A 115,343-nucleotide genomic window follows, 5' to 3' on the forward strand; every position below is an offset into this window, starting at 1 on the left:
CGTCACCACACACCATCAAACATGGCGGCGTACACCGGGGGTGTCAGTTTCAATTTTCGTTGCCATCCCCATCCTGTGATGATCCGACCCAAACTGTGTTTGTGCTGGTCATACAGGGTGAAAACTGTTCTCGAAGAACTCGTTTTCTGCGGGGCAACGAGATACAACTCTAGACCAGGCCAGCCGGTGCGTGCAACTCGAAATCGGAAAACTGGGCGTGACGCCCGTCACCAGGACTGTTATGACGGCTTCGTGCCCCGGAATACCGGGGATCGAGGGCTGTGCGAGCCCCTCAAAACAGTGCGCGGACGATTAAGCTCCGCGGTATCCGGGCATGAGGGAGTTGCTGTCGACGATCTCCTTGCCCAGGGGCATGAGGGAGACGGGGATGAGTTTGATGTTCGCCCATCCCAGCGGAATGCCGATGATCGAGACGAAGAGCGGGATCGAGGTCACCACGTGTCCGATGGCCAGCCAGATGCCGGCGACGATCACCCAGATGATGTTGCCCAAGGTCGTGGCAATGCCAGCTGGCCTCGTCTCGATGACCTCACGGCCGAAGGGCCAGAGGGCATAGTTGCCGATGCGGAAGGAGGCGATCCCCCAGGGGATGGTGACGATGAGGATGCAGCAGATGATGCCAGCGAGGTAGTAGCCGAGTGCCAGCCACAGTCCGCTGAAGATGAACCAGATGATGTTGAGCAGCGTGCGCATGTTCTCCTCGTTTCGACTTTGTTCTCTTTCCAGTCTCGGTCACTGCCCGCGCTGGTGCCATGAGGCTGTCCAGAAATCTCACGAATGACATCCCACAGAGCTTCGAACTCCCGAAGTCTCAACGCGCCAGCCCGAGTACCGGTACAAGTGAATGACTTGTCATTGACGATCACAAGTCATTCGCTTGTCCATTGCAGCTCGCCGTCGATTCCGGCGCTTTCACCGTGTCGATGGTGAATACGACGACACCGTGCCCTCGATTTGATCAAGGACACGGTGTCGTCGGCAGTCATGGAGCTCAGCTGATGATGTCAACTGCTCCCAGGGTCTTCTTTCCCCGACGCAGGAGGATCACTCCTCCGCCTTCGGTGGGGAGCACCTCGGCGGGGGTCAGGGTCTGGTCGTCACCGGTGACCTTGACGTTGTTGACGTAGGCGCCGCCGTCCTTGATGGCTCGGCGTGCCTCGCCCTTGGACTTCACGATGCCGGCAGTCACGAAGGCATCGGCAACGGGCACGCCCTCAGCCAGCTGCGTCGAGCTGACATCACCTCGAGGCAGCTCAGATGTCGCAGCACCCAGGGTGGAGGCGTCGAGGCTGGCAAGCTCTCCCCCACCGAACAGGGCAGAGGCCGCTGCGATCGCCTGCTCGTACTTCTCCTTGCCGTGGACCAAAGTCGTCACGTCCTCGGCCAGCACCTTCTGTGCCAGACGGGTGTGTGGTGCCGCGGTGAACTCGGCCTCGATCTCCCCAATCTCCTCGAGGGACCGGAATGAGAACACCTTGAGGTATTTCACGACGTCGCGATCATCAGCATTGAGCCAGAACTGGCTGAACGCGTATGGGCTGGTCAGGCTCTCGTCCAACCACACGGTGCCGGACTCGGTCTTGCCGAACTTGGTGCCGTCAGCCTTGGTGATCAGCGGAGTGGCCAGGGCATGGACGCTGTGCTGTTCGACGCGACGGATGAGATCAACGCCCGAGGTCAGGTTGCCCCACTGGTCGGAGCCACCGGTCTGCAGGGAGCAGCCGTAGCGGCGGTGGAGTTCGAGGTAGTCGTTGCCCTGCAGCACCTGGTACGAGAACTCCGTGAAGGAGATTCCTGCTTCGCTGTTGAGACGAGCCGAGACCGATTCCTTGGCCAGCATCCGGTTCATCGGGAAGTGCTTGCCGATGTCGCGGAGGAAATCGATCGCAGACATCTCGGATGTCCAGTCGTAGTTGTTCACGACCTGGGCAGCATTCGGGCCGCTGAAGTCGAGGAACTTCTCAACCTGTGCCCGGATCTTTTCCAACCATTCCTCGACGACCTCGCGCGGGTTGAGCGTGCGCTCCCCCGACATGCGGGGGTCACCGATGAGCCCGGTTGCTCCACCGACGAGGGCCAGGGGGTTGTGTCCTGCCTTCTGCAGACGCGCGGCGGTGATGAGCTGGACCAGGTTGCCCATGTGCAGGCTGGGTGCGGTGGGATCGAACCCGACATAATAGGTCAGCGATTCCTCATTGAGAGCCTTCTGCAGGGCGGCTTCGTCGGTCGAAACCGAGACGAGGCCACGGGCCTTGAGTTCACTGAAGATGTCGGTCACTTCGGTCCTTTCAGATGTGTATGAAGCGTCGGCGAGAAGCCGACGGGGTCAATTCTACGGGTTGTTCTGAGCTAGTCCCTCACACCTGGGCGCACCGGAATCATTTTCAGCGATACACTTCACGTCGATGCCCGACGCTCAACACCAGTACGAGAAGTTCTCCGTCGTATACGTCGTAGATGATCCTGTAGTCGCCGACCCGAATCCGAAGTTCGCCACCACCGCCCTTGAGCTGAATACTCCCCTGTGGACGAGGATCCTCGGCCAGTCAACTGATCGAGTAGCTCATCGAGGAAGCTCAGATGCCAATCTCTCTGACGAGGTCCTCGTGAGGGACTCGTTCGGACTCATCACGCGCCGCGGCGGCAGATCGAATATCAGCCTGATCCTCCAATGCCTGCAGAGCACGGTCATAGAACTCCGGAGACACAACGACAGCACGACGGCCCGCCCCGCGCGAGGTGATCTCGACGGGCTCGCGCTGCGCAGCGGCAATGTAGTCACTCTGCTGATTGCGGAACTGGGATAACGTCACTGAACTCATCACTCAAGCGTACAACTTGTACAAGTTGTACGCAATGCTCAACAGCGTTCCTGAAATCGTGCTTCTTCGTAAAGAAGTACGCTCACACGCTCCGAGCCGAATCCGCGAACCCGCGCAGCTTTGCAACTTCGGCCTTCGCATTGGCCAACTGCTGGTCCACGGCGGACCGCGCGGTCCCGCCCTTGGAGCCGCGGGAGTCGATCGATCCAAGCGTGGTCAGCACTTCGCGGACGTCTGGCGTCAGGTGTTCGGAGATGCCTGCGAATTCTTCGTCTGTGAGGTCCCACAGCTCAACATCTTTCGATTCGGCCAGCTGCACGCACTCTCCGGAGACCTCATGGGCAACTCGGAAGGGCACGCCGCCCCGGACGAGCCATTCGGCGATGTCCGTGGCCAGGGCGAATCCGCGCGGCGCCAGATAGGCCATGCGTTCGGTGTTGAACTTCAACGTGGCGACCATGCCGGTGAAAGCCGGGAGCAGAAGTTCGAGGGTGTCGGTGGCGTCGAAGACCGGTTCTTTGTCTTCCTGCAGGTCACGGTTGTAGGCCAGCGGCAGTGCCTTGAGCGTTGAGAGCAGGCCGGTGAGGTCACCGATGAGGCGTCCTGATTTGCCGCGGGTCAGCTCGGCGACGTCGGGGTTCTTCTTCTGCGGCATGATCGAGGACCCGGTCGAGTATGCATCGTGGAGGGTGACGAAGGAGAATTCCTTGGTCGCCCAGGCGATGACCTCCTCGCTCAGACGGGAGAGGTTGATGCCGATCATCGTGGTGATGAACAGGTATTCGGCGAAGACGTCGCGACCTGCGGTGCCGTCGATCGAGTTCTCTGCCGAGTCGTTGAAGCCGAGGTCCGCGGCCACAGCCTGTGGGTCGAGGCCCAGCGACGATCCTGCCAGGGCGCCCGAGCCGTAGGCGGAGATGCCGGCGCGCTCATCGAAGTCGACGAAACGGGCGACGTCGCGCAGCAACGGCCAGGCATGGGCCAGCAGATGGTGGGCCAGGAGCACAGGCTGTGCGTGCTGCAGGTGGGTGCGACCGGGCATCGGCGCTTCGGGGTGCTCTTCAGCCTGGGCGATGAGGACCTCGACGGCGTCGAGGACGAGCCCGGCAACTTCACGAGCGTGATCGCGCAGGTACATGCGTCCCAGGGTCGCGATCTGGTCGTTGCGGGACCGGCCGGCACGCAGTTTGCCGCCCAGCTCGGGTCCGGCGATCTCGATGAGTCCGCGCTCGAGTGAGGAGTGGACGTCTTCATCCGATTCTGCGGCAACGTATTCGCCGGTTTCGACGCGGCGGCCGAGTTCGTCAAGCGCCTCGGTCATGCCCTGCAGCTCATCATCGTCGAGCAGACCCGAGCGGTGCAGCACCTTTGCGTGGGCCTTCGAACCGGCGATGTCGTAGTGGGCCAGGCGCCAGTCGAAGTCCGTCGACTTGCTCAGCGCGGCCAGTGCATCGGCCGGGCCGTCCGAGAATCGTCCGCCCCATAGGCTCAGTCGTTCGCTCACAAAAGGTCCTTCCCCACCGTCGGCGCTTCCACGCTGCCGGTTTGAATCCATCGGTTCGGTGTTCCAGTTCCCGGTCGGCCGGGTCTGCGTGTGTCTCAGGTCTGGCTATGTGTTCCAGGCCCGTGTGTATCAGTCTTCCGTGTATCGGGTGTATCAGCTCTCGGCGGCGTTTCCGGCCGCATATTCGAGGAATGTCTCGGCCAGTGTCTGTCCCCCGACGGAGGACATCGCGATGACGAGAACAGTATCGTCTCCTGCGATTGTGCCAAAGATCCCGGTCATCGAGGAGCGGTCGATCGCCGACGCCAAATACTGGGCAGCTCCGGGTGGGGTACGCAGGACCACTGTATTGTCCTGTGCCGCCGCGGAGACGAGGAGCTCTTCGAGCAGCCGGGGCAGCTTCGCATCGAGGCTGTCACCGGTCGATTGCTGCAGGCTCCGGTCCCCTCCCTCACCGGGGACGGCGTAGACGGATCCGGCAGTGGAGCGGATCTTCACAGCCCCCACCTCGGCGAGATCGCGTGAGAGTGTCGCCTGGGTGACGGTGATGCCCATCGTTGCCAGGTTCTCGGCCAGGTCGATCTGGGAATGCACGGACTTGCGGGTGATGAGATCAATGATCTTCTGCTGCCGCGCGGTCTTCGTCAGGGGTGCGGAGTTCGTCGGTGGCACGACGTTCTTCGGCGGGGTGGCGTTCTCGCTCATCGCTTCTCCAGCAGGAATGTCATGAGTGCCTTCTGTGCGTGGAGTCTGTTCTCGGCTTCATCAAAGACCGCCGAGGCGGGACCGTCGATGACCTCGGCGCTGACCTCTTTGCCCCGGTAGGCCGGCAGGCAGTGGAGGAAGATCGGGTCGTTGCCGAGCGCCATGAGCTCGGACGTGACCTGGTACTTCGCGAAGGGTGAGGCTTCGTCGTCGCGTCCGGCTGCGTCCTGTCCCATGGACACCCAGGTGTCGGTGACGAGGACATCGGCTCCCTGAGCGGCAGCTTTCGCGTCGTCGGTGACGGTGACGGATCCGCCGGTGGTCTGGGCAAGTTCGTTCGCCTCGGCGATGATCTCGGCGGCCGGCTGGTAGTCGGCGGGGGCGGCGATGCGCACGTGCATGCCGGCGTTGACTCCGCCGAGGACGTAGGAGTTGGCCATGTTGTTGGCCCCATCGCCGTAGTAGGTCATGGTCTGCCCGGCGACGTCGCCGCGGTGTTCGCGGATCGTGAGCAGGTCGGCCAGGATCTGGCAGGGATGATAGTCATCAGACAGCGAGTTGATGACCGGGACGTTGGAGTTCTGGGCCATCTCTTCCAGACCTGCTTGGGCATAGGTGCGCCAGACGATGGCCGAGACCATGCGCGACATGACCTGGGCGGTGTCGGCGATGGATTCCTTGTGTCCCAGCTGCGCCTCACCGGGGTTGATGATGAGCGGCTGCCCGCCGAGCGCCGCGATCCCGGCGGCGAAGGACACGCGGGTCCTCGTTGAGGTCTTGTCGAAGATGACTGCCGCGGTCTGCGGTCCGGCCAGCGGGGTGCGCGAGTACGGGGCGGCTTTGAGCTCGACTGCGAGGTCGAGGACTTGCGCCTGTTCGGCCGGGGTGAGGTCGGTGTCCTTGAGGAAATGCCGTGTCATGGTGTGTCCTTTGTCAGTCTGTGTGGGGCAACCGGGCTGTGAGCGTGGATTGCCCGGCCGCCGAGGTGGCCGCCAGGTGGACGGCGAACGTGTTCAGCCGCGCAGCAGTCCGGGCAGGGCGGTCAGGAACGATGCGAGATCGTCTTTCGTGATGATCAGCGGTGGTGCCAGGCGCAGGCGTCCGGGTGAGACGGGGTTGATGATGAACCCGGCCTCGAGCGCGCGGGCGGTGATCGCCTTCTCGTTAAGTCCTTCGGCCAGTTCGAGGCCGAGAAGGAGACCGGTGCCGGTGACCTTCTCGATGCCGTCGATTCCCAGCAGCTGTTCGCTGAGCCATTCGCCTGTGGCCCGAGTGTGGGCGAGCAGGTTTTCGGTCTCGATGGTCTCGAGTACGGCCAGTCCAGCCGCGCAGGCGATGGGGTTTCCGCCGAAGGTGGTCCCGTGCTGTCCGGCTTCGAGGAGTTTGGTATTGGCATCGCCGACGGTGATGGTGGCCCCGATCGGCATGCCCCCGCCCAGGCCCTTCGCCGAGGTGATGATGTCGGGGACGACGCCTTCGCCGATGTCCGGGTTCTGGTAGGCGAACCACGATCCGGTCCTGGCCACACCGGATTGGACCTCGTCGAGGACGAGGAGGGCCCCTGCCTCGCGGGTGAGTTCACGGACCTTGGTGAGGTAGCCGGCCGGGTGCTGCCGGACTCCGACTTCGCCCTGTATGGGTTCGATGAAGACGGCGGCAGTGGTGTCGTTGATGGCGGCGGCGAGCGCGTCGACGTCGCCGTAAGGGATGTGGACGACGCCGGGCACTCCGGGTGCGAAGGGTTCGCGGTAGGCGGCCTTGGCCGTCAGTGCGAGCGCGCCCATGGTCCTGCCGTGGAAGGCGCCTTCGATGGCGATGATGATCGGGCGTGATCCACCTCCTGCACGGCGGGCCATTTTGAAGGCTGCTTCGTTAGCCTCGGTGCCGGAGTTCGAGAAGAACACGGCCGAACCGCTGGGCAGGTCGAGGACCTCGTGAAGTTTGGACGCGAGGGCGATCTGCGGTGGTGAGGTGAAGAAGTTCGAGATGTGGCCCAGGGTCGACGCCTGCTCGGTGATGGCCTTGACCCATGCGGGGTGGCAGTGGCCGAGTGCGTTGACGGCGATGCCGGCGAGCAGGTCGAGGTATTCCTTGCCCGAGGCGTCCCACGCGTGCACGCCCTGCCCGCGGACGAGATCGAGCTGAGGTGAGCCGAAGACCGGTGAGAGGACGCGGGAGAAGTCATCGCGCCAGGTCTGGGCCTGGTCTGTCACAGCGTTCGTCTCATTCATCGTTCGTCTCCTCAGTGCTTGTCTCGTGTCCCTCGCCCTTGTGTCCGTCACCCAGCGGTGCGGGTTCGACGACGGTGTCTTCGACCATGGTGCCGATGCCCTCGGAGGTGAAGACCTCGAGGAGGAGCGAGTGTGCCATCCGGCCGTCGATGATGTGGGCCTGCTGGACTCCGTGCTCGATGGCTTCAAGTGCTGCGGTCATCTTCGGGATCATGCCCGCGTCAAGGCTGGGCAGCAGCTCACGCAGCTTAGCCGGTCCTATGCGGGAGATGAGGCTCGAGGTATCGGGCCAGTTGGCGTAGAGGCCCGGCACATCGGTGAGCATGATCAGTTTGTCGGCACGCAAGGCTTTCGCCACGGCGGAGGCGGCGAGGTCGGCGTTGATGTTGAGCGGTTTGCCCGCTTCCCCGTCGATCTCCGAGGCGATCGAGCAGATGACGGGCACCCGCCCGGCGTCGAGGAGCTCGGTGAGCACGGTGGTGTTGACTTCGGCGATCTCTCCCACCCGGCCGAGGTCGATGACCTCACCGTCCACCTCGGCGTGGGTCTTGTGAGCCAGCAGCAGGTCGGCGTCCTCACCGGAGAGCCCGATCGCGGCATTGCCGTTCTGGTTGATGCGGGAGACGATGTCGCGGTTGACCTGGCCGGAGAGGACCATGCGGATGACCTCGGCGGCCTCCTCGCTGGTGACCCGCTGGCCTGCCTTGAACTCGGACTCGATCCCCAAGCGAGAGAGCATCGAGGTGATCTGAGGTCCGCCGCCGTGGACGACGACGGGTCGGATTCCTGCGAAGCGGAGGAAGGCGATGTCGTCGGCGAAGGACTGCTGCAGCTCCGGGGAGATCATCGCGTTGCCGCCGTACTTGATGACGATCGTGGCACCGGCGAAGGTTTTGATCCACGGCAGCGCCTCGGTCAGGGCTTCGGCCTTTACCTGGGCAGCGGCGAGCCGGGCGGCTGTGGACTTCGTGGACATATCGTGTGGGTTGCTCATGTGGAGTAGGCGCTGTTCTCTTCGACGTAATCGTGGGTGAGGTCCGAGGTCCAGACCGTGGCGGTGTGATCTCCGGCGTGGAGGTCGATAACGACGTCGACGTTGCGGTCGAATGTGACCTTCTCCGGGTCCTCATAGGGACCAGAGGCCCGGCATACCTCGGTGCCGTTGATGATCACGTCGATGGCCGTGGGGTCGAAAGTCGCCGAGGTGGTTCCCACCTGAGCGACGACACGTCCCCAGTTCGGGTCCTGGCCGAAGATCGCGGCCTTGAACAGGGCCGAGCGTGACACTGAGCGGGAGACCTCGACGGCCTCGGCTTCACTGGCCGCACCCTGAGTGGTGATGGCGATGTCGTGGTGGGCGCCTTCGGCGTCGACGTGGAGCTGGTGCATGAGGTCGAGGCAGAGTTCGCGCAGCAGGCTCGTGAACTCCTCCGTGTCGACGGTTGCCTCGTGGGCGCCGGAGGACATGAGGATGACGGTGTCGTTCGTCGACATGCAGCCGTCCGTGTCGAGGCGGTCGAAGCTCTGACTCGTCGAGGCCCGCAGAACCTGGTCGAGCACTTCTCTGTCGACCTTGGCATCGGTGGTGATGACGACGAGCATGGTGGCCAATCCGGGGGCGAGCATGCCCGCGCCCTTGGCCATGCCACCGATCGTGTACCCGGAGCTGCCCTCGCGGGTGGCGGTCTTGGCCACGGTGTCGGTGGTCATGATCGCCTCGGCGGCGTGCTCGCCTCCGGCCACGGAGTCCTCGGCGGCGGCCACGAGTGGTGGCAGGTTGTCGATGATGGTGTCGCGGAAGTCCTGGCCGCCGACGCCGATGAGTCCAGTCGAGCAGACGAGGATGTCTTCGGCTTGGGTGTCGGTGCCGGCCTCGGTGAGGAGATCGGCGGTGGTCTGGGCGGTCAGGGTGGTCGTCTCGTATCCGAAGTCACCGGTGTAGCAGTTGGCTCCTCCGGAGTTGAGGACCACGGCACGGGCCCGACCGTTCGCCGAGGCCTTCTGGGACCACAGGACGGGGTTGGCCTTGCACCGGTTCGAGGTGTAGACGGCGGCGACAGCAGTGTCGGGGCCGGTGTTGATGACGAGCGAGAGGTCTTTGGTCCCGCTGGGTTTGAGTCCGGCGGTGAGGCCGGCGGCAGTGAAGCCGAGTGGTGCGGTCACGCTCATGGTGCGACTCCTTCAAGGGGAAGTGCGGTGGTCTCGTCGAGGCCGAGGGCAAGGTGGATGGACTGCAGGGCTTGGCCGGCGGTGCCGCGGACGAGGTTGTCCAGGGCCACAACAATCAGGATCTTGCCTGCCCGTTCGTCGACGGTGAACTGGACGTGCGCGAGGTTCGAACCGGTCGTCGAAGAGGTTCGCGGCCATTGGCCCTCAGGCAGGACGCGGACGAAGGGCTCGTCGGCGTAGGCCTGGTCGAATGCCTGGGCCAGCTGGTCTTTGAGTGCCGCAGCGACGAGGAGGCCTTCGGCGGTTTTCGGTGCGGACTCGCCCGCGTCGGCGGTGATGGTGGCGAGGATTCCGCGGGCCATGGGCACGAGTGTCGGGGTGAAGGAGATCCGCGTCGGGCCTTCTGCGGCATCGGCGCCGAGCACCCCGTTGAGGTTCTGCTCGATCTCGGGCACGTGCCGGTGAGTGCCGCCCGTGCCATAGGGAGAGGCATCGCCGAGGACCTCGGCGGCTGTGAGGTGCGGCTTGAGTGCCTTGCCCGCTCCGGAGACTCCATTGGCGAGGACTGCGTTGAGACCCGAGGGTGCGGCGAGTCCGGCCTGGATGAGTGGCGCGAGCCCGAGGGTCACGGCGGTGACATTGCAGCCGGGCACGGCGATGCGCTTCGTGTCCTTGAGTGCCTCGCGCTGCTTCGTACCATCGGCGGTGAGCAGTTCGGGCAGACCATAGGTCCAGGTGCCCTGGTGGGTCGAGCCGTAGAACTTCTCCCAGGCGGCTGCGCTGATGAGGCGGTGGTCGGCAGCGAGGTCGACGATGAGCGTCTCGGGACTCGACTCTTCGAGCTCGGCGGCGATCGCTCCGGACTGGCCGTGCGGGAGCGCGAGGATGACGACATCGTGGCCGGCGAGCACCTCGGCGGTGGACTCCTTGACTACGAAATCGGAATATCGGGCAAGATGGGGTTGATGTCGGCCGAGCGTCTCGCCCACGGAGGAATGTCCGCACACCGTGGTGACGTTGAGATGAGGGTGAGTGCTCAGCAGCCGGAGGACCTCTCCCCCGGCGTATCCGGTGGCACCGGAGACGGCAACCGTAAGATCATTCATATGTATAACTATACCAGTACATTAAATTATATGCAGGAGGCGTGATGACCCAGGCTATTCAGGCGATGCGAGCAGGTGGACCCGAGGTTCTCGAATTCAATGAGGTCGAGACCCCTCGGCCCGGTCCTGGTGAGGTCCTCGTTGACGTCGCGGCCGCGGGTGTGAACTTCATCGACACGTATCGTCGTTCGGGCACGTATCCGATGAGCTACCCGCACATCGTCGGGTCTGAGGGCACCGGTCACATCGCCGAGGTGGGCGAAGGCGTGGCGAGCTGGTCCGTCGGCGATCGCGTCGCCTGGCACGAGGGCCCGGGATCATATGCGACTCAGGTCGTCGTCAAGACCGATAACCTGTTGCGCGTGCCCGAGGGCGTGAGCACCGAGGTCGCTGCCGCAATGCCGCTGCAGGGCCTGACCGCCCAGTACCTAGCCACGAGCTCGCACGAGATCAAGCCAGGACACACTGCTCTCGTCCATGCCGGTGCCGGTGGTGTCGGACTGCTGCTCACCCAGATCATCAAGCACCTGGGCGGCAACGTCATCTCGACCGTGAGCACCGAGGAGAAGGCGGAACTGGCACGCAAGGCCGGAGCCGACGAAGTGTTCCTCTACGGCAAGGGTGTCGACATCACGGCGAAGGTCAAGGAACTCACCGACGGCGAGGGCGTCGAGGTCGCCTATGACGGCGTCGGCAAGGACACTTTCGATGCCTCGCTCGCATCGTTGAAGCCGCTGGGCTCGATGGTGCTCTTCGGCGGCGCATCGGGGCAGGTGCCACCGTTCGACATTCAGCGGCTGAATTCCTCGGGTGGCATCTTCCTGTCCCGGCCGTCACTGGCCTGGTTCGCCCGCTCCCCCGAACAGTTGGCCAAGCGCTCGGCGATGCTCTTCAACGGCATCGAACATGGCTGGTTGAACTTCCGGGTCGGCGCCACGTTCGCGCTACCTGAAGCTGCGGATGCTCATCGGGCGCTTGAGGGTCGGGAGACCACGGGCAAGGTTGTGCTGACGGTGTGATCGCGGTGCACCAAGTTGAAATAGAGCGGCTCTCCCAGGATCGAGAACTGCCTTAACTCGGAAATATCTGTTCGCCACCCCAGGCAGACTCACTACTAGTCCTGCCAGCTCCTAACAAGCTAGGGCCGCAAGGAGGTAAACCGGCCGCTTGACCGTCGAGTATTTATGGATCCCCCGAGATGGGACCGACCAGGCAGTCAACCCGACAGTATTCGACACTCCACCTTCGCCCTACCCGATCTGATCATGTGCTACCACCTCAATCGACTTGGCCTGAAATCAGTCGGACAACGGCCCGAACCGAGTCGCCCTTCGATCGCGAGCCGGGCAGACGAACCTAACGCACGGCGCCGTACGCACAGCTGCTAAGGAACAATGCGTCGACTGGCGACATGGGAATGAGAGCCGAGAGCAACATGCGTACTATAGGATTAGTCGAATGAGGAAGGTCCCGTACACGCTCCGAAGCTTTGTCGAGATAGCCGAGAGCGAAAACCGCCGTGGCCGGGACATTAGTCACTTGGACCCCGAAGTTCGTCGCGTTACCCGCGCACTTCACGACCGGCGGGACCGCTATTTTGCAGATCTTGCGCTACTCGACAAAGATGAGTCTAGCCGCGATGTCATACGCAAAACTTACCGTTCAGACCGGCAAGAACTGCGTCGGGCTCGAGATCAAACCGTTGAAACGGCGATGCATACAGCACTATTAACCTTTGAAGAAAAGCTATCCAAGGGCGAGTTTTCGTTTGGCCTCAGAGAAGGCCACAAAGTGGGCACGAAGCCGACGCCTACTTATAGAATCGAGTCGGCGCCCGACGTAGTGTACCCGGCGAAGCAGGCCGCAGATGTCGTCAAACGAGCCGCACGCCTCGAAGCGATCAGCCGGAACAGCGCTGTAAGAGCACTCCAAGCAGCTCTGCAAAAGAACTACAGTCATGCCATCTACAAAATTGATGTCGCAAATTTCTTCGAATCCATAGACCATTATGTTCTGACCGAACGCCTCAACACACTTCCGGACCTCGACTCCGTCACAACGCAAATTATCCGCCGTCTACTCAAAGAGTTCGAAGCTATCCGAGGCACGGATACGGGTTTGCCGCGAGGAGTTGGGCTTAGTTCACACCTCGCTGAATTCTACCTTAATCGCTTCGATTCCAAATTAAAAACGCATCCTGGAGTGTTATTCTACGCACGTTACGTAGACGATATAATCATGGTCCTCGAGAACAGTAACGATTTAGCTAAAGTGAAGGATGCGGCCACTACCGAACTGGCCTCACTTAAGCTCGAACTCAACGAACACAAAACATTCGATGTCGTTACAGATGAACAAGGAAACTATAAGTCAATAACGGAGTTTGATTACCTTGGATACCGCTTTTCTCGGCAAGCAGGCAGCCTTTCTACACGACTGACCGCCAGGCGTAAAGATCGACGCGCGACCCGACTAGAGAAAGCTTTACAAGCATGGTTGGATACCGCGCCTAACGCATCCTTTCCAAACACCGGACATAACGGTCTGCTACTCGATCGGGTGCGCTATCTCGCAGGCAACACCAGGCTGATCAACTCAAAAAGCAATGTCGCTATAGGGCTATACTTCTCCAACAGTGCATTAGATCCTGAGGCGGACGAACTCATCGAACTCGACGCAACTCTCGAAGCCTTCCGAAAGCACCATGCGTCAAAGATACCCAAGAAGATGAGCACTAGGTTGGCACAGATTTCATTCGTCGAGATGTTCGCGAACCAGACTTTCCTTAGATTTCGACAGAAACGCATTGAGCAGATTGTGAGCATCTGGAAGGAAAAAGGGCGATGAGATACCGCGCAGCTAAGCGAGATCTATTACGCGCATTAACATCCGAGATGCTGCCGTACGAAGTGCCGATCCCCTTCGATATAACACGGCTCTATGAGTTTCTTCGATGGATCAAATTTCGCTGGACCGGGGATCACAAATTTACTGTATTAAAATCGAGGCTCGGTGACGGTGAGAGGTCTTGGCTGGGAATCATCTTCGACCCGATCAACCTGGGGACAGGTAAAACGGTGGAAGATGGCAGAACAATTGAGTTCAATTTGGCTGACGGTGGCAAGAAGCACAGCCACCTACGGCACCCCTACAAGTTCCGATCGCGACGCAACAATGGGAAGTCACGAGAACTATCAGTCCCACATCCTCACTCGATGGTACAGATGGCGTCCTTCATCCATGAGCACCGAGACTCGATTCTCTATTACACAAATCGTAGCCAATTCTCCATTAGGCACCCCCACCGGGTCGCACGCCTGCAAGCGAAGACTGGGTCCGTCTTCGAAGGTTACCGCGACCGAGAACAATTCGGCTTTGAGCAATCTGATCTAGAGTACGCACACGTTTCCTCGTATTTCAGCTACCGCAGATACAACAACATCAACCGGTTCTATTCATCACCGGAGTTTCAGGCTTGCGAGCGTAAATACCCTCATCTGATGCGTGCAGACGTCTCCAAATGTTTCGACAGCATTTACACGCATAGCATTTCATGGGTCACCAACGGCGTACGCACAAGCAAACGATTGAGAAACAAGACAGGTAAAACTTTTGGCGGGCAGTTCGATCACCTGATGCAATACCTCAACTATGCCGAAACTAGTGGAATCATTATCGGCCCTGAACTCTCGCGAATATTTGCGGAGATCATCTTACAAGAAATTGACATTAGAATTGAACGGGACCTGGCCAGCAATGGACTCACGCTTGGAACACACTACGAGATAATGCGTTACGTTGATGACTATTTCGTATTCCTGGCCGACCCGAGGCACGCCGAACTGGTCGAAGAAATCTTAGCAAGACAACTGGCTTCATTCAAATTGCATCTCAATGAGCAGAAACAGCGACATTTCGACACGCCGCTACAATCACATATGTCGGTCGCGAAAATTAAAATTCGAGAGGCACTGGAACAGCGTACTCAGTATGATTATGACCCGGACAACAATCATGCGAATGCAACACTGTACTTTTCGTCTCGCAAAGCAATTCTCGATTATAAATCCCTACTCATAGACACCGGTCTCGAGCACGGGGAGTTGGCCAACTCTTACCTTTACGAGCTTGGCCGACGCCGTGATTCGACCGTCCGAAAGTTTAGAAAGCGCTTAAACGACGTAGCAGAAGCAGGCGAGCCTAAAGCTATTCACTCTGCCCGGCTACTTCTAATCAGGTATCTAATGGCAGTACTGGACGTTGCGATCTTCATCTACTCGGGCGCACCATCGGTCTCGCACAGCGTGAAGCTGACGAGATTGGTCGCTGCATCCTTGGGCGAACTGGAAATCGATGGATTTGGAACTCTCGAGAGACTCCAATTTTCCGACAAGGTCGCAAAAGAGATCGTTGCTCAGCTCAACGCTTCGCATGACGAGACTTCGTTTGGTGCACACACGCTGCTCCTTCTCGACTGCCTCATATTCGTGAACCCTGAAGTATCCGAAGAGACACTGACATCATTCCTCACGCGCAGAGGCAAAACGGTCAACGATCTAGACGCTTTTGGTGTACTCACCCTGCTTCGTCGATTTCAGGATCCGGGTTCCGCAAGTGCCCTTAAACAGGATCTACTGACTCGTGCCGGCGCGCTGATCGATCTAGGAAGAGACCAGCAAGAATTTGAGACCGCTCGTGCGATTCTAATGCTCAGCCTTCCCACATTTCCCGGCGCAACGCCCAAGGAGATTGCGAAGGCGATGGGCAACGGGGTATCAGAAAGCAAAATACAGAAACTGAGACGAACTCGGCGAGAGCCGTCAGTGTTTTCGTGGCACGCCAGTGATAGCTACTATGAGCGATTGTTGCTGAAGTCGACTCAGTTTGTATACTAGAGACGCAGCCATGACCGCAGCAATGAAGCCTTTGGCTTCCACACACGGGCGCTTGGGAGCGAGCGGCATCGAACTCCCACCTTTTCTTGTCGATCAGGACTTTCGAAGCCCTTATTCTAAGGGATTTGAGGAAGCCCCATCGATGGAGGTAGCAACGTAGTTCTAACTTCGGCACGCTCCTCACAATATAGTTTTTCACCCTCCAGATGCTTAAGACCCGAGTTTTCCCTTTTGGACATCACGAGGGAAGGATGAGGCTGAGGCCTCCGAGTTCCAAAGGGTTCGTAGCTTGCCCGACCACCAACTATTTCCTAGCGAAGATGCCGGTTATGGAACTGTACTGGTGGGGCCACATTTGAGCTACTGGAGAAGCGACATGCTCAAGACGACCTTCATCAGATATGACGTTTACTCGAAGGCCGTAATCGCAACAGCACTAAACGCTGACACCAATGCTCTCTAGGGCTGCCTGCCAATCGCCTTGTTACCGGCCCAGATGCTCCCCTAGGCGAGGTTTGCAAGTCCCTTACTGCGCCGGTCGAACAAGAAGGCCAGCGTCATGTCTCTCGAGCCCAGCAACGCGCCGTCGTCAATCCTTCGCATATCGCACTGCCAGCGAAGTGCAAAACTGAAACGTTGCAGATGGCTCACTACAATCGCCTGTTTGCCACGATCACCAAGCTGGAGCTCGGTTTGGCTGTTGCAATTGGCGGCTAGACTCGGTTCGCCGAAGCCACGATAGGATCCAAATTGAGGCCGACTACCTGTGAGCGCGCCAAGAAGCAGTCACGGTTGCAGGGCCCGATCGCGAAGGCCGGGAATGCGTAAACGAGGAAGCTTCTCGATTAGGTCACGTGGTCGCAAATTCAGCCCCTTCCCGCCTCTGTGCCAGATTGCCACGACCAGGATGGGAGCGATCGAACGTAACCAGGGAACTGATGCAGGATCTCTCATCCTGCTCTGTGGTGGATTAATCGATTTGCGCGCGAAGGCGGGCGTCCCTGCACGGCGGAAGCGACTGAAAGCTTAAGCTCTACTCTTCCTACCTTTCGGACGCCCACCAGGGCTGGCGGGCCGACATCTGCAAGGACGATTCACCGAATCCGGATGGGGTTGGGTGCAACGGCATCCAAGATCAACTAACACCATCCTCTCAAATTTCCCGTACAGCTCTCCCGATGACCGAGCTCACTGATTCCTCGATCAACTTCTCGGACGGATTCGCAGCGGCAGCTTCTATAGCATTATCGGTTGTTCCACCCCTTAGAATCATCTGCCTTGGAGTAGATCCCGGTAATGCATCCGATCTCACTCGACTTAGCATGATTCTAGATAACTCCTGACACTCGTCCGGATGATTCCCTAACCCCAAATCCAACGTTCTATGACTCCCCGGTGCATGTAAACTGTCCGACCACCGCACAGACCCACGCAAGAATCGAACTGTATGGAAATGGTGTTCGTATGACCCGCCCGGTAATACGCCCGCTGACGGGTCCATAACTGAGGCAAGAAGAGGTTCAAACAATGTTGATCGGATATGCCCGATGCTCGACTCATCATCAGGACGAGGATCTGACCGCGCAACGCACGGCCTTGTCCCGATTGGGCGTCGACGAGAACCGAATCTATGTCGATGTGGGGTTGTCCGGAACGAACCGCGATCGACCCGGCCTACGAGAAGCCCTTGCGGCACTCCGAGAGCAAGACACTCTTGTGGTTACCAAGCTGGACCGTCTCGCACGATCTGTGCGAGACGCGAGTGACATCGCTGAAGAGATCGAGGCGACAGGGGCGGTACTGTCTCTAAGCGGCTCTATTCATGACCCGTCTGATCCTATGGGCCGAATGTTTTTCTCGATCATGGCGGTGTTCGCAGAGTTCGAATCCGACCTCATCCGAGCCAGGACCCGCGAAGGAATGGCAGTCGCCCGATCACGAGGCCGGCTTCGTGGCAAGCAACCGAAACTTTCCCGCGCACAAGAGCGTCATCTAGTCGCATTGGTCAAGTCCGGCGAGCACACCACATCGGACGTCGCTGCGCTTATGGGGGTTAGCCGCGCGACCGTCTACCGTGCCGTGGAGCGTGCCAAGATGAATGGAGCAACAGCATGATCGACACCGAGTTCAACGATCTGGTGACCAAACGGGTCCAGGCACTCAACGTCCTGGTGTCCGCTGCCGCCAACACCGCCAACTCCGACGACTACGGGGACATGTTGGGAGCTCTTCGATTATCCGAGCTTGCGGCTCAGCAGGCCCGCAACGCCATCATTCGCGAAGCACGCGCCGCCGGAGATCCATGGGAAGACATCGCCCTCGCGTTGGGATGTACTACGCATAACGCCAGAACACGGTTCGGCAACGCACATTGATGCTCCCGAAGCAACTGCGCCGTGGGTACGGAAATCTCAAACTGGGAATGTCAGAAGCGAACCCGCAAGGCGCTTAATTCACGCAGTTCTAGCTAGTTCGTTGGAGTGAGTTGAAGATCAGTGATTCTCCCTCTAAACGGGGACGCCGAAACATACGCCAAAGCCAAACGAGCACTCCTGTCGACACTCCGCTAGCGAGTGCTTGGCCAGGATTAGTTCCCCAGGCCAATGCGGCGCTTCCCGATCCTATTGTGCTCAGAACAGCCATCATGCCGTCCTCTTCAACACTTTTTCGCATAGCGCTACCGAGGGAGACACTTTCAATCGAGTTGCGTACAGGCGTCAGCTCGTCTTGAATTCTTTGGCGCAGCTGACTATGTGAGTCACCCCTAGAGTCTCGATCAATCGAACGAATTCTATTTCGCCACTCATCAAACGCAGACTCGTTCTGTCGGATGTCCACTGCGGTCTCGGCATCTAGCTTCAAGTTCGGCAGCGCAAACCTCGCGATCTCGGCTAGAGTCTCTGGACGCGGTGCCGTATCCTGTTCCGCAGTCAGCTGTCCAAGCTTCAAACGGAGAAGTTGCAACTCTGCGGAGGACTGCGGAACGTATACCGTCGAATACTGATCAGCAAATGCAAGCTGTCTCGCCAGCTCAGCAAACTCATATTGCCACTCCCAGCGCTGATCCGACTTGTGTACAGCTTGATTCAGGCTAGCGTGCAAACCCAAGAGATTGTCCCATAGAGGAAGCGGACCCAGTTTCTCTGCGATCTCTGGGGCACCAATGACCATCGAGTCGTTGGCTACATCGTGCCGGACTGAAGTACCTATTTGATGGTATCGATCTCTTAGGACTTTCCATTGCGGCCGCGGCAGTATCACCCCCGCGTTGAGAAGCGGTGACAGCTCGAAAATATAGGGAATCGTCCTCGCCAAGTAGTGACGAACTTGCTCGCTACTATCCTTGATCGACGAGTAGAGCAGATTCCGATTCCAGAGATTCGGACCGCCAGAGATCGCCATGCTGCCATTTGCGGCTCGGATATCGCGGTACTCGTACAACCACCGATTCTGAATGCCAAAGAAATCCGCGATTGGATCATGAGTCACCAAGACGCGGTGATACAGAAGTCTCTGATTGAGGTCGTATTGCCCGACCGGTTCATGCCAATTTCCTGCAACCCAGGATCCGGGGTAAAGGGCATCTTGAGGTGGGCTCGCGAGTTCCGTTGTGGAAGAGGATTCGTTTACATGTTGTGCAAGTCGTTCGATGTCATGCGTGCTTAACCCTTGGATCTGTTCGGAAGTAGGCCGATCACCGAAAAAGGTCTCAAGGGCCGTCAGAGTGCTCACGTATGTTTGCCGCACCATGGCCTACTCCACTCGCAGCGGAGGCAATGCATCTACGATGCGCATGGTCTCGAGACTCACGGTGGTGATCTTCCCGATCAGGTCGATGATGTAGCGAGGTTGATTGTGTTCGCGCGACCAGTCGTTGGGATCGTTCACGATACCCGAGGCCTTATCCGACTTTACCTGGTACCGCTCGATAATCCAGTCAAGGCCCGATCTGGAGCCCAACATGTACCGCTGAGCTGCTTCAGGGATGTCTTCGATAGTGATGAAGTTGTTGTACTTGATGACCGACTTATCCCACATGCCAGCTTTGCCGCCATACTTCATCTTCGTCACTGCAAACTGCTCGAACTCGTCTTCCGGCGTGACAGTTGTCATGCGTTCAGCCAACGGATACGGTTCCACATTTTCGTACCCGATGTGCAGAGCCGACAGCTCACGCCCAGATGCTACAAACGCGTCAAAATTCTTACGGCCCTTGACTTGGGGGATGCGTGGCAAGGTCTTCTTTAGTTCTGCCTCGTACTGATTCCGGTAGTCAGGTGAATGCAGTAAACCATAGACATAGAAAAAGATGTCGTCTTTTGACACATCTCGCCCAAACGTTGACCGATACTGATCCAATGCCCAATCAGTGATGTTGTCGAGCTGTGTGGGCTCTTCAAGCAATGCGTCTTCAGCAGTAGCTGAATAAGAGTAGCGCGCAAAGAACTGACTGGTCTCGATCACGTGCAGGTCCGGGATAGCGTTGACCATCAAGCATGCATGCTCACCGGACCCTCCAGGCGATACGGTGACAATTCCGAGGTTGGTGGATTCCTGAGTCGGGAACAGCTCGTTCAACCGATATCTACGTTCGTTTAGTTCCGGGGAGAAGTAGACATATTCCTTCTGAAACGGACGATACATCGACTCACGTAACGCTGAATCGATCGGATACGTCTTCTTTCCAGCCGCGAGTCGATTCTTCAAACTTCCGGACCAACTGATCTTTGCTGGATCGGTGTCGATAAAACTATCTACCCGGGCGGGCCTTCTAGCTGCTTCCCATCGGTCAACTTCGTTGTTGTAGAAATCGATCATTGCTTCCGCATTGGCTAGAACCTTCCCTCGCGACAAGTTGTACACCCACGCATCCCGGTTCGTTTTCAAGCCACCAGACTGTACGCAGAATATTGTTCGTCCCGTCTTGTCCTTCTTATCCGCGATGAGGGGATGGTTTTCATAGTTGGGGTCGCGTTGGTTGATCCAGTCCCCGTACTCGTTCGGAATCACAGTGTCCCAAACCAAAGTGGACAGCGAGTTCTCTTCCAGAGTCGCCAGTTTCGTGGACCGGTCGAGATAGTCGCCAATGTCCTTATAGTGCAGAACACACTCCCCCACCTTGCCAGGGAGCTTAACCAACACCATTATTGCAACCGTATTCCGTGAACCTGCGTCGAAAACCTTGCCGCCCTCTCGACGGCTGAGTTCACCAGCGGTGCGCTGATTGCCGCGAAGGTTGTAGATGTAGATATCGTGGAACTCGATGGTCAGGGTTTTTCTCAACCCGTCGGCCGTGTTGCCGTCAATGTAGCCACCGTTAGATACGTAACAGACAACCCCACCCTGTTCGGAATCGAGGACACGATTCGAGGCCCAACGGATGGCTCGAATATACGAGTCATATAGCGAGTTCTTGTTCGTCGCTGTCGACTGGGCTGCGTAGGTGGAGCGAATGGACTCGTCCAGGGTCGGATAGGTCTGGTTGGCGTTGTTATCGTTACCGCTGGACTGTCCCACCGAGTACGGAGGATTCCCGAGAATCACACGGATGTCCAGATCGTTCTGGGCAATGACTCGGTCGTTGTTGCCGACGAACATGCGCTCGTCGAGGGTGTCGCCGTCCTCACTCATCTGGAACGTATCAGTGAGGACGATTCCCTCAAACGGTTCATACCCAACTTGTTCTGGATTTTCTCCGGTTTTGGTGGCGTGTTCGCGTTGGAGACCATGGAAAGTGGCCTCAATGTTGATCGCAGCAATGTAATACGCCATCAGCAAAATCTCATTCGCATGCAACTCATTCGCATACTTTCGGGCCAAATCCGCCGGATCGATCAGCCCCGACTGCAGCAGACGAGTGATGAACGTACCCGTGCCCGTGAATGGGTCCAACACGTGTACACCCTCACCCGAAAGAGTGGTCCCAAAGTGCTCTTTGAGAACGTCATTGACTGAGCGGAGAATGAAATCGACGACCTCGATGGGCGTGTACACAATTCCGAGGGATTCCGCGGTCTTCGGGAATGCGAGCTTGAAGAACCGTTCATACAGTTCGGTGATGATCTTCTGCTTGCCCTGTGCCGACTCGATGCCCTCGGCCCGGATTCGCACCGACCGGTAGAACTCGTCGAGTTTGCCCGTCTCGGTATCAAGGTTGAACTCACCCAACACCGCGAGCATCGAATCCATGACTTTCGACACCGGGTTATGCGCAGTGAAGTCGTAGTCTTCGAACAGTGCATCGAAGACTGGTTTCGTGATCATGTGCTGGACCAGCATGTCGACGGCGTCAGCGTCATTGATCCCGTCATTGAGATTGGCGCGCAATCCCTCAACGAACTCACCGAATCGTGTCCGCACTGTTGCGTTGTCGGGATCGTCGATGATCGAGTGCAGACGAGTAGTCTGCCGGTCAGCGATGTCTTTGACATCAGTGGCCCAGTCTTCCCAATACCTGCGATCACCGACCTTCTTGACCATGCGGGCAAAGATCGCGTTTTCCCAATCAGCCGCGTTCACCATCGTGAACAGCGCCTCAGCTGAGTTCTGCCCTGCTGAACGATCCGAGCCGTCGCCTTCATCGTCTGAGCCGCCGATACCGATGACATCGACAGTCTTGTTTGCATCCTTGTCGAGATCGATCTTATTAATCATCGCCTCGAACCGGTCATCGTGGGCTCGCAATGCTTGCAGCACGTCCCAGACGACCTTGTACTTCTTGTTGTCGTTGAGCGCGGTTTCAGGGTCCTGGTCGGCTGGGACTGCGATGGGGAGGACGATGTAGCCGTATTCCTTGCCTGGTGATTTGCGCATCACCCGCCCCACAGCCTGTACGACATCGACCTGGGAATTGCGGGGGTTGAGGAACAGCACGCTATCCAGACTGGGAACATCCACACCCTCAGTGAGACATTTCGCATTAGTGAGGATCCGGCAAGTGTCCTCTCCCGCATCGGCTTGCAGCCAGTCGAGGCGTTTAGAGCGTTCGAGAACGTTGAACGTCCCATCCACATGCTCGGCTTCCATCCGCAGCTTCGATTGCTCGTCGGTGCGGTTAACGATGAGTTCACGACCGACTTTCTCGAACTGGTCGGCAATCGCTTTCGATTCCTTGATATTGCGGGCAAACGCAACAGCCCGGTGCATCGGCGAATCATCATTGATCGCCAGCCGCTGCCCATGCACACCGCGCTTCGATAACCCATTCCAACAGCCAACAATCCTGGCGACATCATCCAGGTTGAGATCCCCGTCCTCGGATAGCAATCGTTGGAACGAGGACGCCACTGATGCTTCGTCAACTGCGAGGATGAGGACCTTGTAATCAGAGAGGTGGCCGAGTTCAACGGCGCGTCCGAACCCGAGATGGTGGAACTCAGGACCATACGTGTCCTCATCATCCATCGAGTACACGGCCACACCATCCTGGGCGGCCTTCGTCTTCGAGTCCTCGACATAGATTCGAGGAGTCGCAGTCATGTACAAACGTTTCTTCGCGTGAATGAACTCATCATTATGGACACGTACGAACGCCGAATCATCAGCACCCGGCTGGGAGATTCCCGTGGTGCGGTGGGCTTCATCGCAGATGATGAGGTCGAATTCAGGCAGCCCCTTCTCGAACGCACCCATCCCGGGCAGACCAGCTTCGCCACGTTGAGTACCGACCTGCTGGGCTTGGTGGATGACATCAATCGACTGATATGTCGAAAACACCACACTGATCGACTCGTCACCGGTCGAAATATTGAACCGCGCAGCCAGTTTCGACGGATCCGTTGTTGCAGGGAATCCGAGATCGTGCGCCGAAACGTCTTCGGTCTGCCGACGGCCCACCGAGGTGTCCGAACATACCGCGAAAGGACGTAGCGATGTGGTGGCTTGCGCAGTCCACTCGTTGAGTGTCTGCTGCAGAAGAGCAATCGAGGGCACAAGGAAGAGGACACTGCCACCAGCGGGCACATACTGTTCGACCAGCGACAGGGCGGTGAATGTTTTGCCGGTCCCGCAGGCCATGATCAACTTCCCGCGATCATGGGTGGAGAATCCTTCAATGACGGCGTCGATGGCTTCGCGCTGATACTTCCTGGGCTGTTTTCCTGGTTTCGTCGACAGTTCGTGTGGGCGGTCGAGGTCGAACACCGACCAATCGATCGTCGACTCAGCGAAGTCCCGCAACCGGATGCGTTGGACTTCTTTGGTCTGATCGGCCAGGGCTGCTTCAGCGTGTGAGGACCATCCGTCGGTAGATGAGACGATCATGCCACGGCTGAAGGGCTCCTTCCCTAACTCCGTGAAGAAGGAATCGATATCGCCTTTTTGGAGCTTGCGTTCCGGGTCATAGAACTTCGCCTGGATCGCCACGAGTTCACCCGTATACCGGTCCTCAGCAACCAAATCAATGCCGGTATCCACGCGGCCAGCGCGACCGGGCCAGTGCTGCCACCGCCAAACTTTGGAGAACTGATCAGCGTACTTCGGTTCCGTCTGGAGATAGGCCTCAAGGAGTTCCTCGAACTTCGAACCCTTGTCATATTCACTGGTTGCGGAAAAGTAGAGGCGGTCGAACACCTCGTCAAAAGCCATCACTGTCATACACCTGATTATGCCTTCTATAGAAGGGACTTATCCCTGCTGAGAGCCACGATCCGATAACATGTCTTCCCAAACGACTGGTATGGAAGTTGCTCGTCTTCGAACAAGAACTTGTGATGTCTCGGGTCATCGTTCCGTTGAAGACGCGAGACATCAACATGGTGCTCGCGGATGGAGTCAGACCTGGGGCCCACCTCCGGTGCGACAATGTGTTGAGGAGTTCGTCAGCTTCATCCCAGTCCGCACATAGTCCGCAAGAGAGCTAAAAATGATCAATCTCAGTCAACGTAGCCAACACTGTAAGCCCTGTTCAGCTGGGACGTTCAAACATAGTCAACACCAGTCAACGCCCTTCAAGGCGTTCCCCTGGAACTGTTGACTCCGTCCACTAAGCGGACCACTTTCGCCGTAGGCAAAATTATCAAGGCACGACAGCTCCGCGTTTCGGTGCCATGTCCACCATCATCCTGACAGCTTCCAGCGGATTACCGGCTCCGGGATATCTCGCCTCCAACGTGCATGCACAAATCTGCTGGGAGACGCGGGAGGTCATTACATTTTGTGAAGCCTAGAACCCCATAGGCCGAAAGACGAAATCGCCGCAATTGCCACCACCGGCACGATTTTGCTCTTGCCCGGTTAAGTTCGGACGGGCGTTGCCCACCTACTCCTCCACCCGCTCAACCTTCCCAACGAGGAACACGTACGACAGCACACCGACGATAGTGATCGCAGCCATGTAGACGAACGCTGGAGCGAAGTCGATGTCGGTGACGAGGAAGCCGATGACTATCGGTGTGGCGATCGACGAGAGGTTGCCGATGAAGTTGAACATGCCTCCGGTCAGACCGAGCAGCCGTTCCGGTGCCAAAGCGGAAACCAGCGACCAGGTGATCGAGGCGAAGCCGTTGCCGAAGAACGCGATCGACATGAACACGATCACCAACGCAGTCGAATCCGTATAGTTCGCCCCGAGCATGAACACCGTCATTGCGAGACCGATGATGATCGGCAGCTTGCGGGCCGTACCGAGCGTGAGGCCCTTCTTGACCATGAGGTCCGAGACCCACCCGGAAAGCAGTACCCCGACGAGCGCTGCGATGAACGGAAGGGAGGCCATGAAGCCCGACTCGATGTAGTCCATCCCGCGGTAATCAACGAGGTATGTCGGGAACCAGGTGAGGAAGAACCACAGAGTCGATGTCAGGCAGAACTGGCCGAGGTAAATGCCCCACAGCTTCCGCCGGGTCAGCACCACCTTGACGTCGGACCATCTGAGCTTCGGCTTAGTCTCCTTCTTCGTACCACTCTCGACATCGACCAATCCCCCGCCGGAGGCGATGAGATCGATCTCGGCCTGGTTGACTCCCGACTTGTCACGCGGCTCGCGATAGACGAACCACCAGATCGAAGCCCAGATGACGCCGACGACACCGGTGAGGATGAACACCCAGTGCCAGGTGAGCACCGTCTGCAGCCAGGACAGCACAGGGGTGAGCAGGGCGAGGCCAATGAACTGGCCCGAGGTGTAGAAGGCGATGACCCGTCCGCGCTCACGCTCGGGGAACCACGCCGTGGCCACCTTGTTGTTGATCGGGTATGCCGGAGCTTCGAACCCGCCGACCAAGAGCCGGAGGATGATAAGAGCGACGAACCCACCAGACATACCCATGAACAGCGTGGCCAGGGACCACAGCACGAGGCAGGAGGCATAGAGCACCCGCGGCCTCACCCGGTCAACGAGCCACCCACCGGGCAACTGCATCGCGGCGTAGGTCCACCCGAAGGCCGAGAGCAGAAGTCCCTGCTGGCCGGTGGTGAGATCGAATTCCTGAGACAGTGCCGGCATCGCAATGGACAGGTTGGCCCGGTCCATGTAGTTGATGACGACGGTGATGAAGAAAAGGAGCGCGATGATGTATCGCATCCGTGTCGGCCGCGTGGTCGTGGGCTCAGCGGTTTTCGTCATGAGCTGGTGTCTCCGATCTCTGTGGCGGCGCTGTCTACCCGAATCGGGGCACGTAGCAGGAGCAGATAGGCGATCCCCGCGATCACCGCGACAACGGCTCCGAGGACGAATGGAATGAGGTAGGACCCCGTAGTCGTCACCAGCACGCCTGTGAGCCAGGGCGAGAGCGAGCCGGCGAAATAGCCGCCGAAGTTCTGGATGGACCCCAGCGATGCGACACGACTTCCGGTCACGACATCAGCGGGAATCGACCACCCCACAGCGCTCAGTGCTCAGTGCTCCGCAGAAGAACAGCGCCATGCTCATCGCTGTCAGCTGCAAAGCGAAGTGGCCGGTGGTGACACCGACGAGAATCGAACAGATGGCGAGCGCCCCGCCGTAGACTGCAGCAATCCGCCGCTTGCAGGCAAGAGGCGCCAGATGAGACCGCATCCTCGAGTACTTCGTGGTGAACCATCCACCGAGGATTCCGCCGATGCCGCCGACAGCGAACGGGATCGCCGTGTACCACCCAAGCGCCTCGTCAGCGACGGAATAGATGTCGCCCAGCATCAGCGGGAGGAAAGTCACGAAGATGTTGAGGGTCCACACCACGGCAACGAATCCCAGCACCATCGCCCAGGTCTGTGGCTTGGTGAAGAGACGCAGCCAAGGGATGTGGCCTGTTGGAGCGTTGTTGTCTTCTTCTCTCGCTCGGATGTGTTCGAGTTCTGCTGCTGAGACCCTGCGATCGTGTTCCGGGGAACGATAGAAGACCCAAAAGCCGATCGCCACGATGATGCCGAGCACACCGAGGATGACGAACATGGCGCGCCACCCGAACCCGAGGATGAGGAAGGTGAGAATCGGTGGTGCCACTGCCGGGCCCCATTTGCTTCCAGAGTCGTAGACTCCGACTGCCGCTCCACGTTCCCTTGGCGGGAACCATTCGGAGACAATCTTCGCCGAGGTGGGTGAGACCGGGGCTTCAAAGACGCCGAGCAGGATGCGCGAGATCATGAAGTGCCACATGTGGTGGCCAAATGCCATGAGTGAGGTCGCGATCGACCAGAAGCCCAGTGCAATGACGTAGACCGGTTTAGCGCCGAGTCGATCAGTCAGCCATCCGCCGGGCAGCTGGAAGAACGCGTAGGTCAGAGAAAATGCGGTGCCCAGCAACCCGATGTCGGCAGCGGTCAGCCCCAGTTCGTCGATCATATGCGGGGCCGCGATAGACAACGACGATCGATCCATATAGTTGATCATCATCGCTGCCAGAAGCCAGCCGAGGATCCACCACCTGGCTCGCCCCGGCGAGGCAGCACGACGTTGCTTTGTCACTGTAGTCTGTGAGTTCATCCTTGAACGTCCTTCTCTCTTACCCAATCCGCCGACTCACCATTCCGCGAAGGAGCCGTCGCTGTGACGCCAGATGGGGTTGCGCCACCGGTGTCCTTCAGCTGCACGTTCGATGACGTACTCCTCATTGACCTCAATGCCCAGCCCGGGCCCGGAAGGGATGTCGATCATGCCGTCTTCGTAGTTGAACACCGTCGGGTCGGTGACGTAGTCGAGCAGGTCGTTGCTCGTGTTGTAATGGATGCCCAGGCTCTGTTCCTGGATGAACGCGTTGTAGCTGCCAGCATCGACCTGCAGGCAGGAGGCGAGCGCGATCGGGCCCAGTGGGCAATGCAGCGCGAGCGCGACATCGTAGGCTTCGGCCATCATCGCGATCTTCCGCGTCTCAGTGATACCGCCTGCGTGGGAGACATCGGGCTGGATGATGTCGACGGCACCGGAGGCGATCACCTCGCGGAAGTCCCAGCGTGAGAACAGTCGCTCCCCCAGCGCGATCGGCGTCGGGGTGTTCGCCATGACGTCACGCAGCGAGCCGAAGTGTTCGGAGAGCACCGGTTCTTCGATGAAGAGGAGTCGATAGGGTTCGAGTTCTTTGATGAGGACCTTGGCCATCGGCTTGTGTACACGTCCATGGAAGTCGATGCCGATGCCGAATTCGTCGCCGGTGGCTTCCCGTACAGCCTGCACGTTTTCGATGACCTGGTCGACCTTGGTGTAGGAGTCGATGTACTGCAGCTCTTCGGTCGCATTCATCTTCACGGCGGTGAACCCGCGGTTCTTCGTCTCGAGTGCCGCTGCCGCGGTGTCGCAGGGTCGGTCTCCGCCGATCCACGAGTAGGTGCGGATCCGATCCCGGACCTTCCCGCCGAGCAGCTGGTGCACCGGTTGGCCGAGTGCCTTGCCCTTGATGTCCCAGAGCGCCTGATCAATACCGGAGATCGCACTCATGAGGATCGGCCCACCGCGGTAGAAGCCCCCGCGGTACATGATCGTCCACAGGTCCTCGATGTTTGCGGGATCCTTGCCGATGAGCAGGTCAGAGAGTTCATCGACGGCGGCTGCCACCGTGGCGGCCTTACCTTCGATGATCGGCTCGCCCCAGCCGACGATCCCTTCATCCGTCTCGATCTTGAGGAACAGCCACCTCGGCGGCACGGTGTACGTCGTCATCGACGTGATCTTCATTGGTCTGGCCCTTCGTCTGGTGTAGTCATTTGCTTGTCGTCGTTGGGTTCAGTGGGCCTGTGCCCACGCCGAGGCGATCGCCTCGGCCCGGTCATGTACGTCTTCGGGGCGGTCACCTCGGCGATAGAGGGAGGAACCGAGGCCCAGGCCGGCAGCACCGGCGTTCCGCCACTCGGCAGCGTTGACGGGTCCCACTCCCCCGACGGGATAGAGCTCGGTGCCGGCAGGAAGAACCTCGCTCCACGCCTTCATCCCGCTGATCCCGACGGCCGAGGATGGGAAGAGTTTGACCTTGGTGGCGCCTGCCTTGATGGCAGCGAACGCCTCGGTCGGGGTCGCGGCTCCCGGGTACGGGGTGAGCCCCAACCCGAGCGCGGTCTGGATGACTTCGGTATCGGTGTCGGGTGCGACGATGATGCGGGCACCGGCTCGCTTGCAGTCGCGGACCTGCCGTGCGGTGAGAACCGTGCCAGCACCAATCTCCACCTCATCACCGAATCGATTGACCAACGCCTCGATCGAAATCAAGGGGTCCGGTGAGTTGAGCGGAACTTCGATGGCGGAGAATCCGACAGCGACGATGCCCTCGGCGATGTCGAGGACCTCGTCGGAGCGAACCCCGCGGAGGATGGCGATGAGGCCGGTGGGAACTGTGTCAGTCATTGGTGTTCTCCTTGGTCGGCACGAGGCCGGATTGTTCGGCGATGCGGAAGAGTCCAGCGGCAGCAGCACGCGGATCCGCTTCTGTCGTCTGTCGCCCGTGTCGAAGGAGGGCGCGTGAGTATCGCATCGTCAGGTCCGCGGTTCCACAGACGATGACGGGGGCGTCAGAGCCGGCTGTTGTCGTGAGCTGGGCGGCAACCTCGGCGCCGATGAGCATTCCCGAGAGGTAGTCGTTGACCTCCTCGGCGTGCAGTCGTCCGTCGAGGGCCCAGGTGCGTGCGTAGAAGATCGAGGAGATGAGCGCGGCGGGATCGTCAGCGCCGACGCTCAGTCCCCAGTCGAAGACGTCGGGGTGGAAGTCATCGGTGGATTCGGCCAGACGGCTGAGGATCGACGAGGTGCTCAGAAGACCGAACATCTCTCCGCTCATCGAGGTGGAGAAATCAGTCACGCGCTGGCCCTGGCACTTCACCCATTTGGTGTGCGTGCCGGGAAGGATCACCGTGGTCGCGTCGGCCTGCTCTGCATCGAGCAGACCGAGCAGTTGGGTCTCCTCTCCGCGGATGACATCGGGGGCAGTCGCTTCGGTCGATGTCTTCTGCAGTCCGGGCACGATGTGGAGTTCGCCGATGGTCAGTTCGACTGAGGTCAGATGCCCGCCCAGAGCAGAAAGTTCGGTGGGCAGGTCGAGGTAGCCCGCCTCGGCGATTCCCTGGGTCGAACCGATCATTCCACAGGCGAGGAGAGGGAGGTGGCCGTGATCGCTGAGCCAGTCGCCGATGGCGGCGTGAGCGAGCCGGGAAAAGTCACCTTTGAGGTCGCCGGTATCCGGACCGACGGCCATGATCCCGTCTGATCCGTTGCGTTCAGCGAGGACGCCTCCGTCGCTGCCAATGAGGAAGGCTCGCAGTGAGCTCGTCCCCCAGTCGAGGCCGATCATCTGCGGGGCCTCGGTTGTTGCCAGTTTTGCCATAAGAGCCACTATGGGCAGGCGTTCCATCATGCGCCACCAGTGTCCCTATATGTGGGATAAGTGACATACTGGGGCGATGATCGAAGAATCTGGAACCGTTGTCAGCAATGCGATTCCCCAGGGCACTCAGACCCTTGCCAGAGGGCTACAGATCGTCAGCGCAGTCGCCCATGGGTCCACCACGTTGAAGTCCGTCGTCGACGCCACGGGAATCGGTCGATCGAGTGCGCACAGGATGATCCAGCTACTGGTGCACATGGGCTATCTGAGGCACGGTTCACCGGGCGAGTTTCGTCTGGGTTCTACTCTCATCGAGTTCGGCTTCACTGCACTCAATCAGGATCCGCTGCCGGTGGTCGCCCGGGAGAGCCTTGATGCTCTTGCGGAGCGGACCCAGGATACGATTCATCTCTCGGTCGAGGATGGTGAGTCGGTGCTCTACCTCCACAAGATCCCCGGGACGCGCGGTGCTGAGATGCGCTCTCGCATCGGCCACCGCATGCCAATGACTCGCACCGGTGTCGGGAAGGCGCTGCTGCTCGGACAGGAGAACCGATGGGAGCGGATCTTCCTGGCGGAGAATCCAGGTGCAGACTCAGCCGCAGTCGAGGCCTTCGTCAAACGGATGCAGGGTTATACCCACGATGGTGCCTCGCTCGACCTCGAGGAGAACGAACCAGGGATCCGGTGCGTGGCCGCTCCCATTCGGGACGGCAGCGGAAGCATTGTCGCAGGAGTCTCGCTGTCGGCTACTCGTCCCTACATGCCGAAGGAACGGATGCAGGCACTTGTGCCGGTGATGAAGTCTGCGGCGCGGGAGATCTCGGTGAAGCTGGGGTTCCGGTGATCGAATTCGGGCGTGAAGGTCAGGCGCGTTCTAGTCGCATGGAGCATTTGTGTCCTACATCCCGGTTGATCTGCACAAGACGCTGACTGTCGCGTTAGCCTGAGCGAGTATTGAACAAGCTCAGCGAAGAGCGCACCACTCGTACCCACAACCACTGAGGAGACCGCCAATGACGCTCGGATCCACTGGCCAGATCGCCGCCCCCACCCGGAGCACCGGATCGGGACCCTACCCCAGGCTCATCCTCCGCAATGTCATGATCGTCGACGGAACCGGCGCTGCCCCATACGGGCCAGCAGACATCCTGATCGAAGACGACAGGATCACCGGAATCTGGGAACCGAACGGGGCGAGCAGCCTCACCGAACGTCCCTCGACCGACGGCGCCGAAGTCATGGACCTCAACGGCTCCTACGTCTTGCCGGGGCTTATCGACTCCCACGCCCACATCGGCAAACCCGAGCAGGCACCGAACGCCGACTATGTCTATAAACTCTGGCTCGGCCACGGCGTGACCACCATCCGCGAACTCGGTGCATTCAACGGCCTCGACTGGACCGTTTCCGAGGCCCGACGAGCCGCAGCCAACGAAATCGCGGCCCCGCGCCTGCACATCTATCCCGCACTGCGTGCCGGAACCCTCGACGGGCCCACCCCGGTCACGGCTGACGAGGCAACCGCGTGGGTCAATGAGGTCGCCGACCGCGGAGCGAACGGAGTGAAGTTCTTCGGCACCTCCCCCACTGTTTTCGGTGCCGCCGTCGAAGCGGCACAAGCACGTGGTCTGCGGACCGCCTGCCACCACGATCAGCGCCGAGCCGCGCAGGTCAACGCCCTCACCTCGGCGAGGTGGGGACTGAACAGCATCGAACACTGGTACGGCATCCCCGAGGCGATGTTCCGCGACCGCACGCTCCAGCACGTGCCCACCGACTACAACCACAACAGCGAACCCCAGCGCTTCAGCCAAGGCGCCCACCTGTGGCTGCAGACCGCCGAGCGCGGCAGCAGCGCCTGGCACGAGACCCTCGCGGAGCTCCTCGAACTCGGAACCGCATTGAGCCCGACATTCAACATCTACATCGGGTCCCGCGACGCCGCCCGAGTGCGCACCTCCGAATGGCACTCCGACTTCACCTCCCCCACTCTGTGGGAGTTCTTCCAGCCCTCGGCCGACAAACACGGCTCCTACATGGGCGACTGGACAAGCGAGGACGAGATCGCTTGGCGCCACGCCTACGTCAAATGGATGTCCTTCGTCAACGACTACAAGAATCTTGGTGGCTTGGTCACGGCCGGGTCGGACTCCGGTTTCATCTACAAGGTCTTCGGATTCGGCCTCATCGAAGAACTTGAGCTCCTCCTCGAAGCGGGGTTCCACCCCCTCGAAGTCGTCCGCGCCGCCACGCTGAGCAGCGCCGCGCTTCTCGGCATCGACGACGAGCTCGGCTCCGTCGAACCCGGCAAGATCGCCGACCTGCTCATCGTCAAGGACAACCCCCTGAGCAACTTCAAGGTCCTCTACGGCCACGGTCATCTCCGCGCCGAAGAGTCCGGCATCAACCGCGTCGGCGGAGTCGACTTCACTCTGCGCTCGGGCATCGTCTACGACGCCCGGGAACTCCGCGAGGACGTGAAATCGATGGTCGCCGAGGAGAAAGCGGGGCAGCACTGAGCGACATGGCTCGACCCAGGCCGGACTCAGATCCGACCGGGGTCGACGTTAAAAGAGGCGAGATCCTCAGTGTCCGGGGGCCGCCTGAGCCTGCCGATCGGCGGCTGCCGAGCGGATAGCTGCGCGCACGTGTGCCTGCAGCACAGTGAGCGGGACGCTGCCCATCCCGAGCACCGTGTCGTGGAAGTCCCTGATCGAGAAGTCCTCGCCCAGCGTCTCCTCGGCCTCCTGCCGCAGCTGCTGAATCGTCAGTTGCCCGAGGTAGTAGGCAGTGGCCTGCCCGGGCCAGGAGATGTACCGGTCGATCTCCGTGACGATCTCATGTTCGGCGATCGCCGTATTGTCCCGCAGGAAGTCCTGCGCCTGCTCCCGGCTCCACCCGAGCGCATGCATGCCCGGATCAACGACGAGGCGCGCGGCCCGCCACATCTGGAACGACAGCATACCCATGCGTTCGAACGGCGTCTCGTACATCCCCATCTCATCGCCGAGGCGTTCGGTATAGAGGCCCCAGCCCTCGCCGAAGGCCGAGATGTAGAGCCGACGGAAGTCGGCGAGCTCGAGCTCCTCAGCTAGCGAGATCTGGAACGAATGTCCGGGCGCAGATTCGTGCAGGGTCAGTGCCGGCAGGGAATACAGTGGTCGCGCCGGCAAGTTGTACGTGTTGAGCAGGTACCGGTCGGGAGCACCCCGGCCGAACGTGTCGAATTTCGCGATCTCCGCCGGTGTCTCCATGATGGCGAAGCGCTGCTGCGGCAGACGCCCGAAGTACTGATGGACCACCCGGTCGAAAGCCTTGCACGTGTATGCGGCTTCGGACAACAGTTGACGAGGAGTCGCTGCATAGAACTGCGGACTCGTGCGCATGAACTCGAACAGGCCCGGCAGGTCGTCGGGATAGCCGAGTTCGACGGCGACGTCCTCCATCTCCTCCCGGATCTTCTTCACTTCGACCTGTCCGAGGTCGAAGATCTGCTGCGGGCTGAGATCCGTCGTCGAATACTCCCTGATCTGGGACCGGTAGAACTCGAGACCATCCGGCTGGTCGACCGCGGCGATCGATTCGGGCAGATTGGGCAGATACTCCGTTGTCAGGAAGTCAAGAAGTTTCCGGTAAGCGGGCACGACCTCGGCCGAGAGCACCTGAGCGGCCGCCGCGTGGAGTTCGGTTCGAACCTGTTCGGGCACGACCGCCGGGATTCTTCGGAACGGTCCGAAGAACGACAGCTCGGTGACGTCCTCGGTCTCGGCGACGACCCGCACCGGTTCCTCTCGTCCGCTCATGCACACCCTGGCCGGCCCAAAGCCTCGAGCCACCCCGGCCCTCATGTTCTCGATCTGCTGATCGAAGAACCGTGGAATGTCGCCGAGCAAGCTGATGTATGCCCGAGCCGAACCGACGTCTTCAAACACAAGACGGTAGGCGTCGAAGGCGAGCGTGCGCCAGAAGGCAGAATCCGCCGTTGCCGGTCTCTCCCACATCCGGTATCTCTGCGCCTCGACCAAGGTGACCAACTGCTGGCGGTAGACCTCGAAGTCGATAGTCTCCTCCACAGTGAGAGTATCGGTACTGACCGAATCGAGTTTGCCGAGCGTGTTTTCCCACATCTGCTGCCGACGCAACTGCGAGGCCTCACCGACATCCGGCAAGTAGTCGACGACGGAGGCCTTCTGAGACAGTGACCCGAATTCGGCCTCTCTCCACGTCCACTCCGCATTGATGATGTTGGCAAGCTTCCTGCCTTCGGCTGACGCCCTTGCATGTGAGCTGCCTCGATGATGGCTCTCGGGCACGTCGATTCTCCTGTTCTCGATGATGATCGTCTTGGCGTGTTGCCGACCGGCTCGGTGCGCGAGACCGTCCGGCTCAGATGGGTTGGTTCGACTCAGGCTTGGCACCGTCTCCGATCGACCAAGCGACGAAGTCTGCGATATCGCGCAGCTGCTCGACCCGGACCTGCTGGTCGACATACATCATGTGCCCGGCCGGGTAATAGCGACGAACGATCTGATCATGGGACTCATCGGCAATGCGCAGGTGCGCAAGCACATGCTCCGAGGCGGCGAACGGCGTCGCCGAGTCGTGATACCCGAAAGCCACGTAGACCTTGAGATGCGGATTCATGCGCATCGCGAAAGCGAGATCTTCGGCAGTGTTGACGGTGGAGTTCTCGAACTCCTTGTACGACCATGGATGGACTCTGGATGTCAGCACCTCGTAGGTGAGGTCCGATTCGTATCCGAGTTCGGCACGCAGCAGATGATTGATGCCCACGGTGTAGGGATACTGGATCGCCGGATACGAAGGGTCGTCGCCCAGCACCTCGGAGGCCACCTTCCCCGGATGCGCGGTGAAGCGGGAATCCAAGCGACCGATGCGCAGTCGCTGATCGCGGAGCAGTTCGGTGAAGAAGGTGAACTCGTCGATGCGAAGGTCGGCCAACCGGACGAACTTCTCATCGATCCCAATGAGCTCGGCCAGCTTCGCAGCTATCCGGGAGTGTTCGGCGGCCTCGAGCCGGTGTCCGCGCGCAAGCGCCTGGCTGAAGTCCCCATGGGTAAAATCCGTCGCCTCTGCGACGACATCTTCGAGCTCGCGCCCCGGATGTTTGCCGTGATAGTGCGCGATGGCGGCAAACGTCGGCAGGTAGTGGATGTAGGGCGCTTCGTTGCCCTCCGCGAAATCGATCGTGGCGAAATCGAGGACGGCCGAGATGAGGAGGATGCCGTTGAAGGCGATCCCATGTCGTTTGGCCAGATGTCCGGCCAGGGCCGCAGCACGGGTGGTTCCGTAGGACTCCCCGGCGAGGAACTTCGGTGAGATCCACCGATTGTTCCGTGTCAGCCACAGCCGGATCGCCTCGCCGACGACGTCGCGATCCCCAGTGAACCCGTGGAAGTCCTCCGGCTTCTCCCCCTCTGCGGTGCGGGAGTATCCCGTGGTCACCGGGTCGATGAAGACCAGATCGGCGTGAGCCAGAGTCGTCTCAAGATTGTCGACGAGACCGTAGGGCGGCGGGGTGCGATCATTGACGTCGTTGGCCACCACCCGCCGTGGACCGAAGAGGCCGATGTGCATCCAGGCCGATGACGATCCCGGGCCTCCGTTGAAGACGAAGACGACAGGACGCTGAGCATCCTGACCGTCGTCGGTGCCCTCAGTGATGGCGGTGTAGGAGGTGAGGAAGATCTGTGCCTTGGGCTTGAGGCCGGCGAACACTCCGTCCTCAACGACTTCGGAGCCGATGACCATCCGGCCCGCCTGGGCCCGATACCGGAGTAAGCCGTCGGGCAGTTGTAGCTCATGGACAGTGGTGACGAAGTCATCGACCGGTTGCGGTGGGTCCGCCGGCTGATTCGTGGGCTGTGACTGAGTCTGTGTGTCAGACATGATTGGGTTGAGGTCCTTCCCTGTGTGTGGAGATGGTGGAGATTCGGTGGTCGGTGACGATGCTGACCGCCGAGGTGGTTGTATCGGTCAGGAACGCCGGCCCGCGTCCCAGCGGGGATCGATGCTCGGGACCGAGGCGAGCAGGGCCTTCGTGTATTCGTGCTGCGGGTCATCGAAGATCTCGTCCCGCGGCCCCTGCTCGACGATCCGGCCCTTCTGCATCACGGCAACCTTGTGGGCGATCTGTCGCACAACCGCCAGATCGTGGGCGATGAAGATGTAGGAGATGTCGCGTTCGCGCTGCAGGTCGACCAACAGCTCGAGCACCTGCGCCTGAACCGACACATCGAGGGCGGAGACCGCCTCGTCGCAGATGACGAGCTTCGGTTCGACGATGAGGGCGCGAGCGATGCCGATGCGTTGGGCCTGCCCTCCGGAGAACTGGCGCGGATAGCGAGTGGAGTGATCGGGGTTCAGTCCGACTCGCTCCATCGCCGCCTTGACCATGCTCCGGCAGCCACCCGCGGCCGTCCGTTTCTGATAGCGGAGGGGTGCCGACACCACCTCTTCGACGGTGTGACGCGGGTTGAGCGAGGAGTACGGATCCTGGAAGACCATCTGGACGCCGCTGCGAAAGTCCCGCAGTGACGCACCCGAATGCTGGGTGATCTCCTCACCCTGGAACTCCACAGACCCGGACGTAGGATCGATGAGGCGTGCGATCATCCGCGCCGTGGTCGACTTTCCCGAACCGGACTCTCCGACGATGCCCAGCGTCTGTCGCCGGTGGACATCGAAGGAGACTCCCTCGACCGCAGTGAATGTCTCTCTGCGGCCAGTGCGGAACTCCTTGCTCAGGTCCTTGGCCGCCAGCAGCGGCGTGGCGATGTCGCTCATGCTCACTCGCCCCCTTTCGTAAGAATGGGCTCGGGAAGATCGACGACGTCGTCGAGACGCGGTGTCGCGGCAAGCAGCGCTCTGGTGTAGTCCTTGCGCGGGCTCGAGAAGATCTGCTCCGCAGTGCCCTGTTCGACAGTCCGGCCGAACCGCATCACCGTCACATGGTCGGAGATCTGGCTGACGACGGCCAGGTCGTGGGTGATGAACAGCATCGCCGCCTGCGTCATCTCCTGCACCTCAGCGAGCAGATCGAGGATCTGGGCTTGGACGGTGACGTCAAGGGCCGTTGTCGGTTCATCGGCGATGATGAGGTCGGGTTCGCACACGAGCGCCATCGCGATCATCACTCTTTGGCGCATACCCCCGGAGAACTGATGGGGGTAGTGTCCGACGCGGCCGGCGGCGTCGGGGATGCGCACTCGATCCATCGCCTCGGCGGCCTTCCTCATCGCCGCTGCCTTCGTGCCTCCCTTATGAGCACGGTAGGCCTCGGCGATCTGGAAGCCGACCGTGTAGTAGGGATTGAGCGAGGACAGAGGATCCTGAAAGATCATCGCGATCTGGTCGCCGCGGGTCCGCCGCATTGAGGCATCGGACCGATGGAGCAGTTCGTTTCCGTGGAATCGCGCCGACCCTGTTGTCGTCGCCTCTTTCGGCAGAAGACCCATGATCGCCAGTGAGGTCATCGACTTGCCCGACCCTGATTCGCCGACCAGTCCCATCGTCTGGCCCCGTGCGATGTCGAACGAGCTTCCGTCGACGACGACGCCGAGCGGAAATTCGATGCGAAGATCCCGCACAGACAGGACCGGAGCGTCACTTGCAGCTCTCGACGGATGTGCGCTCATGAGGTGCTCACTCTCACTCGGGGGTCGAGCACCCGGTAGAGCAGGTCGACCACAATGTTGGCGATGATCACGGCAAAGGCGGCCACAAGCGTCACACCCATGATCACGGGCTGATCGTTGACGGCGATCGCGTCGTAGGCGTACCGGCCGACGCCGTTGAGTCCGAAGACCGTCTCGGTGATGAGGGCTCCGCCCAGCAATGTGGCGAAGTCGACGCCCAGGAGTGTGACGATCGGGGTCAATGACGGACGCAGTCCGTGCCGGATGAGGACGGCGCTGCGTCCCAGGCCCTTGGCACGGGCCGTGCGCATGAAGTTCTCTCCCATGGTGTCGATGACATTGGTCCGGGTCAGCCGCGCGTACATCGACGCGTACATGAGCGCAAGCACCATCCACGGCATGAGGTAGGCCTGGAACCACTGCACTGGACTGTCAGTGAACGGGACCACCGTCGGGAACGGCAGCCATTGGAGCTGCACGACGAGGAGGTATTGCAGGACTAAGGCCACGAAGTAGTTCGGCAGGGAGATCCCGGCCAGGGCGAACATCATCGCTCCCTTATCCCACCAGGTGCCTTCCTTCACAGCGCTGATCACGCCCGCGGCCACACCGGAGAGCAGCCACAGGACCGCGGCACCGACGGCAATGGTCACCGAGACCGGCAGACGATCGACGATCCCCTGCAGGACATCCTGGTTGGTCTGGAACGAGTACCCGATGCACGGGGCGTTGCAGTGGACCACCGAGGCACCCGAACCGTAATCGCGGCCGACGAAGATTGCGGCGAGGAACGTGAAGAACTGAGTGAAGAACGGTTCGTTCAGTCCCAATTGGTCCCGGATCGCCTCGATCCTCTCCGGTGTGCAGGTCTGCCCGCAGATGCTGGCGGCCGGATCCGGTGAGAGTTGGAAGAAGATGACGAAGGTGAAGAACACGACGAGCAGCATGATGATCAGCGCCGCGAACAATCGTTTGACGAGATAGATGGCCATCAGAGTCCTCCCGCCCAGATCTTCTGGAGGTTGTCACCGAGCACGGTGAACGAGAGCACTGTGAGGAACAGGAACATACCCGGTATGGCGAAGAACATCGGATCGCTGGAGTACCAGGTCACCGCCGATGCGATCATCTGCCCCCACGAAGGATCGGGTGGAGTGATGCCCACTCCGAGGAAGGACAGGCCGGCCTCGGTGGCGATGAACGTCGGCACCGCCAGCGTGGCCATGACGACGATGGTTCCCGAAAGGTTGGGAAGCACTTCGCGGAACACCAGCGGAACCCAGCCGGCACCCGATGTCCGGGCCGCCTCGACGAATTCACGATTCTTCAGAGACAGAGTCTGGCCGCGGATCACGCGGGCCGTGGCCGGCCAGGAGAACAGACTGAGGACGAGGACGAGGAGCAAAGGACGGTTCCCCTGCGGCAGGGCCGAGAGGATTGCGATCATGAAGATCAGTGCTGGAAACGCCATGAGAAAGTCCGTCACCCGGGAGATCGCGGCATCGACGAACCCGCCGAGGAAGCCGGCGATCACGCCCATGACCACGCCGATGACCATGGTGATCGCGGTTGCGCCGATACCGATGAGCATCGAGACGCGCGCGCCGTAGGCGATCCGAGCGAAGATGTCACGGCCGTTCTGGGGTTCGACTCCCATCCAATGCTCGGCACTGATGCCACCGAACTGCCCGTGCGGCAACCCACCCAGTGCCGGGTCCACGGCTCCTTCGTCGAATTCGTAGGGGCTGTAGCCGGAGAGCTGAGTAATGAGCGGAGCGAAGATCGCAAGGAGAACGATGAAGACGAGGAACCCTGTGGACAGAATCACTGTCGGTTTGCGCAGGATCCTCTTCAGGGTTCCCGGCCCGGGGGAAAAATCCTCCCCCGGGCCGGGCCGACCGAATTCCTCGACCTGATTCGAAAGCGAAGCAGTCACGAGTGAACTATCCTTCCGGCTTGAGAAGCCCCAGCTGCGAGTAGTCGATGTATCCGGTCTTGGACGGATTGGCGAACGCTCCGCCGACGTTCGAACCGACGAGCTGCAGAGGGCGCGGGCGGACCAGGGGAACGACGGGAGCGAGCTCGAGGACCTGTTCGTTGATCTCGGCATAGGCCGCTGTCTTGTCGTCGAGATCGGGCATGACTGCCGCCTCGGCGAGGGCCTTGTTCAATTTCGGATCATCGATCTGGGACTGATTGAGGTTGCCGGTCTTCGTGATTCGCTCACCGTCGAACAGGGGTCCCAACAGCGGTTCGCCGGAGAACCAGCCATTGGAGCACCAGCCGGTGATCGCGAGCTCGTTCTGCTGGCTCGGTGTGGCCAGGACCTCGTAGAACTTCGCCTGGTCGATGACGTTGAGTTTGACCTCGATGCCGACCTTCTTCAGCGACTGCTGCACCGCTTCTGCCTGCGCCTGCCACATCGGCAGTGCACGAACATCCATGGTCAGCTTGAGGTTCTCCGCGCCTGCTTCCTTGAGCAAAGCCTTGGCCTTCTCGGGATCGCCCGTGTTTCCCTCGGTGGCATAGGGGTCGGTGTCGTCATACTGCGGAACGCTGGGCAGCAGCAGGTTCGGTGCGACATCGGCCAACTGTGGGCCACCGCTGGCGTTGACCACGCTCGACTTGTCCACAGCCCAGTTGATGGCCTGTCGGACCTTCTTATCCCCCAGTGACTCCTTGGTGTTGTTCATGACCATGAAGTAGTTGCAGGAGGGTATGCTCTGAACCGTGCGCTCAGAGAGCTTGGGATCCTGGGTGATCTTCGCGAGGTTGGCCGCGACCACCGGGTTGGTCGACGCCGAGACCGCGTTGGCATCGTCGCCTTGACCGGAGATCATCCGCTGATCGATCGTGTTCTGATCGAGGCTGACTGTGAACTTGTAGCCGTCGGGATAGGCCGGACGGATGTCGTCGGTCTCGGCGTTCCAGTTCTCATTGCGGACCAGGGTCAGCGACTCGCCGCGCTTGTACTCGTCGACTTTGTACGGCCCCGACGAGATCGGATCCTTCTGGATCTGGTCGACCGTGGTCACCTTATCCTTCGGGAAAGGGGCTCCCGGTGCGGTAGCGACGACGTCTGGAAAGTCCGCCATCGGCTCATTCGTCTCGATCGTGATCGTCCGATCATCGACGACCTTGATCGAATCAAGGCCTTCGGGGTCCTCGAAGACACCTTCGTAGTCCTTGGCGCCTTTGACGTAGTTCTGCAGGTAGTCGAGGCCGATGGCCAGCGACGGGTCGAAGGCATGCTCGAAACCGAACTTCACGTCCTCGGCAGTGATCGGGGATCCGTCCTCGAAGGTGATGCCTTCCTTGAGCTTGAAAGTCCACTCAGTCGCATCATCGTTCGAGGTTCCGGTGCCTTCAGCCAGATCTCCCACGAGTTCGAGTTCTCCGGATTCGCGGTTGTATTTGTACTGCGTGAGGTTGCGATAGAGGAGGTTGTAGAGGTTGAGGACGTTGCCGTCGCTGCCCATGGCAGGATCCAGGTGGGAAAAATCGACCCCACCCAGCACTTCGACGATGCCGCCCTTCTGCGGATCACCGGTGTACGAGGCGAAACCCGTCTTATCGTCGACGACCGATTGAGTGTCCCCGCCCTTACTCGAACTCCCATTTCCACAGGCGCTCACAAGCATCGTGGCAGCAGCGGCGATCGCAACCATCGACATAGCTCGCTTGTTCATGAAAAGTCTCCTTCGACTGTTCCGTCATGATGCGTGGTTCAGAGTCCGCGAGTGACCGCACACCGCACGTCTGCAGTATCTGTTGCAGATCCTATTCCCGACGTCGCCTCTGTTACTAGCGATTAACGTAGCGATTTAAGCTCCAAGCCATCCCTCAAGTGATCTAAACCACACCTCGTATACAATCAGATCGCAACGTTCATTGCAATAGGAGATTCAAAGTGGGAATCATCGCGACATGGCTAGAGCACCTCATGTCTCAGCACAAACTGTCCCCCGGGACAACGGCGGTACTCAAGGCGATTGCCGAGGATCCCGAAAGAGCTTCGTACTGCAGCGCTGCAGCTCTCGCCGCTGTGGCTGGTGTCAACGTCGCAACAGTTGTCCGGGCTGCGCAAGCAATCGATTTCACCGGGTGGTCGGAACTGTCGACTGAGATTCGGAATCGATTTCTTTCTTCGTTGGATGCTGACAAACACTTCGTACGCAACACCGGAGCCGGCAGCGGACGAGCGGTGAAGTCGATCGGCAAGGACCGCGAGCTTCTCGGCCTGCTCTCAGAGACACTCACCGACGAGACGGTCAGCACGATTGCCGAAATGATTGCTTCATCGCGATCGACCAAGGTACTTGCCACTGGCGCCTACGTCGCTCCGGGGGCAGTCCTGTCTCACAATGCTCAAGGGCTGGGCTACAACGTCTCACTCAGCGATGGTTCGACGACAAGCATGATCAACGACATTCGCCTACTGCAGCCAGGAGACTGCCTGCTGACCTTCTCGATCTGGAAAACCAGTTCAAGCATCGTTCCGCTGTGTGAGATCGCCAAAGAACGGGGTGTGCGACTGATCGTCATTGCCGACCAACATTCACACCTGGCCGAACTTGCTGACCAGCTCATCCTTGTCCCCTCCGAAGGCCTCGGCCCGATGGCATCAGTGACCTGCGCCGTCAGTGTCGCTCAGAGCATCGTGGGTGCGATTGCGAACGTCGACACACAGCATTCTGCCGCGATGCTCGAGGAACTGCAGACCATGTGGTCGCGCACTCAAGCCGTCATCAGCGACTGAGCACGTTGAGTGTCAAGAACCCCAGCAGCACATCGAGTCGGCAGGAAACAGAACGGATTCCCGGAGATATCGGCGATTTCCGAGATCGCGGACAGTGGCGGTCTCGCAAGTGAATCAGTCTTTGTTCGCCTACGTTCGACTGTCATATAGTCAATGGGAAAGCTTCGCCAGCCTGCGGAACGATTCCGGTCGAAGGAGACTGTATGCGATACGTCGTCGGCATCACCATGGACAAGCGTGGACGCGACGCCGTGTCGCTCGCCCTCACACTTGCCCAGTCGACGCTTGCGCATCATCCCGTCGAACTCGACCTGGTCCACGTACTCCGCGGTGTTCCTCCCGACCAGGCAGGTTCGAAGCAGGAGAGGGAGTACCAAAGCCTCTGCCTTGACGAAGCAGAGCAATGGATGGCGAAGGCACATGATCTCATCCCGAAGACCATCCGGTCGACGACATCGATCCATTTCGCCGAATCCATGGCCGCCGGGCTGATCGAGACGGCCACGGCACGACCCTGTGATCTCATCGTCGTCGGCGCGGCCAGCCACGGCCCGCTGCGCGGCTTCACCGTCGGGTCGGTGGCCAACGCACTCCTCCACTCCTCCCCTGTGCCGGTCGCTTTGGCTCCCTCGGGCTACCTGCCGCCCAGCCGTCTGACTCGGCTCACCTGCGCCCTGGGTATGCGCCCCGGCGCCGAGGTTGCCCTCAACGTCGCAATCCAATCCGCAGTCCGCCATGACGTCCCACTGCGGCTGATCTCACTCATCGGCCTCGACGCCCGTTCCGGAGCCGTCGAGACCGCCGACGCCGCCCGCGCACATGCGAAGAAGCTGCTCCTTCATGCCTCCCAGACCGTCGACGATGCCACCGAGGTCATGGTCGATGTCGCACATGGTCGATCCATCGAGTCGGCCATCGAGAAACTGACCTGGGACGACGGGGAGATCGTCGTCATCGGTTCGAGCAGGCTGGCCCGGCATCAGTCGATCTTCCTCGGTACGACAGCCAATAAGATGCTTCGCAGTCTGCCGGTTCCGATGGTCGTCGTCCCGCGCTATCCTGCGCCCGATGTCACCCCCGACAAAGACTTCTCCATCTGAGTTGGTGCAGACATCACTTCCCACGACGACCATCCAGAATCCACGCATAGCCCGCCGGCCCGATCCCCAATCGAGATCTCGCTCGAGTCAGGTGAACCACTCTACCGACAGCTGCGCCGTGCCCTGGAGCATCAAATTCTGTCCGGAGTGCTCAACCCCGACGTCGCGCTGCCCTCTTCACGTGACTTGGCCAATGAGCTCGGGCTTTCCCGAAATACGGTCAACGCCGCGATCCAAGAGCTCGTCGCCACCGGACTCATCGAAGCCCGTCCCCGCAGCGGGCACTTCATCAACACCACGCTGCTCGATGACGGACCGAAGAATCACGTCAGGGCCCGCCTTTCCGACGGATCCATCGACTGGGGGTCGAAGATCCGTCCCATCCCGGACCGGAACCTACCCGAGATCACGAAGACGAAGAACTGGCAGTCCTATCCCTACCCCTTCGTCGCCGGTCAGGTCGATCCGGAGGAGTTCCCCCGGCTCGCCTGGGCCCGGGCTCTGCGCACAGCCATGGAGCCTGAGCATCTGCCGTTCTCCGTCCGCGACGCCATCGACGAAGACGACCCGCTGCTGACCGAACTGCTGTGCCAGCGCGTGCTGCCGAGCCGCGGCATCCATGTCACCCCCGAGAATGTGCTCATCACAGCAGGATCCCAACAGGGGCTCGACTTACTGGCCCAGCTGCTCGTCGGTCCCGACACCACCGTTGGCGTGGAGGACCCCGGCTATGTCGATGCCAAACACGCCTTCGCCCGTGTCGGCGGCCAATTGATTCCCCTTTCTGTCGACGCCCAAGGCATGATCCCGCCCGAATTACCGCTCGACCTTGTCTACGTCACCCCGAGCCACCACAGCCCCACGAACGTCACTCTCGACCCCTCCCGCAGACTGCAGCTGCTGACACACACGCGAGAGACGAACTCACTCATCATCGAAGATGATTACGACTCCGAGTTCCGGTACAGAGGCAAACCCACCCCTGCGCTCAAGGCGCTCCCCCATTCCGACCACGTCATCTACCTGGGGTCCTTCAGCAAGTTCCTCGCCCCCGGACTCCGGCTGGGCTACATCGTTGCGGAGCCGGAGCTCATCGAACGCATGCGGACCCACCGGCGCTATTCCATCCGCCATGTCCCCGGCCACACTCAGCGGGCAATGGCGCTGCTCATCGACTCCGGACAATTCCACCGCACGATCGCACGCCGACGAACCCAGCTGCGGAAGAAATGGGAAACTCTGGCCAGCGCGCTTGAGGAGCACCTGCCCTGGACCGTGCCGTTCCCGGCCGGAGGCGTCAGCATCTGGATCCAGGCCCCGTCGCAGCTCGACTGCCGCGAATTGGCCGAAGAATGCCTGCGCCGAGGCGTCGTCATCGAACCCGGCGATCCCTTCTTCCTCTCGCCAGAGAACAATCTCAACTTCTTCCGCCTCGGCTTCGCCGCCATCGACCTCGATGCCATCGCCCCCGGAGTCCGCCACCTCAGTGAGGCCATCGACTCGGTCCTCTCCCAGGCCTGATCACTCGAACCCTCTGGTACCAAAGAACTCGCAACGGACTGGGACTTCTACGGGAGCCAGATTGCCGAGAGAGTGATGACAAGCACACCAAAGACGGAGTGCCGGAGTCGGGACGCCTCGACGTACCCGACCCGAAAGTGAGAATGGAGGGTTCGCGTGACGATCTCGGACTATGCAAATCGTGCCCAGCAGCATCTTTTCCCCCACTTCACCACCGGGAAGGTGTGGAATGACGAAAGTCTTCCGATCATCGTCGAGGGCAACGGGAGTTACCTCACCGACGAACGAGGCGATCGATACCTCGACGGACTGGCCGGACTGTTCTGTGTGAACATCGGCCACGGACGACAGGACATCCCCAAGGCCGCCTACGAGCAGATGAGCAAACTGGCGTACTGGACGAACTGGGGCTCAGCCCACCCGGCAGCCGTGGATGCCGCCACTCTCATCGCCGGCCACGCACCCGGCGACCTCGACACCGTCTTCTTCGTCAACTCCGGTTCCGAAGCCGTGGAATCGGCCATCAAGTTCGCCCGCCAGTACCACCGCTCCCAGGGACAGCCCGAACGCACGAAGATCATCGCCCGCAACATGGCCTACCACGGAACAACGCTCGGTGCTCTCGCAGTCACCGGCATTCCGGCGTACAAGGAGCCCTTCGGCGACCTCATGCCGGGAGTCTTCCACGTGCCCAACACGCTCGGCGAAGAGGTCCCGGCAGGCGGCACCGCTGCCGATCTTCCCTCAATCCAGGCCATCAGAGAACTCATCGAACGCGAAGGCGGCGACACCTTCGCAGCATTGTTCGCCGAGCCCGTGCAGAACTCACGCGGGGCTCTTGTCCCGCCCGTTGGCTACTGGCAGGAGCTGCGGAAGATCTGCGACGAGCACGGAATCCTCCTCGTCGCCGACGAAGTCATCACCGGCTTCGGACGGCTGGGCGAATGGTTCGGCTCGATCAAGTTCGACGTCGTCCCGGATCTCATCACCTTCGCGAAGGGATCCACCTCCGGCTACCTGCCCCTCGGCGGAGTCATCATCCGCAAGCCACTGGCCGATGCTCTGCTCGACTCCCCCGATGCCGGGGCGTTCACCCATGGTGCCACCTGGGGCGGCCACCCCGTGGCGACAGCAGTGGCCACAGCGAACCTCACGGCTCTGGCCGATGAGAACGTGCCGGGCAATGTCCGCAGCCTCGAACCCTATTTCCAGAACGGGCTCGACCGGATCACCGACTCCTACCGGTGCATCAAGGAATACCGCGGCGCCGGGTTCTTCTACGCCATCGAGATGATGGCCGACCGCGACACGGGAACCGAGCTGAGTCCCGAAGCGTCCCAGTCGGTGCTCACCGAGGTGATCCCGAAGGCAATGAAGGAAGTCGGCCTCATCACCCGCCCGGACAACCGCGGTGCGACGATGCTCGTCCTCTCACCCCCGCTGGTGGCCGACCAAGCTGTTCTCGACGACCTGCTCGACAAGGTCGATCACGTCATGGGAGCCGTCGACAAACGCGTCGGTGTCTCGGCACTGTCGGCGGCAGTCTGAGGATCGCACCATGTTGAAGACACCGGCAGCACACAGGCAGACGGACCCCGTCACGGCACTTCCCGAGCCCGACCCTCACGAGGTCGAGGTCGACCCGATGCTGCTCGAGCGGGTACTCGGACTGTGCGGAAGCGGACCCCGCCCCAGAGTGGTTCTCGCGGAGACTCACGATGACCGCATCCTTCGTGCTGCCGGTGTCCTCGCCGAGGCGGGGCTGCGTCCCGTCCTCATCGGCAACCGAGATGAGGTCCTGGGTCGCGGCGATAGCCTCAGCATCACGGGAGTCGACGGATGGAGCGTGGAAGATCCCGCCGCGCTCGCAGCCGGAGCTGCTGGCGAACGCATTCGGCGCAAGACGGAGACAAAGCATCGCCATCTCACCGACCAGTGGCTCAACGATCCCGTCTTCCTCGCCGCCGCAGCGGTCGCAGAAGGTGCCGCCGAGGCGGCTGTCGCCGGTGCGGATCGTCCGACGGCCGATGTCATCCGAGCCGGGCTGGCGATTGTCGGGCTGGCTGCGGATTCGACGGTCCTCAGTTCATCGTTCCTCATGAAGCTGACGGATGGGCGGTATCTGGGATTTGGAGACTGTGCCGTCATTCCTGTGCCCGATGACGAACAGCTCGCCGCGATCGCCGTCGCCACTGCCCGGACCTTCGCCGCTATCACCGGAGCCTCTCCCTCGGTGGCGATGCTCTCCTTCTCCACGGCCGGATCTGCCCAACACACGGACATCGACAGAGTCCGTCTGGCCACACAGCGGATCCGGCGCACATGTCCCGAACTCGATGTCGATGGCGAACTGCAGTTCGATGCCGCGATCGTCGAATCGGTGGCGAAGTCGAAGGCTCCGGACTCTGCGGTCGCGGGACACGCAAATGTGCTCGTCTTCCCGAACCTGGCCGCCGGCAACATCGGTTACAAGATCGCCGAGCGCCTCGCCGGGGCGCACGCCTTCGGGCCGCTGCTTCAAGGTCTGGCCGCTCCGATCAACGACCTGTCCCGCGGGGCGAGCGTCTCCGACATCGTCAACGTCGGCCTCATCACGTGCCTGCAGGCACTCACCACGGCCCCAGCGACTCAGCAGCCGGGCCGAGAATTTACCACGGAACCCACGTTCACAGAGTAGTGACGAAAGTTAGGTGCCATGTCGAAATCAATAGAGAACCCAACTCCGCACGTCGCGACCACACCGTCTGATCCCGGTCACGGCGAACAACCCGAGAGGATGGCGAAGACGCTCAAACCGCGTTGGGTCTTCGCCATCGCACTCGGCTCCGCAGTCGGCTGGGGTGCCTTCATCCTTCCGACCGATTGGCTGGCGATGGGAGGACCGCTGGGAACCCTGCTCGGGTTCTCCATCGGCGCCGGGCTGATGCTCATCATCGCCGTCAGCTACGGATTCCTCATCCGCACCTTCCCGGTCTCCGGAGGCGAACTGGCCTATGCCCTCATCGGCTACGGACGCGTCCATGCATTCTTCGCCGGGTGGTTCCTCACACTCGGCTACGTCTGCATCGTCGCGCTCAACGCTTCGGCGCTGGCTCTGCTGTTCCGCAAGATCATGCCCTCGGTCATCGAACAGGGCTATCTCTACACCGTGGCAGGCTGGGACGTCTATCTGCCGGAGATCATCATCTCCGTCACAGCGCTCGTCGTCTTCGCTGTCCTCAACATCCGCGGTACTGCCCTGTCCGGCCGGATTCAGTTCTGGGCCTGTGTGCTCATGATCATTGCGGTCGCGGCGATGATCATCTCAGTCATTGCCAGCCCGACGACGCATTTCGGCAATATGTCGCCGGCGCTGCCCGACGGAGTCAACCCGGTGGCTGCGATCATCGCGATCGTCGCCATCGCCCCCTGGGCGTTCATCGGCTTCGACAACGTCCCACAGGCCGCCGAGGAGTTCGACTTCTCCCCTGCCAAAGCTCTCCGCCTCATCGTGCTCGCGATCGTCACCGCCGCAGCCCTCTACATGGCGATGCTGGTCTCGGTGTCGATGGCCGAACCTTGGCAGGCACTGGCGAACTCGGGCTCCGCATGGGGCACGGCCGATGCAGTCACCGGCGTCATCGGCGGCTCAGGGCTCTTCCTACTGGCCGTCGCGATCACCATGGGCGTAAGCACCGGTCTCAACGGCTTCTACGTCTCCGCCAGCCGAGTCCTCATGGCCATGGGCCGTGCCCAGATGATCCCGCCCATCTTCGCTCGGCTGCATCCGAAGTACAAGACACCGCATATCGGGATCATCGCCGTGCTGATCGTCTGCCTCATCAGCCCGTGGTTCGGCCGTGCGGCACTGACCTGGGTCGTCGACATGTCGTCAATCGGTGTGACCATCGCCTACCTCTACACCTGCCTGTGTGCCTTCAGAATCTTCCGTCCCACCCGTGAGGCACAGGATCCCGAGGCTCTGCCGGGCATGTATTCGACGACGAAGAAGGTTCTGTCCGGTGTGGGCGCGGTGATTGCGATCATCTTCATGCTCCTTCTGCTCATCCCGGGCTCTCCCGGTGCGCTGGGCAAGGAATCGCTCATCGCCCTGGCTGTGTGGATCGCCATCGGCATCGTCTTCTTCCTCTCACGCATCCGCCACAACAGGAAGCTCACCGACCACCAAGTCGATCGTCTCGTTCTCGGTGACGTCCGTCCAGCCGTCACCCGATTCAGCGAACGTGCCGAGATGCGTCGCGAGGGGGCGCTGACAACGGAGAACTGAACCGCGTATGCGGAAAATTCCCACGGGATGAGATCGGCCCGCTGCACTTCGCAACGGGCCGATCGTCTCTGTGTGCAGCGGAGCCGATCATCTCTATATGCAGCTGCCGGGGTCTCACCGACTGAAGCCTCAACGCTCAACGGCTGAGGACACTGCGGAGAGCGTCGACGACTGCACGTACTGATGCCGCGTTCCCCACGTCCTCAGGGTCAACTTCGACGCCGACGGGATAGATGAGGCTCGGGTCAGTGCCGACGCCGACTCCGATGACTCCGATGTCGCTGGCTCGGCGCAGACGGGCCACCGTCGCCTCGAGGTCGCGGGCCAGAAAGTGCTCGTCGTTGGCCTCGCCGGTAGCCGAATCGGCAGGCAGTCCATCGCTGATGACGATCACAGCGGACTTCGCCGCCTGCTGGCTGCGCAGCCGATCGACGGCCCATCGCAGGCCCTCGGCATCGATGCCTTCACGAAACAGCGAGGTCTTGAGGATCCCACCTAGGTGGGTCCGTGAGCGGCGCCATGAGGAGTGTGCTGCCTTGACCACGATGTGATGAACCTCGTTGAGGCGGCCGGGACCGGCAGGAGATCCCGCCTTCTTCCAGTCCCGTCGCAGGCGGCCGCCGCTCCACGCATTCGTGGTGAATCCGAGGATCTCCGTGCTCACGTCCAGCCGGTCGAGGGCGGTGACGATGACATCGAGGAGCGCACCGAGCCGGGCCGAATGCGGTTTCATCGACCCCGAGAGGTCGAGCAGGAAGGTCACGGCGCAGTCCGTTTCGGCCCGCTGCGAACGTCCGCGGAACACCCGGGGGTCTCCGGGAGAGGTCAGCAGCCGTGTCAGCCGGGAGGAATCCAGGATGCCTTCATCGGCAGCGACTGCCTCGTGGACATCGGTGACATCGTCGATGACACTGTGCAGGCGGGTGACGACGGGAGCCAGCGGCACCGCGAGCCGGGCAGCCTCCTCGGCGATCGTACGACGACCGCTGCGCAGACTCTCGGCCCTGACCAGATCGGTGATGTGGGATGTCCTGTCGAAACTCGTATCCCAGATGCGATACCCGTGAGCGACATGGAGGCGTCCGCTCCTCGAATCCGGGGCAGGGGCGAACAGCTCCTCACTGACGTCGAAGACCAGGGGCAGGTTCGCGCTCACTCGACGTTCGCGCGCTCCGGTCCGTGTGCTCTCCCGATCTTCGAGAGCGGTGATCCGACCGGCGATCGTGCGGGCCAGGTCACGGGCCACCTTCGCGAAGGCATACTGATCGTGACATGTCGCTTTCAGGGATGGCAGGAACGGACCCAGATCGGCCGAAAGTTCGAATCGGGCCTCTTCGATGAGGTCGGACTCGACAGGTGTGATCGGCTCGCGAGTCAGGGCGGCCCGAGTGATGAGGATGACGGTGAACAGCAGCATGCCCAGATGGGTCTCATGGAGTCGGCTGCGCAGGTACTCGCTGCGCCAGACGGCATGGCGCAGCGACAGATTGGCCCGGACTCCCGACTGCACGACCAAGGACTCGCACCGACACTGTTCGAGGATCTCGACGAGGAGACGTTCCTCTCTGGCATCGGGCAGCAGTGCTCGGTGCACCTCCAGGTCGCTGAATCTCCGGCGCATTGCCATCGCATCCGTGGCTCCTCGCAGCGAGTCGAGACCGGCCGTGCGCGGATTCGGGTAGAGGTGAGGGGCGTTCATCGGCAGCATCCCTCGAGAATCGACGGGGCGATGGGCCCACAGATCGACTCGGGGATCGCCGCTCAGCGCCCTGAACACCGAGGCCAGACGCCTCTCCAGCATGGCCTCCTCCCGGTGGGAGCGGCCCTCGGACGACAGCGATCCGAGCTCGGCCATCAGCTTGCCGTTGCTACGTCACTGACGCGCAGCTCGTCGCCGAAACAGCGCTGATAGTATTCCGCGACGAGTGGGTGCTCGGAGGGATCACAGCGGTTGAGGAAGGAGAATCTGAAGGCGAGTTCGACGTCGCCGAAGATCACCGAGTTCTGAGCCCAGGAGATGACCGTGCGCGGCGACATGAGTGCGGACACGTCCCCGGCGGCAAATCCGCTCCTCGTCAGCGCCGCCACCTCGATCATCGTCCGCACTCCGTCGGTGCCGACAGCATCCGCGGCTTCGGGCACCTGCCCGGTGACGACGAGGAACTCTTCGTCGGGGTCGAGGTAGTCAAGTGAGGCGATGATGTTCCAGCGGTCGAGTTGAGCCTGGTTGAGCCGGTTGACTCCGTGGTAGAGACCGTTGATGTTGCCCAGCCCGACGGTGTTGGCCGTGGCGAAGAGACGGAACTTCGGATGCGGACGGATCACCCGGTTCTGCTCCGTGAGGGTGAACAGCCCGTTGCGTTCGAGCAGGCGTTGGATGATGAACATGACCTCCGGTCGACCCGCATCGTATTCGTCGAAGACGAGAGCCATCGGCCGGGTCAGCGCATGGGGGATGACTCCTTCCTCGAAAGCTGTGCGAGGCTGACCGTCTTCGATGACGACTTGGTCCTTGCCCACGAGATCGGCGCGCGATATCTGTCCGTCGAGGTTGACGCGCATGAGCGGCCAGTTCAGACGCGCCGCGATCTGCTCGATGTGAGTCGACTTCCCGGTCCCGTGCAGGCCCTGGACCAGCACTCGCGAGCCATGGGCGAACCCTGCAAGAACGGCTCGGGTGACCTGTGGATCGAACCGGTAGTTCTCATCGATGTCCGGAACCAGGTCACTGTCGTCGTCGAGAACGGGCACCGGCATGTCTGCATCGATGCCGAACATGTCTCGAATCGTTGATTTGTCGGCCATCGTTGAATCGTCGGCCATATTATGCGCCGTCCTTTCGCAGTCAGTGTGTGTCTGAGGTTCAGGCCGAGGATGTGATCGCATCCTCGCGATCGATCTCGTTGAGAAGAGCCATGCGCTTCGCTGCGGCGCGAACCACCGGCAAGAGTTCGACGAGGTTGTCGATCGACTTGCGGATCACGGGAGCCTGGATTGCCAGGGCCTGATTCGAGCGGCCGATGTCTGTGGGGATGAGCACTGCCAAGCAGACGAGTCCTTCAAGGTACTCCTGCCGGTCGAGGGCGTAGCCGAGCTGACGGACCGAGCCGAGTTCCTCATCCAGCACGTCCGGGTCAGTGACGGTGTTCGCGGTGAAGGCTCTCAGCTGCCCACTGGTGAGCAGCCGACGACGAGGGGTGTCTCCATATTGCGAGGTGATCATCTTCCCGCTCGCCGAGGCATGGATGGGCACCCGGCTGCCGGCCTCGAGATGCACCCTCAGCGGGTGGGAGGTCTCCACGCGATCGAGGTAGATGACGTCATTGCCGGAGACAGCGGTGAGGTTGCAGCTCTCGCCGACGTCTTCGGCCAGCTGCGTCAGGATCATCCGCCTTGCCCCCTGCCGAGAATCGTTGAGCAGGACATCCTCTGCCATCCGTCTCAGTCGTGCCCCCGTGCCGTAGTGGCGACCATCGCTGTGCCGAGTCAGCAGCCCTGCACCCTCGAGCTGCTGGAGCATGCGATGGAGGGTGGGTTTCGGCAGGCCCGTCTGCACAACCAGGGACTGCAGCGTGAAGATCTGGTCTCGGGTGGAGATGAATTCCAGGAGGGACACCAGTCTCAGTGCAGGAGTCTCACCGGCAATCGAGAGACCCTCGTCGGTCATCGGCTCTGCTGCATCATCCATGTTCCTCGTCCTCCCAACCCCTGCGGGCATCGTCACCTCGGAATCGCTGTCTCAGCCATCACTGTCTCAGCGTCGTCATCGAGTCCGGACATCACCGCCCGAATTCCATTGTTCCGGATTATCGTACCAAATGAAATCTTTTCCGGAACTCTGTTGACATGACGAAGGCCGATCACTAACGTCAAATATGTTCCGCTTTTCGAAGTGATGTGAACATAAATCCGAGACCACAAGGCAGTGGTCGCACGACGAACAGGAGACGTTGCAATGACGGAACTGGCCGATCGAACCGACAAGGCAGCACTCAGCGAGGCTGCGAAACCACAGAAGATCACATCGTCCGAAGCGTTCGTCGAAACGATGGTCGCCAATGGTGTCACCGACATCTTCGGGATTATGGGCTCGGCATTCATGGATGCCATGGACATCTTCGCTCCCGCGGGCATCGACTTCATTCCCGTGGTCCATGAACAGGGTGCTGCGCACATGGCCGACGGCTACGCCCGCGCGTCTGGCCGGCATGGCGTCGTCACCGGACAGAACGGGCCGGGCATCTCGAACTGCGTGACAGCCATCGCGGCCGCCTACTGGGCGCACTCACCGGTCGTCATCGTCACCCCGGAGGCGGGAACGAATTCGATCGGTCTGGGCGGATTCCAAGAGGCCAATCAGCTGCCGATGTTCCAGGAGTTCACGAAGTACCAGGGACACGTCAGCCACGCGGCCCGCATGTCCGAATTCACTGCCCGCTGCTTCGACCGGGCGAAGTCCGAGATGGGCCCGACCCAGCTGAATATTCCCCGCGACTACTTCTACGGGGAATGCTCATCCGAGATTCCCCAGCCGCAGAAGATCGATCGCGGTGCAGGCGGGACCGAAAGCCTGGAGGAAGCGGCCAGCCTGCTCGCCTCGGCGAAGAACCCCGTCATCGTATCCGGCGGCGGCGTCGTCATGGCCGATGGGGTCGATGAGTGCATCGCCTTGGCGGAGCGCCTCGGATCCCCGGTGGTCAACAGCTATCAGCACAACGACTCGTTCCCAGCCAGCCATCCGCTGTGGGCAGGGCCGCTGGGCTACCAGGGGTCAAAGGCCGGGATGACCCTGATCAATCAGGCCGATGTCGTCCTCGCGCTCGGCACCCGCCTCGGGCCGTTCGGCACACTGCCCCAGTACGAATTCGACTACTGGCCCACGAATGCCAAGATCATCCAGGTCGATGCCGACCAGAAGATGCTCGGTCTGGTCAAGAAGATCGATGTCGGCATCTGCGGCGATGCCAAGGCCGTTGCCGAGGAGCTCCTCGCCCGGCTCAACGATCGCGACGTCGCCGGCGATGCCACGAAGTCCCAGCGAGCAGAGCTCATCCGTGCTGAGAAGGAGGCCTGGGAGGCTGAGCTCGATTCGTGGACCCATGAGCGCGACGAGTTCTCCCTCGACACCATCGACGAGGCGGAGAAGGAAGAGGGCAACTGGCTCCATCCGCGGCAGGTTCTCCGCGAACTCGAGAAGGCGATGCCCGCCGATGTCATGGTCTCGACCGATATCGGCAACATCAACTCGGTCGCACACAGCTACCTGAGGTTCGAACGCCCCCGCAGCTTCTTCGCCCCGATGAGCTTCGGCAACTGCGGCTACGCTCTGCCGACGATGATCGGAGCCAAGCGGGCTGCTCCGGAGCGTCCGGCCATCGCCTACGCCGGCGACGGCGCTTGGGCCATGAGCATGGTGGAGATCCTCACCGCCGTCCGGCACGACATCCCGGTCACCGCCGTCGTCTTCCGCAACCGGCAGTGGGGAGCGGAGAAGAAGAACCAGGTTGAGTTCTACGGTCGTCGCTTCATCGCCGGTGAACTGGACAACGGTGAGAGCTTCGCCGCGATGGCCGAATCGATGGGTGCCGAAGGAATCGTCGTCGACCAGCTCGACGAGGTCGGACCTGCCCTGCAGAAGGCAGTGGAGGCACAGATGAACGAGGGCAAGACCACCGTCATCGAAGTCATGTGCACCAAGGAACTGGGAGATCCGTTCCGCCGCGATGCACTGCGCAAACCGGTTCGCACACTCGACAAGTACAAGGACTTCGTGTGATCGTCCGAGTCTGCTGACAGCAGCTCTACAATGACGTCGGGGCACCGAGGCTCAGTCAGGCTCGGTGCCCCGACGCCGTTCCGCAGCATCACACCCCGATCGACGGCAGAGTCGACGAAGCTATCGACACTGCCGCAGAAAGCTGGACCTCAGCGATGAATTCACCCGAAAACGTCATCTATCCGGCCAAGATGGTCAGGACGCTCGACCCCGCGCGACCCACCGCCGAGGCGGTCATGGTGAGTGGATCACGGATCCGTGCCGTCGGCTCCCTCGACGAGCTCAGGGCCTACGGTCCCTCACGCATCGACGATCGGTTCGCCGAGTCCGTGATCTTCCCCGGAATGGTCGAAGCCCACGCACACGCGGGCAGCGGCGGAATGTGGGAGAACACCTACGTCGGCTTCCACACGAGGAAGGACCCCGAGGGCAGGATCTGGCCGGGCTGCACCAGCATCGACGAGGTTCTCGAACGCCTGCGGCAGGCCGATGCGCAGCTCACGGAAGGCGAGATCCTCACCGCATGGGGGCTGGATCCGATCTTCTTCCCCGGAGACCGGCTCGACAAACGCCACCTCGACAGTGTTTCGACGACTCGCCCGATCTTCGTCAGCCACCAGAGCGGACACCTTGCCACGGTGAATACGGCGATGCTCACCCACGAGGGCATCGACCGGGACTGCCCGGTCGAGGGAGTGGTCAAGGGCGAGGACGGAGAACCCAACGGCGAACTCCAGGAACCGCCCGCGATCGCCCTGATCACGAGCGCTTCGTCCCTTCTGGGGGCTCCCTTCAACGCCGCCACCCTGCGCAGCTTCGCCGCAGACGCACGCAATCACGGGGTGACCACCTCGGCGGACCTCGGCAACCCATTCATCATGACCGATGCGCTGGCCGAGCATCGCTCGGTCATCGATGACGAGTCCTTTCCCCTGCGGCTGTCGCTGTTCCACCTCGGCGGCGGGATGGGTGCCGGCGGTGAGCCGACGACCGCGGCGCAGAAGCTGGCGGAACTGGCCACGACCGGCAGCGACAAGATGCACCTCGGCGGGGTGAAGCTCTTCCTCGACGGCTCCATCCAGGGCTTCACCGCACGACTCCAGTCCCCCGGCTACCTGCCCGATGACGGCAACGGCATCTGGCTCTCATCGCCCGAGGAGTTCTACACGGCCTTCCGCGCCTACCATTCGGCAGGCGCGACGATCCACGTCCACTGCAACGGCGACGAGGCCACCGAACTCTACCTCGACACAGTGGAGCAGGTGCTGCAGGAGGTTCCGCGCTGGGACCACCGGCATACGGTCACCCACAGTCAGCTGACCACTCCGGCGCAGTACCGGCGGATGAAGGCGCTGGGCATGTGCGCGAACATCTTCTCCAACCACATCTGGTACTGGGGCGACCAGCATCGCGATCTCATCCTCGGCCCGGATCGTGCCGAGCGGATGGATGCCGCCGCGACGGCGCTGCGCATCGGTGTGCCGATCTCACTGCACTGCGACACTCCCGTCACTCCGCTCGATGCGCTGGCCACGGCATCGTACGCGGCCGAACGCGCCACCCCCAGCGGGACGATCCTCGGTCGGCACGAACGCATCAGTGTGCCCGAGGCTCTGGACGCGGTCACCCTCGGGGCCGCCTACATGCTCAAACTCGATCACCTCGTGGGCTCTCTCGAAGCGGGCAAATTCGCGGACTTCGCGATCCTCGACCGAGACCCTTATGAATGCGAGCCCGCCGAGCTGCGGGACATCACCGTGCACGGATCGGTCGTGGCCGGCAGACACTTCCCCGCAGCAGGTTGAGCGATGATCGAGCTGACAGTAATCGGAGGCTACCTCGGGGCAGGCAAGACAACTCTGCTCAATGAGATCCTCGACCGTCAGGACGGCGAGCGCGTTGCCGTCATCGTCAATGACTTCGGCACGGTCAACATCGATGCCGAGATCATCGGCAGCGTGGACGGTCGGGCATGGGAGATCGCCAACGGATGCATCTGCTGCGATCTCTCGGACGGGATGGCCGCCGCGATCGAGAGCATCCGGAACGCCGAGCCACCGGTCAGCCGCGTCTACATCGAGGTCAGCGGGGTCGGCCGACCCGAGGTCGTCGCTCGTTGGGGCTCTCATCCAGGGTTCGCCCGGGGTGGTTCCGTCGTCTGTGCGGATGTCATATCTGTTCGCCGCGACGTCAGCCGGAAGTGGGTGGGCGAAACCGTGGCCTCTCAGCTGCGCGGCGCTGACCGACTCCTGCTGACGAAGACCGACCTGGTCGGTCCCGAACAGATCGAGGATGTCAGGCAATGGCTGGGCTCACAGCCCGGCATCGACGCCGAGTTCGTCGACCGTGATCAGGTGCTCGCCGGAGCGCGGGTGCCTGGGACTCAAGCTGCGGCCCGACCGGGATGCTCGACTGTGGATGCCGCAGGCAACGCATCCGTCTCCGACCCTGATCCGAGCCACGAGACCAGGACCCACAGCTCCTGGTCGGTCACGATCACCTCAGCCGTCGACCCTGCACAGCTGCGCTGTCTCGTCCTCGACTTGCCTGAGCCCTTCGTCCGCGTCAAGGGGATTCTGGCCGACAAACGGAATGTCGGTCAACAGATGCTCGTCCAATTCGACGGTACGAGGTTCGAAACGCAAGCCTTGGCTTCGCACGACGTTGGTGGTCATGAGGGCAAACCCACCGGCGGCATGAACGATCCCGGCCACAGTGCGGGACGGCTCGTCCTCATCGCTGCCGGCGACTATCCAGGTACGCCCGAAGCTGTGACCACACTGGCCCATGCACTCGGCGGCAGGGTCGACAACCAGACCTAAGCCGTCTGGAGGATTGGAAAAGGAACAATGACGTTCACCCGCAGAACCACCCAGACATCGACACACGCCGCCCGACGGAGCAGATCAGCGTCTTCCCATCTGCTCAGGCCAGTGGTCGCGTCCCTTGCGGCACTGACACTGGTACTCGGCGGATGTGCGGCCCCATCCGCGCTCGTCGGCAGCAGCGATGACACGCTCATCTACGGAACCGGCGCCATCCCGCGTGTGCTCAACCCAGCAGTGCAGTCAGGACTGGCAACCGCGACGACCGGCACACAACTCTTCGCCAGCCCGATCCGTCTGAGCAAGAATCTGGAGCCCGAACCCTATCTCGCGGAGTCATGGGAGGAAGCGGAGGACGGGAAGACGATGACCCTCCACCTCGTCGAGGGAGCGAAATTCCACGACGGCCAACCCATCACTTCGGAGGACGTGGCGTTCTCACTCAACGTCGTGAAGAAGGAGCATCCCTTCGGGGCCAATCTCTTCGGCCCGGTCACCAGCGTCGACACCCCTGATGAACAGACAGTCGTCATCAACATGTCCCGCAGGCATCCCGCTCTGTTAACGGCGATGAGCCCACCGTTCCTCCCTGTCATCCCAAAACACGTCTACGGCACGGATGACACTGTGACAGACCACCCGCAGAACGCCCAGAACGTCGTGGGCTCTGGACCGTACAAACTGCGCAGCCACCTCGAGGGCAAACGCATCGTGCTCAAAAAGGTCGATGACTTCTTCATGCCGAACGAGAAGGCTCCCCAACAAGTGCTCGTCGAGATCATCTCGGATGAGAACACTCTGGCACTGGCCACGGAGAAGGGAGAGATCGACATGATGACCTCCAACACTCCCTCCATCCTTTCGCGATTGGATGACGTCGACGGTCTGACCGTCGCAGACACCGGCTATGAAGGTCTGGGCGCCCTGACCTGGTTGGGTTTCAACGTCGAGAGCGAGAATGTCTCGGACAAACGAGTCCGGCAGGCGATCGCCTATGCGATCGACCGGGACTATCTCATCAACAAGCTCCATCGAGGTCAGATCGAGCCAGCCACCAGTCCCATCGCGAACGACAGCCCATACTTCGACGACTCCCTGCCGACCTATGACCGCGACCTGGACAAGGCTGCGAAACTGCTCGATGACGCCGGATACACGACCGATGACCAGGGTAATCGCTTCACTGTCCAGCTCGACTACGATCCGCTGAGCGCCGAGATGTCCTCGAGCATCGCCGAGACCATCAAGGCCAATCTCAAGGACGTCGGCATCACTGTACGCATCCGCAGTTCCGCTGATGAACCGACGTGGGGCAACCGAGTGGCTAACTATGACTACGACATGACGCTCGACAACGTCTGGAACTGGGGCGACCCGGTCGTGGGAGTCGAACGCACCTATCTGTGCGACAACATCAAGAAGGGCGTCCTCTGGGCGAACATGTCCCAATACTGCAACGAGGACGTCGACCGGCTCTTCAAGAAGGCGGCCTCCGCACCGGATGAAGAGAGCCGGAAAGCCACCTATGCGAAAGCCCAACGGATCCTCACCGACGAACTTCCTGTCCTTCCTCTGGAGAATCAGCAGTACCGCAACATCTATTCGGACTCGGTGAAGAACGCCCCCAACGGCCCGTTCGGCATCATGTCGCCGGTGCTGAACACCTCGATGGAAGGTTGACCATGTCACTGACAGCCCCACCGAAGATCAAGCTCAAAGGGCGCAGAAACATGGCCCTGGCCAGGGCGCGGTCGATCGCCTCACGCATCGCCCAGGCTGTGCTCCTGCTGCTCGCCGTCATCATCTTCAACTTCGTCCTCATCCATCTCGCTCCCGGAGATCCGGCGACGGTCATCGCCGGCGAGTCCGGCGGAACCACTCCCGAACAGCTCGAAACGATCAGGGAAGCCTACGGGCTCAACGACCCGATCTTCATCCAGCTCTGGCACTACCTCGTCAAGATCTTCCAATTCGACCTCGGCTACTCCTTCTACTTCGGCCAGGACGTCACAGCCCTCATCGGAGAGCGGCTGTATCCGACCGTCCTGCTGGCCGGAACCGGCATGTTCGCCGGACTGATTCTCGGGACTCTGCTCGGTGTCATCGCCGCGATCAAACCCAAGGGTCTGCTCAGCTACTTCGTCACCGTCATCGCTCTCGTCGGCTTCGCCGCTCCGGTGTTCTGGACCTCCGTGCTGCTTCTGTTGGCCCTGTCGATCACTCTCCCGCTCTTCCCGGTCCAGGGAATGAACTCGATCATCGTCTCACCGGACGCCATTCCCCAGATCTGGGACACGACATTGCATCTCGTCCTGCCTGCCACGGCCCTGGCACTCATCTACGTTGCGCTCTACAGCCGCACGGCCCGGACCAGCATGCTCGACGTTCTCGACTCCGACTACATCCGAACGGCCTGGGCCAAAGGCCTCGGCGGGAAAGTCGTCATCTTCAAACACGCTCTGCGCAATGCGGTGCTTCCCATCATCACCCTCTTCGGGCTCCACGTCGGTGCACTGCTCTCGAGCGTTGTGCTCATCGAAGTCGTCTTCAACTGGCCGGGCCTCGGTTCCCTGCTGCTCGAATCGATCCTCCGCAGAGACACCCCGGTGATCCTGGGCATTTTGCTGGCCAGTTCAGTCCTCGTCATCATCGCCAATCTGGTCACTGATGTGGCCTACCGCATCATCGATCCGAGGATCGCCATCTCAGGAGGGCCACAATGACCGACACGATGTCACTGCCGGGCGCCGGACAGGAACAGACAGGCCCGGGGCCTAAGAAAGCAACCCGGAAGCGACCGACGACGGCATGGACTCTGTTCCGACGCAACAGGGTCGCTCTCATCGGCTTGTCCCTGCTGGTGGCGATCCTGCTCGCCATCACCTTCGGACCGATGATCTATCCCAACAACCCGTTCGAAATCGTCGGGATACCGATGGAGGCACCCGGGGAGTCCTCAGTGCTGCTGGGAACCGACGCTCTCGGTCGAGACCTCTTCGCCGAACTGCTCTACGGCGGCAGGGCCACCATGCTCGTCGGCGTGGTCGCAGCTGTGCTGTCGACCGCGATCGGCATCATGCTCGGCGGCCTGGCTGGCTACCACCGTGGGTGGGCCGATTCCGTGGCTGTGCGCATCACCGAATTCTTCCAGGTGCTACCGCCGCTGCTGTTGGCCATGGTCCTCGTCACCCTGTTCACCCCGAGCCTGATGACGATCACGATCGCCATCGGTGTCGTCAGCTGGCCCGCGACGATGCGCATCACCCGGGCAGAGTTCCTCCGCATCCGAGAACTCGACTATGTCAAGAACGACCGTGCCGCAGGTGCCGGTGACTTCTGGATCATCCTGAAGACGATCCTGCCGAATGCTCTGCCACCGATCGTCGTCATGTCCACGTTGGTCATCGGGCAGGCGATGCTCTTCGAGGCGGGGCTGAGTTTCTTGGGCCTCGGCGACCCGAACACGATGAGCTGGGGGCTGATACTCGGCAACAATCGCGAGCAGATGCTCACCGCCTGGTGGCCTGTGGCCTTCCCTGGTCTGGCCATCTTCCTTGCAGTACTCAGCGTCAGCCTCTCCGGCGACGGGCTCAACGACGCGCTCAACCCGAAAGGTCGTGAACGATGAACACTGCAACAACCTCCTCCACTGTCGTGAACGAGCAAGGACCAGCTCTTGTGGGAGGCGACGAGTCGCCGATCCTGTCGGTGAAGAACCTCTCGGTGCGGTTCCAGGACAACATCGCCGTCAACGACGTCTCCTTCGACGTCAGCCCCAGAGAAGTACTGGCGATCGTCGGGGAATCCGGATCGGGCAAGTCGGTGACCTCTCTGGCCATCATGAGACTGGTCGAGCTCTCGTCATCAGGCAAGGTCACGGACGGGACCATGAAATTCGTCCGCGCAAGCGGCGACATCGTCGATCTGCGCACGGCCCCCGAAACGCAGATGCGTACGATCAGAGGCAACGACATCTCGATGATCTTCCAGGAGCCGCTGACCTCGCTCAATCCGGTCTACTCGGTGGGCAATCAGCTGGCGGAGGTGCTGCGCGTGCACAAGGGTATGTCCCGCCGAGAGGCGAAGAAGGGCGTCATCGAGCTCATGGAGCGGGTACGGATCCCAGAGCCGACGCGCCGCGCCAGACAATACCCGCACCAGATGTCCGGCGGCATGCGTCAACGCGTGGTCATCGCCATGGCCTTGGCCTGTCAGCCGAGGATCCTCATCGCCGACGAACCCACCACAGCACTGGACGTGACAATCCAGGCACAGATATTGGCGCTGCTCCGTGAACTCAAGAACGACCTCGATGCCGGAATCATCTTCATCACCCACGACATGGGTGTGGTGGCAGAGATCGCCGATCGAGTGCTCGTCATGAGGAAGTCGGAAGCGATCGAAACCGGACCTGTCGAAGAGATCTTCCACAACCCACAACGACCCTATACGAGAAAGCTGCTCAGCGCGGTGCCGAAGCTGGGGTCGATGAACGGCACCGACTCCCCCGCGCTGTTCCACCTCGATAGAGAAGAGGCATCCTGATGACGAAAATTCTCGAGGTCGAGCACATGGTCAAAGGATTCTCCCTATCGGGAGGCATGAGGGTCCATGCCGTCGAGGATGTGACTTTCCATGTCGATAAGGCCGAGACTCTCGCACTCGTCGGTGAGAGCGGGTGCGGCAAGACCACGGTGGCGAACCTGGCCATGAGACTGCAGAAACCCGACAGCGGAACGATCAGTCTGCTCGACACCGATATCACCGAGCTGGGAACGCGCGAGCTGCGAGCCCACCGTCGGCACCTGCAGATGATCTTCCAGGACCCGTTCGCCAGTCTCAATCCGCGCAAGATCGTGGGCAAGATCGTCGGCGACCCGATGCGGCTCAACCGGACTGCCTCGAACAGCGACATCGACAGTCGTGTTGCCGAGCTGTTCGAGCTCGTAGGTTTGAGCGCTGACGACATGAGGAAGTATCCGCATCAGTTCTCCGGGGGTCAGCGCCAGCGTATCTGCATCGCCCGAGCGCTCACCCTCAATCCCAGCCTCATCGTCGCCGATGAAGCGGTATCGGCCTTGGACGTCTCCGTCCGTGCGACGGTACTCAACCTGATGATCGAACTGCAGCAGGAATTCGATCTGTCCTATCTCTTCGTCAGCCACGATCTCGCCGTCGTCGAGCGGATCGCCCATCGGGTCGCGGTCATGTATCTGGGTCAGATCGTTGAGATGGGCCCACGGCGTCAGGTGTTCGAGAACCCACAGCACTCGTACACGCAGCGCCTGATGGACGCGGCTCCGATTGCGGACCCGAGCCAGAGGCGCGAACGTGCCCTCATCTCGGGAGAGATCCCCAGTCCAGTCTGGCCCGAAGACGAGGGACCTGAGCGGGTAACACTGCGCGATCTCGGGGATGGGCATCTGGTCGCGGTTGAGTAGCGCAGTCGTTCCGTGCGCATCGGGCCCGTGCACTCACTGTTTGCCGAGGATGCCGTCCCCGCCGTCGACGTTGAGCAGAGTGCCGGTGATGTAGGAAGCCTCCGGCGAACACAGCCAGACGGCTGCGGCCGCCTGTTCTTCGGGAGATGAGACCCGCTTCATGGGAATCGCCTCGGTGACGGCGCGGTACTCCTCAGGTGAGTTCTCTGCCCACGAGGCGAGCGCAGGTGTCATCGTCGCCGAGGGGCCGAAGGCGTTGACCCGGATCCCCTTCGCCGCGTATTCCAATGCCGCCGTCTGAGTCATTCCGTTGACGGCCCATTTCGAAGCGTTGTACGGCGAGAGTCCGGGGCTGCCGTTCTTGCCCGACATCGAGGAGGTGTTGACGATGGCGCCGGATCCCTGCTTTTCCATCTGGGCCAGCTCATACTTCATAAAACTCATCAGGCCGAAGACGTTGACATCGAAGAGGCGCTGCCAGTTCTCGCGCTGCTGCTCTGTGAACGGCAGCGCCGCGGCACCGAGGCCCGCGTGGTTGTGAGCGAAGTCGAGGCTGCCCCAGCGCGAGACGACCTCGGCGACGACGGCGGCGGCATCGTCTTCCGAGGACGCGTCGACGATCCGGCCTTCGGCGGTGCCGCCCTCGGCCCGGATCAGCGCGCAGGTCTCCTCGACAGCGTCCTCGACGATATCGGTGACGAGCACGTTGGCGCCGGCGCGGGAGAAGGCCAGGGCACTGGCCCGCCCGATTCCGCTTCCCGCCGCCGTGACGAATCCGTTCTTCCCTGTGAGATCTGGCATGTCTGGCTTCCTTCGTGGGTCATCGTAGCTTGAATCAGTTGGTGGGCTAAGTTGCCGCTGGTCACGAATCCGACCTGTTCGAACGCACCTTGAGCAGCTGAGTGATCGACAGACGCAGGACCTCTTCGAATTCGCTGCGTCGCAGACGATCATTGAGCACGGCAGACAGGGCAGCCGTCCACGACAGCATGATCGCGTAGATCATCCTGTGGTCGGTGACCACGGGCTCGACGATGCCGAGGACCTTGAGCACCGCCGTCTCCAAGAGCTTGTCCGACTGCGCCACAGCGATTCCGCTGCTAGCCTGCGAGGCCATCGTCGCATTGATCATCGCTTTGGCCAGATTCGGCCGCGAGAGCAGAGAGTTGCTCGCTGCGGAGATCAAGCCGAGGACACGTTCGGCCGCATCGTCATCGTCGAGCGAGAAGGGTTCCTCGGAGCTGTTCGTCCGCACATCGAGGGTCTTGAGCTCGTCCTCGAGGATCGCTGTATACAGATGTGATTTCGAGGGGAAGTAGCGGTAGAGGGTGTTGAGTGCGACGCCGGCCTGTTTGGCCAACTCCTGCATCTGCACCGCATCTTCACCGTGATCGATCGTCAGCGTCCGTGCCACCCTGATGATGTTCCGATACCGCTGCCGACCGCCGGCATTGGTCGGACGTGCCGCCGGTCGCTCAACATTCAGTCGTGGCAACGGTCTTCCTCCACACTCTTCGTCATTTCCTGCCCGAGTCCTCTCCGGCTTCAGCTCCTCCAGGATAGCTTCTCACCGGACCGCAGCTGTCACTGCTCCCGGCCGAGGACCAATGCGCTGGTGGGCACGCCGGTGCCGGCGCTGACGAGGGCGTGGTCGACATCGGCGGCCTGATTGGCGGCGGTGCCGCGGATCTGGCGCACTCCCTCGGCGATGCCGTTCATTCCGTGGATATAGGCCTCGCCGAGCTGACCTCCGTGGGTATTGAGCGGGATCGCCGAGTCCATCTCACCGAATCCGTCGGCCAGGAGCCCAGGTGCCTCGCCGGGACCGCAGAAGCCGAACTCCTCGAGCTGGGCCAGCACGAACGGAGTGAAGTGGTCGTAGAGGACCGCCGTATCCATGTCCTTCGGGCCCAGGCCGGTCGCCTTCCACAGCTGATCGGCGACCAGCCCCATCTCCGGCAGCGGCCGGTCCTTGTCCTTCCGGTAGAAGCTGGTCATATTGTGCTGGTCGTAGCTGACGCCCTGCGCCGAGGCGCGGATGACCGCCGAGGGCTGCGCGAGGTCCTTTGCCCGCTCGCGGGAGGTGATGACGAACGCCTGCCCGCCATCGGACTCCTGACAGCAGTCGAGGAGGTGAAGCGGCTTGGCGATCCAGCGCGAGGCCTGGTGATCGGCCATGGTGATCGGCTGCTCGTAGAACCATGCCTTCGGGTTCGTCGCCGCATGCTTGCGGTCGAGGACCGAGACCCGGCCGAAGTCCTCGCTCGTGGCCCCGTAGTTGTGCATGTACCGCTGGGCGAACATCGCAATCCATGAGGCGGGGGTCATGAGACCGTGCGGCAGGTACCAGGCATAGTTCGCCGCGCGAGCGTCGACGCCCCAGGAACTGACGTCCAGGGCGGCTCCGAAGCGCGCACCGGAGCGTTCGTTGAAGGCCCGATAGCAGACGACGGCCTCAGCGGCTCCCGTCGCCACGGCCATGGCCGCATGCATGATCGTCGCGCAGGCGGCCCCGCCGCCGTAGTCGACGAGACCGAAGTAGCTGACGTTCTCGCAGCCGAGTCCGCGGGCGACCTCGATCGACGGAGAGGTGTCCATCGAGTAGGAGACGAACCCGTCGACCTCGTGAGGCGAGATCCCGGCGTCGTCGAGTGCGGCCTTCGAGGCTTCGAGAGCCAGCTGCAGCTCCGTGCGACCGGAGGCCTTTGAGAACTCGGTGGCTCCGATGCCGGCGATGGCGGCTGTGTCGTGGTGGCTTCTCATGAGCGTTTCCTCCCCTGCAGCGCAACGCGAACGTGGCCGCTGGCGTGTGTTCCGATTCCATTCTTGCCCGTGACTTCGATCAGGGCGCTGGCACTGTCCTCGTCGAATTCGCTGACGGTGCCGGTGACTGTGAAGGCGTCGCCGGGGAAGTTCGGGGCGCCCAGGCGGATGCTCACATCGGTGAGTTCGGCCTGGGGCCCTGCCCAATCGGTGACGAAGCGACCGATGAGGCCGTTCGTCGTCAGGATATTCATGAAGATGTCCGGTGTGCCCGCGTTCTTGGCCGCAGCGGTGTCGTGATGGACCAGCGACCAGTCGCGCGTGGCGATCGCTCCTCCCGCCACGAGTGTTGCGGTCACGGGAACGGTCATCTCGGGCAGGGTCTGGCCCGGACTGCAATGTGTGGGCATCATGCCTCCTTCGTATCGTTGCCGGGAACAGAGCCGCCGCTCTCCGTCGAGGACAGCACTTTGCTCGGGGTTCCTGGCAGGAACCCGGCAGGCAGCGTCAGCTCCGGGTCGTAGGAGTGTGCTCGGACTTCGACGTCCATGCCGATGGAGACATCGGCCTCGTCGATCTCGAGGTTCATCACAATGCGCACGCCTTCGGCGAACTCGACGAGTCCGACGATGTAGCCGACGTCGAACGGCGGCATGACCGGGTGGTGCAGAACCGTGTAGGTCACGAGCTCGCCGATCTCCGACAGTTCGGAGGCCTGCCAGTCGAAGGACTGACAGCGCGGGCAGCACGGCACCGGCGGGTGCCGGAATTCGGCGCAGTCGCCGCATTGCTGGGCGACGAGGCGCCCTTCGTTGAGAGCATCGAAATAGAACGCATTGTCCAGGTTGAGCGCGGGACGAGGGCGCAGTGCCTCGGTCATCTCAATCCTCCTTCTTCTGTGCTGCGGCGTACCACAGGGTGCGGAAGCGCATGGTTCCGACCTGTTCGTCCTCCTCGTCGCGGAAGACGAAGAGCGTGGTGATGAACATTCCCGGCCCCAGGCCGGTCTGCTTGAGCTCCGAGAGCTCCTCGACCGTTTCTGTGCTGCTGATGAGATCGCCGGGCACGATCGGGCGGTCGTAGTGCTGTTCGCTGTTGACCGCGACGACGCTGGGGAAACCGCAGTCACGGAGGATGTCATAGGCGGCATCGACGGGGCTGGCGGAGGGTTCCTCGCCGAGGCGGTTCATCGTCCACACCTGCAGCGCCGTCGCCGGCGCGATGACGCTGTCATGCCCGTGCTTTTTGGCCTCGGCTTCATCGGCATAGACGGGGTTGCGATCGCCCAGCACGTCGAGCAGGGTGTTGATCGTCGCCGTGGACACCCGGTCGCGAGCGCGGTAGTGCCGGGCCCGCCCTTCGGCGATGAGCTCCGCGATCCTGCGGGCAGCCCCCTCGGGGTCGATTCTCGGTTCGGTGGTGACAGTCATTGGTTGAGCAGATCCTTTCGTCCGGAGTCCTCGAAGCGTCGCAGGAGCTTCTCCACGTGTTCGGGTTCGAGTCGGTGGTACTCGTTGTTCTTTCCAGGTCGGTAGTAGACCGGGTCCTCGGTGCGCCAGGCGTCCTTGCGCAGCTCCTTCTTGTTGATCTTCGCGGTCGCGGTCACCGGCAGCGTGTCGACGATCCGGATGTAGCGCGGAGCCCACTTGGTCCCAAGATCGGCCTGAGCGTCGAGGAATTCGCCGAAGCTCACCGGGTCGAAGGCCTGGCCGTCGACCATCTGCAGGGCCAGCATCACCTGGTCGCCGCTGATTTCGTCGGGCACGGGGTAGATCGCCGCCAACTGGGCGTCGGGGTAACGGCCGATGATCCTCTCGATCGGGGCTCCGGAGAAGTTCTCCCCGTCCACACGCAGCCGGTCCCCGCCGCGACCGGCGAAATAGAAGTAGCCCGCCTCATCCCGGTAGCCGAGGTCGCCGGAGAGGAAGTTGTCCCCGCGCAGCCGCTCGGATTCGGCCGCCGGGTCCTTGTAGTAGCCTTCGAAGGTTCCGCGTGCCCCGAGGGCGGCCAGTTCGCCGATGGCCTCATCGGCGTTGAGCAGCTCGCCGTGTTCGCCGAAGCGGGCCCGAGGACGTTCACTCATATCGACCGCGTCGATGACCGCAGCGGTGTAGGCCGAGCCTGCAGGCGGCAGCCCCAGGGCGTCCTCGGGCGTGTCGGCCGAGCGCACGAAGTTCAGTCCTCCCTCGGAGGAGCCATAGGATTCGAAGGGCTCGATCCCGAATCGACGAGCGAACTCCTTGCGGTCACGCACAGGCGCTTCGGTGCCGAAGGCGGACTTCAGCCTCACCTGCTTCTCCTCTTCCCGCTCGGGCTGAGCGAGGATGTAGGACAGGACGCGGCCGACGTAGTTGAAGTACGTGACCTCGTACCTGAGCAGATCGTCGAGGAAGCGGCTGGCCGAGAAGCGGCGGGCCAGGACGAACGTTCCGCCCTGGTACAGCGGTGTTGCCCAGCAGCCGAGGATGGAGTTCGAGTGGAACAGCGGCATCGAGTTGTAGGACACGTCCTGGGGGCCGAGGCCGCCCGAACCGTATGTCGCCGCGGCCGTGAATCTGCCGGTCGAGCACATCGCGGCTTTGGGACGGCCTGTCGACCCGGAGGTGAACTGCATGGTCAGTATCGTCTTCGGGTCGGCGGCCGGCGCCGATTCCGGCACCCGGGTGTCGTCGAATCCGTCCAGTTCCTGTGTGTGCTCCGGCGCGTCGATGTCGATGACCTCGACCTCTGGCAGTGCCGAGAAGTCGATGAGTCCGCGGGTTGTGGAGTCGACGATGAGGATCTGGCAGTCCGTGGCCAGCACATCCTCGGCGAGCTCCTGACCGCGTCGGGTCGGGTTCATGCACACCAGTGCCGTGCCCGAGAGCGCGGCTGAGCCCCACCAGAACAGGAATTCCGGTCGGTTCTCCAGCAGGATCCCCAGGTGCGCCGGCTGGGCGCGATCGAGGTGCGCGGCGAGGAAGTGACTGCGACGGATCGCCGCCCGCGCGAAGTCGTCCCAGGTGTAGTCGTCGTCCTCGAAGCGGATGCCGATGCGGTCATCGCCGAGGCGGGCGAGCACCAGGTCCGCCGCCGTCTTCGGCAGCGTCCTCTCTGCCTCAGTGTGCTGGTTCTGACTTATCGTGGTCATGATCACTCCTCTCGTGCGTGTGCGACGATGTCGCAGCCGAGTTCTTCGAGGAGGGCGTCCGCGGCTCCGAGGACGATCCCGATCTCGCGGACGAGGACGAAGAACCGATGGATGTGGTTGTCGAGATCGGCACCCATGCCGCCGTGCAGATGCTGGGTGGCGTGGACGACGCGGCTGCCGCCGGTCGCTGTCCACCAGGCGGCCTCGAGCGCGGCGCGGGCAGCGCCGGCGTCGCCGGCGTCGTAGAGGCTGGCGGCGTTCATCGTCGTCAGCTGCATGCATTCGGTATCGATATGGGCGTCGGCGGCACGGTGGAGCACGCCCTGCTTCGATGACAGCGGTTTGCCGAACTGCTCGCGCTCGGAGGTGTACTTCGCCGTCCGTGCCACGGCCTCCCGGCAGGCTCCGACGGCGACCGCCGACAGCGCGGTGCGCCAACGCCCTTCGAGCTCATCGCGGCCGACGCCTTCCAGCTGCCGACAGTCCTCGATCGAGATGTCGAGGGACACAGAGATGTCGTTGTCATAGGAGAAGCCGGTCGCTCTGACTTCGAGGCCGGGAGTCTCCTTGGGCGCGAACCACAGTCCTCCCGTGTTGTCAGCGATCAGCAGATGGCTTGCAGCGGCGCCGCTGGGCACGATGCCCACGCTGCCCTGCAGTCGGTCACCGTTGCGGGCCACGGAATGCAATCGGCTGGGCAGAGCTGGTACGGCCGTCAGTGTTCCGGAGGCGATCGCCTCGACCTCGTCGCTCAGTCCCGCCTCGGCGAGGCTGAGAGCGGTGACGGCGGACCCAGCCAGAGGGATGCGGGCCAGCCGCGCCCCGGTCTCGATCAGGCACAGGCTCAGCCCGACCATTCCGAGACCGTCCTCGCCGTCGTCGATGACGGCCCCGAGGACACCGGCTTCGGCCAGTGAGGCGTAGAGGGCCTCATCCCAGCTGCCGGCCTCGGCGTCGAGTGCGGCGACCCTCTCGTCGCCGGACTGCTTGTCGACGATGGTGGCGACCAGCTCGACCAGTTCGGCCTGCAGATCGGTGGGGTGGAACGTCATCTCACCCGTGTCGTCGGCGCCCGTTTGCGATTCCTTCATCGTTGACCTCGTTTCATTCCCAGTGTCGTCCATGCGACGATCTCGCGTTGGATCTCGGCCACACCGCCGCCGAAGGTGTTGATCTGTGCACCGAGGTTCATCACCGCCGGGCGGCCGTCATCGATGCCGGTGGGCACCTCGTCGATGTGCAGCGCGTCCTCGCCGAGGATCTCGAGCATGATCCGATAGATCTCGATCGCCGCCTCGGTTGCGTAGATCTTCGCTGCCGAAGCCTGGCCCGGGTCGACGGCCTCGGTGGCGGTGGCTTCGACGAGTTTCCAGTTCATCAGGTTCATCGCCGAGTTCAGTGCCGTTGCCCGGGCCAGCGAGGAAGCCACCCATGGCAGGTCCGCGTACGCTTCTCCCGCCGGTGTGGTCTTCTCCGCCGCCCAAGCGGTGACATCTTCGAGCATTCCGTCGCAGATGCCGGAGTAGGCTGCCAGGCCCACACGCTCATGGTTGAGCTGAGTGGTGATCATCCGCCAGCCCGCGTCGATCTCTCCGACGACGTTGCCCACCGGCACACGCACGTCGTCATAGTAGGTCGCCGAGGTCTCGACCTGGCCGAGCGCCTCGATCGGCGTCACGGAGAATCCTTCTGCCGTGGTCGGCACGAGGATGAGGGAGATGCCCTTGTGCTTGGGGGCTGTCGGATCCGTCCGCGCCGCCAGCCAGATCCAGTCGGCTCCCGGTCCTCCAGAGGTGAAGATCTTGCTGCCGTTGATGACGAATTCCTCGCCCTCGCGCACTGCCGCTGTGCGCAGGGAGGCCAGGTCCGTCCCGGCCTCAGGCTCGGTGTAGCCGATCGAGACCACGAGCTCGCCGGCGGCGATCTTCGGAAGGAAGTAGTCCTTCTGCTCCTGGCTCCCGTGGCTCATGATCGTCGGAGCCACCGTGGTCAAAGTGACCATCGGCAGCGGAGCCTGGGCCCGGTAAGCCTCGGAGTAGAGGATGAATTGGGCTCTGTGCCCCCTGTCCTGCCCGCCGAATTCCTCCGGCCAGCCGATGGCGAACCAGCCGTCGGCTCCGATCTGCTTCATCACTTCATCGCGCACCGGCCCCCCGGCCTCGCCCTCCGCATGGAGCCCGGCTCGCACTTCGTCGGTGAGGAGCCGGTCGAAGTAGTCACGCAGCTCCTGTCTGAGCCTGAGATCCTCGTCACTGAGTTTCACGTGCATATCAGCACCTGTTCTTCCTTGTTGCCGCTGAAATTGATCTGTCGCCGTCGCGTCCGGTCACGTATTCACTGGCCGGAACCGCAAACAAGAATTCATTCTCCAAACGAGGCGCTCAGGCGATGTTCTCGATGCCGGTCTCATCGAGCTCGGCCAGATGATAGGCGGCGAACCCGCTTCCCGGCGCCTTCCCTTCGAAGTGCCCGCCGATCTTCTCGGCCAGCTCTGCCTCATCGAAGACACCGGTGCTGGCGATGAACTTCTCCTCGATGTCGGCGGGCCTGAGCAGTGCGACGAAGTCTCCGTAGACGATGAAGACTTCGCTGCTGATCCGTGCCGCTTCCGGCCCGGAGAGGAAGCCGACGAGCCTGGCCACCCGCTCGGGCGCGAGGATGTCGAGACGCCGGGAATCGGAGTCGGCGGCGAAGACCGCTTCGGTCATCCCGGTCCGGGCGCGCGGCATGATCGCATTGGCCCGCACGCCGTAGCGGCCCAGCCCCTGCGCCGTCGACAGCGTGAGACCGATGATGCCGGCCTTCGCCGCCGAGTAGTTGGGCTGGCCCGCCGCTCCCATCAGTGCGGCTTCGGAGGCGGTGTTGACGATGCGACCGTAGATCGGTCCACCCGCGGCCTTGCTGGCCGAGCGGAAGTGCACGGCCGCCGCGTGGCAGAGCGCAGCGTGGCCCTTGAGATGGACGTCGAGGACCTTGTCCCATTTGTCCTCGGTGAGGTTGAAGATCATCGTGTCGCGCACGATTCCCGCATTGTTGACGACGATGTCGAGCCCGCCGAAAGTGTCGACGGCCGCGGCGACGAGCTCATCGCCGGTCTTCCAGGCGCTGATGTCGGCCTGCACAGCCAGGGCCTCAGATCCCAGCGTCCGCACCTCGTCTGCGACGACGGCCGCGTCGTCGCCGAGGTCGTTGACGATCACATTGGCTCCGAGCTCGGCCAGGCGCAGCGCTTCGGCGCGCCCCAGGCCCGAGCCCGCTCCGGTGACGATGGCGGTCCGCCCGCTCAGATCGGTGTCTCGGTTCATCAGTGAGTCTCCTTCGATTCCGCGATAGGCTTCCGTGTGTCTTGCAAATTACTATAATTGATTCTAGTTTTGATTTGCAAGCATTTCGGCTATCCGATCGGAGCACCATGAAGGACTCGATCGCCATCGGCGACGAACTGACCGAGCTGACAGAGGTCCTCGACGACTTCTGCACCGACCGTGTCTCACCCGAGACCATCCACGCGTACATCGATGCCGAGGATGAGGGGGTTCCCGGCTTCTTCTCGGACCTCACCGATATCGGCATCCTCGACCTGCACCTGGACGAGGAGCAAGGTGGCGCGGGCGTCGGCTTCATGGGTCTCGCCACCGCCGCCGAAGCGCTGGGCCGCGGGCTGGTGCCCGGTCCGGCGCTGCCGGCGATGATCACCTCGGCATCGCTGGCCCATGCGGGGCGGGCCCCGCAGACCGAAGGTGCCGCCGGAGGCCCTGCCGCCGCACTGGGCGCGATCGCCCTCGAGCCCGGCGATCTGGCCTTCGACGCCGCGACCTGCACACTCACGGGAACGAGCGCGCCGATCACCTCGGCCGCGACGGCCGAGCACGTCGTTCTGCCCGTCGACGACGGCAGCTGGCGACGCTGGGTGCTGCTGCACACCTCCGCGACCGAGGTCCTTCCCTGCCCGTCCCACGACGTCACCCGCCCGATGGCACGTCTGCGCATCGAACAGGCGGCGTCTGTCGAGGTCCTCGACATCGATCCGGAGCTGCCGCGGCTCATCGCCGCCGCAGCCCTGGCCGCCGAGGGGTCGGGGATCGCCCAGTGGTGCACCGAGACCGCGGTCGAATACGCCCGAGTCCGTGAGCAGTTCGGGGCCGCGATCGGCAGCTTCCAAGCGGTCAAACACCGGATCGCCGGCATGCACGTCGCGGCGGCTCAGGTGCGCGCCCTGGCCTGGGACGCCGCGCGCTGCCTCGACACGGAGATCAGCACCGACGAACGCAGTCTGGTCATCTCGGCCGCTGCCGGGACGGGAATCGATCTCGCGCTCGACACGGTCAAGGACCTCATCGATACTCTGGGTGGAATCGGCTTCACTTGGGAGCATATGGCCGGCTTCGCTCTGCGCCGGGCGCAGACCTCCCGCGTCGTACTCGGCCCCGGAGATCACTGGCGCGTCAAAGTCGCACAGGCGGCACTGGCCGGTGCGCGTCGCGGTCCCGCCCTGTCCTATCCGGAGGGCTCGGATAAGATCCGCGAGGAGATCGGAGCAGAACTGGACACCGTTCCCAGCGGAGACGAGGCCACGGCGCGCCTCGCGGATCTGGGCTTCACCTCGCCGGCGCTGCCCCGCCCCTGGGGCCGAGGCGCTGATGCCCTCACCCAGCTCATCATCGACGAAGAGCTCACCGCCCGGAACCTCACACCCCATGACATGGTCATCGGCAACTGGGTCGTGCCCAGCCTCGTCGCCCACGGCACTCCGGAGCAGAACGAACGGTTCATCGGCCCGTCCCTGCGTGGGGACATCCGCTGGTGCCAGCTCTTCAGCGAACCCGGTGCCGGGTCCGATCTGGCCGGTCTGACCACCTCGGCGAGGAAGGTGGACGGCGGCTGGGTGATCACGGGCCAGAAGGTGTGGACCTCGGGCGCGCGGGAGTCCGATTGGGGGATCCTCCTGGCTCGCACGGACCCAGAGGCGCGCAAGCACCGCGGCATCGGTTACTTCCTCCTCGACATGAACTCCCCCGGGATCACCATCCGCCCGCTGCGCGAGCTGACCGGGGAGGCGCTGTTCAACGAGGTCTTCCTCGACGAGGTATTCATCCCCGATGAGCTCATGGTCGGTGCGCCGACAGATGGGTGGAAGGTGGCGGTGGGCACTCTGGCCAACGAGCGCGTGGCGATGACCGGGCATTCGATGTTCGGCGGCGGGGACGAAGCGCTCGTATCGCTGCTGCACGGATATGCGGCAGACGATCCGCTGCGCCTCCGGATGGTCGGCGACCTGCTCTCGGTGTCCCTATCCGGATCGCTGCTGGGGGTGAGGTCGATGCTCAAGGCGATGGAGAGCGCGACCTCGTCGGCGGAGTCGTCCCTGGCCAAGCTCGTCTCCACGCGCAACATCCAAGACACTTGGGAAGCCGTGGTCGAATGGTCGGGCACAGACGGCATCGACGGCGTCGACATCGCCGGTGCCGAGGATGTCGCCACCCGCAGCACGGTGCCCACATACATGTTCCTCAACACGAGGTCGCTGACGATCGCCGGCGGGACCACCGACATCCAGCTCAACATCGTAGCCGAGCGCATCCTCGGACTCCCCCGCGGCTGAGACAACTCAGTCCTGGCTGGTCGCCCGGAAGCGGCCATCCCTCCCCTGCCGCCGTCTGTCGCGGCGGCATGCACGAAGAAAGGACCACCCGTGCCCATTGACACAGAGACCGCGCTTGCCGCGGATCCACAGATCAGCGAGATCTCCTGGACTTCGACCGATGTCCTGCTCTACCACCTCAGCCTCGGCGCCGGCTCCCAGGCCGACGAGCCGGAGCTGAGACTGACGTTCGAACGCGATCTGAAGGTCCTGCCGACCTTCGGCCTGGTCGCGGGCAGGGGCCCCTCGACTGCAGCCTCGGGCCCCTCGGCAACGACCGCCGGCGAGTCCGCGTACGGATCTACCGAGGAGGAAGCCGGTGGGGACACAGCCTCGGACCCGACCCGGATGCGGCTGCCCGGCATCGACGTGGACCTGCGCGCCGTCCTCCACGCCGGGCAGTCGCTCACCGCTCACCGACCCCTGCCTGCCTCCGGAACGGCGGAGGTCCGGCGCTCGGTCGCGCAGATCCATGACCTCGGCAAGGCTGCTCTCATCGTCCTCGAGTCGAGTGCCGTGGACGCTGACGGGCCGCTGTGGACCGAGCACTCGCGGATCTATGTACGCGGGGAGGGCGGATTCGGCGGAGAGCCGGCGCCCGCCCCACGGCCGGTCCCCGAACGCGTTCCAGAGACCAGCGTCCGCATCACCACGCGTCCGGACCAGGCGCTGCTCTACCGTCTCAACGGTGATCTCAACCCCTTGCACATCGATCCGGAGTTCGCGCGCTCCGCCGGCCTTCCCGGTCCGATTCTCCACGGTCTGGCGACCTACGGAATCGTCGCCAAAGCGCTGACGGACATCGCCGCCGACGGGCATCCCGAGCGCGTCGCCGAGGTCGGTGCCCGGTTCTCCGGAATGGTCACGCCCGGTGACGTCCTGGTCCTCGAGGTCTGGGAGACGGGACCCGGTCAGCGGTCGTACCGGGCACGAGTCGAGGGCAGCGAACAGGCAGTCCTCGACGAGGGAGTCCTCATCCTGAACTGAACTGCACGGACGAGTGTGGGGCGGGCAGTGATTCACTGCCCGCCCCACACTCGTCTGTGTCACGCGTTGTGCCTCGCGTTGTGCCACGCGCGACTGCGGCAACGCCAGTCAGAGGCGCTCGATGATCGTCGCCGGGGCCAATGCCCCTCCGGCGCACATCGTCACCAGTGCTGTTGAGCCGTCGAGGCGCTCAAGATCGTCGATGGCCTGGATGAGCAGGCGGATGCCTGAAGAGCCCACCGGATGGCCGAGCGCGATGGCTCCGCCATGCGGATTCACGCGATCCATGTCGAAGCCGGTGACCGAAGCCCAGGACAGCACGACGGAGGCGAAGGCCTCGTTGATCTCGACGACATCGATGTCGCGCAGGCTCATCCCTGATTTCGCGAGCACAGCATTCGTCGCGTCGACCGGTCCGTCGAGGTGGTAGTGGGGCTCGGCCCCGACCATCGCCGAGGTGTGGATGCGGGCGCGCGGCTTGAGGCCCCGTCGATTGGCCTCCTCCTCGCTCATGATGAGCGCGGCAGAGGCACCGTCACTGATCTGCGAGCTCGTGCCGGCGGTGTGGATGCCTCCCTCGACGACCGGATTGAGCCCGGCCAGGGCCTCGGGGGTACTGGGGCGCAGACCCTGATCGCGCGTGACCTTCCGCACCTCTCCGGTGGACCTGCCCTCTGCGTCGAGAACGGGCGCGTCGATGCCGATCACCTGTGAGTCGAAGACACCGGCTTCCCAAGCCCGGATCGCCTTGGCCTGGGATGCGGCGCCGAAGGAGTCGACATCGGCACGGGAGATGTCGCGCCGCTGGGCGATCCGCTCGGCGGCGAGGAACTGGTCGGGTAGGTCGACATCGAAGTCGGCAGGGTACGGACTGCCCGACTCGCCGCCGGCAGCGCCGAGGAAGACTCTGCTCATGCTCTCCACGCCGCAGGCCATACCGGCCGACACCGCTCCGGAGCCGACGAGCGCATTCATCAGGTGCACGGACTGCAGAGAGGAGCCGCAGGCGCAGTCGACCGTGGTGGCCGCAGCCTGGTAGGGCAGGCCGCGGTCGAGCCAGGCGGTGCGCGTGATGTTGTTCGATTGCTCACCCGCCTGGGTCACACAGCCGCCGATGACCTGTTCGATCTCGGCCGGGTCGATCCCCACACGGTCGAGAAGGCCCGACTGCACTTGGCCCAGGAGTTTCGCAGGGTGGAGTCCGGCGAGATCGCCGAACCGCTTTCCGTAGGGTGATCTGATTCCATCGACGATAACGGTTGCAGCCATGAAGTTCTCCGATTCTGTTCTGTACTAGGTCCATTCCCTAAACTAGAATTAATTCTAGATGACGTCAAGATCATGTCGCGATGGCCTCACGATCTTGACAGCCAGGGGTTAGGCGCTCTTGCACGATCGCCTGATAGACCAGAGACACAGAGACACAGAGACGAACAGAACAGACGCGAACAGTGAGGCAGAAAATGAAACTGGAGAACCAAACATTCATCGTCACCGGCGGCGCATCGGGTATCGGACTGGGCATCACCCGACGGATCATCTCCGAAGGCGGACGGGTCGTGGCAGTCGACATCAACGCCGAGGCGGGTGAACGGGTCGTCGAGGAGTTCGGCGACAGGGCCCGATTCATTCAGGGCGATGTCTCCGACACGCAGGTCGCCACGACCGCCGTCGCCGAATCCGTGGAGGCCTTCGGTGGCCTCAACGGTCTCGTCAACAACGCTCACGCCTCACGCCAGAAACCGTTCCTCGAGCTCGAGGAGTCCGATTGGAGCTTGTCCTTCTCCACCGGTTTCCAGGCGACGCTGAACTTCATGCGCGCCGCCCACGATGAACTGGTGAAGACCAAGGGCTCCGTAGTGAACTTCGGTTCCGGGGCCGCGATGGGCGGGCAGCTGGGGCAGGCATCCTACGCGGCGGCCAAGGAGGCGATCCGCGGGGTCAGCCGTGTGATCGCCAACGAATGGGCCCCGGAGGGCATCCGAGTCAACATCGTCTCGCCGCTGGCGCTGACTCCCGGAGTGGAGGCCTGGAGCAGGGAGCACCCGGCGCAGTACGAGGAGACCGTCGCGACGATCCCGCTGGCACGCTTCGGCGACCCGGAGACCGATGTGGCACCGGTCGTCACTTTCCTCCTGTCCGCGGACGCGAAGTACATGACCGGTCAGACGCTCATGGCCGATGGTGGAATCCGGAAGCTGTACTGACAGCGACTGTGCCGATGTGCGGTCGTTCGCGCACGGCCAGTGGTCCCGGCTGTGAGCCCGAAGCGATTCGCTTCGGGCCCACATCTCGTCGAAGCCGATCAGCTGCCCAGGTCCTGCGCCTGCTTCGCGTCTTTCTCCAGCCTCGGCCGGGCAACGCTGCGGCTGCCCACGGCCAGCGACAGCACCGCCGAGAGGACGGAGGCGCCGGCGATGACCAGTGCCGCGACCCAAAGGCCCGGGTTCGACACGAAGCCCTGCCCGGCGACCACGATAGTGCCGATTGACATCACGACGCCGAGGACCGAGGTGCCCACGGACTGGAAGGTGTTCCGAATGACCTGCGCCATGGCCGCGGCGATGCTGACCACCGAAACGTCGACGGTCTCGACGATCATCGCCGGAATGCCAGAGAACAGGCAGGAGCTGCCGACGGTGAACACGAGGATCGCGGTGAGGACGACGACCGTGTTCGCCGGGAAGCCGGCGATGAGCAGGACGCCGATCATCGCGAGCCCCGAGCCCACCACCAGCGTGGTCCTCGCCCCGTAGTTCGTGGTCATCCTGCCGATGGCTCCTGCGAGGAGGAAGGCCACTGCCGAGAATGCCGCGGTCCAGATTCCGAAGGACATGGGGCTCAGACCGATGCCGACACCGATATTCGTGCCGTCGACGACACTCGGCTGGCGCGAGATGGTCGCCGAAAGCACGGTGAACATCCCCAGCGGCCCGAATCCGAGGACGATGGAGAGGATCATCGAGGCACGGACCTTCGAGTCGCGCAGCAGGCGGATCTCGAACAGCGGGTAGGAGATCATGGACTCGTGGCGAACGAAGATCGCGAGCACGATGAGACCGGCGAGTCCGAAGGCGATCACCTGCCAGTCGGTCCATCCGCGGTCGGCGGAGGCGGTGACGGCGTAGAGGGCGGAGCCGATTCCGGAGCCGAAGAGGATCGCGCCGAGGAAGTCGATGCGCCGTGTCGCGGCCAGATCGGAAGCCTGATCGCGGGGGACGACCACGGCGACGAAGGCCGCCACAGCCAAAGCCACCACGGTCGTCACGATGTAGATCGAGTGCCAGGAGAAGACCGACAGCAGCACACCGGCGATGAGGATGCCGAAGGCACCGGCGATGATCGCCGAGGACGACACCAGGGTGACGGCGGTGCCGGTGCGGTCTTTCGGATAGCGCGCGGAGATGATGCCTATCGCCAGCGGCAGGACGCAGCCGGTGACGCCCTGGAACACGCGCCCGAGAACGAGCACCCAGAAGACTGGAGCGACTGCCGACAGCAGCGAGCCCACCGCGCCCAGGGCCAGGGCCCCGACGAGAATCTTGCGTCGGCCGTATTGGTCACCGAGACGCGCTCCGATGCCCGCAAAGATCGCGGCGGCCAGCGTATAGGCGGTGACGATCCACGTCAGTGAGGACAATGGAACGTCGAAGAAGTCCTTCGGCGCGTAGACGAGCTGAATGGACATGGTGGTCTCGAGAATCGCGACCACCTCGGCGGCGATGAGTGCACAGGTGATGAGCCAGAACTTCGTGACTCTGTCATTTTGGGACGGAATTGACATGCGGAACCCTTTCGTCGAGATTCCCCCGCAGCAGGCTCTGCGCCCACTTCGCCCACTTCATCGTGGGGAAATCTTGTCTGCAGATTAGCGTTGCGTGCTGTGAACTATAATCAATTATAGAATTGATTACAATAGCAAATAGGGGTCCGTCGTCGACGAGAGGTCCGGGTCTGAGTCTGGGGCGGCGAGGCTCGCCAGGCCGCGCCTATGTGGTTCTGTCCGCCCCGAGGAACTCACGGATCGCGGGCAGCTCACGGCGCGACTGGGACAGCCCCATACGATGAGCCGCGGCGAGGCGGGAGAGGTCCCGAGTGCCGTTGTCGACCGGCATGCGCTCAGGAGCGAAGACGTGGGCTTTTCCTTCCGCTTCGAGGGCGAAGATGCGTTCGCGCGTCTCGTTGTACCGTGCCCACCGGGTCAACAGCGCCTCCCCCAGCGCCGGGTACCGCCGGAACATGCTGCGGTAGACCGCGGGGAAACGCTGCGGTACCTTCCGGTACGAGCGCTCCTGCGTGAGCACGATGACGAACTTCTCGAAACCCTCTCGCTGGGCCTGGCTCAGCGCGATTCCACCGTCCTCACCCATCGCACCGTCGACGTAGACGTGTCCGTCCAGGTGAACAGGTGGCATGAGCGCAGGCATCGTCGACGACGCTCGAACACGGACCATAAGGTCCTCGATACAAGGAGTGTCCTTCCGCGACCACACCACATCATCACCTGACACTGCGTCGAACGCGACGAGTCGCACATCACTCGGACTCAACTGGAACGACTCCCAATCAAAGGGCAGAGCTTCCTCGGGTCCACCAGCTTTCTGGTAGATGTACTCCGCATTGAACATGCCTTGCCCGCGGGCGAAATAGCGCAGGCCGCCGAATTGCTCATCGGCTGCGAATTCGACGAATGATCGGCGGGCTCGACGAGCGTCGCCCGACAGATAGTTCACCGCATTCGAGGCCCCGGCGCTGATTCCCGCGACCCAGTCAAAATCCAGCCCAGCGTCGAGCAGCGTGACGACCATCCCACTCGTCAGCGAAGCCCGCATGCCGCCACCTTCGAAGATGAGAGCTGTGTCGCTGATCCGCGGCGTGCCTGTCGTGTGGTCTGTGTCCGTCATGTCGATCATCCTAGCGAGTGTCACTCAGCTTGCAGTGCGCCGCCGTCACTCCGCGACTATGGGAACAAACCAACCACATGGTGTCAGGCCGCCTTGGATTACCCCAGCCCTTCCCACACCATCCGCTGTCGCAGCGCCGGTGCCAGCACCATAGCCGCAATCACGCTGCCGACGAGCAGCATCCAGGCCCCGAAGTACGTGAACAGTTTGAGCTCGGGCGCCAGCGGCGGGCCGAAGTCCGCGGCCATGAGAATGACTCCACCGAGGATCAACGCCGTGGACACAATCACTTGGATGAACTGTTCGACCGTGGACTTCAGCAGACCTTTGATCATCGAAATGTTCAGGCCGCTCGTGCCGACGTCGAGGGTACCGTCCTGCAGGTGGCCGGCGATGCGTGAGAGCTGCCCGGGAAGTTCTGCGATCTGCGGACCTACGGCGGCCGCGTAGAGTGCTGTCTCCTGCAGATCGACTCCCAGCCCTCCGACCTCACGCAACAGGCTGCGCCCGTTCTGGGTCACCAGGGCGAGCAGATTGAGTTCAGGGTTGAGCTTCGTGATCGATCCCTCGAGAGTGCTGATGGCCCGGAAGGCTGTGGCCACCGAGGCAGGCATGGGGAATCCGAAGTCGACGACGAAGTCGATGAGCTCCCCGAACAGCGCTGCCGAGGTCGATCCCGGCAGCCCGTCACCGTACTTGAGCAGGATCTGTCCGATCTCCCGCTGCAGCTCCCGAAGATTGACATCGCTGGGAGTGCCGAGAAGGTCGAGGATTGCGGCCGTCGCCGCCTGAGAGTTCTGCGAGTCGAATGCCATGAGCAGCAGGGCGATCGCACGACGGTCACGTTTGTCGATGCGTCCTACGGCCCCGAAGTCGACGAGTCCGGCCCTCCCTGCGGGTGAAATGACAATGTTGCCCGGGTGCAGGTCGGCGTGGAAGATGCCCTTGCCCAGCACCTGCCGGACGACCATGAGGAAGAGGTCCTGGGCGATCTCGTTTCTGGCCAGCTCCGAAAGATTCTCGACAACCTCGGTGGCGTGTGAGAGCGGAACACCCTCGATGAGATCCATGACGATGACGTACTCACCGGAGTACTCCTTGTACACCCGTGGGATGCGCACCGTGGAGTCCGTCCCCGAGGTAGAGCGGCCCGTCTCATCGGCTGTGCGCAGAGCCTCGATATGGGACAACTCCCCGCGGTAGTCGAGCTCACCCTGCAGGGAATCGACGAAGCTGCGGGCGAGTTTTCCGATGCCGACCTTGCTGGCCCACTCGGTCGAGCGCTCAAGCCGCTCGGCCAGGCTGAGGACGATATCGCAGTCGGCACGGACCTGTTTGCGGATCTTGGGTCTTTGCACTTTGACGGCGACAACTCGGCCCTCCCACGTAACTGCGCGGTGAACTTGGGCAACCGAGGCAGCAGCGAAGGGGACCTCATCGAACTCTTCGAACACCTCGGCGACGGGCTTGCCCCACTGGGCCTCCAGCTGACCTTTGACCTCGCTGAAGGGCACCGGCGGGACACCGGCTTGCAGGGTGGAGAACTCTTCGACGAATTCGTGCGGGATCATGTCACCACGAGTGGCAATGAACTGCCCGAGCTTGATGAAGGTGACGCCAGCCGCGGCGAGCGCGTCACGCGTGGTCGATGCGATCTCGCGCAAGGACACTCGCAAGGTCGGGATCCGGGGCTTGAGATAGCGGGAGAGCCCGAACTGGATGAGGATCTTCTGGATCTGGGCCAAACGATTGAGCCTGCGATACCAGGTGGGGATCTTCGGCGCCGACCGCAGCAGCGTGGTCAGCGATCCTGTCGGGAGGACGAGCTCGATGGCCAGGAGCACGAACATCTGGATGACGATGAACCAGGCGAACAGCAGGAGGAAGACCATGATGGCCGGGAAGCTCATGTCGAGCGTCGGATATTGCCCGTCCTCGGCGATGCCCAGAAGACGATACGCCTGGAGGGTGATCGGCCAGATCGAGAGCCCCATGGCGAGGGAAACGATGGTGTTGCGAGCTGCACCCGTGCCGGTGAACATCATTCGCCGGACGAGGAAGCCGACGATAAGTGCGCTGAGGACGCCCAGCCCGATGGAATAGAGGATCGTCACCCGTCAAGCCCTTCTGTCGTTCGATCAGATGCGCAGAGCGGCGCTGGTGTGCGCCGTCACCAGCCTAATTGATCAAGACCCACTGAGATTGAGAGTTTGCAGTGCATCCAGACGGACGCTGCAACGAGGCTGATGATCACGGGTGACTGGATGGCTGAGGACTGGCTGTCCTCACAGGTCGGACCTGCCCGATGTGGCAAGTCCGACCTCTCGGCGGAGATTTGCGCTCAGAGGTGCAGCACCGTCTGAGCGAGGACAGCGGCCGCGACGAACGAACTGGTCAAAGTGATCAGTGCGATGACCACGACTCTCCAGCTCAGTTGCTTGATGGCCCCCACGTCGCGACCCAAGCTCAGGCCGATGAGGGCGAGCTGCAGCAGACCGAAGAGCATGACGTCCATGCCATCGACGAGTCCCACAAGGGAATCAGCGAAAGGCATGAAGGGTGCGCTGGCGATGGTGGCGAGGCCCAGAACCCAGACACTGGCCGGGACGACGGGTATCCACCGCGCGAGCTGGAACGACACCGCAGTGAGTGCGAGCAGGAACAGGGTGCCGAGGATCTGACGAGGCTCGAACGACGAGGTGCCCAGCGCATTGAGCAGAAGGCCCAGTCCCCCGGCGCTGGCGTAGACGAAGAGAGACACCTTCCACCCCCGCGGCTCGACCGGATCGAACGGCGCTGCGACGACGGGCACCTCAGACTTCTCCCGATCATAATCGCTCTGCTTGGCATCGGTCTCCGTCCGAGATGCATTCGGGCGAGAGGCATCTCCATCGGGGATGACGCCGCGGGCGACGAGTTTCGCTTCCTCGATCTCTGCCGCCGGTCGGCGCCAGACTCGTGTCCAGAACAGGTACAGCTTGCGTGCCAGGGGAAGTGAAAGGAACACTCCCGCATAGAAGCCCACAATGTTGGTCACCAGGTTGGACAGGCCGGCGAGCGCCATGATCTCGGTGGCTTGCTCCGGGTAGAGCACCGACAGCGCACCGACGCCGCCGAGCATCATCGATGACGATCCCAGGCCCAGACCGAGTGCCAGAGCCAGTGGGTGCAGGACGCCGAGGCTCCCGAGCACACCGGCTGCCAGTGAGATGTAGAGCGCACCGAACAACGACCCGAAGATCCAAACTCCGAAGACGCCTCGATACTCCGGCGATCGGGTACCGAATCGTTCGATGGCGAAGGCGAGAAACGATTCGCGATCCACCGACCAACTGGCGCCGATCGCCGAACGGCCCATGCGCAGTCCGACCGCAATCGGCAGTGCGATGATGACCGTGCCGAATATGTGGCCGACTTCCTGAAGCAGAATCGCCGGCCCGAGGTTGGTCACCTCCCCCAGCGACGGTCCGATGCTCATACCGAGAAGAGCGAGGAAGAGGACGATGCCGATTCGAATCTGCGGATCCCCGACCGAGCGGACTACTCCCGTCACGGGCAGGATGCGCTGGAGTCCGACGACTGCGCCGAGGAGCACCGCCCAGATAATCGGGAACAGAACGATCGCTGCCGGACCGACTTTGATGGTGTGTTCACCGATCAGAATCGCGACGAGTGAGATTGCGACCCCGAGGCCGACCGAGATGCCCCAATGCTTCAACGTGGGGCGCTCCGCCGGGTGCTCAACGGCGACGCCTCGTGAAGTGGCTGAAGATGACGACTCTGTCATTTGTATACCAATCATAGTGAATGGGGCGAGCGTGTTCCCGCCAATTCCGCTAGTTAGCATTGCATAAAGGTTATCCGGTTACAAGAGTTTTGATCATCTGGTATACCTAGACTATGGATTTCTCACTTCACGCCACACACATCCTCACTGGAGCGGGTGCACAGCGACGCTGGGTGAACGATGCTTACGTCCACATCAGCGACCAGACGATCACCGGGATCTCACAGGAGAGGCCCGAGTCGGGCGAGATCATCGAACTCGGAGAATCGGTGTTGCTGCCGGGACTCATCGACCTCGATGCCCTTGTCGATGTCGACCATCTCCTCCTCGACTCATGGCACAGCGCCAATGACTCATTGCTCCTGTCCGGATCGGTGGAGCACTGGCACTCTCACCGAGAAGCGGTGCTGACGCCAGAGGAGAGGACGACGCTGCGCACCTACGGGCTGGTCCAGCTCGCCCTGCACGGGATCACGAGCTTCATGCCGATCGCGTCAGAGGTTCACCTCGAGTGGGGAGAATCGGCCGATGAGCTCAGAGAGACTGCACGGGTCTCCAAGGAACTCGGACTGCGGGCATGGCTCGGCCCCTCATATCGCTCAGCCGTCGTGGCCGCATCCGTCGATGAGGAAGGCCAGGCCACTCGAGCTGTGGTCACCGACGACGAGCTCGGCCGCGAAGGACTCCGCGAGGCTCTCAAATTCGCCGATGACGTTGCCTCAGCGAATGACCCCTTAGTCCACCCTGTTCTCCTCCCCTGTCGCATCGAGACGATGAACGATGAACTGCTTGCCGCCACCGCGGAGAAAGCAGCCCAGCGCAATCTACTCGTGCGTCTGCACAGTCTGCAGCAGGGCTGGGAACGCACCCTCATCCAGGAACGCAGCTCCATGACACCGTTGGATCTGCTTGATCATTTCGGTCTGCTCAATGATCGCCTGCTCATCCCTCACGCGCTCTGGACCGACCGGCACCCCCAGCTCGGCGCACTCGACACCACGGCCGCGGAGTCGCCAGATCTCCGACGCATCGCCTCGGCGGGGGCAAGCGTCATCCACTGTCCACTGACATCCTTCCGCTACGGCGAGGTCCTCCACACACTCAACGATTACCTCGACGCGGGCGTGGCGATATCGATGGGTTCCGATTCCTTCCCACCGGACTTCATCCGCGGCATGGATGTCGGGGTGCACGCGGCGAACGCCGTCTTCGGACGCGGCTCAGCAAACCTGTCTCAATACATCGATGCGGCGACCACCGGAGGTGCCTCTGCCCTGAAGCGGCCCGATCTGGGGCGGATCGAGCCCGGAGCCTCAGCCGACTTCAGCGCATTCTCCATCGGTGATTTCCGCGATGGTGTCCACGATGACCCTCTGCGCACATTGGTCCTCAACGGCAGCGCACGCAATGCCACGTTCTCCATGGTTGCGGGACGCACGGTCATGCGCGACGGTGAGATCGAGGGAATCGATCTGGCCGCACTGCGCGCCGACGCGCAGGCGGTGTTCGACAAGCTGCGGGAGGGATACGCCCTGCGTGATCCACTGGGTCGTCCTGCCGCTGACATCTTCCCACCGACATTCCCACTGGAGGAATCGTGCTGATCCTGGGCCGCTCAGATCTCGAAAACCTTGTCGACATCGACTCGACGATCGAGTCCCTCAAGGACGTTCTGCGCAGGCAGGGGCACGATGCGTTGACCGTCTCGCCTCACGCGCTTCGCCTGGATGACGACTCCGCGTACATCCCTATGATCGGCACTGACCTGGCCTCCGGCATCGTCACCAGCAAGACCCTCATGGACAGCCCACAGAACGCCACGCGCGGACTGCCGTCGCAACGGTCGGCGATCACGGTCATCGATCGTCATACGGGGCAAGTGCTCGCACTGCTCCATGGCGCGGTGCCCACCCGGGTGAGAACAGCGAGCGTATCGGCGGTGGCCACCGATGCCCTCGCCAACGCGGATGCGTCATCATTGGGACTCATCGGCGCGGGGGCTTTGGCGCTCGAGCACACACGTGCAGTCAACAGCGTGAGGCCGTTGGAGTCCATCACCGTGTGGAGCCGGACCGAAGATTCCATGGCTCGCTTCCGCGCCTCAATCGAGAGGGTCTGGAATGATGAGGCTATGCCACGGCTATCATTCGCCTCATCACCAGAGGACGTCATCAACCAAGGCGAGATCGTCTGCACGCTCACTCCCAGCATCACTCCGATCGTCAAAGGTGCATGGTTCCGTCCGGGTCAGCACATCAACGTGGTCGGTGCCCGCCCGCGACCAACCGACCGTGAGGTCGACGCCGAGGCGATGCACCGGGCCCGGCTCTTCATCGACCATGCCGAGACCGTCGCTCATGAATCTGGTAACTATCTGTTGGCGCGTGACGATAAGGGATCCCTACCGTCGATCGCCGGCGAACTCAGCAGCGTCCTTCGCGGTGAGGTGCCCGGACGACGGTCGAACGACGACATCACTCTCTACAACTCGGTGGGCACAGGATTGCAGGACACTGCGATCGCCTCGATCATCATGAAGGCCGCCGCCGAGTTGTCCGTCGGGGCGGACGTTGATATCGATGCTTGAACATCCCGGCGGGAGCCTGACCGAGCAGACGGAGATCTCCGTTCGTGAAGGCATCATCACAGGCCGGTACGCGCCCGGTGACCGGCTGCGCGAAAGAGAGCTCTCTGAAGGCCTCGGCGTGTCACGCGTCCCGGTCCGCGAGGCCCTACGCAACCTCGAGTTCCAAGGATTTGTCACGATCCTTCCGCGGCGAGGTGCCATCGTTCGGGAGATGACGGCTCAGGACGTCACCGAACTTTTCGACCTGAGGTCGGCCCTCGAACCGCTGGCGGCGAGCACTGCCGCTCTGCGCTGCAGCGAGGGGTACGCGCACGAAGGACTCGATCGCGCCATGGACAACGCACAGGCTGCGACCGAATCGGCCGATGCGCAGACGATTCTCCTCGCGAACTCGGAGTTCCACACCGAGCTGGTGTCCGCCGCTCGGCATCAGATGCTCGCCGATGCGATGGCGCCGGTCTTGGCCAGGACCCGGTGGCTGTTCGCGCAGACTGCCGATCGCAGCGCCAACCTCCAGATGCATGAGCATCATCAGATCTACAATTCGATTCGTTCGGGTCAGCCACAGCTGGCGTCGGCATACATGCTCGCGCATGTCGAGTCAGGGCGCCTCCCTTCGCTGGAGGCCATCGCCAAGGTGTGACTGGTCAGTTCACTCCGGCCGATGCTCGGCCATAGCCTTCTCGAAGAGCTGAGTACCGAGCTCGTCGTAGTTCGCGTCCTTCGGGTACCACTCATCGAGGTTGGCAAAGTCGCCCTTATCGTCATAACCGAGCTCGGTCACGCTCTTCTGCCAGTCGGCCCCCGCGGTCTTCAACGTCGACGGCGCGTCGGGAACGCCTGCGTTCTTCGCCGTCTTATCAGAGAGCGTCTTGGCGTACTTCGCCATCTGCTTCTGCACGTCATCGTCGAAGGGCTCAACCGATCCATCGTTGGCCTTCGCCTGTTCGACGGCCATCGCCTTGGCACCGATGACGACCTCCATCATGGTGGAGAATGTCGTCGACATCGAGTCGAAGACGATCTGCTGGTAGGCCACGGGCAGCTCCGAATACTTCTTCCCGGCTGTGATGGCACCGGCCGAGCGCGCGATTCCCGCATCGGAGGCGACTCCGATATTCGGGGCGACCTCGAACGTGCCGGCCTCGACGTTCGGGGCGAGCTGCCCGAGATCGCAGTCCACGGTTCCGCGCTGCAGCGCCTCATAGGTCTCCGGGAATGACAGCGACACCGGAGTGGCCCCCAGATCGGTGACCTGCTTACCGGCGGCGGCGGAACCGACGCGCAGCTGCTTGCCCTTCCAATCATCGAGAGACGTCATCGGCTTCGAGCACATTGTGGAATACCCACCGGCAGCGAGCATGGGGATGAGCGGAACGAGGTTCTTGTCCTCGAACTCGGCGAGCACTTCGGGTGTCTCCCACGCCGCCTGAACGCCGGCGGCATTCGCGGCAAGATCACTGGCGACCGGTGAGGACGGCAGAGTCGACATGGCGGTGCCGAGCGCGTCGAAGGCCGGGTATTCGGCCGGGGTGTAGGACGGCAGCGTGAACGCGAGATCGACTCGCCCATCAGCCAGGGCATCATCAACGTCGGCATAGCTGGCGATCGCCTGACCCCAGACGATATCGACGGTGATCTTCCCGCCCGAACGCTCCTCGATCGCCTTCTTCACATCGAGCCCGTTCGGCGCCAGGATCGACTTCTCCGACATCGACGAAGGCTGGAATTTCAGAGTCACTGGGTCGAGATCGGCCAGAGCCTCATCGATCTCGTCCTGCGATGCGTCGTAGGCGAAGCCCTCCCCTGCGGACGCAACCGAGTCTGAATCGCTCCCGCCGACAGATCCGGCGCATCCGGCCAAGAGCGCCAGCGACGCGAGCGTCGCGACGGCGGTGAGTGGGCGGACTGCCGCCGACCGAATGCGATTCATGGGACCCCTTTGAACAACGACTGAGAGTTTCCTTAGATCATAGATCTGAATGAGTCCACCCTGTTATGACTCCCCTCACACCGCCCGCAATCCCGGAACGGCGTGTGCGACGGAACTGCAGTGCCACCTCGGCGAGGGTCAGCTACTGGCCATGCCGCCGCTGGTGCGTTCGATGAGGTCCGGCAGCCATTCGGTCATGCCTGGTACGGCGACCAGGAGGACGAGGAAGACCACGGCTCCGGGGAGGAACCACAGCAGGGAGATGAAGATGTCGCGCAGCGTAATGGTGTGCCCGAGGTTGACGGCCTTGTCCTTGACGATGCTGTGGATGATGTAGGGGATGATGCCGACCGGCGGGGTGATCATGCCGAATTCTCCGAGGAGGACGACGAAGACGCCGAACCAGAGTGGGCTGACGCCCATCGTCTCGAGCGTCGGCAGCAAGATCGGGATGGTCAGCAGCATCATCGACATGGTGTCGAAGAACATGCCCATGATGATGTAGAGGACGATGAGCACGAGCAGGAAGCCCACCCGCGAGAGGCCGAGATCGGTGATGAAGCCGGTGAGGATGGGGGCCAGCCCCGTGATCGCGAGCAGGCTGGTGAGCATCGTCGCGCCGATCATGATGAAGAAGATCGCCGAGGTGGCCGACACTGTGGCCATGGCCGAGTCCGCGATCTTTCGCCAGGGATGGTCGCCCCGCTTTTCCCACAGGCACAGCAGAACGGAGCACAGTGCGGCGGCGGCTCCGGCCTCGGTGGGGGTGAATATGCCGGAGAACATGCCGCCGAAGAGTACGACGAGGATGACCAGGAAGCCCCAGACTCCGCCGAGTGAGGTCAGCCGTTGGCGCCAGGTGGGTCTCGCGCGGTCTGCGGAATCGACGCCGCGACCGACGAGTTTCGGCGCGATGACTCCGATCGCGAAGATGAAGACGGCGAAGCACAGCGCCAGCAGAATCCCGGGCAAGGCGCCGGCCATGAGTGCCGGGCCCACGGGCACGGAGGCGATGCCGGCGTAGATGACCATGAGGATCGACGGTGGGATGAGGTTGCCCGTCATGCCCGACACCATGATCGTCCCGACGGTCATGCGTTTGTCGTAGCCGGCCTTGAGCATCTCGGGAATGCCAGCGCGGCCGAGCGCGTAGGTCATGCCGATCGTCGAACCGGTGACTGCGGAGAGTCCGGCCCCTGCGAAGTTCGTGCCGATACCGATGCCGCCGGGCAGCCAGCTGAACCAGTCATCGGCGACGCGATAGATCTTGCCAGAGAGTCCTGATTGGGTCAGCAGCATGCCCATGAAGATGAACATCGGGAGCACGCTCAGCGTCCAGTCCGAGACCGCACTGAAAGGGGCCGTCGAGAGAATGTTCATGGTCGCGGGGATGCCGCTGACCGCGTAGACGCCGATGATGGAGGGCACGGACAAGGCGATGGCGACGGGCACGGAGAGGAACAGCAGCACCAACATCATGGCGATGCACCAGATGCCGCCGATCGCCGCCGAGGGACTGGTGAAGAGGCCGATCAGGCAGATGGCGACGAGCCCGAATCCGATAATCAGGGCGAGGTAGCCGGGCGGCTTTCGGCGGGAACCCGAGGGCAGCAGCTGAGGGCTGTTCTGCGTGCTGCCGTTCGGCGTCGGGCCGGTTGCAGAGGTATCAGTATTTGTGTTCACAGGTCGTTTCCGTCGGCGGCTAGTCAGTAGGTTCTGTTGTCGGCATCGTGCTCTGCCGATTGGCCCGTGTCACGGTCGAGCCCGGGTTCGCCGGTGCGGGCGATGAGCACGGCGTCGAGGACGTAGAGCGCGGCCAGCAGCACGAAGACGACGGGAACGAGGAAGTAGACCGGCCAGGTGATGATGTCAGAAACGTCGGCGGTCGAGCCAATCGCTGTGTTCTCGAGTGCCTTCCTGAAACCGAACCAGGCGAAGGCGAGGGAGACGAGGGCGCCGAGAATGCATGCGAAGACTCTGAACACCGAGGCGGTGGCTGGCCTCGCCCGGTCGATGACCATGGTGACGGTGATGTGTTCCTTCTGCAGCTGTGCAGCCGGAATCCCCAACAGTGCCACGATCGGCAGGTACCAGTACTCGACGATCTCATTAGTGCCGTAGATCGGGGCGTCGAAGAGAGACCGCGTAAGCGCGTGAATGACGATGTGGAGCATCATGACGATGATCGCCGCTGCCGTAGTGATCGTCAGGCATTTGTTGAGGACTTTCGTGAACGTCAGCATCACACTGCGACTTCCACCGCACGAAGCGCATTCAACAGATCCTCGACCTCTGATGTCGAGCGCAGCCCATCGGGGATCATCGCGGTGACTCTGCGTGCCCCAGCTTCGTCGAGGACGATCGGGTCGATGCCGGCCACTTGGGAGTAGCGACGGGCGCTGCGTGGCAGAAGGGCAACTCCGAGTCCGTTGGAGACGAGCGACTGGATCGCACCCGGGTTGTCGGTGATGTGTCGTGTGCGCGGTTCGAAGCCAGCACGTCGGCAGAGACGCTCGGCGGTGGAGCGGCAGCGCACACAGCCCATGATCCACGGCAGGTCCGCGACATCGCTGAGGTGGGTGATCTGTCCGGCACGATTCCATCGTTCAGGGACCAGCAGGTCAAGATGATCGACCCCAAGGTCGACCGTGTCGTGAGCAGGCAGCCGCGGTGCCTCCTCATCTTCATGATGGAACAGGAAGGCGACGTCGATCTCGCCTGCCTCAAGCATCGTCATGGCTTCGGGCGGTTCTGTTTCGGCAACCTCGTAGGAGTGGTGTTGGACGGAATCGGCGCCCGTGCCTGAGGATGATGCGAGACTTCCCAGGGCTGCCGCTAAGGGGCCGACGACGAAGCTGGGGAATCCAGCCAGTCGGACATTGCGTCCGCCGAGGCCGAACGCCCTGGCCAGGTCGCCTCGTAAACCCGTCACCGAGGTGGCTATTTCGTTCGCGCGGATGCGTGTCAGTTGGCCGGCGGTGGTCAGCACGATGCCGCGAGAGGTGCGTTCGAAGAGTTTGACGCCGAGGTCCTTTTCGAGCGCGTTCATGTGTTGGGACAGCGCCGGTTGTGACCAGCCTAGGTCGCGTGCGGCTGCTCCGATGCTGCCTGCCTCGGCTATAGCGCCGAAGATCAGCAGACGTTTCGGTTCACCGACGTCGAGCGCCTGCTCAAACACATTTGCCATAAGTCCAGCTTATGTCATGGCAGAATCAACTGGGCCTACCGGGAGTTCCTGGTGAGGACGAGACTGGAGGGAAGACACTGATACACGAGGACGAGGAGACGAACAATGCGCAGGATCGGCCTGTTGGGTGGCATGAGCTGGCACTCAAGCATCGAGTACTACACGAAGATCAACTCGGCTGTGGCTGAGCGACTCGGCGGGCATCACTCTGCACAGATCCTGTTGGACTCCACCGACTTCGCCGATATCCGCGACATGCAGGTCGCCGAAGATTGGGCGGGCATGGATGCATCCCTGACCGAAACAGCGCAGCGACTCGTCGATGGTGGCGCCGAGGCACTGGCAATCGCGACGAACCTCATGCACAAGTGCGCACCTGCCGTTGAGGCTGCGGTCGATGCACCCCTGATTCACATCGTCGATGCGATTGCGACGATGGCCAAGCGTCAGGGCCATTCGACTCTGGCGGTGCTCGGCACGAAGTGGACGATGCTCGACGGCTTCTACACCGAACGACTCGAGGCGCAGGGCATTGCAACACTGGTTCCTGACGAGGCTACCTGCCTCGAGGTCGACCAGGTCATCTTCGACGAGCTCACCCAGGGCGTCTTCACCGATGCTTCTCGTGCCCGATATGTCGAGATCATGAAGGACCTCAAGGCTCGCGGCGCGGATGCTGTTGCATTGTCGTGCACGGAGATTGGTCTGCTGGTTCCGCCGGAGACCGCTCCCCTGCCTGCCATCGACTCCGTTGATGCGCATGTGGCGGCGATCGTCGAGTGGATGATGGCGGAGGAGTTGGCTACGGTCTGAACTGACCTTCCCCCTCACTTCTCACCCTCCTGTGGAGCCTAAACGTACTGCCCAGTCCTGCCCGGAGACCGGCCCCATGTCTGGCCCTGTGGCTACGCTACTTGTATGTTTGAATTTATTGGCACTGCACTCGGATCGACGGTGGTGGCTGTAGTTGTCACCCAACTATTCCACTGGTTCCACCCTGGGCGCATTGGGGAGAAGATAGGTGCCCTCAGAGACGAACTCGCCGTGCTTCGTGAAATTGACGACGGTACTGAGTTGGGCAAGGCTGCCTACGCCGTCGGGAGTGCCACCGTGGAAACCGCCATGATCAATCGGCTCGTTCCAAGCAGGACGATTCAGAGTCTTGGTCTTGTGTTTGTCTCTCTGGTGTCATTCGCCCTGGTATTGACCTTCAGCGCCCTTGCTGAGCCACATGACATGGTCGACCAGACTCTTCTTGTATGCATAGTTGTTTTGTACTCACTATTTGGAATTTTTTTGTTGGCCTGCGGAATATTTGGCTGGTTGGCATCAGTATTTGTGCGTTCATCGGTTTCTATGGGGTTCAGGCTGTCGGCCGAAGTAGAACGCGAAAATTTAGACAAAGCATTTGCTGATCTGAAAACTACGATGTTTAAGACGGTCAACGAAGGCGAGACGCAACAGTATCAGTTTCGGCGGTGGTATAAGTTCTGCCTGACCCAGACTTCAAGAACACATATTCGTGTTTTCATCCGGGAAATCGACAATCATACTCCAAGCTATAAGACAGCAGTGGAGAGGCTATAGACAGAACGAAGTCAGCCAGGCACGATCCGCCGCGTTGACTTTTCCAACTCGGCAACCGCGTCGGCGATCCGGGTCTCAGACTCATAGACCGATACGACCACATCGATATTGAGCTCAATGCCGGGCCTCTCCTCGCGGACGCGTCCGCGGTCTCAGCCAAGGCCAGTTCCGTCACGGCTGCGCCGGCCCCCAGGCACGCATTGTAGAGAGCATGCAAGACAAAGTGCGCGAGACCAGCGCAGTTGCTCTCTCCGGCACACGCTTAGTCACGGTAATTATCTGACTTTTTCAAAGTACTGCGGCCGCAGTACCTTTGACTGTCGTTTAGGGTTCTCGCAGAAGCCTTACCGAGAATGCTCTGAACGTTCGTTCGACCAACAGGTCGTGAACCAGATGCTCCGGTCACACAAGTGCCATCTGGGCACCGAGCCACACCTTCCATTCCCAGAACCTCTTCGGCGCACCAGCGCATTCGTAATTGAGCTGGCCGGAGAAAGCTCGGATGCGCCGGATCCCGTGCAGAGCGTTGACGAGCCACACCTCGTGTCCGGACAGATCTTCTGGTTGTATCCGTCGATGCTCGATGCTGACAAAGCGCTTACGGGCTTCGTCTTGGATCAGTGAAGTAGTTACGCCTGGAAGTTGGGCCAGGTCCGGGTGCGGAACGCACAGTGTCTCGTCCTCCCACCACAGCAGGCTCGAGGTGGCCGATTCGACAGCGAACGCGTTTTCGTCGACGAGCAGCACCTCATCACACTTGTGTTCCTCGTGAGCCTGCCTCCGCAACTCAGCAAGGCGTGCAATGTCCGGACCCTTAGTCCTCGGGTGTTGACGCGGATCGGCGAATGGTGGGATCCACACCCTGAGTTCGTCGGTGCGGGTCGGTGCCGGTCTCAGCCGGAATCCGAGCGCAGGTTCGTCGTCGCCGAGCATCTCTACTCTGGGGAACCACTCCCCCGAACGCGGAATGAGATCAATGAGCGCCGACCAGAAATCGGCCGAGTCCGCATCAGTACACCCCAGTTCGAGAGCGGCTGCGCTGAATCGTCGGCGATGCCGTTCGAATGCGCGGACTCTACCCTCCTCGACAAGCCAGGAGTCTGCGAGGCGCAGTTCGCCCTCAGCACCACCTGCGACGAATTCTCTGTGCTGCTGATCCCAGGTCCAGATCGTCATGTCACGAGGCCTTCCGTCTCAGTGGATTGCTCAGTGTCGAGCCCCGTGTCACTTCCTTCCTGTCCAAGCGGCATGTCCTCAACTGCGCCCGGAAATGCGGCGTCGTCGAACAGTCGCAGCAATGGTGCAGCTTTGGCCACGGTTTCAGCGTATTCGTCCTCGGGTTCGGAGAGGGCGACGATTGCACCACCGACCCCATATTGGACGGTGCCATCCGAAATGACCAGCGTCCTGATCACCACGCTGAGATCGACGGCGCCGTTGAGGGAGAAGTAGCCGATCGCCCCGCTGTAGGCACCTCGGGGACCGGTCTCGAATTCGTCGATGATCGACATCGTCCGCAGCTTCGGCGCACCGGTCATCGATCCCGGTGGGAAGGCCGCTCGGACACACGCCACAGGGGAATGCTCGGGGTCGAGGACTGCGCTGACCGTGCTGACCATCTGGTGGACGGTGGCATAGGTTTCGATGCCGAAGAGCTCATCGACGGACACTGATCCGAGCTGAGCAGTGGCTCCGAGGTCATGGCGGACAAGGTCAACGATCATCAGGTTCTCCGACCTATCCTTCTCCGAGTGGAGGAGCTCGTCTCGGATCGAAGCGTCCTCACTCTCGGTGGCACCACGTGCCCGGGTACCCTTGATCGGCTTTGATTCGATGCGACCATCGGCCGTGATGCGCACGAACCGTTCGGGCGAGGTGCTGAGGACGGTGGCTTCCCTGGATTTGAGATAGGCACCGAACGGGGTGGGGTTGTCTGCTCGCAATGCAAGATACATGCCCAGCGTGTCCAGCTCGGTGTCCGGCTCGGTGTCCGGCTCGGTGTCCACCTCCATCTCGGCCTCGAGCATATTGGTCAGGCAGACTTCGTAGGTTTCGCCGTCGGTGATCTTCTCCAGCACGCGCTCGATGTTCTCCCGGTACTCACTGCGGGAATGCCGGGCCACCAGAGACGTCGCGTTGGGAACGGCGTTTCGGGTTCCAGGGCCGGCTACCTGCCCCTGAGGAGTCAACGGGGTGTCAGAAGCGAGGTCCTTGATCGCTGACCTCGTCTGTGCGCACCAGGCCTCGGCCTCCGCCGGTGAGGAAACGAGCCCCTCGAGTGCCAGCAGATAGACTCTCGACTCCTCGTGATCGATGACCACAGCGCGGTCGAGGAACATCAGTGAAGCGTCTGGCAGTTCAGAGTGGTGCCGGCTGGGTGAACCGACCTCGGACTTCAACTCATACCCCAGGTATCCGACCCAGCCGAGGCGGAAGTCGAAGGGCAGTGCCGGAGCCTCAACGTCGATGGTGTTCAGCTCGCCCTCGAGCCAGTCGAAGAGGCCGCTGCTGACCGTTGTCTCCGCACCTGCCGGGTCGGATGCAGCACGTCCGGTGTGGCGTATGCGGATCGTGCCGGCATTCGTATCTGCCGTGGCGACTCGGCCATTAGCTCCGGTGGGTGCACCCATGATGGTGAACCTCGATGACCTCCTGCTCGGGTCATTGCCGTCGAGCCAGACGGCTTCTTCCTCGTTTCCGTACAGCGCTGCGAAGATGGCCTCGTCCGGCACTGACAGCTCCAAGGCTTCTACCTGGAGGGACAATGTGACCGGCTCGGGTCGGTCACGTGTGCCGGAACTTGGAGTCCCGGAATCCAGAGTCCCAGGAGTCGAGGCTTCAGTCTCTCTGCCTGCCCATTCCCGGGTCAGTCGCACGAAATTGCCCAGCAGCGCCAGACTGTGTTCGGTCGAGATCGATTCGGGGTGGAATTGGACGCCCCACTGCGGCAGGCTGCGATGGCGCAGACCCATGACGACGCCGTCATCCGAATACGCAGTCACTTCCAGTTCCTCGGGAACGTCGGTGACGGCTAGCGAGTGATAACGGACCGCGTCGAACGTCGGCGGAATTCCTGAGAAGAGGTCAACGCCGAAGTTCCGTATCTCCGATAGTCGCCCATGCCGCGGAGATGGTGCGTGAGCGACGGTTCCACCGTGAGCCAGGGCGATTCCCTGGTGTCCCAGACAGATACCGAGGATGGGAATTCTCGCATTGGCAATCACCTCGGCGCAGATCCCGAAATCGTCGGCCTTGTCCGGCGACCCGGGCCCCGGGGAGATTACGACATTGTCGAACTCCTCGAGGGCACCGATGCTCCAGTGCTCCCAGTCATTGGGCACGATGACGGGTGGGCAGCCGTTGACCTCGGTGAGGTAGTGGTACAGGTTGTTGGTGAACGAGTCGTAGTTGTCGATGAGCAGCGTGCGTATCACTGATGTGCCGATGTCTCAGTCTGTCCGTGAGCTCTGCGAAAACCTGGGAACTCAGCCGAGGACGAGACGTCGTGTGGACTCGGTGAACCCGGCGGCCGCCTCGGCGAGAAGCGATTCCTCGGTGTCAGCACCTGCCCGCACATACCGCCCGGTGAACGCATCAAGCGTGCCTGAGGACAAAGCCAGCGCCAGGTCGGTGACCTGCTGTGGGCTGGTCCAATCGTCTTCGCCGCGGAAGTCATGGACGGGCATGGACTTCGTCATCGACGTCTCCACGACTCCCGGCGCCATCTCGAAGATCCGCAGACCCAGATCATGGCCGAAGTGGACGACGGAGTCGGCGATGCGGAACAGGGACGCCTTCGATGCCGAATACACGGCGTAGGCAGGTGTGCCCGTCGCTCCTGACCCCGAGTTGAGGTCGATGATGCGGCTGGGACGACCGGTCGCCTCGGCACTAGCGATGAGGACTGGGGCGAAGGCGTTGACCATGAGGGCGACGCCGAGGACGTTGGCGTCGACCACGCCCTTGATGCTCTCCGGCTCGGCCTCCCACAGGGGGCCTTCGGTGGATTCGATGCGGCCGGCATTGTTGACCAGCACCTGCATACGGCGGCCACTCTCAGATTCGAGCGCGGCGACCGCAATGCGCAACGCCGACACCGAGTCGATGTCATCGGCGCGCAGCTCCAACCCGGTGACCGCTCCCCCGGTGGCGTCGACGATCTCCGCCGCCGCTGCCTCAGCCTTCGACGCCGAGGTGGCCGTGACGACCACGTGATAACCGGCCTTCGCGAACGCCTCGGACAGATAACGGCCGATGCCGCGGGCTCCACCGGTGACGACCGCGATGGTCTCACCGGGCACGGCTGTGGCCCCCGCCGTCGCGACTTCGGTGGGCAGGTTGGTTCCGTAGGGCAGCTTCTCGGTCATGGTCTGACTCCTCTGATGTTCAGTTCGGATGTGACAGGACCCGGCCGGGATACCGAAGCAACCGACCGGGTCCTCATGCGGTCGTTCCTCAGCTGCGGACTTCGGCGCCGTGACGCTCGGCGGCCAACTGGGTCGCAGCCTCACGCATCGCTGAAGCGTCATCGGCCTTGAGCGTACGATCCGGTGCCCGGAACGTCAGACGGAAGGCCAGAGATTTCTTCCCATCGGGCAGCTGGTCACCGGTGTAGAGGTCGAAGGTCTCGAGCAGTTCGAGTTCCTCCCCCGCACCTTCGCGCAGAGTCGCCGCCAGCGTCTGGGTGGGCAGTGACTCGTCGACGATGAGGGCGACGTCCTGACGGGAGACCGGGTAGGTCGACAGGGCACCGTCCCAGGTCCGCAGGTCCTCCTGTGCCAGGAGTGCATCGAGATCGATTTCGAAGGCCACGCTCCGCGCGGGCAGGCCGAGGTTCTCGCACACCTTCGGGTGGAATTCACCCGCATGTCCGAGTTCCTGACCGTCGGCGAGGAGGAACTTCGCGGCACGGCCCGGGTGCCAGGGTGTGATCTGGTCGGCTTCTACGGTGACCTCGATGCCGTTGACGCCGGCAATGCGGCGCACGGTATCGATGACATCGGTGGCCTCGGCCTTGCGGCCCTTGCCCCAGACGCCGGGTGCTTCGACGTTGCCGGAGATGATGCCCGCATAGTGGTACGGCTGGGCGGGAACCGAGGCGTAGACCTCCTCGAGTTCCGCATCAGTCGGGTGGTAGCCGGGCAGGTGTCTAGGCCCAGGACCGGCAGGCAGTCCTGCCGAGGTGGAGACGAGTCCGGCTTCGAACAGGGCGACATCCTTGGCTCCGCGACCGAAGTTGCGTGCCACCAGTTCGACCAGGGTCGAGAGCAGGTTGGTGCGCATCAGCGGCAGGTCTTCGGACATCGGGTTTGCCAGGCGGATGTGTTTGCGGCGCACATCGTCGGCTTCGAGACGCAGCTGATCGTCACGCTTATCGGAGGTGAACGGGTAGGACAGCACCTCCGTGAAGCCGTCGGCGGCCAGCAGGTTGGAGATCCGGCGCCGGGTGCGCTGCGCTTCGGTCATGCCCTGTCCTGCGCGAGCGGCCGGTTGGATCGATGGGATCCGGTCGTAGCCGCCGGTGCGGGCGACTTCCTCGATGAGGTCGACGTCTGCGGTGATGTCCGTGCGCCAGGAGGGCACGGTCACGGCCAGACGGTCCTTGCCGATGACCTCGATGCCTGCACCGATGCCTTCGAGCAGACCGGTCACCTCGGCGGTCGTGTAGTCGACGCCGACGAGGGAGTCGACGCGCTTGACCGGAAGCTCGATGACGGTGGCTTCGGGAGCCTGCCCGACCTGTGTTGTCGCCGGGCTGAGCGTGCCACCGGCGAGTTCGACGAGCAGGTCAGCGCAGCGGCGTGCAGCCACTGGTCCGAGCAACGGGTCGACTCCACGTTCGAAGCGACGCGAGGCCTCGGAGGACAGCTTGTGCCGACGTGCGGTCCTGGCGATCGAGATCGGATCGAAGTGAGCGGACTCGATGACCACGTCGGCCGTCTTATCGTTGACCTCGACCGCGGCGCCGCCCATGACACCGGCGAGACCGATGATTTTGCCGCCGGTGCTGTCCGAACCCTTGCCACCGCGGTCGGTGATGAGGAGATCTTCGGCGTCCAGCGTGCGTTCGACGTCATCGAGGGTCGTGAACTTCTCCCCCGCCTGCGCGCGGCGAACGACGATCTCCTCGCCCAGCAGCGCCGTGTCATAGGCGTGCAGGGGCTGGCCGAGTTCGAGCATGACGTAGTTCGTGACATCAACGGTGAGGCTGATGGGACGCATGCCTGCGGCAATGAGACGGCGCTGCATCCAGAACGGGGTTGTCGCTGCGGGGTCGAGTCCGGTCACCTGCACAGCGGTGAACTGGTCGCAGCCGACGTTGCCGTCGATGGGGTTGGAGTCTTCGACGACGACAGGGAACCCATCATCGGTGGGGTCGTTGACCTCGGCGACGGCAGGGCTGCCGATGTCGGAGAAGGCCTGGCCCTTCATCTGCGCGTACTCGCGGGCGATGCCGCGCATCGACAGCTGGTAGCCGCGGTCAGGGGTGACGTTGACGTCGAGGGTGACCTGGTCGAGTCCGAGGAGCTCGATCGCGGAGTCACCGGGCTCGCCACTGAGGCCGAGGTCGGTGAGGACAATGATGCCGTCGTGGTCCTCGCCGAGGCCGAGTTCCTTGGCCGAGCAGATCATGCCGTCGGACTTGTGTCCGTAAGTCTTGCGGGCAGCGATCTGGAAATCACCGGGCAGGACGGCTCCGGGCAGGCAGGCGACGATGAGGTCACCGACGACGAAGTTGTGGGCGCCGCAGATGATGCCGCGGCTGGGTCGTTCCTCGCCGGGCTGTGGGTCCTTCGGGTCATCGACATCTTCGTTGTGCGCGGGACCGACATCGACCCGGCACCAGTTGACGGTCTTGCCGTTTGAGTGCTCTTCCTTGACCAGTTCAAGGACGCGACCGACGACGAGGGGGCCGGTGATCTCGGGGCCGAAGAAGTCCTCTTCCTCGAGTCCGATCGACGCGAACTCCGCTGCCAGGGCATGGGGATCCGTATCGGCCGGGAGATCGACGTAGTCGGCCAGCCAGTTCAGTGGGACGCGCATATCAAGCCTTCATTCCGAAACGTGCCGAGAAGCGCACATCGCCCTCGACCATGTCATGCATATCGTTGATTCCTTCGCGCAGCATCAGGGTGCGCTCGATGCCCATACCGAAGGCGAAGCCCTGGTAGACATCGGGGTCGATGCCCGCGGCCTTGAGCACATTGGGGTGGACCATGCCGCAGCCGCCCCATTCGATCCAGCCGGGGCCACCGACCTTGTTGGGGAACCAGAAGTCCATTTCCGCGCTCGGTTCGGTGAACGGGAAGAAGCTGGGGCGCAGGCGGGTCTTCGACTCGGGGCCGAACATTTCGCGGGCGAAGCCGTCGAGGGTACCCTGCAGGTTGGCCATGGTCAGGCCCTTGTCGATGGCGATGCCCTCGATCTGGTGGAAGACCGGCGTGTGAGTGGCGTCGAGTTCATCGGTGCGGAAGGTCTTGCCCGGGCACACGATGTAGAGCGGGACACCGCGCTGCAGCAGCGAACGCGACTGCACCGGTGAGGTGTGGGTGCGCAGGACGAGGCCGGCCTCAGGGGGGTCGACGAAGAAGGTGTCCTGCATCTGGCGAGCAGGATGGTCGGGTCCGAAGTTAAGGGAATCGAAGTTCAGCCACTCGGATTCGATCTCGGGGCCTTCGGCAACTTCCCAGCCGAGGCCGATGAAGTAGTCGGCGGCCTGTTCCTGGATGAGGGAGAGCGGATGGCGAGCGCCGAGGCGGTTGCGGTCTGTGGGCAGCGTGACGTCGATGGACTCTTCGATGAGAACGGCTGCGTCGCGCTCGGCTTCGAGCTCGGCCTGACGGGCGTCGAGGGCCCTCTTGACCTGACCTCGGGACTTGCCGACGATCTTGCCGGCGGCGGCCTTATCGGCCTTGTCGAGTCCGCCGATGGCTCGGTTGGCCAGCGCCAGGGGGGCCTTGTCGCCCGTGAACTCGATCTTCGCGGCCTTGAGATCGTCGAGGGTGCGTGCGTCCGCGAATGCCCTCAGTGCCGCGTCAACGGCCGCATTCACGGCCGACTCGTCCAATGGGTCGAGCTGGTCAGTCATCAATGTCCTTCATCTGCGTAATCTGCATCTTCTGCGTACTTCAATGCCGTTTGTCTGCTGCGCTCAAGTCTATCGCCTGTGATTCCGTGCTCGACCACTCGTCCGGATCGTGTCCCGCCGCTCCTGTGACTCCCACCCTCGCCGAGGCGGCTCCACCGGATCCCGGTCCGTTCCCACATCTGTGAGCTGAGCCATCGAGGCCCCACTCCAAAAGATGTAGTGTCGAAACATGACGACTCAGCGAGCTTCCGATGTCATGGTCAAGGCCCTGGAGAACGAGGGAGTCGAACGCATCTTCGGCATCCCCGGTGAGGAGAACATCGATTTCATCGATTCTCTTCGCCAGTCCTCGATCGAATTCGTCCTCACCCGCCACGAACAGGCTGCCGCCTTCATGGCCGCAACCTATGGGCGACTGACGGGCAAGCCCGGAGTGTGTCTGACCACGCTCGGTCCCGGCGCGCTCAACTTAGCGACCGGTGCGGCCTACGCCCACCTCGGCGGGATGCCGGTGATCATGATCACCGGTCAGAAGGGGATCCGCACAGCCGAGCAGGCACGCTTCCAGATCGTGAATACGGTCGCGACGATGAAGCCGCTGACGAAGGACAGCCGACAGATCACCTCGGCGAACATGGTCCCCACCATGGTCAGGGAGGCCTTCCGCGTCGCCCGGTCCGAACGGCCGGGCCCGGTCCACCTGGAACTTCCCGAGGATATCGCCGCCATGCCTGTCGAGCATGCAGACCTGATCCAACCGCACACGAATGGACGGGCGACTGCCAGCGATGACGCCGTCGATGCCGCGGCCCAGGTGATCCGGAATGCCAAGCGGCCACTGCTCATGCTCGGCGCCGATGCCTCGCGCTCGGACTGCAGCGAGGCGCTGTCACGGTTCGTCTCCCGGGTGCGCATCCCCTATTTCACCACTCAGATGGGCAAGGGATCCGTGTCCGGCTCGTCCGGCCTGTACATGGGCACCGCGGCCCTGACCAGCCGCGACTATGTCCACGATGCGATCGAGAAGGCCGATGTCATCGTCACCATCGGACACGATACGACCGAGAAGCCGCCGTTCACGATGGGAGAGAACGGTCCGACCGTCGTCCACGTCGGCTACCGCGCAGCCGTCGTCGAGCAGGTCTACTTCCCACAGGTCGAGACCATCGGTGACTTGGGCCCCAGCCTCGATCGACTCGCTGTGGAACTCGTCGGTCATGTGCCCAATGCCGGAGCGCTGCTGCCGATGCGGGCCGGGATTCTGGAGAAGATCGAAGAACGTTCGACCGATGACCGGTTCATTCCGCAGCGCATCGTCGCCGAGGTACGTGAGGTCATGCCCGTCGACGGGATCGTGGCGTTGGACAACGGCATGTACAAGATCTGGTTCGCCCGCAACTACCGCACCACCCGGGCCAACACTCTCCTGCTCGACAATGCATTGGCGACGATGGGTGCCGGTCTCCCCTCAGCCATGGCCGCCAAACTGACCTACCCGGATCGCCGGGTCATGGCAGTCGTCGGTGACGGTGGGTTCATGATGAACAGCCAGGAGATGGAGACCGCGGTACGACTGGGTCTCGACCTCGTGGTGCTCGTCCTCGAAGACAGTTCCTATGGCATGATCCGGTGGAAGCAGGCCGTGGACGGCATGCCCGATTACGGCCTGACCTTCGGCAATCCGGAGTTCGTCGCCTACGCCGAATCCTATGGGGCCACCGGGCACAGGCTGGAGAATGTCAGCGAGATGCACGAGGTTCTCGAGTCGGCCTTCGCCGCCGGTGGAGTCCACCTCGTCGTCGTGCCCATCGACTATTCGGAGAACGAGCGAGTGCTCATCGATGAGTTGGGTGAGCGGGCGACTCAGGCGCTGGACGCACAGTAGGGATCTGCAAACGAGAGCGCTGGGTGAGCCGCTGACGACTATCACTCGACTCTGATGCCGAGTTCGTGAGCGAAGAGATCGGCGAAGAGCATCAGTTGTGTTTCATCAATGGTGGCTCCGCGCAATGAGTGGACTCCGGAGATCTTGTGCGGCTGCAGGCCCCGGAGGTCCACATTGCCCAGCGTCGCCTGTTCGCACTGGAGCACTCCGACCGTGGAGCCGGGGAATGACACTCGGTTGACCTTGGCTCGGTCGAGGTCGATCTCGTCGATGACGCAGTCGCGAAATTCGACGTCGGTGAGTTTGGCTCCGCGTAGGTTGAGGTAGGAGATGCGGCAGTTGTTGAAGGTTGTTTTCTCCCACACGCTGTCATGGAAGACTCCAGCACCGATCCGTGTTCCAGAGATCTCGGTATGGATGAAACTTCCCCGTGGCATCGTCCACGTATCGGCGCGGGAGTCTTCGATCTTCGAGCCCGAGAAACGCGCACCGGTGAGATCCGCTGGCTCCGCGGCTGCACCAAAGTTCACCCGGGCCAAGGAAGAGTCCAGGTACGTAGCTTGGGAGGAATCCACCTCGGCGAAGTCAAGATCCGTGAACTCCATGCCCTCTAAAAACTCTTCCGGAGTGATATCGCCGAGGTAACCCGGCGTCAGGTGCGCCAGCTTGATCTTGGGTACGCGAGGAGCTTCAGTCGTCATAGGCTCACCGTATCGGGTTCCGGTGACACACATACCGTCGGGCACACCTGACTTCCTAGTGCCTACTTCCAGCTGCATACTACCGAGCCGTCTTCGCGTTGTTTCGCATGTTTCGCCCTCGTTCAACGTTGAGCCAGGCTTTCCTTGTTGCCTCGGCGGGAAAAGCTGGCTTCGCGTTGAACGAGCGGCCGCGCAGTGCGAATGCTTGCGATGGTCAGCCTATGGTCCCTGTGGAGCTCGCGACGCGTGCTTTGATTCTGAGGAACACATCAGCGGTGAAGAGATCTTGCCACCGGAGGCGAAATACGGAATATCCGAGGTTTCGCAGCTTGTACTCACGTTGACGTTCGAGCTCGAGTTCTCGTCGCGGGTCTCGGCCCGGCAGATGGTACTTTCCAGCGCCGTCGAACTCTGCGACAGTTTTCGCTCGCCTATTTGCGAAATCGGTTCGCGCGACGAAGTTCCCGTTCTCATCGCGAATGGTCACCTGTGGTTCGAACCCAGGAATGGAGAACTCGACGAATCGCACAGCACAGATGGATTCGGCGATCGACTCGCGGCGACCGTCAGCGAGCCCCAACACCCGATCGACCCGGCGTTGACGCGTCCGCACCGGGTGCGCTTCGCAGTACTCCCTAACCAGCGGCAAGGTCACCAGGGAAGTGTGGATAGCGGCGTCGATAACGGCGACCGCGAACGCAAGCGGATAGTCGCGAGCGATATCGGCCAAGGTGCGCAGCAACGTGGTCACGCGTGCTCCGTCGATCTCGCATACTTCAGCTGGACCGTAGTCCCGGCGCCTCATCAGGAGGGTGTTCCGGCGGACTCCATGAGTCGGATGAACCACCTCGGCGACTATGGACTCATCGCGGTTGAAATAAGGGATAGGCAGCCCATGCACGATGAGGGCGCTTCTGTGCGAAAGTGTTGCCCCCGGCGGAAGGTCGCCCACGTACGATCTGACGAGAATACGCAGGTCCTCATCACGTTTCCTCATTCCCGCGGTCTCCACCGGGAGATGCGTGCGATCGGAACCAGCGATCAGTGCGATGTGCTCGTGAATCGGCGTCTGGCACTGTCGTTTCACGAGGTATCGGCCGGACCGCACCCGTCGGAGACAGCAGGCCAGGGCGTTGTCGATCTGGTGTGAAGACCAACCAGCAGCCGTGAGTTCTGCAGTGCTCAGACAGACGAACATGCCATCAGCATCTGCGATGACGACACTTACCGCAAGATGTCACGACGCGCCTGTGGACAACAGACCACCCGCCATCACAGGCGGATCGATGACGGTCTGCCCACCATTCGAAACTGTCGTTCAACGCTGAGGGAGGTTTTCACTCCGAGGCAACGCGGAAAACTTGACTCAGCGTTGAACGAGACGCAGTTGCCTCACATCCGCTGGTTGCGAGCACTCTCGTAGATGCACACGCTGGCGGCAGTCGCGAGGTTGAGGCTCTCGGCCTTGCCGTAGATCGGCACGGCGGCCGAGGCGTCGCAGAGTTCCAGGTCCTTCTCGCCCATCCCCCACGCTTCATTGCCGAAGACCCAGGTGGTGCGAGCGGTCAGGTCGAGACCGGAGTCCCAGGGGTGGTGGAGGTCATGGGCATCGTCGTTGGCGTCTGCGGCGAGGACCTGGAGTCCACGGGCACGGGCGAGTTCGGTCACCTCGGCGAGGCCGACTCCGGTGACCACAGGGATGTGGAACAGAGAACCGGCGGTCGAACGCACGGTCTTGTCATTGTAGATGTCGACACTCGAGTTGGTGAGCACCACGGCATCAGCACCGGCGGCATCGGCCAGGCGGATGATCGTGCCGGCGTTGCCGGGATCACGGACCTGCGAGAGCACCACGATGAGCTGAGCTTCTTTGTCGATCACCGAGTCAAGGGCCACATCGAGGTGTTCACACACGGCGACGACACCTTGTGAGTTCACGGTCGTCGCCAGTTCGGCGAGCACCTCGGGGGTCACGATGTTCCAGTCGATCTGTGCGCCCTTGACCGTCTCGACGAATTCGGGGTGAACCTCGGCCGCCTCCTCGGTGATGAAGAGGTCGACGACAGCACCCTTGGGATCGATGGTCGAGCCCATCCACTCCGGAACACCAGGATTGTGCCCGTCAAGGTCCTGCGAGACATGACGCTCCAGAGCCTCTCGCACGGACTGTGGCCCTTCGACGAGGAACTGGCCTGAGCTCTTACGGCCGTGGCGCTTGAGCAGCTTGACGGCGTTCTTGATCCGTTTCGACTGTGTAGAGGAGATGACGTCTGGAAGCTTCATGGAGTTTGTCGACCCGCGTTCTGGGAGTTCTGGATGTGCTGAGACAAATTCAACGGCCCCGAACCAAATAAGTTCGGGGCCGTTGAGAGTATGAGGACCGGCAGCTCAGGCTGCGGCGGTCTTCGCTGCGTTGACGTCAGCCGGAAGGGCTTCCTTGGCAACCTTGATCAGGTGCGCGAAGGTGGCTGAATCGTTGACGGCGAGCTCGGCGAGCATACGGCGGTCAACCTCGACGCCAGCGGCTTTGAGGCCCTGGATGAAGCGGTTGTACGTCATGCCGTTGGCGCGAGCACCGGCGTTGATGCGCTGGATCCACAGGCGACGGAAGTCACCCTTGCGGGCGCGACGGTCACGGTAGCTGTAGACCAGCGAGTGGATGACCTGTTCTTTGGCCTTGCGGTACAGGCGCGAGCGCTGTCCACGGTAGCCGCTTGCCCGGTCAAGGATGACCCGGCGCTTCTTGTGAGCGTTGACCGCTCTCTTAACACGTGCCACGTGTTACTCCTTCAAAATTGGTTCTGCCGGCAGTGCCGGAGTCTGGTTCAAGCTATGGGAACCACGTGCGTGGCTGCCCGGGATCGGAGACCCGAGAGGGTCTCACCTGCCCTTGAGCTTGCCCAGAAGCTTGCGGGCTTTGGCGCGATCTCCGCCGGTGAGGACCTGGTCCTCCGCAACGCGACGCTTACGGGCCGAGGACTTGCCCTCGAACTTGTGCTGGTTGTTCACGCCTTCACGCATGATCTTGCCAGTACCCGTCACACGCATGCGCTTCTTGGTGCTGCTGTTCGTCTTCTGCTTCGGCATCGAGCCGTTCTCCTTTGCATTTCGTTGTCGGTGGCGACCACCGCCAACTACTTCACACGCTGAAACCGTTCAGGCTCCAGCGAATCGGTACTTACTTCTCACGCGTCGGGCGCTGCGTGCTTCTCTGCAGCGACGCGATCACGTCGGGATTTCACCTCGGCGACGTTGCCCTTGGCATCTGATGATGCCTTGCGGGCCTCGGCCTTGGCGTCGGATTTTGACTTATGTGGGCCAATGACCATCACCATGTTGCGTCCGTCGACCCGTGGTGAGGATTCGACGGTGCCCAGGTCCGACACATCTTCGGCCAGGCGGTTGAGCAGCTTGATGCCCATTTCGGGGCGAGACTGTTCACGTCCGCGGAACATGATCATGACTTTGACCTTGTCGCCACCGGCCAGGAAGCGGGTCACATGCCCCTTCTTGGTCTCGTAGTCGTGTTCATCGATCTTGAGACGGAAGCGGATCTCTTTCAGCGCAGTGTTCGCCTGGTTCTTGCGGGCTTCTCTGGCCTTCTGAGCAGATTCGTATTTGAATTTCCCGTAGTCCATGAGTTTGGCTACGGGAGGTTTTGCCTGCGGTGCAACCTCGACCAAGTCGAGGTCTGCCTCGCGAGCGAGGTCGAGTGCCTTGCGAATGGCAACGATACCGACCTGTTCACCGTTGGGTCCGACCAACCGGACCTCGGGAACCCGAATCCGGTCATTGATGCGCGTCTCGCTGATGTGTTCACTCCTTTTTAGCTCAAATGATGTCGTGGCAATAGAAAAGGCTCCCATTGACCACATGCCAAGGGAGCCTGCACACACATCAGAGCAACGGAATTGAAACCGCAGCACATCAAGTGAATACACCTCGATCTGAAACCTTCTGCCTCAGGCTTGCACCCGGGCTGTCGATCATCAGATCATTGGACCCGATCGCTCTACACGATCAAGGTGGGAGTCAGACCCCGCTTCGCACCACGATTCAGTGTACTACGCTTCATGACTCTTCGCACATCGAGGTCGATCGTGCAATCGCCGGGTCAATCATATGTCAAGCTAGTCCCATGAGTTCTGAAGATTCTGTACCCGCCGAGGCGGTTGCCGATGTCACTCGTGATATCGCCGAAGTACCAGCCGTCGAGGTCATTACATCAGCAGCTGTGCACCTGATGTCCGCCGCCGCCGTCAAATGCGGACTGGCCGAAGACTCCCCCGAAGCTCCGGCAGCAGAGCTGCAGGATCTCGACGAGGCGCGCAAGCTCATCACCGCCCTGGCCGGCCTGGTCACCGGAGCCGCCACCGTCATCGGCGACCACCATGCTCGTCCCCTGCGCGACGGCCTGCGCAGCCTCCAACTGGCCTTCCGCGAAGCCTCGGCCATTCAGGACGAGCCCGGACAGGGCCCCGGCGAGAAGTTCACGGGCCCCGTTCGCTGACACAAGCCTTGCTGAGTGCCGGCAGTCTCGTCGTGCACCATTCATATGACTCTTCACATCCGCTGCGGCTCTCGACCATTGATCGGGGGCCGCTTCTGTCATGTCAGTGCCGAGTGAGACCATCGTTGCATGCCTCCCGTTGAACTGCCGTACGTGAGTGCCAAGGAGTTGCAGGACTACTTCGGCACCACGTTCTACGAGCGCGGGCGCAGTTATGCCAACAAGGGAATGGTCGGGCAGGCCACCTGGGACCCAGAGGTCATGACTCTTCGGGCGGATGTCTCCGGCACCGCGGCACACGATTACACAAGCACTGTTCGGCTGGAGCGGCACAATCCCACAGCCAAATCATTCACCGTGATCTCCTCGATGTGCACCTGCCCAGTGGGCGGAGACTGCAAACACGTGGTGGCTGCGCTGATGGCGGCGTCGATCCGGCAGGTGGCACCCTTCGGTTCAACGGCGCTGCACGATCCTGACCAGCGCCGCTCCCCCGACGACGCCGACTGGCGCAGCGCCCACGTGCGCGCTGCGCGCACGAGCCCCCGAGGCCGGGCTCCTGATGGCAGCACCCCGTCATCGCAGAGTCGAAGAGAATCCGACTGGAAGTCGCTACTGTCAGGGTTCTCCGCTGACCGAGTCGACGATTCGGTATGGGCCTCCGGTCCCGGCGGCACTCTGGTCGGCAGCGCACCGACTCGCCTTGCCCTCGGCTTCGAGATCTCCGAGCTGAGACGCACGGGCTTCGGGAACTTCGAAACCCACCCCATCAGACGACCCGAGCTCTCCGGTCGCACAAACCTCGTCGTCACCCTGAGACCACTGATGGAAGGCGCGCGCCGCAATTGGATCAAGGGGAACGTGTCGTGGTCCAACATCGCCAACAACTCAAACACTCGTGCATATGCACAGGGGCAGGCAGCCTGGTTTGCACAGCTCTACGGCCTGTCCGCCATCAGCTCGAATCACCTGATCACGAATGACGACTCGGTCGTCCTTGACTGGTTCACTTCGCCCTTGCTCTGGCATCTCTTCGATCAGGCGAGGCCACTGGGCATCGAACTCGTCGGCACCAGCCGCGGATTCTCGATTCGCCGAGGCGAGGAAGGGTCGACCGAATGTGATGTAGTTGCGGTCGCGGACGGGCTCGAGGCCCGCTCCCTGGTCACGATTGACGGAGAGTCGTTCGACCAGGGCTTCTGCGGCCCGATCGATGACCATGGCTTCTACGGAATCTCGACCTCCGGCGGGTTGTCCATCGTCCTTGCCCCAGCTGAGGCAAGGACGAATCATGATGTGGTTCAGATGCTGCGTCGGTGGGAACCGATCACCATCACCGATGGTCAGATCCGTGACTTCTTCACTGATTTCTATCCCACGCTCGCCTACGCCACCACCGTCGTCTCCTCCGACGATTCGGTGGCCCTGCCTGTGCTCGTGCCTCCCGATCTCGCGCTCACCGTCACGTACGGTGACCATGGCGCGCACCTCACCTGGGAGTGGCATTACTACCACCCGGTGCAGACATTCCCGGTCCGCCGCGGGCCGCTGGCCGATCGCAACCGGAGCATCGAGCACGAAGACGATGTGCTGGAGAAACTGAGCACCACCGTTGCTGCAACCGCGATGCCGCTGACACTGCCGAGCGAGGTTCGCCGGGCGGACACCGTGGGCCTCGACGACCTGCAGACAGCAGTTCTCGTCGACAAACTGCTGCCGGCCCTGAGTGACATCGACCATCTCGAGGTGCATGAGGTCGGTAATCGTCCGGACTATCGAGAAGTCACCGATGCGCCCCTGGTCGCGATGTCGACCGACGAAGCCGAGGACAGCGACTGGTTCGACATCCGCTTTGACATCACGATCGCCGGACAGCAGGTGCGCTTCGCCGACCTCTTCGTCGCCTTGGCGCAGGGTGCTGCGATGATCGTTCTGCCCGACGGCGCCTACTTCTCACTCGACGCACCCTTCTTCGACAAGTTTCGACAAATGCTCGCCGACTCCGATGTCATCGCGGACTGGAAGCCGGAATCACCCCGCCTGTCCCGATATCACATGGATCTGTGGGCCGAATTCAACGAGCTCGTCGACGAATCCGCTGCCGCGACCTCATGGCGGCGCTCGGTCGAAGCCCTCAGCCACCTCGGCGAGATTCCAGCTCTCGACGTGCCCGAAGGGATCGACGCCACACTGCGGCCCTATCAGCAGGAGGGGTTCAGTTGGCTGGCAGCACTGTGGTCGAGCGGACTCGGCGGCATCCTGGCCGACGACATGGGCCTGGGCAAGACGCTGCAGGCACTGAGCCTGTTCACTCACGTCAAGAACACGAACAAGAACGCCGCTCCCATCCTCGTCGTCGCACCCACCTCGGTGATGTCGACCTGGCGAGCCGAGGCGGAGAAGTTCGCACCTGGTCTGCGAGTCGCCACGATCTCGGCCACAGAGAAGAAGCGGAAGACCACCCTGGCCGAGGAGATCGAGGAGGCGGACCTCGTCATCACCTCCTACGCCATTCTGCGCCTCGACGCACTGGCCTTCAGATCGATCGTGTGGGACACGTTCGTCCTCGATGAGGCACAGTTCGTCAAGAACAGGACCGCCAAGGTCCATACTGCGGCAAAGGCGATCCAGGCCCGGTTCCGCCTGGCCATCACCGGCACACCGATGGAGAACTCGCTGACGGACCTGTGGTCGCTGTATTCGATCACCTCACCAGGGTTGCTTCCGGGCTTCGAGAAATTCCGGCGCGAGATCGTCTCCCCGATCGAGTCTGGCGAGGCCCCGGAGGGGATGGCCCTGCTGCGCCGGCGGATTCGACCATTCATGAAGCGGCGGAACAAAGAACTAGTCGCTGCCGACCTGCCGCCGAAGCAGGAACAGGTTCTCAGCGTCGAACTCAGCACCAAGCACAGGGAGCTGTACAACACGGTTCTGCAGAAAGAGAGGAAGAAGCTCCTCGGTCTCATCAACGACATGGATCGCAACCGCTTCGCGATCTTCCGCTCGCTGACGCTCCTGCGCATGTTGGCCATCGACCCGTATCTCATCGATGCGAAATATGAAGACATCGGATCGAGCAAACTCAGCGCTCTCTTCTCCCACCTTGACGACATCGTTGCCGAGGGGCACCGGACCATCATCTTCAGCCAGTTCACCTCGTTCCTCACCAGAGTCGGTGAACAACTCGAGCATCGCAATATCAATTACGCCTACCTCGACGGTTCCACCCGGAGTCGCGGCGCAGTCATCGAGGACTTCAGGGCCGGGGACGCACCCGTTTTCCTCATCAGCCTCAAGGCCGGTGGGTTCGGCCTGACACTGACGGAAGCGGACTACGTCTTCCTCCTCGATCCCTGGTGGAACCCGGCGGTCGAGGCTCAGGCAGTCGACCGCGCACACCGAATCGGGCAGACGAAGAACGTCATGGTCTATCGGATGGTCTCGGAGAAGACGATTGAGGAGAAGGTGCTGGCGCTTCAGGAGAGGAAGGCACAGCTCTTCGACTCCCTCGTCAATGAGGGTGAGGGCTTCTCATCAGCGATCACGGGTGAGGACATCCGCGGTCTTCTCGACGGATAAGCAGCTCGTCGTCACCGGTCCGTACTCTCACTCAGTACCCGAGCGTCGACACGAGCCCCTGCATCAGTTCGTCTTCGACCAGTTCGATCCCGGGGCCGAACTGTCCGAATCGCAGGGCGTTGATGAGGCCGATGATCGCGGCCCACACGGTCACAGTGCGCATGATCACCTGATCGTCTGGCTCCAGTCCCAGTTCTCGCAGTCCTTCACGCAGCGGGTCCAATGCATGAGCCGGCGGTACCTGAGAGTTGGAGGTCTGATGCGGAGAGGACTGTGAGAGCAGGGTCGTCAGCGTCACCATGATCCTGGTCCCAGGCACCACTGTCTCGTCACGCGGTGCCTGGTAGTCAGGAATGGGCGTGCCATAGATGAGCGCCCACCGGTTGGGATGCCTCCGCGACCAAGACAGCATCGTCACGCCGACGGTGAGAACAGATGTGTCATGTTCGAGAGCCTCATCCACGTCATCGGCGATCGAGGTGAATGCGTCGCGAATGAGTATGGTCAGCAGTTCGTCGCGGTTCTTCACATACCGGTAAATGGCGCTTGAGACGATTCCGAGTTCCCGTGCGATGGCCCGAAGCGAGACTCCATCGAGACCGTCGTCATCAAGCATTCGGTTCCCGATCCGGGTGATCTGCGCTTCGGTTTCCAGCCGGGCCCGCTGGCGCGGAGTCGAGTTCGTCATGCCTTCACCCTAGAACGAGAGAGCAAAGATAACAATAGCGAGCAGTGCTCTTGAATTGCACAGCCGATCGTCCTATTCTGATGTTAGAGAGCAGTGCTCTCATTCATTGAAGGACTCGACGGTCCGCACGGCATCACGAAACTGCGAAGGACAACCATCATGAAATCTGCACTCGTCATCGGCTATGGACAGATCGGCAGCGAGATCGCCTCCCAGCTCACGGCGGCGGGAGTACACGTTGCAGTGGCAACCCGTTCGGCTCCAGTTGCCGTCCCGGTTACCGCCACAGCCGGCCCAGGATCGGCAGAACCCACGTACGCCAACCAAGCCAACCGAGCCGACCACGCCAACCGAGCCAACCGAGCCGACCACGCCACTATCGCCCGTGTTCGCGCCGACGCATCCGACCCTGCGCAGCTGCTCGAAGCCGCTGCAGGCAGCGATGTCATCTTCGCCTGCGTTCATGCTCCCTATGACAGCCGAGTCTGGGCACAGGTTCTACCGCAGCTGGAGAAGACGATCATGGATGTCGCCGCGGAACTGGGCATTCCGGTCATCTTCCCCGAATCGGTCTACGCGTTCGTCGGCCTCACCAGCCCGGTGACGGAGTCTTCGCCATTTGCACCTGTTGAAGAGAAGGGACGGATCAGACAGCAGCTCATGGAGGCGAGGCTGGAACACCCGGCCACCTCGGCGAGCATCATTGCCGGTGATCTGCTCGGCCGGAGCGCGCAGCCGATGTCCTCTGTAGTGAAGATGTGCATCACCGATCCGATTTCCAAGGGTCGTCGGGCCCGTGTGCCCGCACGCTCCGATGTCCCCCACGGCATCACCGTGATCGAAGACCTCGCTGCCGCGATGATCCGTGCGGGACAGCTGCTCGAAGACGTCCCCACCGGGACGCATCGCCTCCTCATCGCTCCCTCGTCGAATCCGACTCTCGCCGAGATTGCGAAGTTCACTCACGAGCATCTGGGCACCAGGCCGAAGAGTCCGCTCTCCCTCCCCCGCTGGACGACTCGCGTTGCAGGGATCGTCGAACGCTCGATGTACGAGCTCAACCAACTCTCTCCGATCTGGTACTCCCCCTGCGTGATCGAGACCGCAGGGTTCGCTGAGGATCTCGGCACAACCGACTGGCGTGAGGGCGTGAGGCAGATGCTGTGACGCCACCTCGACATGGAAACTGGTGCGCCGAACCCGGACGGTCCGGCCCTCACAGTCGTCCTACTTGAGGAAGATGCCGTTGCCGGGGCCCAGCGGTAGGTCGAAGAAGAACCAGATCGCCAGCAGCGCAGCCCAGGCCAGCCAGAATGGGATGACGAACGGGACCATCCTCGAGATGATCGTCCCGAGCCCGGCATTGGGTTCATACCGGCGCACGAGGCCCAGCAGCACGATCATGTACGGGTTGAGTGGGGTGATGACCTGGGTGGCCGAGTCGCCGACGCGGAACCCGGCTTGAATGAAGGCCGGCTCGTAGCCGAGCAGCGCGAACAGCGGGACGAACACCGCGGCCATGAGCGTCCACATCGAGGAGCCGGAGACGATGAAGAGGTTGAGCAGGCTGGCCAGCAGCATGAAGCCGAGGACAGCGGCGAATCCGGTGAGTCCGATGGCTTCGAGACCGGAGGCGCCGGCCACGGCGATCCAGGATCCGATCCCTGTCCAGTTGAACAGGGCGATGAACTGGCCGAGGATGAAGGCGAGGATGAGGAATGACATCATGTCGATGATCGACTGGCTCATCATCCGCACGAGATCGTTCATCGACCGCACGGTACGCACGACGAAGCCGTAGACCACGCCCATGAGCATGAAGTAGGCGAAGACGATGAAGACGATCGACGACAGCAGGG

The 115,343-nt window shown here is 62.0% G+C and carries 94 protein-coding genes (1 of these 94 running past the window's edge); 33 read left to right on the forward strand and 61 right to left on the reverse strand.

The window, feature by feature from the left end; genetic code table 11:
• Nucleotides 1–312: 312 nt before the first annotated feature.
• The 11 genes from JFC13_RS16625 to argC all read right to left on the reverse strand — a co-directional run bounded on the left by JFC13_RS16625 (nucleotide 313) and on the right by argC (nucleotide 10,558).
• Nucleotides 313–714 (reverse strand): YccF domain-containing protein, encoded by a 402-nt coding sequence (locus tag JFC13_RS16625; RefSeq protein ID WP_101570952.1) that lies wholly within the window; start codon nucleotides 712–714, stop codon nucleotides 313–315.
• Nucleotides 715–1,012: 298 nt separating this feature from the next.
• Nucleotides 1,013–2,299 (reverse strand): tyrosine--tRNA ligase, encoded by a 1,287-nt coding sequence (tyrS, locus tag JFC13_RS16630; RefSeq protein WP_198398172.1) that lies wholly within the window; start codon nucleotides 2,297–2,299, stop codon nucleotides 1,013–1,015.
• Between the two features lie 106 nt (nucleotides 2,300–2,405).
• Nucleotides 2,406–2,567, reverse strand: a complete 162-nt coding sequence (locus tag JFC13_RS16635; RefSeq protein ID WP_232488735.1) for a type II toxin-antitoxin system RelE family toxin — start codon at nucleotides 2,565–2,567, stop codon at nucleotides 2,406–2,408.
• A gap of 30 nt (nucleotides 2,568–2,597) precedes the next feature.
• Nucleotides 2,598–2,843, reverse strand: coding sequence for a type II toxin-antitoxin system prevent-host-death family antitoxin (locus tag JFC13_RS16640; protein WP_096179168.1), 246 nt, complete (start codon nucleotides 2,841–2,843; stop codon nucleotides 2,598–2,600).
• An 82-nt stretch (nucleotides 2,844–2,925) separates the two neighbouring features.
• Entirely contained in the window at nucleotides 2,926–4,398 is a 1,473-nt protein-coding gene (gene argH / locus JFC13_RS16645) for an argininosuccinate lyase (protein WP_232488728.1), read from the reverse strand.
• Between the two features lie 102 nt (nucleotides 4,399–4,500).
• Entirely contained in the window at nucleotides 4,501–5,052 is a 552-nt protein-coding gene (locus JFC13_RS16650; protein WP_198398174.1) for an arginine repressor, read from the reverse strand.
• Nucleotides 5,049–5,972, reverse strand: a complete 924-nt coding sequence (gene argF / locus JFC13_RS16655) for an ornithine carbamoyltransferase (RefSeq protein WP_198398175.1) — start codon at nucleotides 5,970–5,972, stop codon at nucleotides 5,049–5,051. Before argF ends, JFC13_RS16650 begins: the two co-directional genes overlap by 4 nt.
• A 93-nt stretch (nucleotides 5,973–6,065) precedes the next feature.
• Entirely contained in the window at nucleotides 6,066–7,283 is a 1,218-nt protein-coding gene (locus JFC13_RS16660) for an acetylornithine transaminase (RefSeq protein ID WP_198398176.1), read from the reverse strand.
• Nucleotides 7,276–8,277: an acetylglutamate kinase gene (gene argB / locus JFC13_RS16665; protein ID WP_198398177.1), complete on the reverse strand. Its 1,002-nt coding sequence runs from the start codon at nucleotides 8,275–8,277 to the stop codon at nucleotides 7,276–7,278. Before argB ends, JFC13_RS16660 begins: the two co-directional genes overlap by 8 nt.
• On the reverse strand, nucleotides 8,274–9,452 hold the full coding sequence (argJ, locus tag JFC13_RS16670; protein ID WP_198398178.1) for a bifunctional glutamate N-acetyltransferase/amino-acid acetyltransferase ArgJ: 1,179 nt from the start codon (nucleotides 9,450–9,452) through the stop codon (nucleotides 8,274–8,276). The genes argB and argJ overlap by 4 nt, the downstream gene beginning before the upstream one ends.
• Entirely contained in the window at nucleotides 9,449–10,558 is a 1,110-nt protein-coding gene (argC, locus tag JFC13_RS16675; RefSeq protein ID WP_198398179.1) for an N-acetyl-gamma-glutamyl-phosphate reductase, read from the reverse strand. Before argC ends, argJ begins: the two co-directional genes overlap by 4 nt.
• A gap of 44 nt (nucleotides 10,559–10,602) precedes the next feature.
• Between argC and JFC13_RS16680 the strand changes: the two genes are divergently transcribed.
• From JFC13_RS16680 to JFC13_RS16700, 5 genes are all read left to right on the forward strand, one after another.
• Nucleotides 10,603–11,577, forward strand: a complete 975-nt coding sequence (locus JFC13_RS16680) for a quinone oxidoreductase family protein (RefSeq protein WP_198398180.1) — start codon at nucleotides 10,603–10,605, stop codon at nucleotides 11,575–11,577.
• A gap of 439 nt (nucleotides 11,578–12,016) precedes the next feature.
• Nucleotides 12,017–13,405 carry an antiviral reverse transcriptase Drt3a gene (drt3a, locus tag JFC13_RS16685; RefSeq protein WP_198398181.1) on the forward strand — a complete coding sequence of 463 codons (1,389 nt, stop codon included), beginning with the start codon at nucleotides 12,017–12,019 and terminating at the stop codon, nucleotides 13,403–13,405.
• Nucleotides 13,402–15,453, forward strand: a complete 2,052-nt coding sequence (drt3b, locus tag JFC13_RS16690) for an antiviral reverse transcriptase Drt3b (protein WP_198398182.1) — start codon at nucleotides 13,402–13,404, stop codon at nucleotides 15,451–15,453. The genes drt3a and drt3b overlap by 4 nt, the downstream gene beginning before the upstream one ends.
• Nucleotides 15,454–16,980: 1,527 nt before the next feature.
• Entirely contained in the window at nucleotides 16,981–17,568 is a 588-nt protein-coding gene (locus JFC13_RS16695; protein WP_198398183.1) for a recombinase family protein, read from the forward strand.
• A complete protein-coding gene (locus JFC13_RS16700) occupies nucleotides 17,565–17,828 on the forward strand; it encodes a hypothetical protein (protein WP_198398184.1) in 264 nt (87 codons plus the stop codon). Before JFC13_RS16695 ends, JFC13_RS16700 begins: the two co-directional genes overlap by 4 nt.
• 88 nt (nucleotides 17,829–17,916) lie before the next feature.
• Here the strand turns inward: JFC13_RS16700 and JFC13_RS16705 are convergent, their stop codons facing one another.
• From JFC13_RS16705 to JFC13_RS16740, 8 genes are all read right to left on the reverse strand, one after another.
• The gene (locus JFC13_RS16705; protein ID WP_198398185.1) at nucleotides 17,917–19,185 is read right to left on the reverse strand and encodes a hypothetical protein; all 1,269 of its coding nucleotides are present in this window, start codon (nucleotides 19,183–19,185) and stop codon (nucleotides 17,917–17,919) included.
• A gap of 21 nt (nucleotides 19,186–19,206) precedes the next feature.
• A complete protein-coding gene (locus tag JFC13_RS16710) occupies nucleotides 19,207–24,048 on the reverse strand; it encodes a DEAD/DEAH box helicase (RefSeq protein WP_198398186.1) in 4,842 nt (1,613 codons plus the stop codon).
• Nucleotides 24,049–24,712: 664 nt separating this feature from the next.
• Nucleotides 24,713–26,017 carry an MFS transporter gene (locus tag JFC13_RS16715; protein WP_198398187.1) on the reverse strand — a complete coding sequence of 435 codons (1,305 nt, stop codon included), beginning with the start codon at nucleotides 26,015–26,017 and terminating at the stop codon, nucleotides 24,713–24,715.
• On the reverse strand, nucleotides 26,014–26,250 hold the full coding sequence (locus tag JFC13_RS16720) for a hypothetical protein (protein WP_198398188.1): 237 nt from the start codon (nucleotides 26,248–26,250) through the stop codon (nucleotides 26,014–26,016). The genes JFC13_RS16715 and JFC13_RS16720 overlap by 4 nt, the downstream gene beginning before the upstream one ends.
• Before the next feature lie 4 nt (nucleotides 26,251–26,254).
• Nucleotides 26,255–27,355 carry an MFS transporter gene (locus tag JFC13_RS16725; RefSeq protein WP_198398189.1) on the reverse strand — a complete coding sequence of 367 codons (1,101 nt, stop codon included), beginning with the start codon at nucleotides 27,353–27,355 and terminating at the stop codon, nucleotides 26,255–26,257.
• Between the two features lie 36 nt (nucleotides 27,356–27,391).
• A complete protein-coding gene (gene dgoD, locus JFC13_RS16730; protein ID WP_198398190.1) occupies nucleotides 27,392–28,540 on the reverse strand; it encodes a galactonate dehydratase in 1,149 nt (382 codons plus the stop codon).
• 48 nt (nucleotides 28,541–28,588) lie between these two features.
• The gene (locus tag JFC13_RS16735) at nucleotides 28,589–29,203 is read right to left on the reverse strand and encodes a 2-dehydro-3-deoxy-6-phosphogalactonate aldolase (protein WP_198398191.1); all 615 of its coding nucleotides are present in this window, start codon (nucleotides 29,201–29,203) and stop codon (nucleotides 28,589–28,591) included.
• Nucleotides 29,196–30,176: a 2-dehydro-3-deoxygalactonokinase gene (locus JFC13_RS16740; protein WP_198398192.1), complete on the reverse strand. Its 981-nt coding sequence runs from the start codon at nucleotides 30,174–30,176 to the stop codon at nucleotides 29,196–29,198. The genes JFC13_RS16735 and JFC13_RS16740 overlap by 8 nt, the downstream gene beginning before the upstream one ends.
• 76 nt (nucleotides 30,177–30,252) lie before the next feature.
• Here JFC13_RS16740 and JFC13_RS16745 point away from each other — a divergent pair, with 76 nt between their 5' ends.
• Together JFC13_RS16745 and JFC13_RS16750 are read left to right on the forward strand one after the other, a co-directional pair.
• Nucleotides 30,253–31,023: an IclR family transcriptional regulator gene (locus tag JFC13_RS16745; RefSeq protein ID WP_198398193.1), complete on the forward strand. Its 771-nt coding sequence runs from the start codon at nucleotides 30,253–30,255 to the stop codon at nucleotides 31,021–31,023.
• A 169-nt stretch (nucleotides 31,024–31,192) separates the two neighbouring features.
• Nucleotides 31,193–32,698: an amidohydrolase family protein gene (locus JFC13_RS16750; RefSeq protein WP_198398194.1), complete on the forward strand. Its 1,506-nt coding sequence runs from the start codon at nucleotides 31,193–31,195 to the stop codon at nucleotides 32,696–32,698.
• 66 nt (nucleotides 32,699–32,764) lie between these two features.
• Here JFC13_RS16750 and JFC13_RS16755 read toward each other — a convergent pair whose 3' ends face one another.
• The 7 genes from JFC13_RS16755 to JFC13_RS19490 all read right to left on the reverse strand — a co-directional run bounded on the left by JFC13_RS16755 (nucleotide 32,765) and on the right by JFC13_RS19490 (nucleotide 41,526).
• Entirely contained in the window at nucleotides 32,765–34,492 is a 1,728-nt protein-coding gene (locus tag JFC13_RS16755) for a DUF885 domain-containing protein (protein WP_198398195.1), read from the reverse strand.
• Between the two features lie 73 nt (nucleotides 34,493–34,565).
• A complete protein-coding gene (locus JFC13_RS16760; RefSeq protein ID WP_198398196.1) occupies nucleotides 34,566–36,089 on the reverse strand; it encodes a S10 family peptidase in 1,524 nt (507 codons plus the stop codon).
• Nucleotides 36,090–36,176: 87 nt separating this feature from the next.
• A complete protein-coding gene (locus JFC13_RS16765) occupies nucleotides 36,177–36,986 on the reverse strand; it encodes an ATP-binding cassette domain-containing protein (protein ID WP_198398197.1) in 810 nt (269 codons plus the stop codon).
• 2 nt (nucleotides 36,987–36,988) lie between these two features.
• Complete coding sequence (locus JFC13_RS16770; protein ID WP_198398198.1) at nucleotides 36,989–37,837, reverse strand: ABC transporter ATP-binding protein; 849 nt, start codon at nucleotides 37,835–37,837, stop codon at nucleotides 36,989–36,991.
• Nucleotides 37,834–38,829 (reverse strand): ABC transporter permease, encoded by a 996-nt coding sequence (locus tag JFC13_RS16775; protein ID WP_101598523.1) that lies wholly within the window; start codon nucleotides 38,827–38,829, stop codon nucleotides 37,834–37,836. The genes JFC13_RS16770 and JFC13_RS16775 overlap by 4 nt, the downstream gene beginning before the upstream one ends.
• Nucleotides 38,829–39,773, reverse strand: a complete 945-nt coding sequence (locus tag JFC13_RS16780; RefSeq protein WP_332839453.1) for an ABC transporter permease — start codon at nucleotides 39,771–39,773, stop codon at nucleotides 38,829–38,831. Before JFC13_RS16780 ends, JFC13_RS16775 begins: the two co-directional genes overlap by 1 nt.
• 7 nt (nucleotides 39,774–39,780) lie before the next feature.
• Nucleotides 39,781–41,526 carry an ABC transporter substrate-binding protein gene (locus JFC13_RS19490; protein WP_232488729.1) on the reverse strand — a complete coding sequence of 582 codons (1,746 nt, stop codon included), beginning with the start codon at nucleotides 41,524–41,526 and terminating at the stop codon, nucleotides 39,781–39,783.
• 254 nt (nucleotides 41,527–41,780) lie between these two features.
• Here JFC13_RS19490 and JFC13_RS16785 point away from each other — a divergent pair, with 254 nt between their 5' ends.
• From JFC13_RS16785 to JFC13_RS16810, 6 genes are all read left to right on the forward strand, one after another.
• The gene (locus tag JFC13_RS16785; protein WP_198398200.1) at nucleotides 41,781–42,596 is read left to right on the forward strand and encodes a MurR/RpiR family transcriptional regulator; all 816 of its coding nucleotides are present in this window, start codon (nucleotides 41,781–41,783) and stop codon (nucleotides 42,594–42,596) included.
• Between the two features lie 203 nt (nucleotides 42,597–42,799).
• A complete protein-coding gene (locus tag JFC13_RS16790) occupies nucleotides 42,800–43,696 on the forward strand; it encodes a universal stress protein (RefSeq protein WP_198398201.1) in 897 nt (298 codons plus the stop codon).
• A gap of 12 nt (nucleotides 43,697–43,708) precedes the next feature.
• Nucleotides 43,709–45,217 carry a MocR-like pyridoxine biosynthesis transcription factor PdxR gene (gene pdxR, locus JFC13_RS16795; protein ID WP_198398306.1) on the forward strand — a complete coding sequence of 503 codons (1,509 nt, stop codon included), beginning with the start codon at nucleotides 43,709–43,711 and terminating at the stop codon, nucleotides 45,215–45,217.
• 156 nt (nucleotides 45,218–45,373) lie between these two features.
• Entirely contained in the window at nucleotides 45,374–46,765 is a 1,392-nt protein-coding gene (locus JFC13_RS16800; RefSeq protein WP_198398202.1) for an aspartate aminotransferase family protein, read from the forward strand.
• A 10-nt stretch (nucleotides 46,766–46,775) separates the two neighbouring features.
• Nucleotides 46,776–47,894, forward strand: coding sequence for a phosphotransacetylase (locus JFC13_RS16805; protein ID WP_232488730.1), 1,119 nt, complete (start codon nucleotides 46,776–46,778; stop codon nucleotides 47,892–47,894).
• 18 nt (nucleotides 47,895–47,912) lie between these two features.
• A complete protein-coding gene (locus tag JFC13_RS16810) occupies nucleotides 47,913–49,484 on the forward strand; it encodes an APC family permease (RefSeq protein WP_198398203.1) in 1,572 nt (523 codons plus the stop codon).
• Between the two features lie 136 nt (nucleotides 49,485–49,620).
• Here the strand turns inward: JFC13_RS16810 and JFC13_RS16815 are convergent, their stop codons facing one another.
• Genes JFC13_RS16815 through JFC13_RS16825 form a run of 3 tightly spaced genes read right to left on the reverse strand, consistent with a single transcriptional unit; the run spans nucleotide 49,621 to nucleotide 53,172 of the window.
• Nucleotides 49,621–51,339, reverse strand: a complete 1,719-nt coding sequence (locus JFC13_RS16815) for a cobaltochelatase CobT-related protein (RefSeq protein ID WP_198398204.1) — start codon at nucleotides 51,337–51,339, stop codon at nucleotides 49,621–49,623.
• Nucleotides 51,339–52,307 (reverse strand): AAA family ATPase, encoded by a 969-nt coding sequence (locus JFC13_RS16820; protein WP_198398205.1) that lies wholly within the window; start codon nucleotides 52,305–52,307, stop codon nucleotides 51,339–51,341. The genes JFC13_RS16815 and JFC13_RS16820 overlap by 1 nt, the downstream gene beginning before the upstream one ends.
• 40 nt (nucleotides 52,308–52,347) lie before the next feature.
• On the reverse strand, nucleotides 52,348–53,172 hold the full coding sequence (locus JFC13_RS16825) for an IclR family transcriptional regulator (RefSeq protein ID WP_198398206.1): 825 nt from the start codon (nucleotides 53,170–53,172) through the stop codon (nucleotides 52,348–52,350).
• A gap of 267 nt (nucleotides 53,173–53,439) precedes the next feature.
• On the opposite strand from JFC13_RS16825, the gene xsc reads away from it, so the two are divergent.
• The 8 genes from xsc (at nucleotide 53,440) to JFC13_RS19500 (ending at nucleotide 63,526) form a co-directional block, all read left to right on the forward strand.
• On the forward strand, nucleotides 53,440–55,260 hold the full coding sequence (xsc, locus tag JFC13_RS16830; RefSeq protein ID WP_198398207.1) for a sulfoacetaldehyde acetyltransferase: 1,821 nt from the start codon (nucleotides 53,440–53,442) through the stop codon (nucleotides 55,258–55,260).
• A gap of 155 nt (nucleotides 55,261–55,415) precedes the next feature.
• On the forward strand, nucleotides 55,416–57,065 hold the full coding sequence (locus JFC13_RS16835) for an amidohydrolase (protein WP_198398208.1): 1,650 nt from the start codon (nucleotides 55,416–55,418) through the stop codon (nucleotides 57,063–57,065).
• A gap of 3 nt (nucleotides 57,066–57,068) precedes the next feature.
• Entirely contained in the window at nucleotides 57,069–58,082 is a 1,014-nt protein-coding gene (locus JFC13_RS16840; RefSeq protein ID WP_198398209.1) for a CobW family GTP-binding protein, read from the forward strand.
• 111 nt (nucleotides 58,083–58,193) lie between these two features.
• Nucleotides 58,194–59,765, forward strand: coding sequence for an ABC transporter substrate-binding protein (locus tag JFC13_RS16845; RefSeq protein ID WP_198398210.1), 1,572 nt, complete (start codon nucleotides 58,194–58,196; stop codon nucleotides 59,763–59,765).
• Nucleotides 59,766–59,767: 2 nt separating this feature from the next.
• Nucleotides 59,768–60,808 (forward strand): ABC transporter permease, encoded by a 1,041-nt coding sequence (locus tag JFC13_RS16850; RefSeq protein WP_198398211.1) that lies wholly within the window; start codon nucleotides 59,768–59,770, stop codon nucleotides 60,806–60,808.
• Nucleotides 60,805–61,713, forward strand: a complete 909-nt coding sequence (locus JFC13_RS16855; protein WP_198398212.1) for an ABC transporter permease — start codon at nucleotides 60,805–60,807, stop codon at nucleotides 61,711–61,713. The genes JFC13_RS16850 and JFC13_RS16855 overlap by 4 nt, the downstream gene beginning before the upstream one ends.
• A complete protein-coding gene (locus JFC13_RS19495; protein ID WP_232488731.1) occupies nucleotides 61,710–62,630 on the forward strand; it encodes an ATP-binding cassette domain-containing protein in 921 nt (306 codons plus the stop codon). The genes JFC13_RS16855 and JFC13_RS19495 overlap by 4 nt, the downstream gene beginning before the upstream one ends.
• On the forward strand, nucleotides 62,630–63,526 hold the full coding sequence (locus JFC13_RS19500) for an ABC transporter ATP-binding protein (protein WP_232488732.1): 897 nt from the start codon (nucleotides 62,630–62,632) through the stop codon (nucleotides 63,524–63,526). The genes JFC13_RS19495 and JFC13_RS19500 overlap by 1 nt, the downstream gene beginning before the upstream one ends.
• 33 nt (nucleotides 63,527–63,559) lie before the next feature.
• Here the strand turns inward: JFC13_RS19500 and JFC13_RS16865 are convergent, their stop codons facing one another.
• From JFC13_RS16865 to JFC13_RS16910, 10 genes are all read right to left on the reverse strand, one after another.
• Nucleotides 63,560–64,327, reverse strand: a complete 768-nt coding sequence (locus JFC13_RS16865) for an SDR family NAD(P)-dependent oxidoreductase (protein ID WP_198398213.1) — start codon at nucleotides 64,325–64,327, stop codon at nucleotides 63,560–63,562.
• Nucleotides 64,328–64,388: 61 nt separating this feature from the next.
• Nucleotides 64,389–65,021, reverse strand: a complete 633-nt coding sequence (locus JFC13_RS16870; protein ID WP_198398214.1) for a TetR/AcrR family transcriptional regulator — start codon at nucleotides 65,019–65,021, stop codon at nucleotides 64,389–64,391.
• An 89-nt stretch (nucleotides 65,022–65,110) separates the two neighbouring features.
• Nucleotides 65,111–66,289 carry a lipid-transfer protein gene (locus tag JFC13_RS16875; RefSeq protein ID WP_198398215.1) on the reverse strand — a complete coding sequence of 393 codons (1,179 nt, stop codon included), beginning with the start codon at nucleotides 66,287–66,289 and terminating at the stop codon, nucleotides 65,111–65,113.
• On the reverse strand, nucleotides 66,286–66,702 hold the full coding sequence (locus JFC13_RS16880; RefSeq protein WP_198398216.1) for a MaoC/PaaZ C-terminal domain-containing protein: 417 nt from the start codon (nucleotides 66,700–66,702) through the stop codon (nucleotides 66,286–66,288). Before JFC13_RS16880 ends, JFC13_RS16875 begins: the two co-directional genes overlap by 4 nt.
• A complete protein-coding gene (locus tag JFC13_RS16885; protein WP_198398217.1) occupies nucleotides 66,699–67,169 on the reverse strand; it encodes a Zn-ribbon domain-containing OB-fold protein in 471 nt (156 codons plus the stop codon). Before JFC13_RS16885 ends, JFC13_RS16880 begins: the two co-directional genes overlap by 4 nt.
• A 1-nt stretch (nucleotide 67,170) precedes the next feature.
• Nucleotides 67,171–67,719, reverse strand: a complete 549-nt coding sequence (locus tag JFC13_RS16890) for an FAS1-like dehydratase domain-containing protein (RefSeq protein ID WP_198398218.1) — start codon at nucleotides 67,717–67,719, stop codon at nucleotides 67,171–67,173.
• Entirely contained in the window at nucleotides 67,716–69,419 is a 1,704-nt protein-coding gene (locus JFC13_RS16895) for an AMP-binding protein (protein ID WP_198398219.1), read from the reverse strand. The genes JFC13_RS16890 and JFC13_RS16895 overlap by 4 nt, the downstream gene beginning before the upstream one ends.
• Before the next feature lie 2 nt (nucleotides 69,420–69,421).
• Nucleotides 69,422–70,510, reverse strand: coding sequence for an acyl-CoA dehydrogenase family protein (locus JFC13_RS16900; RefSeq protein WP_198398220.1), 1,089 nt, complete (start codon nucleotides 70,508–70,510; stop codon nucleotides 69,422–69,424).
• Complete coding sequence (locus JFC13_RS16905) at nucleotides 70,507–71,688, reverse strand: acyl-CoA dehydrogenase family protein (protein ID WP_198398221.1); 1,182 nt, start codon at nucleotides 71,686–71,688, stop codon at nucleotides 70,507–70,509. Before JFC13_RS16905 ends, JFC13_RS16900 begins: the two co-directional genes overlap by 4 nt.
• A gap of 112 nt (nucleotides 71,689–71,800) precedes the next feature.
• Entirely contained in the window at nucleotides 71,801–72,724 is a 924-nt protein-coding gene (locus JFC13_RS16910) for an SDR family NAD(P)-dependent oxidoreductase (protein WP_198398222.1), read from the reverse strand.
• 107 nt (nucleotides 72,725–72,831) lie between these two features.
• On the opposite strand from JFC13_RS16910, the gene JFC13_RS16915 reads away from it, so the two are divergent.
• Both JFC13_RS16915 and JFC13_RS16920 read left to right on the forward strand, forming a co-directional pair.
• Nucleotides 72,832–75,021: an acyl-CoA dehydrogenase gene (locus JFC13_RS16915; protein ID WP_198398223.1), complete on the forward strand. Its 2,190-nt coding sequence runs from the start codon at nucleotides 72,832–72,834 to the stop codon at nucleotides 75,019–75,021.
• A gap of 90 nt (nucleotides 75,022–75,111) precedes the next feature.
• The gene (locus JFC13_RS16920; RefSeq protein ID WP_198398224.1) at nucleotides 75,112–76,047 is read left to right on the forward strand and encodes a MaoC/PaaZ C-terminal domain-containing protein; all 936 of its coding nucleotides are present in this window, start codon (nucleotides 75,112–75,114) and stop codon (nucleotides 76,045–76,047) included.
• 108 nt (nucleotides 76,048–76,155) lie between these two features.
• Here the strand turns inward: JFC13_RS16920 and JFC13_RS16925 are convergent, their stop codons facing one another.
• Nucleotides 76,156–77,316: a steroid 3-ketoacyl-CoA thiolase gene (locus JFC13_RS16925; RefSeq protein ID WP_198398225.1), complete on the reverse strand. Its 1,161-nt coding sequence runs from the start codon at nucleotides 77,314–77,316 to the stop codon at nucleotides 76,156–76,158.
• 194 nt (nucleotides 77,317–77,510) lie between these two features.
• Here JFC13_RS16925 and JFC13_RS16930 point away from each other — a divergent pair, with 194 nt between their 5' ends.
• Nucleotides 77,511–78,254, forward strand: a complete 744-nt coding sequence (locus tag JFC13_RS16930; RefSeq protein WP_198398226.1) for an SDR family NAD(P)-dependent oxidoreductase — start codon at nucleotides 77,511–77,513, stop codon at nucleotides 78,252–78,254.
• A gap of 98 nt (nucleotides 78,255–78,352) precedes the next feature.
• Here JFC13_RS16930 and JFC13_RS16935 read toward each other — a convergent pair whose 3' ends face one another.
• The 4 genes from JFC13_RS16935 to JFC13_RS16950 form a co-directional block, all read right to left on the reverse strand.
• A complete protein-coding gene (locus JFC13_RS16935) occupies nucleotides 78,353–79,831 on the reverse strand; it encodes an MFS transporter (protein WP_198398227.1) in 1,479 nt (492 codons plus the stop codon).
• Nucleotides 79,832–80,036: 205 nt separating this feature from the next.
• The gene (locus tag JFC13_RS16940; protein WP_198398228.1) at nucleotides 80,037–80,951 is read right to left on the reverse strand and encodes a patatin-like phospholipase family protein; all 915 of its coding nucleotides are present in this window, start codon (nucleotides 80,949–80,951) and stop codon (nucleotides 80,037–80,039) included.
• Nucleotides 80,952–81,049: 98 nt separating this feature from the next.
• Nucleotides 81,050–83,065: an ABC1 kinase family protein gene (locus JFC13_RS16945; protein ID WP_198398229.1), complete on the reverse strand. Its 2,016-nt coding sequence runs from the start codon at nucleotides 83,063–83,065 to the stop codon at nucleotides 81,050–81,052.
• A 227-nt stretch (nucleotides 83,066–83,292) separates the two neighbouring features.
• Nucleotides 83,293–84,738 (reverse strand): DUF3100 domain-containing protein, encoded by a 1,446-nt coding sequence (locus tag JFC13_RS16950; RefSeq protein ID WP_198398230.1) that lies wholly within the window; start codon nucleotides 84,736–84,738, stop codon nucleotides 83,293–83,295.
• A gap of 113 nt (nucleotides 84,739–84,851) precedes the next feature.
• Between JFC13_RS16950 and JFC13_RS16955 the strand changes: the two genes are divergently transcribed.
• The 3 genes from JFC13_RS16955 to JFC13_RS16965 are packed head-to-tail and all read left to right on the forward strand — an operon-like array spanning nucleotide 84,852 to nucleotide 87,968.
• The gene (locus JFC13_RS16955) at nucleotides 84,852–86,342 is read left to right on the forward strand and encodes a chlorohydrolase family protein (RefSeq protein WP_198398231.1); all 1,491 of its coding nucleotides are present in this window, start codon (nucleotides 84,852–84,854) and stop codon (nucleotides 86,340–86,342) included.
• Nucleotides 86,336–87,325: an ornithine cyclodeaminase family protein gene (locus JFC13_RS16960; protein ID WP_198398232.1), complete on the forward strand. Its 990-nt coding sequence runs from the start codon at nucleotides 86,336–86,338 to the stop codon at nucleotides 87,323–87,325. The genes JFC13_RS16955 and JFC13_RS16960 overlap by 7 nt, the downstream gene beginning before the upstream one ends.
• Nucleotides 87,318–87,968: a GntR family transcriptional regulator gene (locus JFC13_RS16965; protein WP_198398233.1), complete on the forward strand. Its 651-nt coding sequence runs from the start codon at nucleotides 87,318–87,320 to the stop codon at nucleotides 87,966–87,968. The genes JFC13_RS16960 and JFC13_RS16965 overlap by 8 nt, the downstream gene beginning before the upstream one ends.
• A gap of 9 nt (nucleotides 87,969–87,977) precedes the next feature.
• Here the strand turns inward: JFC13_RS16965 and dctP are convergent, their stop codons facing one another.
• The 4 genes from dctP to JFC13_RS16985 all read right to left on the reverse strand — a co-directional run bounded on the left by dctP (nucleotide 87,978) and on the right by JFC13_RS16985 (nucleotide 92,445).
• Nucleotides 87,978–89,258 (reverse strand): TRAP transporter substrate-binding protein DctP, encoded by a 1,281-nt coding sequence (gene dctP, locus JFC13_RS16970; RefSeq protein WP_198398234.1) that lies wholly within the window; start codon nucleotides 89,256–89,258, stop codon nucleotides 87,978–87,980.
• Between the two features lie 138 nt (nucleotides 89,259–89,396).
• Nucleotides 89,397–90,941: a TRAP transporter large permease gene (locus JFC13_RS16975; protein ID WP_198398235.1), complete on the reverse strand. Its 1,545-nt coding sequence runs from the start codon at nucleotides 90,939–90,941 to the stop codon at nucleotides 89,397–89,399.
• Nucleotides 90,942–90,964: 23 nt separating this feature from the next.
• A complete protein-coding gene (locus JFC13_RS16980; RefSeq protein ID WP_198398236.1) occupies nucleotides 90,965–91,501 on the reverse strand; it encodes a TRAP transporter small permease in 537 nt (178 codons plus the stop codon).
• Entirely contained in the window at nucleotides 91,501–92,445 is a 945-nt protein-coding gene (locus JFC13_RS16985; protein WP_198398237.1) for a LysR family transcriptional regulator, read from the reverse strand. Before JFC13_RS16985 ends, JFC13_RS16980 begins: the two co-directional genes overlap by 1 nt.
• Before the next feature lie 105 nt (nucleotides 92,446–92,550).
• On the opposite strand from JFC13_RS16985, the gene JFC13_RS16990 reads away from it, so the two are divergent.
• Nucleotides 92,551–93,258, forward strand: a complete 708-nt coding sequence (locus tag JFC13_RS16990; protein WP_198398238.1) for an aspartate/glutamate racemase family protein — start codon at nucleotides 92,551–92,553, stop codon at nucleotides 93,256–93,258.
• Between the two features lie 105 nt (nucleotides 93,259–93,363).
• Nucleotides 93,364–94,032 carry a hypothetical protein gene (locus JFC13_RS16995; protein WP_198398239.1) on the forward strand — a complete coding sequence of 223 codons (669 nt, stop codon included), beginning with the start codon at nucleotides 93,364–93,366 and terminating at the stop codon, nucleotides 94,030–94,032.
• Nucleotides 94,033–94,434: 402 nt separating this feature from the next.
• On the opposite strand, the gene JFC13_RS17000 is transcribed toward JFC13_RS16995, so the two are convergent.
• The 5 genes from JFC13_RS17000 to pheS form a co-directional block, all read right to left on the reverse strand.
• A complete protein-coding gene (locus tag JFC13_RS17000; protein WP_198398240.1) occupies nucleotides 94,435–95,208 on the reverse strand; it encodes an aminotransferase class IV in 774 nt (257 codons plus the stop codon).
• On the reverse strand, nucleotides 95,205–97,466 hold the full coding sequence (gene pabB, locus JFC13_RS17005) for an aminodeoxychorismate synthase component I (protein WP_198398241.1): 2,262 nt from the start codon (nucleotides 97,464–97,466) through the stop codon (nucleotides 95,205–95,207). Before pabB ends, JFC13_RS17000 begins: the two co-directional genes overlap by 4 nt.
• Before the next feature lie 51 nt (nucleotides 97,467–97,517).
• Entirely contained in the window at nucleotides 97,518–98,399 is an 882-nt protein-coding gene (locus JFC13_RS17010; RefSeq protein ID WP_198398242.1) for an SDR family NAD(P)-dependent oxidoreductase, read from the reverse strand.
• A gap of 88 nt (nucleotides 98,400–98,487) precedes the next feature.
• On the reverse strand, nucleotides 98,488–101,076 hold the full coding sequence (gene pheT / locus JFC13_RS17015) for a phenylalanine--tRNA ligase subunit beta (RefSeq protein WP_198398243.1): 2,589 nt from the start codon (nucleotides 101,074–101,076) through the stop codon (nucleotides 98,488–98,490).
• Between the two features lies 1 nt (nucleotide 101,077).
• Nucleotides 101,078–102,121: a phenylalanine--tRNA ligase subunit alpha gene (gene pheS / locus JFC13_RS17020; protein ID WP_198398244.1), complete on the reverse strand. Its 1,044-nt coding sequence runs from the start codon at nucleotides 102,119–102,121 to the stop codon at nucleotides 101,078–101,080.
• A gap of 229 nt (nucleotides 102,122–102,350) precedes the next feature.
• Here pheS and JFC13_RS17025 point away from each other — a divergent pair, with 229 nt between their 5' ends.
• On the forward strand, nucleotides 102,351–104,006 hold the full coding sequence (locus JFC13_RS17025) for an acetolactate synthase large subunit (RefSeq protein WP_198398245.1): 1,656 nt from the start codon (nucleotides 102,351–102,353) through the stop codon (nucleotides 104,004–104,006).
• A 41-nt stretch (nucleotides 104,007–104,047) separates the two neighbouring features.
• Here the strand turns inward: JFC13_RS17025 and JFC13_RS17030 are convergent, their stop codons facing one another.
• The 6 genes from JFC13_RS17030 to infC form a co-directional block, all read right to left on the reverse strand.
• The gene (locus JFC13_RS17030; protein ID WP_198398246.1) at nucleotides 104,048–104,707 is read right to left on the reverse strand and encodes a pentapeptide repeat-containing protein; all 660 of its coding nucleotides are present in this window, start codon (nucleotides 104,705–104,707) and stop codon (nucleotides 104,048–104,050) included.
• Between the two features lie 214 nt (nucleotides 104,708–104,921).
• Nucleotides 104,922–105,458: a hypothetical protein gene (locus JFC13_RS17035; RefSeq protein ID WP_198398247.1), complete on the reverse strand. Its 537-nt coding sequence runs from the start codon at nucleotides 105,456–105,458 to the stop codon at nucleotides 104,922–104,924.
• Between the two features lie 641 nt (nucleotides 105,459–106,099).
• Entirely contained in the window at nucleotides 106,100–106,990 is an 891-nt protein-coding gene (locus tag JFC13_RS17040) for a TrmH family RNA methyltransferase (RefSeq protein WP_198398248.1), read from the reverse strand.
• A gap of 105 nt (nucleotides 106,991–107,095) precedes the next feature.
• On the reverse strand, nucleotides 107,096–107,485 hold the full coding sequence (gene rplT, locus JFC13_RS17045; RefSeq protein WP_009885052.1) for a 50S ribosomal protein L20: 390 nt from the start codon (nucleotides 107,483–107,485) through the stop codon (nucleotides 107,096–107,098).
• Between the two features lie 102 nt (nucleotides 107,486–107,587).
• Nucleotides 107,588–107,794 (reverse strand): 50S ribosomal protein L35, encoded by a 207-nt coding sequence (gene rpmI / locus JFC13_RS17050; RefSeq protein ID WP_198398249.1) that lies wholly within the window; start codon nucleotides 107,792–107,794, stop codon nucleotides 107,588–107,590.
• Nucleotides 107,795–107,892: 98 nt separating this feature from the next.
• Nucleotides 107,893–108,573 (reverse strand): translation initiation factor IF-3, encoded by a 681-nt coding sequence (infC, locus tag JFC13_RS17055; RefSeq protein WP_198398250.1) that lies wholly within the window; start codon nucleotides 108,571–108,573, stop codon nucleotides 107,893–107,895.
• 272 nt (nucleotides 108,574–108,845) lie between these two features.
• On the opposite strand from infC, the gene JFC13_RS17060 reads away from it, so the two are divergent.
• Complete coding sequence (locus JFC13_RS17060; protein ID WP_198398251.1) at nucleotides 108,846–109,217, forward strand: DUF1844 domain-containing protein; 372 nt, start codon at nucleotides 108,846–108,848, stop codon at nucleotides 109,215–109,217.
• A 129-nt stretch (nucleotides 109,218–109,346) separates the two neighbouring features.
• On the forward strand, nucleotides 109,347–112,796 hold the full coding sequence (locus JFC13_RS17065; RefSeq protein ID WP_198398252.1) for a DEAD/DEAH box helicase: 3,450 nt from the start codon (nucleotides 109,347–109,349) through the stop codon (nucleotides 112,794–112,796).
• A gap of 31 nt (nucleotides 112,797–112,827) precedes the next feature.
• Here the strand turns inward: JFC13_RS17065 and JFC13_RS17070 are convergent, their stop codons facing one another.
• Complete coding sequence (locus tag JFC13_RS17070; protein ID WP_198398253.1) at nucleotides 112,828–113,484, reverse strand: TetR/AcrR family transcriptional regulator; 657 nt, start codon at nucleotides 113,482–113,484, stop codon at nucleotides 112,828–112,830.
• Between the two features lie 159 nt (nucleotides 113,485–113,643).
• On the opposite strand from JFC13_RS17070, the gene JFC13_RS17075 reads away from it, so the two are divergent.
• Nucleotides 113,644–114,651: an NmrA family NAD(P)-binding protein gene (locus JFC13_RS17075; RefSeq protein WP_198398254.1), complete on the forward strand. Its 1,008-nt coding sequence runs from the start codon at nucleotides 113,644–113,646 to the stop codon at nucleotides 114,649–114,651.
• 60 nt (nucleotides 114,652–114,711) lie between these two features.
• Here the strand turns inward: JFC13_RS17075 and JFC13_RS17080 are convergent, their stop codons facing one another.
• On the reverse strand, nucleotides 114,712–115,343 hold the 3' portion of the coding sequence (locus JFC13_RS17080; protein ID WP_198398255.1) for an AbgT family transporter. Its footprint extends 1,006 nt past the window's final position; the window shows 632 of its 1,638 coding nt (coding positions 1,007–1,638); its start codon lies off the right edge, out of view; it ends in the stop codon at nucleotides 114,712–114,714.

Source organism: Brevibacterium antiquum, from assembly GCF_016107655.1.
Lineage (GTDB): Bacteria > Actinomycetota > Actinomycetes > Actinomycetales > Brevibacteriaceae > Brevibacterium > Brevibacterium antiquum.

Excerpts from the sequence above, each read along its gene's own strand:
- JFC13_RS16840 (WP_198398209.1), top strand. The coding sequence starts at position 57,069 with ATGATCGAGCTGACAGTAATCGGAGGCTACCTCGGGGCAGGCAAGACA.
- JFC13_RS19490 (WP_232488729.1), bottom strand. The coding sequence starts at position 41,526 with ATGAACAAGCGAGCTATGTCGATGGTTGCGATCGCCGCTGCTGCCACG.
- JFC13_RS16990 (WP_198398238.1), top strand. The coding sequence starts at position 92,551 with ATGCGCAGGATCGGCCTGTTGGGTGGCATGAGCTGGCACTCAAGCATC.
- JFC13_RS17030 (WP_198398246.1), bottom strand. The coding sequence starts at position 104,707 with ATGACGACTGAAGCTCCTCGCGTACCCAAGATCAAGCTGGCGCACCTG.
- argB (WP_198398177.1), bottom strand. The coding sequence starts at position 8,277 with ATGAGCAACCCACACGATATGTCCACGAAGTCCACAGCCGCCCGGCTC.
- JFC13_RS16875 (WP_198398215.1), bottom strand. The coding sequence starts at position 66,289 with ATGAGAAGCCACCACGACACAGCCGCCATCGCCGGCATCGGAGCCACC.
- JFC13_RS16765 (WP_198398197.1), bottom strand. The coding sequence starts at position 36,986 with ATGAGCGACATCGCCACGCCGCTGCTGGCGGCCAAGGACCTGAGCAAG.
- JFC13_RS16790 (WP_198398201.1), top strand. The coding sequence starts at position 42,800 with ATGCGATACGTCGTCGGCATCACCATGGACAAGCGTGGACGCGACGCC.
- JFC13_RS16865 (WP_198398213.1), bottom strand. The coding sequence starts at position 64,327 with ATGCCAGATCTCACAGGGAAGAACGGATTCGTCACGGCGGCGGGAAGC.
- argF (WP_198398175.1), bottom strand. The coding sequence starts at position 5,972 with ATGACACGGCATTTCCTCAAGGACACCGACCTCACCCCGGCCGAACAG.
- JFC13_RS16625 (WP_101570952.1), bottom strand. The coding sequence starts at position 714 with ATGCGCACGCTGCTCAACATCATCTGGTTCATCTTCAGCGGACTGTGG.
- JFC13_RS16940 (WP_198398228.1), bottom strand. The coding sequence starts at position 80,951 with ATGACGGACACAGACCACACGACAGGCACGCCGCGGATCAGCGACACA.
- JFC13_RS16805 (WP_232488730.1), top strand. The coding sequence starts at position 46,776 with ATGTTGAAGACACCGGCAGCACACAGGCAGACGGACCCCGTCACGGCA.
- JFC13_RS16980 (WP_198398236.1), bottom strand. The coding sequence starts at position 91,501 with ATGCTGACGTTCACGAAAGTCCTCAACAAATGCCTGACGATCACTACG.
- infC (WP_198398250.1), bottom strand. The coding sequence starts at position 108,573 with ATGGGAGCCTTTTCTATTGCCACGACATCATTTGAGCTAAAAAGGAGT.
- JFC13_RS16700 (WP_198398184.1), top strand. The coding sequence starts at position 17,565 with ATGATCGACACCGAGTTCAACGATCTGGTGACCAAACGGGTCCAGGCA.
- JFC13_RS16770 (WP_198398198.1), bottom strand. The coding sequence starts at position 37,837 with ATGAGCGCACATCCGTCGAGAGCTGCAAGTGACGCTCCGGTCCTGTCT.
- JFC13_RS16740 (WP_198398192.1), bottom strand. The coding sequence starts at position 30,176 with ATGGCAAAACTGGCAACAACCGAGGCCCCGCAGATGATCGGCCTCGAC.
- JFC13_RS17040 (WP_198398248.1), bottom strand. The coding sequence starts at position 106,990 with ATGAAGCTTCCAGACGTCATCTCCTCTACACAGTCGAAACGGATCAAG.
- JFC13_RS16640 (WP_096179168.1), bottom strand. The coding sequence starts at position 2,843 with ATGAGTTCAGTGACGTTATCCCAGTTCCGCAATCAGCAGAGTGACTAC.
- rpmI (WP_198398249.1), bottom strand. The coding sequence starts at position 107,794 with ATGCCGAAGCAGAAGACGAACAGCAGCACCAAGAAGCGCATGCGTGTG.
- JFC13_RS16925 (WP_198398225.1), bottom strand. The coding sequence starts at position 77,316 with ATGGCTGCAACCGTTATCGTCGATGGAATCAGATCACCCTACGGAAAG.
- JFC13_RS17060 (WP_198398251.1), top strand. The coding sequence starts at position 108,846 with ATGAGTTCTGAAGATTCTGTACCCGCCGAGGCGGTTGCCGATGTCACT.
- JFC13_RS16825 (WP_198398206.1), bottom strand. The coding sequence starts at position 53,172 with ATGGATGATGCAGCAGAGCCGATGACCGACGAGGGTCTCTCGATTGCC.
- JFC13_RS16965 (WP_198398233.1), top strand. The coding sequence starts at position 87,318 with ATGCTTGAACATCCCGGCGGGAGCCTGACCGAGCAGACGGAGATCTCC.
- JFC13_RS16745 (WP_198398193.1), top strand. The coding sequence starts at position 30,253 with ATGATCGAAGAATCTGGAACCGTTGTCAGCAATGCGATTCCCCAGGGC.
- JFC13_RS16775 (WP_101598523.1), bottom strand. The coding sequence starts at position 38,829 with ATGGCCATCTATCTCGTCAAACGATTGTTCGCGGCGCTGATCATCATG.
- JFC13_RS17025 (WP_198398245.1), top strand. The coding sequence starts at position 102,351 with ATGACGACTCAGCGAGCTTCCGATGTCATGGTCAAGGCCCTGGAGAAC.
- JFC13_RS17070 (WP_198398253.1), bottom strand. The coding sequence starts at position 113,484 with ATGACGAACTCGACTCCGCGCCAGCGGGCCCGGCTGGAAACCGAAGCG.
- JFC13_RS16985 (WP_198398237.1), bottom strand. The coding sequence starts at position 92,445 with ATGGCAAATGTGTTTGAGCAGGCGCTCGACGTCGGTGAACCGAAACGT.
- JFC13_RS16650 (WP_198398174.1), bottom strand. The coding sequence starts at position 5,052 with ATGAGCGAGAACGCCACCCCGCCGAAGAACGTCGTGCCACCGACGAAC.
- JFC13_RS16885 (WP_198398217.1), bottom strand. The coding sequence starts at position 67,169 with ATGACCGAGGCACTGCGCCCTCGTCCCGCGCTCAACCTGGACAATGCG.
- JFC13_RS16930 (WP_198398226.1), top strand. The coding sequence starts at position 77,511 with ATGAAACTGGAGAACCAAACATTCATCGTCACCGGCGGCGCATCGGGT.
- dgoD (WP_198398190.1), bottom strand. The coding sequence starts at position 28,540 with ATGAAGATCACGTCGATGACGACGTACACCGTGCCGCCGAGGTGGCTG.
- JFC13_RS16715 (WP_198398187.1), bottom strand. The coding sequence starts at position 26,017 with ATGACGAAAACCGCTGAGCCCACGACCACGCGGCCGACACGGATGCGA.
- JFC13_RS16820 (WP_198398205.1), bottom strand. The coding sequence starts at position 52,307 with ATGGCCGACGATTCAACGATGGCCGACAAATCAACGATTCGAGACATG.
- JFC13_RS16710 (WP_198398186.1), bottom strand. The coding sequence starts at position 24,048 with ATGACAGTGATGGCTTTTGACGAGGTGTTCGACCGCCTCTACTTTTCC.
- JFC13_RS16855 (WP_198398212.1), top strand. The coding sequence starts at position 60,805 with ATGACCGACACGATGTCACTGCCGGGCGCCGGACAGGAACAGACAGGC.
- JFC13_RS19500 (WP_232488732.1), top strand. The coding sequence starts at position 62,630 with ATGACGAAAATTCTCGAGGTCGAGCACATGGTCAAAGGATTCTCCCTA.
- pheT (WP_198398243.1), bottom strand. The coding sequence starts at position 101,076 with ATGCGCGTCCCACTGAACTGGCTGGCCGACTACGTCGATCTCCCGGCC.
- JFC13_RS16935 (WP_198398227.1), bottom strand. The coding sequence starts at position 79,831 with ATGTCAATTCCGTCCCAAAATGACAGAGTCACGAAGTTCTGGCTCATC.
- dctP (WP_198398234.1), bottom strand. The coding sequence starts at position 89,258 with ATGAATCGCATTCGGTCGGCGGCAGTCCGCCCACTCACCGCCGTCGCG.
- JFC13_RS16815 (WP_198398204.1), bottom strand. The coding sequence starts at position 51,339 with ATGGCCGAGCTCGGATCGCTGTCGTCCGAGGGCCGCTCCCACCGGGAG.
- JFC13_RS16750 (WP_198398194.1), top strand. The coding sequence starts at position 31,193 with ATGACGCTCGGATCCACTGGCCAGATCGCCGCCCCCACCCGGAGCACC.
- JFC13_RS16785 (WP_198398200.1), top strand. The coding sequence starts at position 41,781 with ATGTCTCAGCACAAACTGTCCCCCGGGACAACGGCGGTACTCAAGGCG.
- pheS (WP_198398244.1), bottom strand. The coding sequence starts at position 102,121 with ATGACTGACCAGCTCGACCCATTGGACGAGTCGGCCGTGAATGCGGCC.
- xsc (WP_198398207.1), top strand. The coding sequence starts at position 53,440 with ATGACGGAACTGGCCGATCGAACCGACAAGGCAGCACTCAGCGAGGCT.
- JFC13_RS16660 (WP_198398176.1), bottom strand. The coding sequence starts at position 7,283 with ATGAATGAGACGAACGCTGTGACAGACCAGGCCCAGACCTGGCGCGAT.
- drt3b (WP_198398182.1), top strand. The coding sequence starts at position 13,402 with ATGAGATACCGCGCAGCTAAGCGAGATCTATTACGCGCATTAACATCC.
- JFC13_RS16735 (WP_198398191.1), bottom strand. The coding sequence starts at position 29,203 with ATGACTGACACAGTTCCCACCGGCCTCATCGCCATCCTCCGCGGGGTT.
- JFC13_RS17000 (WP_198398240.1), bottom strand. The coding sequence starts at position 95,208 with ATGACGATCTGGACCTGGGATCAGCAGCACAGAGAATTCGTCGCAGGT.
- JFC13_RS17075 (WP_198398254.1), top strand. The coding sequence starts at position 113,644 with ATGAAATCTGCACTCGTCATCGGCTATGGACAGATCGGCAGCGAGATC.
- JFC13_RS16895 (WP_198398219.1), bottom strand. The coding sequence starts at position 69,419 with ATGACCACGATAAGTCAGAACCAGCACACTGAGGCAGAGAGGACGCTG.
- JFC13_RS16760 (WP_198398196.1), bottom strand. The coding sequence starts at position 36,089 with ATGTCTGACACACAGACTCAGTCACAGCCCACGAATCAGCCGGCGGAC.
- JFC13_RS16900 (WP_198398220.1), bottom strand. The coding sequence starts at position 70,510 with ATGAAGGAATCGCAAACGGGCGCCGACGACACGGGTGAGATGACGTTC.
- JFC13_RS16725 (WP_198398189.1), bottom strand. The coding sequence starts at position 27,355 with ATGAACTCACAGACTACAGTGACAAAGCAACGTCGTGCTGCCTCGCCG.
- JFC13_RS16905 (WP_198398221.1), bottom strand. The coding sequence starts at position 71,688 with ATGCACGTGAAACTCAGTGACGAGGATCTCAGGCTCAGACAGGAGCTG.
- argH (WP_232488728.1), bottom strand. The coding sequence starts at position 4,398 with ATGGATTCAAACCGGCAGCGTGGAAGCGCCGACGGTGGGGAAGGACCT.
- JFC13_RS16915 (WP_198398223.1), top strand. The coding sequence starts at position 72,832 with ATGAAGGACTCGATCGCCATCGGCGACGAACTGACCGAGCTGACAGAG.
- JFC13_RS16835 (WP_198398208.1), top strand. The coding sequence starts at position 55,416 with ATGAATTCACCCGAAAACGTCATCTATCCGGCCAAGATGGTCAGGACG.
- JFC13_RS16950 (WP_198398230.1), bottom strand. The coding sequence starts at position 84,738 with ATGACAGAGTCGTCATCTTCAGCCACTTCACGAGGCGTCGCCGTTGAG.
- JFC13_RS16995 (WP_198398239.1), top strand. The coding sequence starts at position 93,364 with ATGTTTGAATTTATTGGCACTGCACTCGGATCGACGGTGGTGGCTGTA.
- JFC13_RS19495 (WP_232488731.1), top strand. The coding sequence starts at position 61,710 with ATGAACACTGCAACAACCTCCTCCACTGTCGTGAACGAGCAAGGACCA.
- JFC13_RS16880 (WP_198398216.1), bottom strand. The coding sequence starts at position 66,702 with ATGATGCCCACACATTGCAGTCCGGGCCAGACCCTGCCCGAGATGACC.
- JFC13_RS17065 (WP_198398252.1), top strand. The coding sequence starts at position 109,347 with ATGCCTCCCGTTGAACTGCCGTACGTGAGTGCCAAGGAGTTGCAGGAC.
- argC (WP_198398179.1), bottom strand. The coding sequence starts at position 10,558 with ATGAATGATCTTACGGTTGCCGTCTCCGGTGCCACCGGATACGCCGGG.
- drt3a (WP_198398181.1), top strand. The coding sequence starts at position 12,017 with ATGAGGAAGGTCCCGTACACGCTCCGAAGCTTTGTCGAGATAGCCGAG.
- JFC13_RS16850 (WP_198398211.1), top strand. The coding sequence starts at position 59,768 with ATGTCACTGACAGCCCCACCGAAGATCAAGCTCAAAGGGCGCAGAAAC.
- JFC13_RS16890 (WP_198398218.1), bottom strand. The coding sequence starts at position 67,719 with ATGACTGTCACCACCGAACCGAGAATCGACCCCGAGGGGGCTGCCCGC.
- JFC13_RS16680 (WP_198398180.1), top strand. The coding sequence starts at position 10,603 with ATGACCCAGGCTATTCAGGCGATGCGAGCAGGTGGACCCGAGGTTCTC.
- JFC13_RS16810 (WP_198398203.1), top strand. The coding sequence starts at position 47,913 with ATGTCGAAATCAATAGAGAACCCAACTCCGCACGTCGCGACCACACCG.
- JFC13_RS17010 (WP_198398242.1), bottom strand. The coding sequence starts at position 98,399 with ATGACCGAGAAGCTGCCCTACGGAACCAACCTGCCCACCGAAGTCGCG.
- JFC13_RS16955 (WP_198398231.1), top strand. The coding sequence starts at position 84,852 with ATGGATTTCTCACTTCACGCCACACACATCCTCACTGGAGCGGGTGCA.
- argJ (WP_198398178.1), bottom strand. The coding sequence starts at position 9,452 with ATGAGCGTGACCGCACCACTCGGCTTCACTGCCGCCGGCCTCACCGCC.
- JFC13_RS16695 (WP_198398183.1), top strand. The coding sequence starts at position 16,981 with ATGTTGATCGGATATGCCCGATGCTCGACTCATCATCAGGACGAGGAT.
- JFC13_RS16910 (WP_198398222.1), bottom strand. The coding sequence starts at position 72,724 with ATGAACCGAGACACCGATCTGAGCGGGCGGACCGCCATCGTCACCGGA.